Origin of the sequence: Variovorax sp. 3319 (assembly GCF_031456585.1) — a bacterium.
GTDB classification, from domain to species: Bacteria; Pseudomonadota; Gammaproteobacteria; order Burkholderiales; family Burkholderiaceae_C; genus Variovorax; species Variovorax paradoxus_P.
The window spans coordinates 114,286-223,886 of record NZ_JAVDUZ010000010.1 but is presented as its reverse complement, the minus strand read 5'-3'; the positions used below and the strand labels follow the sequence as shown (position 1 = coordinate 223,886).

The window sequence follows — 109,601 nt, the reverse complement described above, 5'->3', positions numbered from 1 at the left end:
TGCGCGAGCACATTGCACCCCTGGCCGGCCTTCGCGCGCGGCACGGTACCTTCGTGGTCACCGGCAACCACGAGTACTACGCCGGCGCCCATGCATGGATCGACGAGCTGCGCCGGCTCGGGCTGAAGGTGCTGCTCAACGAGCACGTGGTGCTGCAGACGCGCAATGTGCGGGGCGCGCAAAACGACGAAGAGCTGTTCGAAAGCCAGCTGGTGCTTGCCGGGGTGACCGACTTCACCGCCGGCCATTTCGATGCCGCGCATGAAAGCGATCCGCATCTTGCGCTGTACGACGCGCCGCCGCTGGTGCACACGCGCGTGCTGCTTGCCCACCAGCCGCGCAGTGCGCCGCTCGCGGCCCGGGCCGGCTACCAGCTGCAGCTGTCGGGCCACACGCATGGCGGACAGTTCTTTCCGTGGAACCTGTTCGTGCCGATGCAGCAGCCCTTTACCGCCGGCCTGCACCGGCTGCAGGACATGTGGATCTACGTGAGCCGCGGCACCGGCTACTGGGGGCCGCCCAAGCGCTTTGGCGCGCCTTCCGAAATCACCCTGGTCACGCTGGTGCCTGCACGCGGCTGACGCTTTTTTGCGTCAGGCGCGCAGCTCGGCCAGGCGCCGGGCATTCGAGGTCGCTGCTGCGTGAATCGGCTTGAGTCCTTCGCGCGCAATGCGAACCGCCGTGCCGGAGAGCTGGCCGGTCGTGCTGACCGCGCGGGTCGTGGCCTTGACGAATGCATCGCCCCGCACCGCCGCCTGCGCGGGCGTGATGCTGCCGGTCATCGAAAGAAAAGCGCCCGCACTCAGAAGCCATTGCTGCAGCACGCGGCTCGAGAGCGAAACCTGGCTGCTGTGCCATTGCCTGACCATCGCAGCGCCTGCTTCGCCCGCGGCAGCAAGCTTTTCGTCGCCCATGAGCTGGAACTCCGCAAGATCGGCCGGGTTCGGCGCGAGCCCCGCCTTGGCCATGCGCTGGGTGCGCATGTGGATGACCGAGCCGGAAGACAGCAGTGTTTCGTGGGTCTTCAAGGCCAGGTCGGCCCACAGCATCAGCGGGTTCGCCAAGCGGGCAGCAGAAGTAAGAGACGACATGGGACGGGGACCGATCTATGAAGAGGAATGAACACAACTATAGGCCCGCAGGCGTCCGAATTGCTGCACTGCAACAAAATCAACTCTGCAGGAATGTTGAACAAGTCCTACTTTGCGATATGGCAATAGCCTCGGCCTGAGGCGCGAAACGGAGCGGAAAGTAATTATTTCTTTCCTTTCCATAATTTGCTTTCAAAAACCACATCATGAAAGTACCTCCTTCCGCGTTCCTCGGGGCTGCGGTGTTCGCAGGCCTTCTTGGCCTGATGGGCACTGAAGCTCATGCGTTCGAAGACAGCGCACGCGGCTTCTACTTCGAGGGCGGCCGTGCACCGCACGGCGACAAAGGGGCCACCAATTCGGCCACGGTAGGGGTAACGCTGCCCTGGTCGCTGCGCCAGCCGGTGCATGAAGGCGCGCTGACCTCTTATTGGGACTTGTTCGTCAGCCAGTGGCATGCGCCGGCGCTGGACAGCGGTCCGCGCAGCTACACGCAGATTGGTGCCATCTACACCTGGCGCTATCGCTTCGGCGCGGGCAATTCGCTCTGGTTTGCCGAAGCCGGCGTAGGCGGCACGGTGATGGACCATCTGTACAAGACGCCGGACCGCACCTTCAGCACCGCATTCCAGTTCACGGAGGTGCTGGGCGTGGGGCGCAGCTTTGGCGAGAACGGCAAGCACGAACTCTCGCTGCGTGTGCAGCATTTTTCGAACGCCGGCATCAAGAAGCCGAACCCGGGCGAAAACTTTGTCCGGCTGCGCTACACGTACCACTTCTAGCAACCCGTTCAGCGCGGCATCGCTCGCCGGCGCCGGGTGCGCAGCTCGGTAACGAAGTAAGCCACGGTCGCCACCGCCAGCGGCAGCAGGTAATAAAGCCCGCGGTAGACCAGCAGCACGCCCAGCATCTTGCCTTGCGCCACCTGGTGCGAGAGCAGGGCAATGAACACCGCTTCCAGCACGCCAAGGCCAGCAGGCACGTGCGTGACCACGCCCGCCACCGCAGCCACCAGCAGCACCGCGAGCACCTGGTGGTAGGCCACCTGCCCCTGCAGCAGCACCCAGATCACACCGCCGATCAGCGACCAGTTCAGGCACGACATCGCCAACTGGAGCAGCGCCATGCGCAGGGCAGGCACCTTGAAGAAATAGCGCCGTATGCGAAAGACGCGCCCGCTGGCAAACGCGCACAGCACAAGATAGGCCGCGGCCAGCAGCAGCAGCGCCGCGCCAAGAATCCGCAAGCCGCCGTTGTCGATCTTCCATTCCTCGGGCAAGTCCATCGGCCAGAAGCAGAAGGCCGCGCCCGCCACCACCAGGTAGCCGAGCCAGTTGGTCAGCATGCTGAAGCCGAGCACGCGGGTGATGGTTTCGTTCGAAAGGCCCAGGCGCGAATACAGCCGATACCTGAACGCCACACCCCCTACCAGCGAGCCGAGGTTCAGGTTGAAGGCATAGCTGATGAAGGTCACGCCCATCACGCTCGCCGCGCGAAGCCGGTGGCGGGTGAGGTAGCGGCCCAGCAAGTCGTAGGTGCTGTAGGTTGCAAAGCTGCCCGCGGCAAGCGCGCCCGCCAGCAGCAGCGTGGAGGCGGGCAGCGAGCGCATTGCGTCGAACACCTCTTGCCAGTCGATGGCGCGGGCCTGGCTCACGAGCAGCCATGCAATAAGGCCGAAGAAGCTCCAGACCGCGATGCGACGCATCCACGGCCACCAGGGGCGGTGCGCGAGGCTCATGGTGCTCATCGAAAAGCCGCCGCGCAATTCGCAGCCGTGGTCGCCGGGCGAGCGGCCTGCCGGTTCATGCGGCTTCCGTGGTCTGGGTGGCGCCGTTCTCGCCGGCCTTTTCGCGCTGCTCGCGCTTTTCGGCAAGATCGGTGGCTTCGGCCAGCGTCAGCCGCGGCACCTGGCGCGGCAACCAGCCCAGCCACGACGGATACCAGCGCAAGAAGTGAAAGATGAAGAAGCTGCGCACCAGCCGCCAGCCGCTCCATTCGCTCGCCAGGTCGTCCTCGCGAATCAGCTTGCAGCTCTCGCGCATGAGCGTGTCCATGCGTTGCCACAGCAGCTCGTTGAACGCCTTGTCGCGCGCGATCACGTTGGCTTCGAGGTTGAGCGAAAGGCTCAGCGGATCGAGATTGCTCGAGCCCACCGTGGTCCATTCGTCGTCGATCAGCGCAATCTTCGCGTGCAGCGGCCGGTCGCAATATTCGAAGATGCGCACGCCCGCATGCAGCAGGTGGTGATAGAGCATGCTCGCAGCCGTCTTGACAATCGGCATGTCGGGCTCGCCCTGCAAAATGAGCCGCACATCCACGCCACGCCGCGCGGCGCGCCGCAGTTCCTTGATGAGCCGGTAGCCCGGAAAGAAATACGCATTGGCAATCACGATGCGCCGCCGCGCGACGCGAATCGCGGCCAGGTACTGCCGCTCGATGTCGTTGGTGTGGCGGCGGTTGTCGCGCGTGACGAACATCGCTTCCACTTCGCCCACGGATTCCCGCGCGACCGGCGGCGCCTGCTTGAGACGGCGCCGGAACCAGCGCGGCCCCTTGTCGCCGAGCGCAATGGCACGCAGCACAAACTGGTGGATCTGCGCCACGATGGGCCCGCGCAGTTCTACCGAGTAGTCCTGCTTGGCCTTGGGCCCGAAGTCGAGCAGGTGGTCGGCCGAATAATTGATGCCGCCCACAAAGGCCAGCTCACCGTCGATCACCACGATCTTGCGGTGCATGCGGCGGAACACATTCAGCCGCTGGCCGAGGATGCGCTTGCCCGGGTCGAAAACGCGCATCTTCACACCGGCCGAGCTCAGTTCTTCGATGTACTCCCGCGACAGGTCGGGCGAGCCGAAGCCGTCGACCAGCACGTCGACCTTCACGCCGCGCTGGGCCGCCGCGCGCATGGCGGCATGCAGCGCCATGCCCACCTTGTCCTCGAAGAGGATGAAGGTTTCGATGATCACCTCGCGCTTCGCTTCGCGAATGGCGTCGAACACGCGCGGAAAAAACTCCTCGCCGTTCTCGAGCAGCGAGATGCTGTTGCCACCCACCCAGCGGGCTCTCTGGTCCATGTCCGCCACCATCTTCAAAGGTCGATGTTCGCCACCAGCGGCGCATGGTCCGACAGGTGCGACCAGGGCTTGCGCGGCAGTACCACCGGCGCATGCACTCCGGCGTTGCGAACATAGATGCGGTCGAGCGACAGCAGCGGAAAGCGCGACGGAAAAGTCTTGGCAGCCGAGCCGTTCGCACTGACGAACACCTCGCGCAAGGCGGCGCCTTCTTCGAGCACACGGTGGGCACGGCCGCGCCAGTCGTTGAAGTCGCCCGCGACGATCAGCGGCGCATCGGCAGGCACCTCGTCGCGCACGATGTGGCAAAGCAGCTCCAGCTGCTGCTGCCGGTGCGCCTCTGCCAAGCCCAGGTGCGCACAGATCGCATGCACGTCGATGGGGCGGCCGGGCAGGCGGATCACGCAGTGCAGCAGCCCGCGCTTTTCAGGGCCGGCCACCGACACGTCGTGGTTGCGGTAATGCACGATCGGAAATTTGGAAAGCACCGCGTTGCCGTGATGCCCCCGCGGGTACACGGCATTGCGCCCGTAGGCGAACTGGGGCCACATGGTGTCGGCCAGAAATTCGTAGTGCGGTGCCTCGGGCCAGTTGTTCACCTTGCGCGAATGGCGCGAATGGGTGCCCAGCACTTCCTGCAGGAACACAACGTCGGCGCCCACGGTGCGCACCGCATCCCGCAGTTCCGGAAGAATGAACTTGCGGTTGAGTGCAGTGAAGCCCTTGTGGGTGTTCACGGTCATCACCTTGATCGAGGTCGGCGAAGCGGCGGCGAGTGGAATCGGTGAGGAAGACATCGGTCTTGCCGTTGTACGTTGCCGCGCCGCCGGCGCCTGTAGGAACGCGCCACCTTATTCACAGGCTTTGCCGCCGGCCTTCGCGACAGGGGCGCCAGTTCCTACAGGCAGGCCTGCCCCACCCCGACACCTGCGCCATTGCGGGCCTCCTACGGTGATTTCAGGGCCCAGAAAAAGGTCCAGGTCCATAGGTCCGTCTCTCCACTTCGTTCATCCGTCGAGACAAGCAAAGGAACACACCATGAAGCACGCAATTCTTCGAGCCACGGTGCTGGCCGGCCTGATGGCCACCGCCGGCGCCGCCATGGCGCAAGCCACCTCGATACCCGCCCAGCCCGACCCGGCCGTCGGCGGCCAGGCCAGCACGCAAACGCCTTCCGGCGTGCCCAACCCGCCGCAGCGGCCCGATGCGAGCATGCCCAATTCGCGCGAAGCCGTGAAGGCCGAGGCCCGCGCCCACAACCGCAACAACGCCAACAACCCGGTGCCCAAGGGCGAAGCCAGCACCACGGTCAACGCACAACCCAATGCCATGCCGCGGCCCACTGGCGAAATGTCGCGCGCCGAGGTGAGCCAGCAGGCCCGCAAGACCAAGCCCCAGTTCGGCCAGAAGGGCGAACGGCCGGACGTGCCGACGAACCCGACTGAAAAGACGGGTACACCGCAATAAAACACCGTGTACGAAAAAAGCCCGCCGATGCGCATGCATGGCGGGCTTTTTGATGCATGCGCCTTTTCAGGCGCTGCGTTCAGGCACTCGTGCTCAGCTCTTGGCGGGCGCTGCCGAGTGGTCGGGGCCATGGCCGCCGCGGTGGCCACGATGGCCGTGCATGCCAGCATGCACCGTTTCCGCGTCGAAGGTCTTCTGCTGCTCGGGCGTCAGCGTGGCGTAGAAGGTCTTGGTGGCTTCGGCGCGCTTGGCGAACCTTGCGCTGCGCTCGGCCTGGCGGGCCTGCATGCGTTCCAGGCGCTCCGGCGTGGTGAGCTTGGCAAATTCCGCACGGTCCATGCGCTGCGGGCGGGCACCGGCCGGCGGCTGCGTGGCCGAGGTGAAGCTGGTCCATGCGCCTTCCTGGGCGGAGGTCAGCTTGAGCTTTTCCTTCAGCGCGGCCAGGCGCTTGGCGCGATGCTCCTGCATGCGCTCCATGCGCTGTGCCGGATCCATGCGCTTGTGCTGCGCCTTGGGCGCTGCGGCATCTGCTTGCGCAACGGCGGCGGCCGGCGCGGAAGACGTGGCGGGCGCAGCCGGAGCCTGCGCAAAGGCACCCGAGGAGGCGAGGGCGGCCGAACCGAGAAGGCTGGCCCAAACAATGCGTTGGCGAAGAGAGATCATGAAAAGTGCTTCCTTTCGAAGAAGCCTGCCGCCAATGGGCAGCAGGTGAAGCGAAGTGTGGAAGACCTCTGTATCTCCCAGGTGAGCCGGAAGTGAGCGTGCGTAAAGAATCATGAACCGCATGGGCTCGGAGGCCCTTGCGGTGTGACTTATTTGGGCCTTGGGGGCTTCAATCCACGATCGGGCAATTGCAGCTTGCCGGTGCGCATCTCGCCGACCGCAAGCGCCACGGCGCGCGCCACGTTGCGCACCTCTTCCTGCACGTCCTCATCGGCGTCCAGGGCGTCATGGCTGGTGGCGTACGGCTCGTAGTAGCCGATATAGCGGTCGAGGCGGGCCTGCGGGCCGGCATCGATGAGGCCCATCCAGTCGAGCCAGTCCGACAGGTTCCGGCGCACGCTCTCCACGCCTGCCACGTCGCCGTGCACCACCACGCCATAGACGCGCCCATTCAGGTGCTTGGGATAGCCCCAGCCCTCGAGTTCGAGCGCCTTGGCTTCCTCGGGCTTCTTGCCGTGGGTGCTGGTGGGATCGGGGTTGCCGCCGTCGGCGCACACCAGGCGGTCGATCATGAGCTTGAGGGGGCTGGCCGCCTGGTACCAATGTGTGGGCGTGAACAGCATCACTCCATGCGCGGCCACCCAGCGTTCATAGATCTCGTTCATCCAGTCGCCGGTCTGGCGCATCGAATGATTGGGATAGCAGCTGCAGGGCCAGTGGCACAGCGGCATGGCGGTGGAGACGCAGCCTTTGCAGGGATGGATATGGCGCCCGTATTCGGAGGTGAGCAGGCTCAGGTCGAGCACGTCGGCCTCGATGCCGCAACCCTCGAGCACTTCGCGCGCGAGCTGCACCAGCCGCCAGGTCTTCGAAACTTCGCCGGGGCAGGTGCCGTCGTTGCGCGGCGATCCATTGACCAACAGTACGCGCGACCGCGTCTGCGGGCTGCGCCATGCAGCCTGGGCGGCATCGATGCGCGCCTTGGCTTCGAGCCAGTCGACCGAAAGGTCGTAGTCCGGATCGGCATAACCGGGGCCGGCCTTGCGTGTGACGGGCGCCTTGCGGCCCTCCTGGTAGGCCTCCCACGCAACGAGCTCGATGCGCTGCAATGCCTCTTTCTCGGCCTCGAAGGCCGGGTCGAGAAACGGCTGCATGAAGCGCTCATGAAACTGCTCGCGCTTCAACGTGTCGGGCGCCTGTCCCTTGCGAACCTGGGGAGCTTTGCTGGTGGCTGTCGTGGGGGTGGGGCGGGGCGTGCTGGGGGCCATGACGGCCAATCTAAGCCGCGCGCCAACGCCTGTGACCTGCGGGCGGTGCCGATTTTCGGTAGGCCGGCGACTACACCGTCATCCGAACTTGCCGTTCTGGAAATCGTGCACGGCCTCTTTCACCTGCTCCTGCGTGTTCATCACGAAGGGGCCGTATTGCGCGATGGGCTCGTTCAGCGGCTTGCCGGCAATCAGCAGCACGCGCGCAGGGCTGTGGTTGGTTGCACCCGCGCGCAGCACCACGCCGTCGCTGCCGGGGTCGTTGGCAAGAATGGCCATGCGGCGCGTGGGCACCTCGCTGCCCGCGATCCACACCGACTCGCGGTACACATACACCAGCACGTTGTGGTCGTCGGGCAGCGGCTGGGCAAACTCGGCGCCCGGCGGCAGGGTGATGTCGAGGTACAGCGGCTCGGTGTGTTCGCGCCGCACCGCGCCCTCGATGCCGTGGCTTTCGCCGGCAATCACGCGCACATGAACGCCCGCAGCGGTGGTGTATTCGGGAATTTCCTCGCTCTGGATGTCGCGATACCAAGGCTCGCGCATCTTGTCCTTGGCAGGCAGGTTGAGCCAAAGCTGAAAGCCTTCCATCAGGCCTTCTTCCTGCTCGGGCAGTTCGCTGTGCACCAGCCCGCGTCCGGCCGTCATCCACTGCACGCCGCCGTTTTGCAGCAGCCCCTCGTGGCCCGCGCTGTCCCGGTGGCGCATGCGGCCCGCAATCATGTAGGTGACGGTTTCGAAGCCCCGGTGCGGATGGCTCGGGAAGCCGCCGATGTAGTCGCCCGGGTTGTCGCTTCCGAAGGCGTCGAGCATCAGGTAGGGGTCGAGCCTTTTCTGCAGCGGCTGCTGCAGCACGCGGGTGAGTTTGACGCCGTCTCCGTCGCTGGTGGAAACACCGGCCACGATGTGGTCGATGCCGCGCGGCGTGGCCACGGGATCGGTGGGGTGGTTTGCATTCGTCATGCGGCCATGGTGGCACTAACGAGCCGACCGCGCCACCCGTGGGGTGACGGCTTCAGGTTGGCGAACTCAGCGCGGCCACTGCTGCCGCTGCCAGTAGCGGTACTGCCACCGAGTGGAAAAACCGGCGCGCCGGTAGAGCGCATGGGCCGGCTGGTTGTGCGCGTCGACCTGCAGGAACACGCGCTCGAAGCCGCGTTCGAGCGCGGCCTGCGCCAGCCCGGCCAGCACGCGCCCGGCCAGGCCCCGGCCGCGCTGCGACTGTTCGGTGCGCATGCCGTGCACGCTTGCCCATCCGTGGCTGAAGGCCATGGCGCCCGCCGCAACGGTGTGGCGCCCCTCGCGCACGCTGGCATAGAGCGAACCCTTCGCGCGAGACAACGCCCGCACGCGGTGCACGCCATCGACGGGGTCGAAACCTTCGCCGAGAAACAGCGTGGCCCAGGCTTCGTCGGGCGCGGCATCCACGTCGGCCAGCGCCGCGCCGGCTGCGGCCATTTGCCGCATGCGCCTTGCCGAGCCTATCTGCACGCAGGTGGGCGAATCGCCCATGTAGTGCCGCTGCTCGAGTTCGGCCCGCAGGGCGTCGAAGCAGGCGGTGTCAGCCACCCGAAACGCGGGCACGAACTGGCGGCTGTCGTAGCGGGCTTCAATGCGGTCGAGCGTGCTGTCGCCGACGGCCCCGCGATGCAGCGGAACGGCCGACCTCGCGCGCTTGACGGTGCCGTCGTCGAAGGGCAGCAGCCAGCCTTCGAGCTCTTCGACGGCAAGCGGCGACACGGCGGCCACCGTGGCGCGCTCGATGGCCTCGATGTCGGCAATTTCCACAAATCCGTCCGTCTCGCTCATGGGGCCGCCTCCGGCGCGGCGAACTTGGCGGCCGCAACGCTCTTGAGCAGCGATTCGCGCTGGTTGCGGCTGATGCCGCGCACGCCTTCGGCCACCCATTTGGTTCGGTCGGGGTCGATGCGGCCGTCCTGCCGCCATTGTTCGAGCACCGCGTTCGGCTTGTGCAGCATGGCCGCCAGCCACACCGCCTGCGCCGGCTCCAGGTTGCGCGCCGGCCGCTTGAAATAGCGGCGCGCGGCGGCTTCGGCACCGCACAGGTTGCCGCCCCAGGGCGCGTTGTCCAGGTACAGCTGCAGGATGCGCGCCTTGCCCAGCGTCTGCTCCATTTCGACCGCATAGAGCAGCTCGCGCAACTTGCGTTCAGCCGTGCGGTCGCTGCCGGTGACCAGCAGCTTGGCCAGCTGCTGCGTGAGCGTGCTGCCGCCGCGCTTCGTCTGGCCGTCCTTCTGGTTGTTGTCGAGCGACGCAACGATTTCGGTGATGTCGTAGCCGGCATGGCTGAAAAACCGCTGGTCTTCGGCTGCGATGACGGAGCGCGCCAGCCAACTGTCGCTGGCCAGCTTCGAGGGCGCGCCGCAACTGGTGCGTGCGCCGAGCATGGCTTCAGTGCCCAGCCCCTCGACGGTGAACTGGCTCACCACGGGAATGACGCCGAACGTGCCTTCGGGCAGGGCAACCTGTCCGCGCAAGGCCAGCGTGCCGCCGATTCGCGCGCGCTGCAGTTCGGGCAGGTTGGGCGCCAGCACCGCGTACCAGCGCGCAATGGGCGCGTCCTTGATGTCGGCGCTGAGCAGCAGGTTCTTGGGCGTGAGGCGGCCCTCCCACTGGCCGTGGATGGCGGCCGCCGCATCGGCGCCGCGGGGTGTGGCCTCGAGCGTGCCGGTCAGGGTGTTGCCATCGCGCTTGACGGTCGCAACCAGGCCTTCGACCTGGATTGGCTGCGTGCCGAGCGCCGGAACCTCTACCGTGCAGGGCGCGCAGCGCAGTTCGAGCGCGCCGGCCGCGCCCTTCCACGCGAAATGCACGAGGCCGAAACGCGTGTCGAGCGAATGCCCGTCGAGCCGCGGTGCAAGCCAGGGCGAGGTGGCCAGCCGCACTGCGGTCGGCACGCCGACGTCGAAACTCATCGGGCCCGCCTTGACCGTGCTGCGCCATTCACCGGGCGCAGGCGCAAGTGCGAACTTCACTATCAAGAAGATAGCTATCGCTGCAGTGACTACAAGGGCCAACAGCCCGTAAAGCGCAGATCTCAGGGTCTTGTTCACACAACTCTCACAAGGGTCTCGCCACCGTGACGGCTTGCCACGGACCGGTCGACTGCCCGCTGGCCGCCGCCCAGTACCAAGCTGAAGTGTCGGTGAAAGCAGTGCCTTCGGCATCGACGATGCGCTCGCAAACGCGGAACTTTTGCTGTCCGTGCAATTGCGCAACAAAACAGCGCCACAAACGCTCTTGCGCATCGCGTTCAAGGCGTGCCTGCTCGATGCGGTAACCAAGCGCGCGGTAACAGTCGGCCGCCGGATGGAGCATGCGCGTCGGGGTGTTCACCGCGCGCATGACGATCATCTGCGTGCCGTCGGTCATGCGGCCGATGGCGCCCGGAAAGCGATCGGCAAAGCGCTGCTCCACCTCGCCGAGCGCCATGGGCCGAAGCGGAACGCCGTCCCATTCGCGCGGCCACTCCTGCGATGCCGCTGCCGCCACGCGCTCCTGCGGCGCGCGCACGGCAGCGGCGGTCGACCACAGCAGGCAGAGCAGCATTGCGAACGCAAACGCCGTCTTGTGGCCGATGCGGTTGATGAAGTGATTGGCAAACATGCGTTCAAAGAACCGTGTCGACATGGCGGCCTCCCTGCGCGGTAATCATTCCGGGAATGGGTTGGTCGGCCAGCCCGCCCTCCGTGCGTTCCGGCACCATCAGCCGCGCAATGCCGGCGCACACAGCAGCCAGCACCAGCAGGCCGAGCGTGTTGTGCGCCCATGGCGCCAGCGGGTGGCCCGCGCCTTCGAACGCGATCAGCACGCTGTTGCGCAGGATGTTGCCGCCCAGCACCAGCAGGCCGACCATCGGCAGCCGGCGCAAGAAGCCGCGGTCGCTCTGCGGCGCCCAGAGCGCGACGGCGCACGCCGTGAAGTAGCCGAGCCACACCATCTGCACGCCGGAACACGGGGCATCGACGATGACCAGCCGGCCATCGACCACAAGGCTGCTGCCCTCGCGCGCCACGCTGAAGCCCGGCGCCAGCAACCATCGGCTTGCCTCGGCCGTGACCACGCGCAGCGGATAGCCTGCGTAGAACTGCAACGACGACAAGAGCGGCAAAGCCAGCACCGCCAGTCCCACGACCGGCACCGCGGCCACCCGCCGCGGAAGAAAGGCCAGCAGCCCGCACGCCAGTGCCAGCACGGCCATCAGGCCCACTGCAAGCGGCGGCAAGGCGGGCAGTGCACCGATGCCGGTGCGCAGCAGCGTCGCCAGCAAGGTGCCGGTACCCGCCAGTGCCAGCCAGCCGAGCCGCGGTGCGGCACGCAGTTCGCGCCGCCGTTGCCACGCCAGAGCGGCCAATGCGGCCAGTGCCAGCAAGCCCAGCGGATCGTCCGAACCGTCGCGCATGCGCCGAACCATCCAGGCCCATGTCGGCGCGAGCGCCGCGAATTGCAGCGCAAGCCAGAAGGCGGCCGGCGCCCGGTCGATATGAATGCCCCAATCCACGACACGCGGGTGGCGATGGGCAAGTGCGGCCAATGACATTGCTGTTTCCTTCCTTCTGCCGCACTCAGGCCGTGAAACGGCGCGGATCGTTGCGGCGCGCACGGCGGCGCAGCATGGCGAGCATCGACAGCACCACGGCAATGGCGCCAAGCGTTTCGGGTTCAGGCGTGCTCGGCACCTCGGCGCCCAGCGCAAGCTCGCTTACGCCCTGGGGCAGCGGCAGCGGCTGGTTCACGTCCACGCTGTTCTGCGGTGCGAGGTTGCGCACCACCTTGTCGACCGCGATGAAGCTGGTGTACTGCGTCAGCAGGCTGTACTTCAGGCCAAGCTCGGTAATGCGCTCCTTGAAGGCGGTTCCGCCCTCGAGCGTTTCCTGGTCGCTCAGGCTCTGGATGCGGTGGCGAGCCCACAGGGTGCGCAGCGCGGCCGTGTCCTGGCGCTGCTGCGGGTCGATGCGCAGCTCCTGGCGGTACGGGCCGTTGGCGCCTTGGCCTTCGACGATCACGCGGCCGCGGGCCTTGCCTTCTGCATCGGCGCGCCATTTGCCGAACACGATCACCGGGCGTTCACCCAGCACGTCGGGCAACGCTTGCGGCTCCACGTCATACACATCGAGGCCGCCAAAGGTCACCTTCACATTGGTGAGCACGGGCGACTCCACCATGCGGCGAAAGCGCGCCGCCTGCTCGGGGGCCTGGATCGGGTCGGTAATGATGAAGGGCTCGCCCATGCCGGCACGTGCAATGCCTTCCATCAGGCTGCGGTTCACCGACGAGCCGATACCGAAGGCGAACACGTTGGCCTTCGAGAGGTTCTTGCGCACCAGCTCGAAAGCCTCGCGCTCCACGGTCACGTAGCCGTCCGTCACCAGCACCACGGTGCGCGAGACGTTCTCTTCCTTCGGCTCGGCATAGACGCGCTTCAGTGCGGGAATGAGCTCGGTGCTGCCGCTGCCGCTGTAGTTCTGGATGGTGGCCAGCGCCTGTTCGATGTTGGCGCGCGTGGCGGGCACCGACTTGGGCGCAAGCATCTTGCTGCTGCCCGAGAACAGCAGCACATTGAAGGTGTCGCTCGGGCGCAGCCCGCCGATCAGGCGCTCCAGCACCGCCTTTGCGGTATCCAGCGGAAAACCGTGCATCGAACCCGAGATGTCCACCACGAAGATGTAGTCGCGCGGCGAGATGGCGCTTGCTGCCACTGCCTTGGGCGGCTCGACCATCGCAAGGAAGAAGTTCTCGGCGCTTCCATCGGCGTTCTGCCCCTGGCCCTTGTAGAGCATCAGGCCCGATTCGATCTTTTCACCCGCAAGCCGGTAGTCGAGCACGAAGTCGCGGTTGTCCGCGGGCCGGCCATCGGCTGCAAGGGCCACGTCGGCGTGCCGGTCTTCATCGCTCTTCTTCACCTCGATGGCGTGCGAAGACGAGCGCACTTCCTTCAGGCCCATGGGCGTGTCGATGCTGGCCTTGAGCGTGAAGCCGGTGCTGGGCGCCACGCCCGCGCGCAGCGTGGGCTGCGCCACCCATTTGGCCTGCGCGTTCTCCGACTGCGGGCTGTTGTAGCGCGGGCCCACCACTGTGGGGAACACGAACGCGTAGTTGCCCGACTGCGGCACCAGCAGTTCGGTGTACCGCAGTTCAACCTTCACGTCGTCGCCCGGCAGGATATTGGCAACGTTCATCTGGAACACGTTGGGCAGGTGCTGCTCGAGCAGCGCAGCGGTCTTGCCTTCTTTCTTGGCGGTGTCGTATTCGATCTGCGCCTGCTGCTTCTCGCGGATCTGCGCGGTGATCAGCCGGTCGGCCAGGCGCACGTTCAATCCGCTTACCGCGGCCTTGGTCGAGCCCGGAAAAACATACTTGGCTTCAATGGCGCGCTGGCCTTCGTTGCGGTAGGTCTGCGTCACGGTCACGTCCGCAATGACGCCCGATATCTTCACCGACACCTCGGTTCCCTTCAGCGGCAGGCGGTCAACGGAAGGGTCGTCGCTCTTCACGAAGAAATACGGGCTCTCGGTCTTCAGCCGCGGGCCGGGCGCTTCTTGCGCATGCACGGGGTTGACGCTGAGCGCGACGAAGCCCGCGGCGGCCAGGCTCACGGTGGCGAGCCAGAGCCAGCGGCCGGGACGGGTGGAGATATGGGCTTCCATGGCGGTGTGGAGTGGTGTCCGTGCGAACTTGCACAGCCGCAACTGTCGATACCGCGCGAGAAGGAAATTGGAAGGCTGCTTGAAGTCCGGCGCCTTCGATGCAGCCTTGTGTGAAGCCTGTGTGAAGTCTGCCGGCGCACGCGCTTCACACGGCCTTCGGATCTCGCGGCGAGCATCGCCGCTTCGTTATCGAAGAGGAGAAAAAAACATGTTCCAGTTGTTCAAGGCCCTGCAGAGTTCCATGCTGGTCAAGGTGGCCGGCCTGCTGATGCTCACGCTCCTGCTGTGCATTCCGCTCGCCGAAATCAACTCGATCAACCGCGAGCGCGGCCACAGCCAGCGCGAGGCGGCCGAGGAGCTTGCCGCCACCTATGCGAGCGCGCAGACCATGGTGGGCCCGGTGCTGCTGGTGCCGTACGTAGAGCGCTGGATGGAGCCGCAGCGCAATGCGCAAGGCAAGGTGATCGGCCAGGAGGCACGCAGCAAGGAAATGGCCCACGCGGTGTTTCCCGACAAGCTGCACATCGAAGGTTCGATGACGCCGCAGGAGCGCTACAGGGGCATCTTCAAGATTCCCTTCTATACGCTCAACGCCACGCTCAGCGGTGGTTTTGCGGCCTTCGATCCCAAGTCGGTGGCGCACAGCGAGGCCGATTCCCGCATCGAGTTCAAGGCGCCTTTCGTCGTCTTCTACGTGAGCGACCTGCGCGGGCTCGACGGTTCGCCTTCCATCGCAATGAACAGCGAGGCCCTGCGTTTCAGGCAGCGCGTGCCAGGCCTGGCAGACAACAGCTGGCTGGCCGACGGGGTCCACGCGCCGCTCACCGGCGCCGCGCTTGCCGCATGGGACTCGAAGGCACCGCTGCCCTTCGAGATGAAGCTCGGGCTTGTGGGACAAGACACGCTCTCGATGGTGCCGATTGCCGAAGAGACCACCGCCCACCTGAGCTCGCCCTGGGCGCACCCGAGCTTCGGCGGCCGTTTTCTTGCTGCCAGGCGCGACGTGACGCCGCAGGGTTTCGATGCGCACTGGCGCGTGTCGTCGCTGGTGACCTCGGCGCGCGAACAGGTGCGCGTCGGGCTGACGGATCGGGACGATCGAAGTGCCGTTGCCACCGCAACGTCTGCCGCCGGGGCAACAGCCGGCCACGCACCACGCAACCTCGGCCCACTGCAAACATTCGACGTGTCGCTCGCACAGCCGATCAACGTGTATTCGATGAGCACGCGAGCCGGCAAGTACGGTGCGCTCTTCATCGGCCTGGTGATCATGGCCGCCTTCATGTTCGAGCTGTTCCGCAGGCAGCGCATGCATCCGGTGCAATACGGGCTGGTCGGCCTTTCGATTGCGCTGTTTTTCCTGCTGCTTTTGGCGCTGTCCGAGAAGCTGGCTTTCTGGCTCGCCTACGCCAGCGCGGCAGGTGCGAGCGTGCTGCTGCTCGGCATTTATTTCAGCGCGGTTTTGCAAAGCTGGAAACGCGGCGCGGGCTTCGGGGCCTATGTCGCGGTACTCTATGGCGCGCTCTACGGCCTGCTGGCATCGGAAAGCAATGCCCTTTTGCTCGGCGCCCTGCTGACATTCGGCATGCTGACGGTGCTGATGCTCGCCACGCGCAAGGTCAACTGGTATGCGTTGTCGGCCGGGAACCCCCGGGCACCCGAGCCAGTCTCACCTGAACTGGCTCCGTCCGTGTAACTGACGCTACCGACTGTTTTTCTTTACTACTGATTTCCATGGACGATTCCTCTCCTTCCACCGAACCGGCACGCTCCGAGCGCGCGATGCGGCTGCGGCGCATTGCGCGGTGGAGCGCCATCGTGGGCGGTTCGGCCGCACTGGTCCTGCTGGTGGCCGCCGGCGTGGCGGTGGCCGTCATCTCGCCGCGCCTCCCCGACATTTCGGAGCTTGCCGACTACCGGCCCAAGCTGCCGTTGCGCGTCTACACGGTCGAAGGCACGCTCATTGGCGAGTTTGGCGAAGAGCGCCGCACGCTCACGCCGTTTGCGAGCATTCCAAAGGTAATGAAAGACGCCGTGCTGGCCGTGGAAGACGCGCGCTTCTACGACCACGGCGGCATCGACTACAAGGGCTTTGCGCGCGCGGCGGTGGCCAGCCTGAAGGGCGGCCGCAAGCAGGGCGCATCGACCATCACGATGCAGGTGGCACGCAATGTGTACCTCAGCTCGGAGCGCACGCTGAGCCGCAAGACCTATGAGATATTGCTGGCGCTGCGGCTCGAACGGCAGCTCACCAAGGACCAGATCCTGGAGATCTACCTGAACCAGATCTACCTGGGCAACCGTGCCTATGGCTTTGCCGCCGCGTCGGAAGCGTATTTCGGCAAGCCGCTGCAGAACATCACCACGGCCGAGGCCGCCATGCTGGCCGGCCTGCCCAAGGCACCCGGCGCGAACAACCCGGTGGCCAACCCGCGGCGCGCCCGCGCACGGCAGCTCTATGTGATCGACCGCATGCAGGAGACCGGCTTCATTACCGCCGAGCAGGCGGCCGAAGCCAAGAAGGAAGAACTGCACCTGCGCGATGCGGCCGACCCCGCCCGGCTGCATGCCGAATACGTGGCCGAGACAGTGCGCCAGATGATGTACGCGCAGTACGGCGACAGCATCTACACCAGCGGCATGAAGGTGTATACGTCGCTGGTTGCGGCCGACCAGGCAGCAGCCTACAAGTCGCTTCGCAAGGGCATCATGGACTACGAGCGCCGCCAGCCCTACCGCGGGCCCGAGCGCTTCATCGACCTGCCGAGCGACGCCAAGGAAGTCGACGAGGCGGTGGACGATGCACTCGCCGAGCACCCCGACAACGGCGACGTGATGGCGGCAGTGGTGCTGGACGCCAGCAATAAAGAAATAAACGCCGTGCGCGCCAACGGCGAAACCGTGCAGATCACCGGAGAGGGCCTCCGGCCTGCGCAGTCGGGCCTTGCCGCAAAGGCGCCCCCGCACATCAAGATTCGCCGCGGCGCGGTGATCCGCGTGGCAAGGACGCCCAAGAACACCTGGGAGATCACCCAGCTGCCCGAGGTCGAGGGTGCCTTCATTGCCATGGACCCGCGTACCGGTGCCATCAAGTCGCTGGTGGGCGGCTTCGACTTCGGCAAGAACAAGTTCAATCACGTCACGCAGGCCTGGCGCCAGCCGGGGTCGAGCTTCAAGCCGTTCATCTATTCGGCCGCCCTCGAGAAGGGCTTTACGCCGGCCACCATCGTCAACGACGCGCCGATGTACTTCGAGCCGAGCACCCCGGGCGGCCAGCCGTGGGAGCCCAAGAATTTCGACGGCGGTTTCGAAGGGCCGATGCCGCTGCGCACCGCGCTCATGAAGTCGAAGAACCTGGTCACCATTCGCCTGCTTCAGTCCATAGGTGCACCGTATGCGCAAGACTGGATCACCAAGTTCGGCTTCGACAAGGACAAGCATCCCGCCTACCTGCCCATGGCGCTGGGTGCTGGCTCGGTCACGCCGATGCAAATGGCCACCGCGTATTCGGTCTTTGCCAACGGCGGCTACCGCGTCAATCCGTACCTGGTCACGCGCGTGACCGATCTGCGCGACAAGGTGCTGCTTGAAACCGAGACGCCGGTGCTCGACGAAACGCGACGCGCCATTCCGGAGCGCAACGCATTCATCATGGATTCAATGCTGCAAAGCGTGGTGAAGGGCGGCACCGCCGCACGCGCCTACCAGGCACTCAAGCGCGACGACCTGTTCGGCAAGACCGGCACCACCAACGATTCGTTCGACACCTGGTTTGCGGGCTTCCAGCCCACCACGGTGGGCATTGCATGGATCGGTTACGACACGCCGCGCCAACTGGGCGTTCGGGGCGAGACCGGTGGCAGCCTCAGCCTGCCGATCTGGATCGGCTACATGCAGACGGCGCTCAAGGGCGTGCCGGTGAGCAAGATTGCCGAGCCCCAGGGTGTGGTCAACATCGACGGCGAGTGGTACTTCGACGACTTCGCGCCGGGCCGCGGCGTGGCGAGCCTGGGCGTTGAAAACACAGAGGCGGCAACGCCGCCGGCCGAAGAACTCTCGGGTGTGCCGCTGGGCCCCCCGCCCCAGCCCGAGGAACGCAACCGCATTCTCGATTTCTTCCGGTAGCCGAGCACCAGGCAAGCGGCTGGAGGAGGGCGGTTCCGGGTCTCTACACTCGGTGCTGCTTTTGCTCCACCTTGCCCACGCCCCCCATGGAAATTCTTACCCTGGTGACGTTGTTCGTCATCGGCGCCTACATCCTCAGGTCCCGCGACCAGCGCCAGCGCATTGCGCTGCTCGGAAGCCATCTCGGCAGATACCAGATCGAACGGCTGATGGAGACCCTCACCGACGGCTATTTGCGCTGCCTCGGCGAAGACGACGCCGAACGGCGCCAGCAGATCTGGGCCCTGCTCGATTCCACCGAGGAAAAGCTCTCGACCCAGTTCGACAGCTTTGCAGCCGGGTTTTCTCGCGTCGATGCGGCGGATGCACGCGTGAGCAAGCTGCCGCTGGCCATTCCGTTCGCGCACAAGCTGTTTCCGGCCGCCACTTTCGATCTGCGCGAGGCGCTCGCCATTCATGCGCGCGGCATTTCGGCGGTCATGCGCAATGAAGCGGGCCGCACACCAAAGGCCAAGGCCTTCACCATGTCGGCCGAGCTCTTCCTGATGCAGCACACCTGCCACTGGTTCTGCAAGTCGAAAACCGTGGCATCGGCGCGCATGCTGGCGCGGCACAAGACGTCTTATGAGCAGCTGCTGGGGGCCGTGACCCCGGCAACACGCCAGGCCTACGGCGCGCTCACCGGCCAGTGAAGCGCAGTTGCACGCACTCTCAGTGATGTGACGACGGCAAGAGCGGCAATGTGAGCGTGGCCACCGCACCGCCGCGCGCCGCATTGCCAAGCTCGATGCGCCCGCGGTGCAGCGCGGCAATCTCTTTCACAAAGGCGAGCCCGAGGCCGGTGCTCTTTTTCTGGCTGTGCGGCCGCGCGAGCGAATAGAACTTCTGGAAGACTTTTTCCTGCGCGTAGTCCGGAATGCCCGGGCCATGGTCGCGCACGGTCACGCGCGCAAGCTTCGAGGTAGTTTCCAGCGTGAGCAGCACCTCGCTGCCCTGCGGTGAAAAATCGATGGCGTTGTCCAGCAGGTTGCTGATGGCCCGGCGCAGCAGGAACGGATCGCCCTCGGCGCTCGCATCGGTGCGAATGTTCACGCGCACAGCAATGTTGCGCTTGGCCGCCGCAGGCTGCGCGCTGAGAGCCACGTCCTCGATGAGCGAAGCCAGCGCAACGGGCTCGGTGCGGTCGAGCCCGCGCCGGGTTTCGAGCGCGGTGAGCTCCATCATGCGATCGACGATCTCCTGGATGCGCTGCGCTTCGCGCTCGATGTTCTTCAGGAAGCGCTCGCGTTCCGCATGCGGCATCGACGGCTCCTGCAGCAGTTCGGCCGCACCGCGAATCGCCGAAAGCGGGCTCTTCACTTCATGCGTGAAAGTCTGAACGTAGTCGGCCACGTAGTTGCGGCCAGTGAGCGCATCGCGCATTTCGCTGAAGCCGGTGCGCACCGCATCGACTGCGCGGCGCGCCATGCGCGAAAGGCTCAGCTTTTTCTGGCTGCGTACCCAGGTCCAGTAGTCCGATATCAACCCGAACGGCCGTACCAGCCACACCGAGACGATGATCGCCAGCAGCAACAGCGCCAGGCCCGAACCGACGCCCACCCACAGCGTGCGGGCGCGGGCGTCTTCCACGAATTGCCCGAAGCTCTGCACCGGCTTGCCCACGCTCACCATGCCGACGATCTCGTTGTTCCAGCGGATCGGCGCGCCCACGTACATCACCGAGGTGCGCGGATCGCCATCGACGTCGCGCGAAGTGCGCGCGCCGTACAGCCCCGCGAGCGTACGGCTCACGTCGCTCCACTGCGAGTAGTCGGCGCCCAGGTGCCTGCCGAGCGAATCGAACATCACGCGGCCGCTGCGGTCTGTGACGTACACACGCAGTTCGACGCGGTTCTTGTGCAGGTTGTAGATCTGGGCCGAGAACTCGCGCGCATACACCGTGCGAAACAGCGGCTCTAGCCGCGCGGTGTTGATGGCACCGGCAATCACGTCCTGCTCGACCAGGCTGGCAATGAGCTGCGAGGTTTCGACCAGCGACTCTTCGGCCGATTCGCGGTAGCGCGGATCGATGTCGGACACCACGCGGTAGAGCAGGAACGCGATGCCCGCCGTGTAGATCAGCAGGATGCCGATGAAGATGCGCGTGCGCCGGCTCACGGCGTCTGGGGCAGTTCTTCGTTCAGCGCGTAGCCGGTGCCGCGCAGCGTGCGAATGGGCTCCACGTCGGGTGCCACGGCCTTGAGCTTGGCGCGCAAGGTTTTCACATGCGCATCGACCGTGCGATCAAAGCTGTCGCTCGCATCGTCCCAGACCAGCTGCAGCAGTTCGTCGCGCGTGAAAACACGGCCCGGCCGCTGCACCAGGAGCCGCAGCAGGCCGTATTCGTAGCGCGAGAGTTCGAGCAGCCGGCCGTAGTAACGGATTTGCATGCGCTCGTTGTCCAGCGCAAACGGCGTTGCGGCTGGCTGAGAGCTCGCTGGAGGCGCCGTTCCCTGAGTTTGAGGGGGAGCCCCATTGTTTGCAGCTGCGGGGCCTCCTGGGGCCGCTCGTGCGCTGCGCCGCAAGATGGTGCGCACCCGCGCCACCAGTTCGCGCGGCGAAAAGGGCTTGGCGATGTAGTCGTCGGCACCGAGTTCGAGCCCCACCACGCGGTCGATTTCGTCGCTTCTCGCGGTGAGAAACAGCATTGGCACCTCGGCGCCGCCTTGCGTCTGGTTCAGCGCCCGCAGGCGCTTGAACAGCTCGAATCCATTGAGGTCGGGCAGGCCGACATCCAGTATGGCCAGCGCCGGCGGCTCCTGCGCGAACTGCGCGATGGCCTCTTCGGCCGTTGCGCACCAGACGGGCGCGAAGCCATCGCTCTTCAGCACGTACTGCAGTGTGTCGGCAATGCCCGATTCGTCTTCGGCGATCAGGATCCGGGGTTTGAAACTCATCCCCGGATGTTAGCGAGGGGGCGCCGTCCGGCGAGGATGGTTTTGTGGCGTGGCGCAGAGGACACGGCGCGGCCGTCCACGGCCTTTTTTTCAGGCGCGGCGCTGGCTCTGTATCTTCTTCTTATCTCTCTTGTTCAAATTAGTAGTAGTAGATAAGGGACGCACCTGCCTGTGGACATGCCGCTTTTTTCCTTGCGTGACAGTCACTTGTCATACCCCTGTCACTGTGCGCAGCCGCGCTTCCGTGCTGTCGCGCCAAAAGGAACAACATTGCCGGTCGCCTCCGCCCTGTGGATAACCGCATGCTTGTGCCAGAACTCTCCCCAGAGTTGTCCTTTGACAGGGTTCCGGAATTCTGCGAAAGACGGTTTTCGGCGCAAGAAATTCATTGCCGCTTATTTAGGCAGACTGTAGATTTTTATTTCAAATCAATCACTTAGCGTTCTCCTACAAAGAAGTGCGGGTGTTATCCACAGAGTTGCCCAAGCTTTGCGGGGACAACCGCTGCGGAACCTTCGGGCGCGGCTCCGAACGAACTTTGTCCTTCAACCAGCGGAATTTCTGACGTGACACCTACCGAAACCAAGGCCATCGTGACCCTCAGCCTCCTGTCGGCCTTTGTCGACGGCGAAAAGCACGAGCGCGAACGTGCGGAAATCAAGCGCATCGCCGAAGGTCTTTCGCAGGCAGACGGCGTGAACCTGCCCACGCTCTACCAGGACGTGCTGATGAAGCGGGTTTCGCTCGCCTCGGTTGCCAGCGAGCTGCAAACAACAGAATCGAAGCAGCTGGCCTATGAAATGGCGGTGTGTGTGTGCGATGCGGACGGCACGCAGTCGGAGGCAGAACGCATGTTCCTGGCGGATGTGCGCACCTCGCTCGGGCTGGACGCGTCGGCCGCCCAGTTCTCGCGCCAGGCGGAGGAAATTGCCGCGGTTCCGGTGGCGGCCAGCGGTGCCGCACCGACGACAGCGACGACAGCTCAGTTGCCCTCGGCGCCGGCAGCGGCCCTGCCCACCACCGCATCACCCGACAGCGCCGAACTCGACAAATCCATTCTCAACGCGTCCATCCTCAACGGCGCGCTCGAGCTGCTGCCTGAAACGCTTTCGACCATGGCGATCATTCCGCTGCAGATGAAACTGGTCTACCGCATCGGCAAGGCTCACGGCTACGAGCTCGACAGCGGCCACATCAAGGATTTTCTGGCGACGGTTGGCGTCGGCCTGACCTCGCAGTACCTGGAGCAGGCCGGGCGCAAGCTGCTGGGCGGCCTGCTCGGAAAGATGGGTGGCGGCATGTTGCGCGGGCTTGGCAACCAGGCGGTGAGCTCAGGGATGAGCTTTGCCTCGACCTATGCGCTGGGGCATGTGGCCAAGCGCTACTACGCCGGCGGCCGCACGCTTTCCACGCAGATGCTGAAGGACACCTTCGCGGGCGTGATGCAGGAAGGCAAGGGCCTGCAGACCCAGTACCTGCCCGCCATCCAGGAGAAAGCCCGCACCCTCGACGCTGGAAAAGTGCTGTCGCTCGTAAGAGGAGCCTGAGTATTTTCCAGGAACACCGTGGAACCGGCTTTGCCGGGCCACTGGTGTTGCCCCCGGCGAGGGGGTTGGCGCAGCGACACGAAGTGCGCGAAGCCTGGGGGAGAGCCTATTTCGCGAGGTTGTCGAGGATGGGGCACTCGGGCCGTGCGTCGCCGTGGCAGCAGTGCACCAGGTGCGAAAGGGTGTTGCGCATCGATTGCATGTCTGCTATGCGCTGCTCCAGCTCGTCCAGGTGCTTTTGCGCCACGCGCTTCACACTCGAGCTGGTACGCCGGCGGTTGTGCCATAGCCCCACCAGTTCGGCAATTTCTTCCATCGAAAAACCGAGATCGCGCGAGCGCTTGATGAAGCGCAGCGTGTGGATGTCGGCGTCGCCGTACTGCCGGTAGCCGCTTTCGGTGCGCGGCACCGCGGGCAGGAGGCCCAGGCCTTCGTAGTGCCGCACCATGCGTGCCGAAACGCCCGAGAGCCGCGCCGCCTCTCCGATGCTGACGGTTCCCAAACTGCTCATTGCACCCTGTATCCGGCGTTTTCGATGGCGGCGACGATGTCCTGGCGAGGCTGCGCGCTCAGCACATCGACATGGCCCGTTTCAAGATCGACCGTGACCTGCGCTTCGGGATCGACTGTCTGCACCGCGTTCTGCACTGCGTTGACGCAGTGGCCGCAACTCATGCCCGAGACCTGGAATTTCTGGCTCATCGTTCTTGCTCCTTTTGAAGTTGAATGAAGGAAGCCGCCAGTTTGAACCCTCTCACGATGTCAATGTCCAGCGCAGGGGCACTGCGCCTTGCGCTTGACCTTGCCATGATGTGAGACCTTACCTTCAGTGCATGGAAAATCTGCAGCACTACCCTTTCAACCCCATGAGCACCCTGGATCTTTCCGTTGGCGGCATGACCTGCGCATCGTGCGTGATGCGAGTGGAGCGCGCGCTAAAGAGCGTGCCCGGCGTGCAGGACGTCAGCGTGAACCTGGCCACCGAATCGGCCCGCGTGGTGGCGGCTGACGGAGAAGACATGGACGCCCGCCTGCGCCGTGCCGTGCGTGCCGCCGGCTACGAACCGCGCGTGGCAGGCAATGCGGCTGACGAGGCCGCGGCGGTATCGCCGTGGCACGGCTTCGGTCCGGTGGGCATCGGGCTCCTGCTCTCCATACCGTTGCTGGCGCCCATGCTGGGACAACCCTTCGGGCAGGACTGGATGCTTCCGCCGTGGGTTCAACTGCTGCTGGCGGCGCCGGTGCAGTTCTGGCTGGGCGCGCGCTTCTATCGCGCGGGTTGGCATGCTGCAAGGGCCGGCACCGGCAACATGGACCTGCTGGTGGCGCTCGGCACCAGCGCGGCCTTCGGGTTGTCGCTCTGGCTCTGGTGGCGTGCGGCCGGGGGCGAGCACGCAGGGCATGGCACCGCGCCGCATCTCTACTTCGAGGCATCGGCCGTGGTGATCACGCTGGTGCTGCTCGGCAAGTGGCTCGAAGCGCGCGCCAAGCGGCAGGCTACCTCGGCCATTCGCGCGCTGCAGCAATTGCGGCCCGAGGTGGCGCACCTTGTCGGCCAGCGCGGCGAAACCGATGTACCGCTCGCCGAAGTGATGGTGGGCGACAGGCTCGCAGTGAGGCCGGGCGAACGCGTGCCGGCCGATGCGCGCGTGATCGAAGGGCAGTCCGAAGTCGATGAATCCATGCTCACCGGCGAACCGCTGCCAGTGGCCAAGGGCCCCGGAGATGCGCTCACGGGCGGTGCCGTCAACGGCGATGGCCGCATGGTCGTCGAAGTGAAGGCGGTCGGTGCCGAAAGCGTGCTCGCGCGCATCATCCGCCTGGTCGAGGACGCACAGGCCGCAAAGGCGCCGATCCAGCGGCTGGTCGACCAGGTGGCGGCCGTGTTCGTGCCCGTGGTGCTGCTGATTGCACTCGCCACGCTGGCAGGCTGGCTGCTGGCGGGCGCCGGTATCGAGGTTGCAATGATCCACGCCGTGGCGGTGCTGGTTATTGCCTGCCCGTGCGCGCTGGGACTTGCAACGCCAGTCGCGGTAATGGCCGGCACCGGCGTTGCGGCACGCCGCGGCATTCTCATCAAGGATGCGCGCGCGCTGGAGGTTGCGCACCGGGTCGGCACCGTGGCCTTCGACAAGACAGGCACGCTGACGCTCGGCCGCCCGGTGCTGACGGCGCTTGTTCCCGCGGGAGACCCTGGCGACGAAGCCGGGCTGCTTGCAACTGCCGCGAGCCTGCAAGGCGGCAGCGAACATCCGCTGGCGCGTGCCGTCGTTGCTGCCGCCTTGCAACGCGGGTTGAAGGTGCCGCGCCTGGGCACGATGCAGGCAATGCCCGGCCGCGGCGTTCGCGGTGACGTGAATGGCGAGCAGTGGGCCATTGCAAGCCTGCGCTGGTGCGCTGAACTGGGCGTTGCTCCCGATGCCGTGCAGCTCGAGCGCCTGCATGCGCAGGGTGCCACCGTGTCGGCCCTGTTGCGCTTCGATGCGGCAGGCGCGGCGCAGGTGCAAGCCTTGCTGGCCTTTGCCGACGAGCCGAAGCCAGAGGCCGCGCAAGCCGTTCGCACATTGCGTGCGCGGGGCTTGCGCGTGGTGATGATCTCGGGCGACAACGTGCGTGCTGCCCAAGCCATGGCGGCTCGGCTGGGCATTGCGGCTGCGGACGTGCGCGCCGATGTGCTGCCTGCCGACAAGGCAGCTCAGGTCAGCGCACTGCGCGAAGAGGGCCATGTGGTTGCGATGGTTGGCGACGGCGCCAACGATGCACCCGCACTCGCCGCAGCCGATGTCGGCATTGCAATGGCGCCTTCGGGTGGCGGCACAGACGTGGCAATGGAAGCCGCCGGCATCACGCTGATGCGCGGCGACCTGGCGCTGGTGGCCGAGGCACTCGAGCTTTCTGCACGCACGGTGGCCAAGATCAGGCAGAACCTGTTCTGGGCCTTTGCCTACAACGTGGCCGGTATTCCGCTTGCCGCGTTCGGACTGCTGAGCCCCGTGGTGGCAGGTGCGGCCATGGCACTCTCGAGCGTGAGCGTGATGGCCAACGCGCTGTTGCTGCGACGCTGGAAGCCCTGAGGCCTGGAGCCTCCAGGGCTTTGCTCGAATCAGTCGATCAGTAGCGCAAGCAACTGGTCGTCGATGTATTCGGCCTCGTCCGCACGCTTGTAGAACTTGCGCAGCGTGCCTTCGTGCTCGAAGCCCAGTTTCTTGTAGAAGCGCAGCCCGGGTGCGTTGTCGCTTTCCACGTAAAGCTCGATGCGCTTCACGCCGTCCGCCTTCAAATGCTCGATGGCATCGCTCACCATTGCGTGCGCAATGCCCTTGCCATGCAGCGCCGGATCGACTGCCAGCGTGCCAAAGCATGCAACGTGACGCACGCGGCCGGGATAGCGTGATGCGCGGTAGAAGCCCGCCACGCGGCCGTTGTCTTCATAGATGTAGAAGTTGCGGCTGTCGAGCAGCTCTTTGTAGATGGCGCGGAATTCGTCCAGCGGCATCGGGTCGTAGCCCAGAAAGGGCACGACCCGCTCGTGCATGTAGATGGAGAAGACCGCTTCGAGATCTTGAGGTGTTGCAAGCCTGCGCATGATGGCTGGTTGTCTGCGGATGCGAATGAGGCCGCCAGCATACCCAGTATGGAGTTGCTTGCGCGTGCTGCTTCAGAGGTCTGTTGCGCGGCCGGCTATCAGCACGGCATTGGTGCCGCCAAAGGCGAAAGAATTGGAAAGCGCGTAGCGAAGGTCGCGTGCTTCACGTGCTTCGCCTCGCACAAAGTCCACGTCGAAAGCCGCATCTGGCAACCGCAGGTTGGCTGTAGGCGGAAGCAGGCCGCGCTCCAGCGTGCGCAGTGCGGCGGCCAGCTCCATCGCGCCGCCGCCGCCGAGCACGTGGCCATGAATGGCCTTGGTGGCGCTCACCGGCGTTGCATTGCCGAAGACCTCGCGCACGGAAGCAGCCTCCGCGGCATCGCCCGCCCGTGTGGCGGTGCCGTGCGCGTTGATGTGGCCGACCTGCGCGGCATCGATGCCCGCGTCGCGCAGCGCAGCACGCATGGCGCGCACCTGGCCGCAAGGGTCGGGGTTGGTGATGTGTGTGGCGTCGCAGTTGGTGGCGTAGCCCACGAGTGCGAGCGGTGCGAGCGCCGACTCGCGCGCTGCATTGCGTGCACGCGCATGCGCTTCGGATTCGAGCACCAGGGCAACCGCACCCTCGCCGAGTGCAAAGCCTGCGCGATCGTTGGAGAACGGCCTGCAGGCGCTTTCGGGTGCACCGGGAGGCAATGGTGCCGTTACCCGCATCGCGTGCCAGCTGGCCATCACGCCCGGCGTGAGCATGGCGTCGTGTCCGCCTGCAATCGCCACGTCGATCCAGCCACCGCGAATGGCGCGCATCGCCTCGCCGATGGCCACGGCCGAAGACGCGCAGGCGCAGGCGTAGGCAATGGCGGCGCCTTGCGCACCGAACTGCAATGCGAGTTCTGCCACTGCGGCGTTGGGCATCACAGTGAGCACCGTGGTGGGCCGCATGCGGCGCTGCTCGCCATAGAGCGCTTGCGTGGTGTCGTCGAAGGCGCCTGCACCGGCCAGGCCGCTTCCCCAGAAGATACCGAGGCGTTCGGGCTCCACGCTGCCGGGGGTGAGCCCCGCGCTGGCGCCGGCATCGCGGGCCGCCGCAAGCGCCATCGCGGTGCCGCGGTCGAGCGGCAGGCGCGAGCTGCTGCGCACGCCTGACGATTCGAACTCGCAGGCGGCCACGGCAAGGTCTATCGGGTCGAGGCCCTTGATGCGAAGCGTTTGCGCGCGCACCGCGGAACGTCCGTTGAAGAGTGCGTCGTCGAAAGCCTCCACGGTGTGGCCCAACGGTGTGACGAAGCCCATGCCCGCTACAAGCACAGGCGCAGAGGCGCCGTGCGTCGAACGGGCGATGCCGCTGTTCATGCGTGGGCGGCCATCGGTTGCGATTCGGCCTCGCAATTGATCTGCGCCTCGATGGCTTCGCACAGGCGCTGGATCGTGATGCCGGCCTCACGCGGATCGAGCCGGTCTTCGGGCAGGCGAAGATGGAAAGCATCTTCCACCGCAAAGACGAATTCCATCAGGCCGAGTGAATCGAGACCCAGGTCGGACAACGCGGTGTCTGGAGTAACGGCCGTTCGCTCGACATCGAACTTGCCGACCAGGATGGCGGTGATGCTGTTGAAGATCAGTGAGGACAGGGAAGAAGACATGAGGGGTTTCTTTCAGGCGGGCAATCCATGGGCCACGGCATCGGCGAATGCGAGCGTCTCGCGCGCAACGTGGTGGCGGTCGTTGTCGATGGTGATCATGTGATAGCTGTCGGGCAGCACCACGGTGCGGAATTCCTTGCAGCGGAGTCCGCGCGCAAGAATGTCGAGGTTGGCCACGCTGGCCACTTCGTCCTGCCGTGCATGCAACGCAAGAACGCTGGCGCATTGCACGCGCCCAAGGTTGCGCCTCACGTGGCGAATCAACCGGTCGTGCTCGCGCAGGTGGCCAATGCCGATCAGCGCGCTGCCGGCGCTCGACACCTTGCGCTGCCGCAACTCGCGCTCGATCCATGCGCGCACGCGCTCGTTCTTTACACCGTAGGGCGCACGCTCGCGGTACTGCCACAGCCGGCCGAGCGGCGTGTACAGCGCAAGCGGCAGCAGCATGTGCGTGCGCGGAATGGCCCATCCGTCGAAGCGCAGGGTGGTCGACATCAGCACCATTGCATCCACTTCGCGGCCGCAGCGAATGGCCGCACCGAGCGCGAGGGACGAGCCGGCGGAAATGCCGACCAGAATCACGCGTTCGTGCCCTTCGCGCAGCGCCTTTACCTGCGCCTCGATGGCGTCGATCCAGCGCTCGTAGGGCCTTGCATGCTGCACCGGTGCGGCCGCATCGAACGAGTAGCCGTCGACCCGCATCGGATGCACCGAATAGCCGCTGCCGCGCAGGGACGATTGCACGGTCAGGAGCTCGTCAGGTGTGCTGCATAAACCATGCAGCAGCACGATGGCCGTGCGGCGCACCGCAGGGTGCAGCACGCTCAGCACGTCGGAGGGATCGCGGGCGCTCATTGCTTTGCAAGGGGGCCAAAAAGGACCCGTGCGGCAGGTTGCTGTCGTATGCTCATGGCGCGTTTATCGCCGCTGGGCACTGACCGGCCGCTGACCCTCCTTCGCGCAAGAATAGGCCTCTCAACCCACCACACACACCATGCGAATCCTGCTTGTCGAAGACGATGCCGTACTGCGCGACGTGATGCTGCGCAGCCTTGCGGATGCCGGCCATCGGGTCGATGTTTCGACCAATGTGGAAGACGCCGACCACCTTTGGCGTGTGCAGCCCTTCGACGCAGTGCTGCTCGACCTGAACCTGCCAGCCACGGCAAGCCCGACGAGCGGGCTGGCGAGCGGCCTCAACGCCCTGCGCCAGGCGCGCGCGCGAGGCGACCGCACGCCGGTGCTGGTGCTCACGGCGCGCGGCCGTACCGAAGAACGCATTGCCGGGCTCGATGCGGGCGCCGACGACTACCTGGGCAAGCCCTTCGATCTGGCAGAGGTTGAAGCCCGCCTGCGCGCACTGGTGCGGCGTGCCAAGGGAACCGAAGACATCGTGCTGCTCGGCCACCTGAAGCTAGACCGCAAGGCGCGCCGCTTTTCGACTGCGAACGGGCCGCTCGACCTGCCCGCGCGCGAGTTCGAAGTGCTGTGGGAGCTGATGAGTCCGCCGGGCCGCACGGTGAGCAAGCGCGCGCTGTCCGACAAGCTGTCGAGCTTCGACGAGTCGCTGGGCGACAACGCGCTGGAGGCTTTCATTTCGCGCCTGCGCAAGAAGCTGGTGGGCTCGGGCGCGGGCATTCGCACGCTGCGCGGCATCGGCTACCTGCTCGAAGCCGAAGTGTGAACCGCACCGCACCCGCTGCGCCGCACCGGCAGAAGGCCGCGCCTTCGCTCACGCGCCGCGTGCTGCGCAACGTGCTGGTGCCGTTGGCGCTTACCTGGATGCTGGGCGCGGTCATTGCGCTTGTGGTGGCCAATTATTTTTCGGAACGGGCATTCGACCGCAGCATGCTCGACGATGCCTATGCGCTCTCTGCCAACGTGCAGGCGGGAGAACGCGGCATCGAATTGCTGCTGTCGCCGCGCGAAGTGGCTTCGGTGCTGTTCGATCAGGTCGACCAGGTGTACTTTGCCGTGCAGCGCCTCGACGGCACGTTGATCTCGGGCCAGGCGGGCCTCAACGCTGCGCTGCCGGAGGATGGCGCTCGCTATCGCTTCTCGGATGTGACTTATGAGGGCAAGGTCTTGCGCGCGGTGGTGCTCGACCATGGCGCCGACCCTGCGGTGCTCATGCCGTACCGCGTGATCATTGCGCAAACCACGCTCAGCCGTGCGGCGCTGGTGCGGCAGCTGCTCGGCTTTGCACTCACGCCGCAGGCGCTGCTGCTCGTTTTGCTTGCCGTGTGGCTCTGGCGTGGCATACGGCGCGACCTGCGTCCGCTCGGCGAACTCCAGCAGGCGCTGGACCGCCGCGACGTGTACGACCTTTCACCGGTGGCGGTGGTCGACACCTCGCGCGAGGTAGAGCGCCTGGGCAATGCGGTCAACGCACTGTTCGAGCGGTTGAACCACAGCGTGCGTGCGCAGCGCGAGTTCGTGGGCAACGTGGCGCACGAGCTGCGCACGCCGCTTGCCGGCATTCGCGCGCTGGCCGAATACGGGCTTGCACAACACGATTCCACTGTGTGGCGCGAACAGCTTGTGCGCGTTGCCGAGCGGCAGGCCCGCGCAAGCCATCTCATCGACCAGCTGCTGGCGCTGGCGCTTGCCGACGAGGCGCGTACCGGCCTTGCGCGCGAACCCGTGCGGCTCGACGCGCTTGCAGAACAAACGGTGCTGCGGCACCTCGCCCGCGCCGATGCGCGCGGTGTCGACCTGGGCGCGCGCGGCCTTGACGAGCGCATTACGGTGCTGGCGAACGAAGCGCTTGTCGAAGGCATCCTCGACAACCTGATCGACAACGCACTGCGCTACGGCGGACGGACCATCACCGTCGAACTGGAAGGCCGCACGCTGAGCGTGATCGACGACGGCCCCGGCATTCCGCTCGAGGCGCAGCGCGACCTGATGCAGCGCTGGGCGCAAGGCCCCGCAGGCCAGAAGCTGGGCCAGGGTTCAGGTCTGGGCCTGTCGATCGTCGCGCGCTATGCAGAACTGCTTGGGGCCGAGTTGCGGCTCGATGCCGCCGAGCCCTCCGGGTTGCGGGTGAGCGTGACCTTTGCGCAGCTGCATCATCTTCCGCTGCAGGACGGCTACGGCAATGCGCCGGGTCCGGGTGCGGCCTCCGGCCCGGCCTCGTAGAGTTCCAGCGGCAGGCCGTCGGGGTCTGCAAAGAAGGTGAAGCGGCGGCCGGTGTATTCGTCGATGCGCAGTGGCTCCACCGCAATGCCTTGCGCGGCCAGCGCGTCGGCCGCGGCCTGCACATCGGGCACTTCGAAGGCCAGGTGGCGCAGGCCTTGCGCCTCGGGGCGGGTGGGGCGCGGCGGTGCACCCGGAAAAGAAAACAGCTCGATCTGAGAGCCGTCGGGCAATGCGAGATCCAGCTTGTACGAGTCGCGCGCGGCGCGGTAGTTTTCGGCGATGACGCGCAGGCCCAGCACTTCGGTATAGAAGCGCTTGGACACCGCGTAGTCGGCGCAGATGACGGCGACGTGATGCAGCCTGCCGGGTTGGATGGTGCTCAAGCTTCGAACTCCACTTCGCCTTCGATCTCGACAGGGATGTTGAACGGAAGCTCGGCCATGCCCACGGCACTGCGCGCGTGCGCGCCCACGTCGGGCCCGAAGAGTTCGAGCACCAGGTCCGAGAAGCCGTTGATGACGGCGGGCTGCTTGTCGAATCCGGGCGCGGAGGCCACCATGCCGAACACGCGCGTCCAGGCGGTAATGCGGTCCAGGTCGCCGAGAGCGCGCTGCAGGCTGCCCAGCATTGCCAATGCGGTGAGCCGTGCCGATGCATAGCCCTGTTCCACGGTCAGCTCGCGGCCCAGCTTGCCGAGCGGCGCGGCTATGGTGCCGTCCGGGTTGAGCGGGCCGTGGCCCGAGATGAGCGCGCGGTTGCCGGCGATGCGCACGAAGCTGAAAGGCAGCACCACGCCGGTCGGCGGCGAAACCGGCGGCGGCAGCACGAGGCCCAGGGTTGCGAGTCGCTGTTCGATGCGGGCCATGGTGTTTTCTCTCCTGTGGCGGGTGGTTGCGCCGCCGCATCTTGCCATGGCCCTCGGGCCGCCTTGCGAACTCAGGCTAGCGTCGGATAGTCCGTGTAGCCCTTGGTGCCGCCGCCGTACATCGTGGCCTTGTCCACTTCATTGAGCGGAGCGTTTTCGCGCAGGCGGCGCACCAGGTCGGGGTTGGCGATGAAGGGCTTGCCGAACGCAACCAGGTCGTCGCCTTCCTTGACGGCTTCGTCCGCGAGCGGCTTGTCGTAGCCGTTGTTGACCATCCATGCGCCCTTGCCGCCGGCCTGGCGGTAGGCGGCCTTGAGTGCTTCGTAGTCGAAGGGGCGGTCTTCGATTTCGCGCGGGCCGCCGGTGGCGCCTTCGATGATGTGGATGTAGGCGAGGCCGAGCGGCGCGAGCTGCTTCACTACATAGGTGAAGAGCGGCTGCGGGTCGGAGTCGTGCACGTCGTTGGCGGGCGTGACGGGCGACAGGCGGATGCCGGTCTTGCCGCCGCCGACGGCATCGACCACGGCGCGCGTGGCTTCGAGCAGCAGGCGGGCGCGGTTCTCGATGCTGCCGCCGTAGTCGTCGGTGCGCTTGTTGCTGCCGTCTTTCAGGAACTGGTCGAGCAGGTAGCCGTTGGCGCCGTGCAGTTCCACGCCGTCGAAGCCGGCGGTTTCCACCGCGTTGCGTGCGGCAGCGGCGTAGGTGTGGACGATGCCGGGCAGCTCTTCGGCGTCGAGCGCGCGGGGCTCCGAGGTTTCGACAAAGGTCGGCACGCCGTCCTTGATGAGCACGGTCTTGGTCTTGGCCGTGACGGCCGAAGGTGCGACTGGCTTGCCTCCGTCAGGTTGCAGTTCGGTGTGCGACACGCGGCCCACATGCCAGAGCTGGACCACGATCTTGCCGCCCTTGGCGTGCACCGCGTCGGTCACGCGCTTCCAGCCGTCGAGCTGCTCGGTGCCGTAGAGGCCCGGCACGTCGGCATAGCCCTGGCCCTGGTGGCTGATGGCGGTGGCTTCGGTGATGAGCAGGCCGGCCGTAGCGCGCTGCGCATAGTAGGTGGCGGTAATGTCGCGCGGAATGGCATTCGGCGAGCGGTTGCGCGTGAGCGGCGCCATCACGATGCGGTTGGCGAGTTGCAGGTCGCCGGCTTGTACGGGGTCGAAAAGAGAAGGCATTGCGTGTAGCCGGAAGAGTGCCGGAAAAAGTGTGACGGAGGCCGCGAGGCTAAGCCTTCAGGGCCAACCCTGCTGAGGCACGGTTGCCCGTTTGCTGCTAGGTGTGCGAAGCGGCTCGATGTGCGGGGGCGCTTGCCTCCAGCAGCGCGAGCCGGGAGGCGCTCACGCGCACGGGCAGTGCGAGCAGGACCTGTCCCATGCCCTTGCCTAGCGCATCGTTGCGCAGCGACGCCATGCCGCCGCCGCCCAGCGCCTGTTCGCAGACGAAGTTGAAGGCACCGATGCCCGGCACTTCGTAGCGCGTGACGGGGCCCTTGACCAGATGAGCAAGCCAGTCGGCCACGCGTGCTTCGGTCAGTTGAATGCGCAGCAGCGGCAACAGGGCAGGATGGCGTGCGATGACGCCGATGTTCGATGTGTCGCCCTTGTCGCCGCTGCGGGCCCAGGCAAGGCGGATGAGCGGCACTTCGATGGCATCGGTTTCGTCGGCAGCATCGTCCAGGGATGACTCCACGGCTTTGGCATCCGCCGGTGCCTCCGGCGACATTGCATCGATGGCCTGCGGAACGGCATCGCGCGGCACTTCGATGCGCTGCCCGTCGATCGTCACGCCCGGCTCGACCTTCGACTTGTCGAGCAGGAATGCGTACTGGCGGATCGAAGGCGACACCGGCGAGCGCCCGCCGCCCGCGCCGGTGGTGCCCGGCGCCCATGAGGTACCGGCCGGTGCCACTTCGCGCGCGAAGAGCTCGAGCGCCTCCTTGCGCGGATGCGTGACCGCGAGCCGGAGCACGGCTTCGCGCGTCTGCAAGGCACTTGCGTGCGGACCGTAGCAGGACTCTGCGCCGAGCACTTCGAGCTGCGTGCCGCTGTAGGGGCCGAAGCCCTGCTGCGCGAACAGCGTGCTCGTGCGCGTGAGGATCGCCTCGCCCGTGCGGCGTGCCTTCGCAGCTGCGTCGAAGCCGACGATGGTGAGCTGCGATGCCGTCTTGAACCCGTCGACGTACGTGGCGCACACCTTGTAGCTTGCGGTGGGAGGGCGGCCGCGCGCGCCGTGCACGCGCACGCGGTGTTCACCGGCTTGTTCGATGCGAACCTGCGTGAAGTCGGCCACTACGTCGGGCAGCAGGTAGGCCGACGGATCGCCGATTTCGTACAGCATCTGCTCGCCCACGACGGCCGGCGTGATCTTGCCGCCCGTGCCCGCGGGCTTGGTGACGACAAAGCTCCCGTCGGCGCTGCATTCGACGATCGGATAGCCGATGTTCGGCCAGTCGGGCACGGTGTCCCAGTCTGTGTGCAGGCCGCCCGTGGCCTGGCAACCGCATTCGATGATGTGGCCGGCAAGGCTGCCGGCTGCAAGCAGGTCGTGGTCGCCGGGTTGCCAGCCGAACTCGTGCATCAGCACGCCCAGCGTCACAGCCGAGTCGACGCAGCGGCCGGTGATGACCACCTGCGCACCTGCATCCAGAGCGGCCTGGATGGGCCTCGCGCCAAGATACGCATTGGCCGTGAGCACGCGCTCGGGCAGCGGAGCACCGCTTTGCAGTTCGCGCACGGGTGGTTGCGCCTGGCGCAGTTGCGGCAGCAAAGGCAATACATCGTCGCCGCTCACTACCGCGATCTTCAGCGCGATGCCTTGCTCGGCGGCCAGTGCGGCAAGCGCGTTGGCACAGCCTTGCGGATTGACGCCGCCCGCGTTGCTCACCACGCGGATGCCTTGCTGCACGATGTCCTTCAGCACGGCCTTCATTGCAACCGAGACAAAGTCGGTTGCGTAGCCGAGCTCCGGCTTCTTGAGCCGCGCACCCGCGAGGATCGACATCGTGAGTTCGGCAAGGTAGTCGAACACGAGGTAGTCGATGTGTCCGCTCGACACGAGCTGCGGTGCGCCCACGCTGCTGTCGCCCCAGAAGCCCGATGCGCCGCCAATGCGCACCATGCGTTGCGGCTGGCTGCCGATTCGGTTCACCGGCCGCTCCACTGCGGCTTGCGCTTTTCGCGGAAGGCGAGTTGGCCTTCGGCTGCATCCTCGGTCAGCGCGAAGAGGCCGATCTGGCTTTCGGTGAACGCCATCGATTCCTCGAAGGCCATGGCTTCGATCTTCTTCATGGTGTAGAGGCCGCGGCGTATGGCGGCGGGCGACTTGTCGAGCATGCGGCCGAGCAGCCCGTCGACACTCGCATCGAGGTCGTCGCTCACGTGGTTGACGAGCCGGTAGCCGAGGGCCTCTGCGGCGGTGATGGGTTCGCCGGTGATGCACATCTCGGCCAGCACGCGCCGCGGCAGCAGGTTGCCAAGCACGCTGAGCACTTGCGCGGGGAAGAGGCCTACCTTGACCTCCGGCAGGCCGAACACAGCGTGGCTGCCTGCCACGGCCATGTCGCACATGCCCATGATGCCCATGCCGCCCGCCATGCAGGCACCGTTGACGCGCGCGATGAGCGGCACAGTCGATTGCCGCGCCTGGCGAAAGAGGGTTGCAAAGCCTTGATGCGGCTCGGCGTAGTCGAACTTGAAGGAGGTGCCGCTTTGCAGATCGGCACCGGCGCAGAAGGCGCGCGTGCCGCTGCCGGTAATGACCACGGCACGCACCGCGCGGTCCTGATTGGCGCGCGCCAGGGCATTTGACATGGCCGAGAGCACGCCCGCGTTGATCGCGTTGCGGCGCTCTTCGCGGTCGATGATGAGCCACATCACGGGCCCGCGCATTTCTTCGCGCAGCTCTGGTGGGGAGAGGGCTTCGGCCATCGTCGGTCCTTCGCTTCGGGATCTGGAGTCGAGCCCGTAGCGTGGCGCGAAAAAAAAGCCGCAACATGCGGCTTGTGGCTGAAGCGGCCGGGGTTTTCCCTAGAGGGTCCGGCTGCTTGCAGGTGCGTTCAGAACGCTTCTTCTTACTTCAGCAGGCCTTCGGCCTTCATTGCCTCCTGGACGGCGGGGCGGGCGCCAACGCGCGCATGCCATGCCTGCAGGTTGGCGAAGCCCGAAATGTCGAGGCCGGTGGGCTTGGCCCAGTTGGTCACGGTGAACAGATAGCCGTCGGCCACGCTGAAGTGCTCGCCCATGAGGTACTGCTTGTCTGCAAGCTGGCCGTCGAGCCATTGGTAGCGCGACTTGAGTTTGTCCTTGAAGATGTTCTTGGCTTCTTCGGGCATGGCCGAGTTGAACAGCGGGCTGTAGCCCTTGTGCATTTCGGTGCCGATGAAGGTCAGCCACTCCTGCAGGCGATAGCGCTGCAGGGTGCCGGCGGCCGGGGCAAGATTTTTGGTGGGTGCGAGATCGGCAATGTACTGGACGATGGCCGGGCCTTCGCGCAGGCGCGTGCCGTCATCGAGCTCGAGCAGCGGCACATAGCCCAGCGGGTTGATGCCGTAGTAGTCGGTGCCGTCTTGCAGCTTGTGGCTCTTGGTGCTGGCCAGCACGGGCTCGAAGGCGATTCCGGCTTCGTGCAGCGCGATGTGGGGTGAGAGCGAGCAGGCGCCGGGCGAGTAATACAGCTTCATGCGAGGAATCTCCGAAGAATGTGGATAGCTAAAAAAGATCTTTGAACCGCCGTGCATGCTAGCGGGTTTCGAGATGCGCGTTTTGTCCTACGGCCGCTCGCGCGCGCCGACTATCGGTGCAGCGCCGGGCTCTTTCTAAGCTCGCCGCACTGGTGGGGTGGCCCACCGCAAGGAGTCTCAGATGTTGAAGTACGCAATCATTTTTGCGGTCATCTCGCTGGTGGCAGGTGTGCTGGGCTTCGGCGGCGTTGCCGCCGGTGCGGCGGGTATTGCCAAGCTGCTGTTCGGCCTGTTCCTGCTGTTGGCAGTGGTGTTCGTGGTTCTCGCTGCATTGGGAATCGGGGCAGTGAAAAAGGCCATCGACTGATGCGCAGTCTTGTTCCGAGGTGGCCGCGCGCGCGTCCGCTGGGTGTGCTGCTGCAAAGCCCGGCGCACCGCGTGATGCGCGTGCTGCTGGTGACTCAAACGCATTGGCAGCTGCCGGAGCATCGCTCGCGCCGGCGGCACGCCTGAATCGATCGACAACGTACAACCCAAGGCGCGCATGCACATCTCCCACATAGAGGCAGAGCTCGGCTACGAAGTGAGCGCGCCCGCGCACATGCTGCTCAACATCGAGGCTGCGCAAGCGGGCTCGCAAGCCGTGGTCAGGGAATCGCTGACTGTCGAGCCGCCGACGGAGGTGCAGGTGTATTGCGACGAGTCGAGCGGCAATCGCTTTGTGCGCTTCGACGCCAAGCCCGGGCCGCTGAAGATTCGCTACAGCGCAACCGTGCAGCGCAGGCAGGTCGACGTTCCGCTCGATCTGCAGGAGGTGCCTGTCAACGAGGTGCCGAACGAAATACTCCACTACATGATGCCGTCGCGCTACTGCGAGTCGGACCTGATGTCTCGCTGTGCGCAGCAGCTTTTTGGCGACCTTGCGCCGGGCATTGGCCGCGTGCAGGCCATCGTCGACTGGATTCACGACAGCATTACCTATGAGCCCGGCAGCAGCGACTCGACGACCACCGCACGCGAGGTGTTCGTGGAACGTGCGGGTGTTTGCCGCGACTTTGCGCACCTGGGCATTACCTTCTGCCGCGCGCTGAACATTCCGGCGCGGCTGGTGGTGGGCTATGTGTGGTTCGATGAACCGCCGCAAGACTTCCATGCCGTGTTCGAAGCCTGGCTTGGCGGGCGATGGGTGCTGTTCGATCCGACGCGCATGGCGCCGGTCGACCGGCTGGTGCGCGTGGGCACCGGGCGCGACGCCAAGGACGTGGCCTTCTGCACGATATTCGGCGCCGTGGCCATGACGGACAAGACGCTGGTGATTCGCGAACTGCAGGACGAGAGCGTGGCGCCCCCGGCAGAACCCGAGCCTACGGGTGCGCTGGTGGGTATCGAGAAGCCTGTGCCTGTGGTGGAATTGGCCGCGGCAGCTGATTAGGCCTTATCCCGCCTCGTCCGTGTGCTATCAAATAGATAGCATCTTGGCAGTAAAGGCGTAGATTTACGCCCTTTTCGGGGCGATTAACCACGTTGCCCCCATTCCGGGCGCAAAGCGGCACCCCCGATTAAAATTGGTGCCCCCTTTGCGCAGCGCACGCGTCAGTGCGCCCTTCTCTCATGCTGTATCCCGAAGAATTCGATGTGATCGTCGTTGGTGGCGGCCACGCCGGCACCGAAGCCGCGCTTGCTGCTGCCCGCATGGGCGCGAAGACGCTTTTGCTCTCCCACAACATCGAGACGCTGGGGCAGATGAGCTGCAACCCGTCAATCGGCGGCATCGGCAAGGGCCACCTGGTGAAAGAGGTCGATGCACTCGGCGGCGCCATGGCCATTGCAACCGACGAGGCGGGCATTCAGTTTCGCATTCTCAATTCGAGCAAGGGCCCGGCCGTGCGCGCCACCCGCGCGCAGGCCGACCGCGTCTTGTACAAGGCCGCCATCCGCCGCCGCCTGGAGAACCAGCCAAACCTGAGCCTCTTCCAGCAAGCGGTCGATGACCTGATGGTGGAGGGCGACAGGGTGGTGGGCGCCGTGACGCAGGTGGGCATTGCTTTTCGTGCGCGCACCGTGGTGCTTACCGCCGGGACTTTTCTCGACGGCCGCATTCACGTCGGTCTCGACAACTACCAGGCCGGGCGCGCAGGCGACCCACCAGCCATCAGCCTGTCGGCGCGGCTCAAGGAACTGAAGCTGCCCCAGGGTCGGCTCAAGACCGGTACGCCTCCACGGCTCGACGGCCGCACCATCGACTTTTCGAAGTGCACCGAACAGCCGGGCGACGGCATGCCGGGCGGGGCAGGGCCGATGCCGGTGTTCAGCTTCATGGGGCGGGTGGACATGCACCCGCAGCAAATGGCCTGCTGGATCACGCACACCAACGAGCGCACGCACGACATCATTCGCTCGGGCTTCGACCGCAGCCCGATGTTCACCGGCAAGATCGACGGCGTGGGTCCGCGCTACTGCCCCAGTGTCGAAGACAAGATCAACCGCTTTGCCGACAAGGAAAGCCACCAGATCTTTCTCGAGCCCGAAGGGCTGACGACCAATGAGTACTACCCGAACGGAATCTCGACCAGCCTGCCGTTCGACATTCAGTACCAATTGGTGCGCTCGATGCCGGGGCTCGAGAACGCCCACATCCTGCGGCCTGGTTACGCCATCGAATACGACTACTTCGATCCGCGCGAACTGAAGAGCAGCTTTGAAACCCGAGCAGTCAAGGGTCTGTTCTTTGCCGGCCAGATCAATGGCACCACGGGTTACGAAGAGGCTGCCGCCCAAGGCCTGTTTGCCGGCATCAATGCCGCGCTGCAATGCCGGGACGAAGATGCCTGGCTACCGCGCCGCGACGAAGCGTACTTGGGCGTTCTGGTCGATGACCTGATTACCAAGGGCGTGACCGAGCCGTACCGCATGTTTACGAGCCGTGCCGAGTTTCGATTGCAGCTGCGCGAAGACAACGCCGACATGCGCCTGACCGAAGCAGGGCGCAAGCTTGGACTGGTGAGCGACGAGCAGTGGGACTCCTTCAGCCGCAAGCGCGATGCTGTTTCACGTGAAACACAACGGCTTAAGTCGATCTGGGTGAATCCGCGCAACTTGCCTGCGGCGGAATCTGAACGGGTGCTCGGCAAGGCCATTGAGCATGAATACAACCTGGCCGACCTGCTACGCCGCCCGGATGTGAACTATCAAACCCTGATGTCGCTTGACGGTGGAAAGTACAGCGCGGCCTCGGCGCTCAGCGAAACAGAAATCGAGCAGATCGAAATCTCGGCCAAGTACTCCGGCTACATCGAGCGGCAGCATGACGAAGTTGAACGCGCCGCCCACTTCGAGAACCTGCGCCTGCCGGCTGATTTTGACTACAGCCAAGTCAAGGCGCTGAGCTTTGAGGTCCGCCAAAAGCTCGACAAGCACAGGCCAGAAACGCTTGGCCTGGCTTCGCGCATCTCGGGTGTAACGCCTGCTGCAATTTCCTTGCTGATGATCCATCTGCGAAAAGGCGGCCACAAGGCTTTCAACCGTGACGCGGCCACGGAGGCAGCGACTCCCGAATCGCAATCCGCCCAATGAGCGCGCCCATTGATACGCTGCGCCAGGGCGCGGCAGCCTTGGGCACAGCTTTGTCCGACAAGCAGGCAGAGCAGTTGCTGGCCTACGGCACGCTCATGCTCAAGTGGAACAAGGTCTACAACCTGACGGCTCTGCGCGATCCGGCCAGTGTGCTCACGCATCATCTGCTCGACAGTTTGGCCGCAGTAGCGCCGCTGCAGCGCGAGTGGGCAGGGAAGGGCAAGCTGCTCGACGTTGGCTCCGGCGGTGGGCTGCCGGGCGTGGTGATCGCCATCATGCGGCCTGACCTTGACGTGAGTTGCCTCGACGCAGTTGCCAAGAAGGCGGCCTTTGTTCAGCAGGTAGCCGCTGAACTGGAGTTGCCTAATCTGCGCGGACTGCATGCCCGGGTCGAGTCACTCACGGGCAGCTACGAAGTCATCAGCTCCCGCGCTTTCGCATCGCTGGCGGATTTCTTCAATGGTTCGAAGCATCTGCTGGCGCCGGGGGGTCTCTGGTTGGCCATGAAGGGCAAAGTGCCGACGGACGAACTCGCAGTTCTGCCAGAAGCTGTCAGAGTGTTTCACGTGGAACAACTGGCAGTTCCCGGCTTGGATGCCGAGCGTTGCATCGTCTGGGCCCGCCAAGAACCCGGCTGAATCGGCAAAAAAGAAGCGCCACCCTCGGTGAAAGCCGGCGCGCTGCGCTCTCTGCGGCGCTCGCCTCGCTTAGACTCGACGCCTCCCCTTGGCTCTCTTTTTCGAGGCAAATCCCATGTTCGGCATTGCTGACTACGGCGCATTCGTCGCTGCCATCATCCTGTTTCTTCTGATTCCCGGCCCGGGCAATCTGGCGCTGATCACTTCGACCAGCAAAGGCGGGATTCGTGGCGGGTTGGCTGCCACCATGGGAGTGATCATCGGAGACCAGTTCCTCATGTGGGCGGCAGTCGCAGGCGTGTCTGCGGTGCTGGCCGCATATCCCACCGCATTCAAGGCGGTGCAATGGTTGGGCGCCGCCTACCTTGCCTGGCTCGGCTTCAAGATGCTGCTCGCCAAGCCCGGCTCAGCACCCATCCTCAACATTCGGCCGAGCCATTTCTTGCGGCAGGCATTGATGATCACTGTGCTGAACCCCAAGGCAATCGTGTTCTACATGGCCTTCTTTCCGCTGTTCGTCGACCCCGCGCGGCATCAGGGCCTGATCACTTTCGGCGCCATGGCCGTGACGATTGCAGTGCTCACCTTCATGTACGGCCTCACGTCCACGCTGCTCACGCACTTCCTGGCCGAACGCATTCGCGCCAACCCACGTATTTCGGGCGCTCTTGAAAAGCTTGCTGGCGTCTTCCTGATTGCCTTCGGCGTCAAGCTCGCCATTTCCCGCTGATCCTCACATGGCCAAGATTTTTTGCATTGCCAACCAAAAGGGCGGCGTCGGCAAGACAACCACCACCGTCAACCTTGCCGCCGGCTTGGCCAAGGTCGGCCAGCGGGTGTTGATGATCGACCTCGATCCCCAGGGCAACGCAACCATGGGTTCGGGCATCGACAAGCGCCAGCTGGAGTTGACGGTGTACGACGTGCTGCTCGAATCGGCGTCCGTGGCCGAGGCGCGCGTGCAGGCCGACAAGCTGGTGGAGGGCGGCTGCGGCTATGACGTGCTCGGCGCCAACCGCGAACTGGCGGGCGCCGAGGTGGAAATGGTGGCGCTCGACCGCCGCGAGAAGCGCTTGCGCACCGCACTGGCCGCCGTCGGCGCCGAGTACGACTTCGTGCTGATCGACTGCCCGCCGAGCCTGAGCCTGCTCACGCTCAATGGCCTGTGCGCCGCCCATGGCGTGATCGTGCCGATGCAGTGCGAGTACTTTGCGCTCGAAGGGCTGACCGACCTTGTCAACACCATCAAGCAGGTGCACGCCAATCTCAACAAGAACCTGCAGATCATCGGCCTGCTGCGCGTGATGTTCGATCCGCGCATCACGCTGCAGCAGCAGGTGAGCGAGCAACTCAAGTCCCACTTTGGCGACAAGGTGTTCGACACGGTCATTCCGCGCAACGTGCGGCTTGCCGAGGCGCCGAGTTACGGGCTCCCGGGCGTGGTGTTCGACCCTGCAGCCCGCGGCAGCCAGGCCTTCATTGCCTTTGCCAAGGAGCTGGTCGAGAAGATGCCGCCCGCCAGTGCATTCGCGTCTGGCGCTGTGGCGCCTCCGATTGCAGAGGTGGCGCCGGCCGCTCCCAACCTTGCAATTCCCGAAGACGTGCTGGCACCCGCGGCCGCACCCGACACCAGCGAAAAAAGCATCTGACGCCTCGGCGAAGATGCGCGCCTTCAAAGTTCTAGCAAGCAAATGACAACCTCACGCATCCTGTTGCTGCCGGGCTGGCAGAACAGCGGCCCCGGCCATTGGCAAACCCGATGGGAGTCGCTCTATGGCGATCGCCGGGTCGAGCAGCATGACTGGATGCGCCCACTGCGCGGCGACTGGTCCGCGCGGCTCGAGGAAGAAGTGCTGGCCGCGCCCGGCCCGGTAGCCTTTGCGGCGCACAGCCTCGGCTGCATTCTGGTGGCCGCCTGGGCCGCGCATTCGCGCAACACGCACAAGGTGCTCGGCGCGCTGCTGGTTGCGCCTGGAGACCTGGAGCGTGACGACTTGCGCCAGATGATTCCCGGTTGGGCCCCCATCGTGCGCAAGCCGCTGCCGTTTCCGTCGGTGCTGATTGCCGCGAGCGACGATCCCTACTGCGACGCCATGCGTTCGCGCCAAATGGCCGAAGACTGGGGCGCGCGCTTCGTCGACGCTGGCGCCGGCGGCCATTTGAATGCCGAGTCCGGCCTGGGCGACTGGCCCCTAGGCCGGCAACTATTGAACGAAATCTCGAAAGACAAGCACTGATGGCGACCAAGAAACCCAAGGGCCTGGGGCGCGGCCTCGAAGCGCTGCTCGGCCCGACGGCCGCACCCGCCGCGGACAACAACAATGGGTCGGAAGAGGGCACAGCCGCGCAAAACCCGAACACCCTGATGCTCGACCAGATGGTGGCCGGCGTTTACCAGCCGCGCACGCGCATGGACGAAGGCGCGCTGTACGAACTGGCCGAGAGCATCAAGGCGCAGGGCATCATGCAGCCGATCCTGGTGCGCCGGCTCGATGCGGAATCGGCCGCTGCCAAGAACGCCGAATACGAAATCATCGCGGGCGAGCGCCGCTTCCGCGCCGCCAGGCTCGCCGGCCTCGACCGGGTGCCGGTGCTGGTGCGCGACGTGCCCAACGAGTCCGCAGCGGCCATGTCGCTGATCGAGAACATCCAGCGCGAAGACCTGAACCCGCTCGAAGAAGCCCAAGGCCTGCAACGCCTCGTTTCGGAGTTTGGGCTCACTCACGAAGCGGCCGCACAAGCCGTGGGACGGTCGCGCAGCGCCGCCAGCAACCTGCTGCGCCTGTTGAACCTGGCCGAGCCTGCGCAGCAAATGCTGATGGCAGGCGACATCGACATGGGCCATGCCCGCGCGCTGCTGTCGCTGGACCGTGGCACGCAGATCACCGCTGCCAACCAGATCGCCGCCAAGAAGATGTCGGTGCGCGAGGCCGAAGCGCTGGTGAAGCGGCTCGCCGCCGAGTTCACCCTGACGCCGTCACGCCGCGGCAACGACGGCGAAAAGTCGCGCGACCTGCAGCGCGTGGAAGAAGAACTGGCCGACCTGCTCACCGCAGAGGTGGAGGTTCGCATCAAGAAGCGCAGCAAGCGGGGCGGCAAGCTCGAGGAAAGCGGCGAGCTTGCCATTCACTTCGGCTCCATCGAGGCGCTCAACGGCCTGATAGAACGTATCCGCCGAACGGCCTAGTTACGAGGCTGTGCATCGAACGTTTGCGTGATTGTTTCTTGCAATCTTTTACGCGTATCCTCTCCGCTAATTTTCAAACCGCAAATTTCGAGGAGAGGGAGTTCTTCATGAAGCTCAACAAGTTTCCGTTCGCGGCCGTGGCCGTGGGCGCGCTGCTGCTGACCGGCTGCGTAACCACCGACATGCAGATGGGCAGCCAGTCTGCCAAGACCACCGCCACCGGCAGCGCCGCCGGCTCGGCGACCGCGGGCGAAAGCAGCCAGCTCGAGCGCTGCGAGTCGCCGCTTGGCACCGTCTCGCTCATCGAGAACGTCAACTCCGGCTGGTACACCATCCTTACCGGTGAATACCGCTTGCCGCCTACGGCCAACCTGCTGCGCCTGCTCGTGCAGCAATCGAACTGCTTCGTGGTGGTCGAGCGCGGCGCTGCCGGCATGAACGCCATGAACCGTGAACGCGCGCTGATGCAGTCGGGCGAAATGCGCGGCGGCAGCAACTTCGGACGCGGCCAGATGGTGGCTTCGGACTACGGCCTTTCGCCCGAGATCGTCTTCAGCAACAGCGACGCCGGCGGTATCGGCGGCGCCTTGGGCGGCCTGGTGGGCGGCAACCGTGGCCGTGCCCTGGCCGCAGTTGGCGGCAGCATGCAGACCAAGGAAGCCAGCGCGCTCCTGACCCTCATCGACAACCGCTCCGGCGTGCAGGTCGCGGCTTCGGAGGGCAGCGCCTCCAAGACCGACTTCGGCGCCTTCGGCTCGGTATTCGGCGGCCGTGCCGGCGGCGGACTCGGTGGCTACACGAACACGGCGCAAGGCAAGGTCATTGCCGCGGCCTTCATGGACGCGTTCAACCAGATGGTTCGCTCGCTGCGCAACTACAAGGCACAGACCGTACGCGGCCAAGGCCTTGGCGGCGGTGGCCGGCTGGGCGTGGACGGCGGCGCAGCGCCGTCGCAAACTTCGGCTCCGGCAGAGCAACCGGCCCGCCGCCGCAGGTAACGCGCGGCAACTGGCAAAAAGCCCGGCGGCTCGCAAGAGCCCCGGGCTTTTTCAATGCGTCTTCGAGCGGATCAGAGCGCGAAGATCTTTCCGGGATTCATGATGTTCTTCGGATCGAGCGCACGCTTGATCGTGCGCATCATGTCGATGGCGCCCACGCCCGCTTCCGTCACCAGGAAGTCCATCTTGTGCAGCCCCACGCCGTGCTCGCCGGTGCAGGTGCCTTCGAGCGCCAGCGCGCGGCTCACCAGGTCGTGGTTGAGCTTTTCGGCCTTCACGCGCTCTTCGGGAACGTTCGGGTCGAGCAGGTAGCCGAAGTGGAAATTGCCGTCGCCCACGTGGCCGACCAGAAAGTAGGGGATGCCGCTGGCATCCGCCTCGGCCACCGAGTCGAGCAGGCAATCGGCCAGGCGCGAGATGGGCACACAGGTGTCGGTGGAGATCACGCGGCAGCCGGGGCGCGACTGCACGGCGGCAAAGTAGCTGTTGTGCCGCGCCGTCCACAGGCGGGTGCGTTCTTCGGGCGTGCTGGCCCATTCGAAGGCATTGCCGCCGTGGCCGCTCGCGAGCTCTTGCACGGTTTCGGCTTGCTCCTTCACACCGGCCGGCGAGCCGTGGAATTCCATCAGCAGCATCGGCTCTTCGCGCAGGTCGAGCTTGGCGTAGGCGTTCACCATGCGCACGGTGTTCACGTCGATGAGTTCCACGCGCGCAATCGGCACGCCCAGCTGAATGGTCTCGATGGTGGTGCGCACCGCGGCCTCGATGCTCGGGAACGAGCAGATCGCGGCCGATACGGCCTCGGGCAGCGGATAGATGCGCAGCGTGACCTCGGTGACCACGCCCAGCGTGCCTTCGCTGCCCACCATGAGGCGCGTGAGGTCGTAGCCGGCGGACGATTTCTTGGCGCGCGTGCCGGTGCGAATGACGTCGCCGCTGGCCGTGACCACTTCGAGCGCCAGCACGTTCTCGCGCATCGTGCCGTAGCGCACCGCATTCGTGCCGCTCGCGCGCGTGGCCGTCATGCCGCCAATGGAGGCGTCCGCACCCGGATCGATGGGGAAGAACAGGCCCGTGCTTTTGATCTCTTCATTGAGCTGCTTGCGCGTGACGCCGGGCTGCACCGTCACTGTGAGGTCGTCGGCGTTGACCGACAGCACCTTGTTCATGCGCGACACGTCGATGCTGATACCGCCTTGCACCGCCAGCAGATGGCCTTCGAGCGATGAGCCCACACCGAAGGGAATGACCGGCACGCTGTGTTCGCTCGCGAGTGTTACGGCGTCGGCCACGTCTTGCGTGCTTTCGGCAAACACCACGGCCGAAGGAGGAGGGGCGTCGAACGACGACTCGTCGCGGCCGTGCTGGGTGCGCACCGCCATGGCCGTGGAACAGTTGGCGCCGAAGCGGGCCTTCAGCCCTTCGATGAGGGCGGCGGGTACGTCGCGCAGATGAAGCTCCGGCAGCAGGTGCGAGGTTTGGGTCGGGGCATTCATCGGGTGTCTCCTGGAATGATGTGGGTGCGAAGGTGTTGTTGGGCCATTTTACGGAGCGAGCACCATAATGCGCTTCGGAAAGAGCCATGAACCCTACGACGCTCGCTGACTGCTCATTGGGCGCAGCCTCATCCATTGCCTTTGCAGCCACGACCAGCAGCATCTTGCAGGCCTGCAGCGGCGGCCCGGCAAGATCGACGCCTCCGGGGTTCGGGCCGTAGAAGAACACAAGAACAGGAGCGCCCATGGGCAACCGACTTTCGCAAATTGCCACCCGTACCGGTGACGACGGCACCACAGGCCTGGGCGACAACACGCGCGTGCCCAAGGACCACTTGCGCGTGCATGCCATGGGCGACGTGGACGAACTCAACTCGCAAATAGGCCTGCTGCTGTGCGAGCCCATGCCAGAGCCCGTGCGCGAGCTGCTGGTCGATGTGCAGCACCAGCTGTTCAACCTGGGCGGCGAGCTCTCGATGCCGGGCTACACGTTGCTGAAGGCCGATGCGCTGCTGCAGCTGGACAACGCCCTGGCCGAGCACAACGCCGCCTTGCCGCGCCTGGCCGAATTCATCTTGCCCGCGGGCACGCGCGCGGCATCGCTTGCGCACGTGTGCCGCACTGTGGCGCGGCGGGCCGAGCGTGCCGTGGTGGCGCTTGGTACAACGGCCGAACTCAACGACGCACTGCGTCAATATCTCAACCGGCTCAGCGACCTGCTCTTTGTGCTCGCACGTGTGCTCAACCGCATGAACGGCGGCGACGATGTGTACTGGAAGAGCGAGCGCATGGCGCGTGCAGCGGCCGCCGATGCCAAAGACGAAGGAAACCCCTCATGAAGACGTTGAAGACAACTGCCCACGTGCTTTCCGTTGCAGCAGCAGCGGCCCTGCTGTTGTCCGTTTCCGCCGCGCATGCGCAGAGCGCGGACAACCCACCCAAGGCAGAGCGTGCCCACACGCTCAAGCCGCCGCCGCGCGACAGCAAGGTCGTCAACAGCGTGCAGCGCGGCACCAACGCCGCCGGCCGCGGTATCGACCGGGCGGAAGGCGCAACCCGGCGTGGCGTCAACAACGTATCGGAAAAAGCCAGCCGGCCGGTGCGCAGGGTGGGCGAGTCCTTTGGGCGCAAGCTTGCACCGGGTTCGAGTGGGCGCGCTGCGCCGCCGCCGGTGGGGCCGCAAGGGAATGCACCCTGAATTGAATATGCGGGCGGCTTCGACGCTGTTGTTCAGGGCGGCGCACCCGCCGACGGGGGACATTCGCGGAGGGGAGTACCCGGTGGCCTTTGCACGCGCCCCGAACAGGAGCGCCCCGAACAAGCGCGCCGCGAACAAGAGCCGCCAAACAAGCTCTTGAACACGCACAAAGCGATCAACCACAGATGGCAAGAAACATAGAGATCAAGGCCCGCATAGACAGCGTGGAACGCGTGGCCCAAGTGGCGGCCCAACTCGCCCATTCAGGCCCCGTCGAAATCGCGCAGGACGACACCTTCTTCCGCTGCGAGAACAGCGCCGACCGCCTCAAGCTGCGCACCTTTGCGCCCGATCGCGCCGAACTCATCTTCTATCGCCGTGCGAACAGCAGGGGCCCCAAGGAATCGTTCTACCTGATCTCGCCCACCACAACGCCCGATGCGTTGCGCGAATCGCTCACGCTCGCGTGGGGCCAGGCAGGCCGCGTGCGCAAGCAGCGCCGGCTCTTCATCGTGGGCCGCACACGCGTGCATCTCGACCGCGTCGAAGGGCTCGGTGAATTTCTCGAGCTTGAAGTGGTTCTGAAAGAAGGCGAATCTGCCGACGATGGCGTGGCAGAGGCCCATGCGCTCATGGCGCAACTCGGCATTGGATCCGGCCAGTTGGTGCAGGGTGCCTACGTCGACCTGCTGCGGCAGCAAGCCGCCTGAGCCGCTTCAGCGCCAGCCCGCAGCCTTCAGCTGATCTGCCAACTGCTGCGCCACCCGCGCATAGCCTTGCGCGTTGGCATGGATGCGATCGGAGCGCAGCGACGTATCCGACAGCACGCTCGAATAAACATTGGCAACCAGCAGCGCCTGCCCCGACTTCGCAACCTCTTCGTAGAACGGCGCATCGCTCAGCGAGCCTACAGCCGCACGCATGGCATCGGGCGCCGGCGTGGCCAGCAGCGCGACGTAAGGCGTGTGCGCAAGTGCCTGCCTCACAAGAGCTGCAAGGTTCTCGCGCGTGGCAGAGGGCGGCACGCCGCGCAGCATGTCGTTGCCGCCGATGCCGATCAGGATGGCGTCATAGCTTTCTGCCGCCAGCAGCGCCGGCAAGCGCTCCAAAGCTCCGGCTGTAGTGTCGCCATTGATGCCTGCGTTTTCTATTTGCCAGCCGGTCAGTTCACCCAGTTTCACGGGCCACGCTGCGCCTGGCGGTGCGCCGTAGCCGAAGGTCAGGCTGTCGCCCAGGGCGAGTACGCGGGCATCCGGTTTCAACGCGGCGGCGGCAGGCTTGCGCTTGCCGCAGGCGGCCAGCACGGCCGTTGCGGGCACGCCTGCAAGCAGATGGAGGAGGTGCCGTCGCTTCATGTTGCGCTCGAGCGTAAGCGCCGTCGAGCAAGGCTCGCCTGGCTGCACTGCCCCCTGGTCAGTCACGGGGTTTGAAGAACCGGTACAGGCCCGCAACCACCATGACGGCGCCCAGGAATGCGACGGCCGTCTGGCCGCCCTCATAGCCGCCCACTCCAGCGGGGGGGCCCGTCATGAGCCACCTCACGAGCATGCCTCCACCCCACAGAACGCCGATGGCACCAATGATCTTGTCGCGCATAGTTGATTGATGGCGCCTCCAGCGCCTGATGATCTGTTTGCGCATTGTCCCCAAAGCCTCCAGACGGGGCGCAAATCACCTACGCAAAACCGGGATTGAAGGACAACGCGCCGCTCCGATACCTGCGCTTACGTGATTTCACCTGACGGCGACCTGATGCGCTCCGGGCAGACACAAGGGCCACTGACAATGGACTCGTCATCAACACGAAGGAGTTCCAGATGATCATCAAGTCAAAGAGCATGGCCGTTGCAGCTGCGGCACTCGCGATGTGCATGGCAGCGGGAAGCGCCTTCGCGCAAGACCGTGGCCACGATCGCGGCCATGACCGCGGTGACAACAGAGGCAACGGCCGCTATGAACAACAGCATCGCCAGTTCGATCGGCATGACCACCGCCGCGGCGATCGCGGTGACCGCTACAGCCGCGAGGACTACCGGGATGGGCGCCACTTCGACCGCCGCGGCTATCCGCAACCGCATGCCGAATGGCGCCGCGGTGGGCGTGTGCCCCCCGAGTACCGTGGCCGCAACTACGTGGTGAACGACTACCGCGCCTACCAGCTGCAGGCACCCCCGCGCGGCTACCAGTGGGTGGGTGTGGGCGGCGACTATGTGCTCGCGGCCATTGCCACCGGCCTGATTGCCCAGATCATCGTGGGCAACCAGTAAGCAAGCGCGAAGCGCTCAGGCTGTGACGGTGGGCAGCGACTGGGCGCACACGTTGCGCCCGGTAATGGTGAGCCGCAAACCGCCGCCGTGCCATTCGAGCCAGTTAAGGCTCACATACGCTTCGATGTCGCTGTCGTCGATGCGGTCGGCCTGGCGGCTTTGCAGCAGCTCCACGGTGGCGGGCAATGCCCGCCTCAGCCGCTCGCGCCGTTCGGCGGCGTCGGCCGCCTTGAGGGCGGCCTTGGTTTGCTGTTGCTGCTGCGGGGTCGATGCCATTGCTGATCCGTTCCGGGAAGCCAAGGAATTAACCCGAATGTACGCTCCCCGTGTGAAGCGGCGTGCTTCTTTTTAAAACCTGTTGCTGCAAGCGCCGAATACGTTGCATCCGCGCTAGATTTCGTAGTGCGATCCCGTCGCTTCGCCGCCCAGAGCCTTTTCGACGACGGTTCGCGTCAACGTGGGCGCGAACGATTCGATGAACGCGTACACGTACTTGCGCAGGTAGTTGCCGCGCCGCACCGCGAGCTTGGTCAGGTTGATGCCAAAGAGCCGCCCCGCGTCGAGCGCGCGCAATTGCGTGTCGCGCTCGGTTTCGTAGGCCACGCCAGCCACGATGCCCACGCCCATGCCCAACTGCACGTAGGTCTTGATCACGTCCGCGTCCATGGCCGACAACACGATGTTCGGCGCCAGCCCGCGCTGCGCAAAAGCCTCGTCGATGCGCGAGCGGCCGGTAAAGCCGGTGTCGTAGGTAATGAGCGGAAAGCGCGCAAGCGCCTCCAGCGTGAGCGGTGCGTCGAGCAGCGCATGGCCCGGCGGCACCACCACGGAGTGCGTCCAGCGGTAGCAGGGCAGGGCCACCAGCTGCGGGTAGTCTCCCAGTGCTTCGGTTGCAATGCCGACGTCGGCCTCGCCGTCGATCAGCATCTGCGCAATCTGCTTGGGCGAGCCCTGGTGCAGGTGCAGTTTCACGTTGGGAAACTGCGCGCGAAATTCCTGCACCGCCACCGGCATTGCATAGCGCGCCTGCGAGTGCGTGGCCGCCACCGAGAGCAGCCCGCTCTGCTGTGCCACGAATTCCTGTCCCGCATGACGCAGGTTGCTGCTTTCCATCAGCATGCGCTCGATGATCGGCAAGACGTGGCCGCCCGGCTCGGTGAGCCCGGTGAGCCGCTTGCCGGCACGCACGAAGAGCTCTATGCCGAGTTCTTCCTCCAGTTCGCGGATCTGCCGGCTCACGCCCGGCTGGGAGGTGTGCAGCGTGTTGGCAACCTCGGTCAGGTTGAAGCCGCAACGAACGGCCTCGCGTACCGAGCGCAGTTGTTGGAAGTTCATCTGGCGCGAAGGGATCGTAGAGAGAGAGTAGACCGGGTAGTGGTGCCGGCCCGGAGAAGGCCGCCCGGCGATTCTCGGCAGAAGCGCTTATGCGGGGAACGATGCGTTTGTTGGTTCCACATGAGCAAATCATCTTTGCAGGGCCTGCTGGACTGGGTCGGTAGCTCGTTTGCAATTTCGCACGTATGTGCTAAAGTGATGCCATGGACGCCAAGACCCAGAAAAGCGAGCTCACCCGCACCGCCATCATCGGTGCGGCAATGGACGTCGCATTGTCCGAAGGGCTGGAGGCCATCACGCTACAGGCCGTGGCCAGCCGGCTGGCGCTTTCCAAGAGCGGGGTGTTTTCACGCGTGGGCTCGCGCGAAGCGCTCCAGAAGGCCGTCATCGAAGAGTACGGCCGCCGCTTCCTTGCCGACGTGTTCGTGCCCGCCATGCAAAAGCCCAAGGGCCTTGCGCGGCTCAACGACATCGTCGACCGCTGGATAGCCCGCACCCGCGACATCGAAGCCGAAACCGGCTGCATCTACACGGCGGGTGCCTTCGAATACGACGACCGCGAAGGCGAGTTGCGCGACCTGCTGTTCAGCGAAATCACCCGCTGGCGCGCCGCGCTGCGCCGCACCGTGCTGCAGGCGATCGAAACCGGCGAACTCCGCGCCGACACCGACGCCGGGCAGGTGGTCAGTGAAATCAACGGCCTCATCATCGGCCTTCTGCACGACGCGCGGTTTCTGCGCGATCCACAAGCCGCCGAGCGCGCCATGCGCACCTGGCAGCGGCTACTTTCCAGCTACCGCGCCTGAGCCATCGGGCGAGCAGTTTCTTTCGTCTTTCTTTGTCTTAATTTCGCACAGTCGTGCGATAAAAAGGAGAAGCACCATGCTGATCATCGCCCTCTGCCTTGCCGTCTACGTGGGCGCCATCGGCGCCGAAACTGTTCGCGATGCACTGCGCAGCCTGCCGCGCAGCAACGACGACTGGGTCTGGTTCTGAACGCAGGAGCCCATTGCATGACGAGCACCAGCAGCACCTCCGCGGCAACGCATGCCGCGCAATCGAACTACTACCGCCCCAGCCGCCTCATGCGCGCGGTGCGCCTGGGCCTCACCACATCCGAGCGCCTTTGGCCCGCGTTGGGCGTGCGTGCGGCCCATCGCCTGTTCGGCACGCCGTTGCCGCTCAAGTGGCTCTACCGCGCGCAAGCGCCCGGCGCAGGATGGCGGCGCGAAGCCTGGAGTTTCGAGAAAGCGAGCCTCGGGCTCTATCACCTCGCCACGCAGGATTCAGGCGCGGAATCCGCCCCCCTTGTGCTGCTGGTGCACGGATGGGGCGGCCATGCGGGGCAGATGCTGACCCTGGCCGAGGCCGTGGCCGCCGCGGGCCTCCGGCCGGTGCTGCTCGAACTGCCGGCCCACGGCCGCAGCGCCGGCATGATGAGCAACGCGCCGCAATTTGCGCGTGCCATCTCGTACGTGGTGTCGAGGCTCGTCGCAGACGGTCACTCTCTGCGCGCAGTGGTCGCGCACTCGATGGGCGCCAACGCATTGGGCGTGGCCGCCGCGCAGGGCCTGCTCGCCGAGCGGCTGGTGCTGCTCGCACCACCGGCTTCGGCGCGCGAATTCACGCGCTACTTTGCGCACACGTTCGGGCTGAGGGAGACAACGCGGCTCGCAATGCAGCGGCTGTTCGAGGCGCAGGAAGGCTTCCTGATGGCCCAGCTCGAGCCACCCGCAGTCGGGCCGCGCATCGCGCAGCCGACACTGATCGTGCATGACCGGGACGACCGAGTGAACCGCTTCGCCGACGCGGAGGCGTACCGCGATGCAATCAAGGGGGCGCAGCTCGTGGCCACGCAGGGGCTGGGGCACCGCCGCATCCTCAGGGAAGAGGACGTGGTCCGGCAGGTGACGCGCTTCATTGCGCGTGTGGACTGACCGAAAGCCGCGCAGGCCGTGCGGGTTGCGCGGCGCGCCTGCCGTGCGTTCAGCGCGCCGGCGTGGGCGAGGCGTCGGGCAGTTCGATCTTGATGTCGAGCACTTCGAGGTCGTCCTGCTTTTCCAGGTGAACCTTGATGTCCTCGGCATTGATCTTCACGTATTTGGAGATCACCGCCATCAGCTCGCGCTGGAGGTCGGGCAGGTAGTCGGGGCGCTTCTTGCCGCTGAGGCTGGACCGCTCGTGCGCGAGGATGATCTGCAGCCGCTCTTTGGCGACGCTGGCCGTCTTCTTCTTTTCGCCGAGCAGGAACGAGAAAAAGGACATGGCCTACTTGCCTCCAAAGATTCGCTTGAAGAAGCCCGGCTTTTCCGCATCGACGAAGCGCATCGGGCGGTCTTCGCCCAGGAAGCGCGCGACCACGTCGCTGTAGGCCTTTGCCACGTCGGTGTCCTTGTCGTGAATGGCGGGCACGCCCTGGTTGGACGCCTGCAGCACGCTTTCGGATTCGGGAATGACGCCGATCAGCTTGATGCGCAGGATGTCCTGGATGTCTTCCAGCGAGAGCATCTGGCCGCCGGCCACGCGGTTGGGGTTGTAGCGGGTGATCAGCAGGTGCTCCTTGATGGGGTCGCCGCCTTCCTTCGCCCGCTTGGTCTTGCTGCTCAGCATGCCCAGGATGCGGTCGGAGTCGCGCACCGAGGATACCTCGGGGTTGGTCACCACCAGTGCTTCGTCTGCAAAGTGCATGGCCATCATCGCGCCGGTCTCGATGCCCGCGGGCGAGTCGCACACGATGTAGTCGAACTCCATGGCGGCCAGGTCGTTCAGCACCTTTTCAACGCCTTCTTGCGTCAGGGCTTCCTTGTCGCGCGTCTGCGAGGCGGCCAGCACGAAGAGGTTTTCGCACTGCTTGTCCTTGATGAGGGCTTGGCTCAGGTTGGCTTCGCCCTGGATCACGTTGATCAGGTCGTACACCACGCGGCGCTCGCAGCCCATGATCAGGTCGAGGTTGCGCAGGCCCACGTCGAAGTCGATCACCGCCGTCTTCTTGCCCGCGAGCGCGAGGCCCGACGCAAAGCTGGCGCTCGTCGTGGTCTTGCCGACGCCGCCCTTGCCTGAGGTCACCACCACAATTTTGGCCATTGCCATTCCTTCTTGTTTCGATTCGGTTGTTGGTTTTCAGATTCGGCGCGGCCCGTCAGGGAATCGCGTCGATCACTAGCTTTTTGCCGTCCAGGCGTATTTGCGCGGGCTTGCCGAGCACCGGGTCGGGCAGCGGCACTTCGTTGGTGCGGTAGATGCCTGCAATGGCCACCAGCTGCGCTTCCATGCAGGTCGAGAAGATGCGTGCCTCGGTATTGCCGCGCGCGCCGGCAATTGCCTTGCCTCGCAGCGGTGCATACACGTGCACGTTGCCGTCGGCGATGACTTCGGCGCCAAAGCTCACCACCGCAGTTACCACCACGTCGCCGCCGCGGGCGTAGACCTGCTGGCCGGAGCGCAGCGGCTTGTCGATCACGAGCGTGCCGTTGGCGGGCACCGGCACCTCGCGCACGATTTGCGGGGCCTCGCTGGCGGGCGCTGGCGTGGCCGCCGGCGGTGCCGGGGAGCGCGGCGCGGGTGCCACAGGCATGGCCGTCACCGAAAGGCCGGCCGCGCGGGCCGCGGCATTCTGGGCGTCGTTGCCCCCGCGCACCGCAATGGGTTGCGTCTGGTGGCGCGCCAAGAGGCCCCGCAGCGCCGCAAAGTCGAGCTCGGCGGGTTCCTCGCCGCTCTCTTCGTCGGGCTGCAGCTGCGAGAGATCGATGACCACCGGCTCCTGCTCGAAGAAATCGGGCGAGTCGGCCAGTTGCGCATCGAGTGCCTCGGCCAGCACGGCCAGGTCGGCCGTCTTGAGGATCACTGCAATCAGCGGCAGCGTGGCGCTTTTGAATTCGAAAACCGCCTTGGTGCGCGCGGCGGAGACATCGGCCATTGGAAAACGTCGGTGCGAAAAGCGTTGGAGTCTAACGGGCGCGGGCTTCGGGCCGGCGACCGGCCCCTCCATCAATCACCCGCAACAACACTTCTTGCACGGCGTTTCACTTTCAAGGTGCTCAGGCGTTGCGCGATCGGCCGAGCAGTGCGTAAAGAATGATCGCGCCGAAAGTGGCGGTTCCGATGCCGCCAAGAGCAAAGTCGCCGAACTTCAGCGTGAAGTCGGCGGTGCCGATGATGAGCGTGATGGCCGCGACGATCAGGTTCTTGTTCTGCGAAAAATCGACCCGGTTGTCGACCCAGATCTTGGCGCCCGCAATGGCAATGAGGCCGAACACCACGATGCTCACGCCGCCCATCACCGGCAGCGGAATCGCCTGGATCAGCGCGCCGAACTTCGGGCTGAAGCCCAGCACCAGCGCAATGACCGCGGCCACCACGAACACCGCCGTCGAATAGATGCGCGTGGCCGCCATCACGCCGATGTTCTCGGCATAAGTGGTTACGCCCGTGCCGCCGGCAGCGCCGCTTACCACCGTGGCAATGCCGTCGCCGATGAAGGCGCGGCCGATGTAGGGGTCGAGATTGCGGCCCGTCATGGCGGTGACGGCCTTCAGGTGGCCGAGGTTTTCCGCCACCAAAATGATTGCCACCGGTGCGATCAGCAGCATGGCATTGGCCGTGAACACCGGCGCGGTGAAGGTCGGCAGGCCGAACCAAGCCGCGTTGGCAATGCCGCTCAGGTCCACCGGCTTGCCCAGGCCCATGCCGTTGGTCAGCACCGCATACACCACCGTGGCCAGGATGAGCCCGACCAGGATCAGCAGGCGCTGCAGCATGCCGCGCGTGAACACCGCCACCAGCCCCACGCAAAGAAAAGTCACGGCCTGCATCCAGGCGTCGAAGTTGCCGGCCGCCATGTTCTTGACCGGCACGCTCGCCAGGTTGAGCCCGATCACCGCCACCACCGCCCCGGTAACCACCGGCGGCATGAAGCGTTCGATCCACCCCGTGCCAACGGCCTGCACGATGGCGCCGATGAGGATGTAGATCACCCCGCACGCCACGATGCCGCCCAGCGCCACCGCAATGTTGGTGTTGGGGCCCTTGCCCGCATAGCCGCTGGCCGCGATGACCACGCCGATGAACGCGAAGCTCGAGCCCAGGTAGCTGGGTACCTTGCCGCCCGTCACCAGAAAGAAGATGAGCGTGCCGATGCCGCTCATCAAAATCGCGATGTTCGGGTTGAAGCCCATGAGAATGGGCGCCAGCACCGTGGCGCCGAACATCGCGATGACGTGCTGCACGCCCATTGCGCCGGTCTGCAGCCAGGGCAGGCGTTCGTCAGGCGCGACAACGCTCCCTTCGGTGGCGGCGACTTCGCGCCAGCTGAATAGATTGCTCATGAGTGGTTATCTCCTCGATGGTTTTATGTGCCCGGTGGGCTTCTTTCGGCCGCTTTTCCAGTCGCTAGCGCGGCGGCAGCACCGCCATTGTGATGCGCGAGACGCAGGTCAGGTCGCCTGCATCGTTGGTCATGTCGATCTGCCACACCTGCGTGGTGCGCCCGCGGTGCACCGGCCGTGCCGTGCCGGTAACCCAGCCGCTCGTGGCCGAGCGGATGTGGTTGGCATTGATGTCCAGACCCACCGCCCGGTCGCCCTCTGGGGCGGAGTAGTGCGCGCCGCATGAGCCCAGCGTTTCGGCCAGCACCACCGACACGCCCCCGTGCAGGATGCCGTACGGCTGGCGCGTGCGCTCGTCCACCGGCACGCGGGCGCGGATGAAGTCGTCCCCCACCTCCAGGAACTCCATGCCCAGCGTGGAAACAGCGGTGCCGACGTGGTTGCGGGTCAGCTCTTCGACCGAGATGTCTTTCTTCCAGATTCGCATTCGTTTTCTCCAGTACGGATGTGCTGGAAACTATAGCGATGGCGGCTGACAATGGCAGTCTCCTTTGCGTGCTAACTTGCTGCGATGAAGCACCCTCTCAGACGCTGGCTGGCCGGCATTGCCGTGGTCCTGTTGATCGGGGCCGGGGCGCTGGTGTGGGTGGTGAGCACCCGCTTGCCAAGCGACGAAGAGGTGGCGGTGCGAATTTCCGAAGCCTTCGAGAAGCGATTCGGCATTGGCCTGAAGGTGGGCGGCGCGCATTGGTCGCTGCTGCCGGCGCCGGTGCTCGTGCTTTCCAACGTTTCTACCGACCAGCCCCGCCCGGTCACGCTGCGCCGCATCACGGTGCAGCTCAAGCTCACGGAACTGCTCGGCCGGGTCGTCGCCGTGGACGAAGCTGAGATCGAAAGCCTGGTGCTGCCGCGCGAATCGTTTCGCGCGTTTCGCGGCAAGGAACCCAAGCCGAAGGAGGCCGGCAACATCGTCGCGTTGCCTTCGCCCTGGACGCTGGCCCCCGTGCCGCTCGAAAAGCTGCGCTGGCGCGACGTCGTCTGGATCGACCGGCGCGACATTGCGCTGGCCTACGACGGAGAGATCAGCTTCGACGCCAACTGGCGCCCGCGCCAGGCGCGCCTCGAACGCGCCGGCGCATCGCCTCCCGCCCGCTTGCGCTTGGACCGCGCCGCCGCAGGGCAAGACCGGTGGCGCACCCGCATCGACGTGGGCGGCGGCACGTGGAACGGCGTCACCCTGCTGGAAGCGCAGCCGGAGGACAAGCTGCGCCTGTCGGCCGAGCTGGAGCCCCGGCAAGTCGACATCGAAGGCCTGGTGCAAGCCTTCGGACGGCGCACTGCGGTCGCCGGCAAGGTCTCGGGCTTTTCCACGCTGGTGGCCGAAGCCGGCGACCTGGGCGGACTGGTCCGCGGCATGCGTACGCGCACCACTTTTTCGGTTCGCCCCGCCACGCTCACCGGGCTCGACCTTGCCAAGACGGTGCTTACCGCGGGCACGGACCGCAGCGGCACCACGCCGCTCGACGAGCTCACCGGCACCCTCGAAACGCAGGGCACCGAAGACGGCATCGTGCTGCGCTACACCAACCTCAAGGCGCGTTCGGGCGTGCTCACTGCCAGCGGCAACCTGCGGTTCTTCAACAGAAAGCTGGACGGCGACCTGGCGGTCGACCTGGTCGACGGGGTCGTGGGCATGCCGCTCAAGATCGGCGGCACCGCAAGCGACCCGCAGATTTCACTCACGGGCGGTGCGCTGGCCGGCGCTGCGGTCGGCAGCGCGGTGCTGCCCGGCGTGGGCACGGCCATTGGTGCGCGCCTGGGGCAGCAGGTGGAAAAGCTGTTCGGCACGGAGGCGCCCGCCAAAAAAGCCGCGCCTGCACCTCGGAAGCAGGGCGTTACTCCAGCTCGTTGAACTGGATCGCCCCCTCCTTCATGACCAGCGGAATGCGCTCGCCTTGCCCCAGCAGGCACGAAACGTCGCGCAGCGGATTGCCATCGACAACCAGGACGTCGGCGAGTGCACCCGGCACCAGGCGGCCCAGGCGGTCTGGCATGCCCAACACTTCGGCGCCGATCACGGTGGCGCTGGCAATGGCCTCGGCGGGCGACAGCACCTCGGCACGCAGGCGGAACTCGTCGCTCTGCAGCCGCTGCGATTCGCCCAGCAGGTCGGAGCCGAAGCCCATCTTCACGCCCGCCGCCTTGTAGATCTCCAGCGAGCGCAGGCCCGCTTCGCGAACGTCGGCCACCTTGGCGACGCTTTCCTTGGGCAGGCCGAAGCTCTCGCCCTCGTTGGCCAGCGCGTCGTAGGTAACCAGCGTCGGCACCACGTAGGCGCCCATTTGCGCCATCAACGCCGCGGTGGGCGCGTCGACCAGGTTGCCGTGCTCGATGGTGCGCACGCCGCAGCGCACGGCCCTGGCAATGGCCTCTGCGGTGTAGGCATGGGCCAGCACGTAGGTGCCGCGCGCCCGCGCCTCCTCGACGATGGCGCGTATCTCGTCCTCGCTGTAGCCGAAAGCGCCCACCGGGTCGGTCGGCGAGGCCACGCCGCCCGACGCCATGATCTTGATCTGGTCTGCGCCCATCTGCAGTTCTTCGCGCACCGCCCGGCGTACGGCGTCGACGCCGTCGACCACGCGCGCCAGCGCGCCTACCCGCACGCAGGTCGGGCAGGGGGCATTGGGGTCCAGAAAATCGGAACGCGCCCGCATGTCGCCGTGGCCGCCCGTCTGGCTCAGCGCGCGGCCCGAGACGAACAGGCGCGGCCCCTGGGCCAGCCCCGATTCGACCGCCTGCTTGAACGCAAACCCCGCGCCGCCCGCATCGCGAACCGTGGTGAACCCGCGCCGCAGCATGCCGCGCAGCATGGGCACGCTGCGCAGCGTAATGAGCACGTTCGGCATGTGCACCTGCCGCGCAAGGTTGAGCTCCACCGCAATCACGTGCACGTGCAGGTCGATGAGGCCGGGCATCAGCGTCTTGCCCTTCAGGTCGATGACCCGCGCCGCCTTGCTCTGGAGCGGCTTGTCGGAGACTTCGCGCACCACTCCGTCCTCGACCAGAAGGTCGTGGCCTTCCAGCAGTTCGGCGCGCAGCGGATCGAGCAGGGAGGCGTTCTTGAAAAGCACCGCGTCGGTCATGCCATGGGCTCCTTGGTGTATTGCGCCATTACGGCCGGCACCGCCAGTTGCGAGAACACGCGCGCGAGCTCGACGTGCCCAGCGCCGTACCAGTTCTCTTCGTGCAGCATGTTGAGCGTGCCCAGTGTCTCGCCGCGCCAGCGCAGCGGAATGTTCAGAACACTGCGGCAGCCCAGCGAAACGATGAGTTCGTGGTCATAGAAAACGTCGCGCAGGTCGTCCGCGTTGCGGCCGATGTAAGGCAGCCCTTGCTGCATTACCTGCTGCATCCACGGCGAATCGGTAACCGGCTTGCGGCCGCCCACAGGGTAGGCCTCGCGCATGTTGGTGTACACGCGCTCCGACTCCCGCGCCTCCCGGTGGTGCACCAGGATGGTGAAAAGCCGGTGGCCGATGGTTGCGGCCACCGCCTTCTCGAGCGCGTCGAAGGTGGCCTGGGGTTGCTGCGTGTCGGCGTGCGCGCGCGCGACGGCCGACAGCGATTCGTCGAATGGCTTGGGTTGCATGGATGTCCTGCGTCAGGAAAGTTCGGTTGCCGCAATGTCCTCGAGCGAGCGGCCGCGTGTTGGAATGCCCATGAACGTGACGGCCGCTGCACCCAGCAGCAGCACCGCAGTGGTCATGCCGAACACGCCCGCAAAGCCCAGCGCCGGATAGATGAAGCCCACCAGGATCGGCGCCGTGATGCCCCCTATGCGGCCGATGGCCGACGCCAGGCCGGAGCCCGTTGCGCGCACCTGCGTTGGAAACACCTCTGGCGTATAGGCGTAGACACCCGCATAGGTGCCGTTCATGAAGAAGGACAGCAGAACGCCCGCCGCCATGATCTGCGCATCGCTGTGCGTAAAGGCAAGCCCCAGCGCCGAGATGCCGCCCAGCAGCATGTAGCTCACGATGGTGGCCTGCCGGCCGATCTTCTCGTTGAGCCACGCGGCCGAGAAGTAGCCCGGAATCTGCGCGAGATAGATCACGAGCGAGTAGCCGAAGCTCTTGGTGATCGTCATGCCGTTCTGGATAAGCAGGCTGGGAATCCACGTGAAGAACGAGTAGTAGCTGAAGGTGATCGCGAGCCACATCAGCCAGGTCATGGTGCTGATGCGGATGAGCTTGCTGGACACCAGCGTGGCGTAGTTCTTCAGCAGGCTGCCGCGGCTGTTGCTGGGCGGCGGCGCAGCCACGTCTTGCGCGTTGAGCGCGGGCAGCGCAAGGCCGCGCTGCACCGTCTCGGACTCCATTGCATCGACGATGGTTTCGGCCTCGGCCTGCCGGCCCTGGCTTTCGAGCCAGCGCGGCGATTCGGGCAGCGCACGGCGCCACCACAACAGCAGCAGCACCGGCATTGCGGTAATGAAGATGACGATGCGCCATCCCTGCGGATGCGCCGGCACGATGAAGTAGCCCAGCAGCGCCGCCGCGACGAAGCCGAACGAGAAGAAGCCCGCCAGTGCGCCGGTGAAAGTGCCCCGGTAGCGGCGCGCCACGAACTCCGAAAGGTAGGGCGCAATGATTGCGCTCTCTGCACCGGCGCCGAAGCCGGCCACGATGCGCAGCGCAAGAAACACCGTCCAGCTGTCGACCATGCCGCTGAAGAGCGATGCCACGCAGTAGATCGCCAGCGCCGACATCATGACCACGCGCCGCCCGAACAGGTCTCCGCAGGTGCCTGACGCAAGCGCACCGAAGAAGAAGCCGATGAAGTTTGCGCTGGCCAGCACGCCGATCTGCACGCTGCTGAGCCCCCATTCGGTGCGCAGCACCGGCAGCACGAAGGCGATCACCGCGGCGTCCATTGCGTCGAAGGTGTAGCCCAGCCCTCCCATCATGAGCAGCCGGCGGTGAAAACCGGAGAAGGGCAGGCGCTCTATGCGAGCCGACAGCATGGTCATGTGAATCCCTCGACTTCGGTGGTGGTGCGATGAAGCGGCAGATCGTAGGATCGCGGGGATATCACGACAAATTTATACGTGTGATTGTGTTTATAGATCCAGTGAATGATCGGACCGCACACAATGAACTACCGCTCCGCCGATCTCAACCTGCTGAAGGTGTTCGAAGCCCTCATGACCGAGGGCAACGTCACGCGCGCAGCCAGCAAGCTGTCGCTCACGCAGCCCGCGGTCAGCAATGCGCTGCGCCGCTTGCGCGAAACCTTCGACGACGCGCTCTTCGTGCGCAGCGGTGCCGGCGTCAATCCGACGCGGCGGGCCATCGACCTGTGGGAGCCGCTGTCGCAGTCGCTCCATGCGATTCGCGGCACGCTCGACGTGGAGCGCTTCGATGCCCTGCGAAGCACTGCAAGCCTGAGCATCGCAATGTCGGACTACGTGTCCGGCATCGTGGTGCCGCGGCTCGCAAGCAAGCTCAGCAAGTCGGCACCCTCGATGCAGATCCACGCCATTCCCAACACGCTGGTCGATTTCGACAAGGTGCTGGCCGACAACAAGGCCGACTTCGCGATCAGTGTCTACAACGAGGAAGTGCAGCGCCCGGCGTTTCTCAAGTCAAGGGCGCTGTGGTCGCCCGATTTCGTCTGCGTCATGCGCACGGGGCATCCGCTGGCACGCGCCGACAGGATCCCGCTGAAGAAATTCCTGGCGGCGCGCCACGTGGACGTGAGCCTGGTGGGCAAGACCACGCCGACCTACGATTTGTTCCTGCACAGCCGCGGGCTGCAGCGCAATCTCGTCGCAACGGTCAACCACTACGGCGCGGCGTACGAAGTGGTGCGCCGCTCCGACCTGATTGCGGTGCTGCCGTGGTCCGAGAAGTTCGAGCCCGCGCGCCTGGCGGGTCTTCGCCGGATGCCGGTGCCGCTCGAGGCTCCGGCACGCATCATCGAACTCTTCTGGCACCAGCGGCACGAAACCTCCGCGCTGCACCAGTGGCTGAAGAACACGCTGCTGGCGTTGTTCGAGCAGCCTTCGTGATCAGGCGAAGAGGCGTATCACCTGCAGGTCGTGGTGCGCGCCGGCATGCAGCCGCGCCACCTCGGCCGCGCGCCGCGTGAGCACTGCGCGCTGGTTGATGTAGCCCTTGTCGGTGATCTCGCCCGCATCGAGGCTGGGCGGCTCTGAGAGCACCAGCGCGCGCGTGGGGCATTGCGACGAGCCCGCGCCTTCGTCCCGCAGTGTGCGCAGCACGTCGGCAATTCGCTCTGCAAGTGCCTGCGGCGCAGCTTGCGGAGCGGCAAACACCAGCATGCCGATCTCGTCGCTGTCATGGCCGGTCAGGACCACGTCCTGCGCATGCGGCGCCAGCATCGACACCAGCTTGACGCGCAGGGTACCCACCGACACCCAGGTGCCGCTCGAGAGCTTGAAGTCTTCCGCCACGCGGCCGTTGAAGATCACGCCGTGCTCGGGCCGGTCGGCATTTGCCAGGTAGCCCGCATCGCCGATGCGGTAGTAGCCCTCTTCGTCGAAAGCTTCCGCCGTTTCACGCGGCGCGTTGCGGTAGCCCGGAAACACCGAGACGCCCTTCACGCGCATCTCGAGCTTTTGCCCGTTGGGCACGAACTTGAGCTCTAGCCCCGGTAGCGGCGCGCCGATGCAGCCTGCACCGTCGAGCTTCCAGTGCGCCGAGGTGATGGCCGGCGACGTCTCGGTTGCGCCCCACGAGGTGGTGAGCCACAGCGGCCGCTCGGGCCGCACGCGTTGCGCCACCGCTTCGAGCCGCTGCCAGGTCGAGGGCGCGAGCGCCGCCGCTGCATAGAAGGCCAGCCGCAGGCGCGAGAACACTTCCGCGGCGACGGTGTCGTCGGCCTCGAGAAACGGCAGCAGCATGTCGAAGCCGCGAGGCACGTTGAACAGCAGCGTCGGCTTTACCTCGCGCAGGTTGCGCACGGTTTTTTCGATGAGCCCCGGCGCGGGCCGGCCCTCGTCGATGTAGAGCGCGCCGCCGTGGCACAGCACCATGTTCAGGTTGTGGTTGGCGCCGAAGGTGTGGCTCCAGGGCAGCCAGTCGACCAGCACCGGCTTCTCCAGTGCGAGGAAGCGCCAGGTCTGCGCCATCATCTGCTGGTTGGCGCACAGCATGCGGTGCGTGTTGATCACCACCTTGGGCTTGCCGGTTGAGCCGGAAGTCAGCAGGTACTTGGCGTGGGTGTCGGGCAGCACCGCTTCGTAGGCCTGCATCACGGCCGGCGTTTCGCTGGCCGCAAGCAACTGTGCAAAGGGCAGGGCGCCGGCGTGTGCATCGGCATTGCGGCTGAACACCGCCACAGCCCCCACGCCGCAGCCCGCGAGCGCGCCGCCGTACACCTTGGCGTCCGATGCATAGACCAGCGCCGGTTGCAGCGCCTGCAGCATGCCGTGCAACCGCGACGGGTCCTTGGCCATGCGCGAATACGCGCTCGACAGCGAGCATGCCGTGCGGCCGATGTGCATGGCCGCGAGCATCAGCACGGCATGGTCGATCGAGTTGTCCGAAAGGATTGCGATGGGCTTGCCCGCGGGCAGCTTCAGGTCGAGCAGCGCCTGCGCCACCGCGCCCACGGCCTGGCGCAGCGCGCGGTAGTCGAGCTTGCACCAGCCTTCGCCGCTCTCGTCGCGTTCCGCAAAGGCCAGCGCGTCGGGGGTTTCGCGCGCCCACCGTTCGATCCATTCGCCGATGCACCGCGCATAGGGCTTGAGCGCCATCGGCGAACGCAGCGCGAAGGAGCCGTCGTCGAAATCGATGCGCACCGTGCGCGGCGGGGCGATCTGGCTCTCGTCCAGGAGGAAGTCGTCGTCGGTCATATGCGGTCGCTGCCGGGCCGCCCCAAAGCGAACCGCGCCTCCCCCACGGGGGGTGGCGAAGCACACGAAGTGGCAAGCCGGGGGGCAGTCATTTCTAGTCTAGTCTGCCGGTATCGGCCTTGGCGCGAATCAGGTCTAACAGCAGGATGTCGCGGGCGGCCTCAAGGTCGGCAACGCGCCGCGCACCCAGCTCTTCTGCCACGCCTTCGGCCACTTTCTTCTTGAGTTCTTCGGTCATCGACGGCGCGCCCAGGTCTTTCCACCAGTCCTCGATGGGCCCGCCCAAGTGCGCGAGCACGTGTTCGATGCCGCCCGCGCCGCCCGAGAGGTGCAGGTTCATGAAGGGCCCCATCACCGCCCAGCGCAGGCCGGGGCCGTGCGCAATGGCGGCGTCGATGTCGGCCACACTTGCGACGCCTTCGTTGACGAGGTGAAAGGCCTCGCGCCAGAGCGCCGCCTGCAGCCGGTTGGCAATGTGGCCCTTGACCTCGCGCTTCACATGGATCGGCCGCTTGCCGATGGCCGCATAGAAGGCCATCGTGCGTTCGATGGTCTCGGCCGACGTGCGCTCGCCACCCACCACCTCCACCAGCGGAATCAGGTGCGGAGGGTTGAACGGATGGCCCAGCACCACGCGTTCCGGGTGCCTGCATTCGGCTTGCACCGCGCTGATGGCAAGCCCCGACGAGCTGGAGGCCAGGATGGCATGGGCCGGTGCGGCCTCGTCCATGCGCCGGAACAGGTCGGTCTTGAAGTCCAGCCGCTCGGGGCCGCTCTCCTGAACGAAGTCGGCCTGCGCCACCGCGTCTTCGAGCCGGGCATGAAAGCGCAGCCGGCCGGCCGAAGCCCTGCTCGCCAGGCCGAAGCGCTCGAGCGTTGGCCAGTGTGCGGCCACCGCCGCGCGCAGCCGCGCCTCTGCATCGGGCGAGGGATCGGTGGCCTCTACATCCAGCCCCTTCGCCAGGAAGAAAGCGGCCCAGCTGGCGCCGATGACGCCGGTGGCGACCACCGCCACGCGTTGGGGAGATTCGGCAGGTTGAAGAGTCGGTGCCATACGCATCGCCTCAGGAGTCAGCGGTGAAGCCGATCTTCTTTACCAACGGCCCCCAGCGTTCGGCCTCGGCCCGCTGCGAGCGCGCCATCTCCTCGGCCGTGGAGCCCTGCGCGATCAGGCCGACCACGGCCAGGCTGTCGGTCACCACCTTTTCCTTGATGGCTGCATTGATGGCGGCATTGGCCGCAGCCACCACGCTGGCGGGGGTTTTGGCCGGTGCGTAGAAGCCGAACCACTCCTCGGTGGTCAGCTCCCCGAAGCCTTGCTCGGCAAAGGTGGGCACTTCGGGCGAGAAGGGCGAGCGCGCCTTGCCCGATGTGGCAATCAGCCGCAGCTTGCCGGCCTTGTGGTTGGGAATGAAGTCGCCGCTGGGCGTGACCATGGCCGCAATCTGCCCGCCCACCACATCGGTCACGCCGGGAATCGAGCCGCGGTAGGGCACATGCTTCAGGTCGACTCCGTTGTTCAGCCCCAGCAGTGCGCCGATGAAGTGCGGCGTAGAGCCGGCCGCCGGAGAGCCGTAGCTTGCCTGGTTCGGGTTGGCCTTGGCCCAGGCCAGAAAGTCTTTCACCGTGCGCACTTCGGGCGGCACCAGCGGGCCGATCGCCAGGCCGTGGTGCATGACGGCTGCGATCGACACCGCCACGAAATCCCTGGCCGGGTCGTAGCTGAGCTTGCTGTAGATGTGCGGATAGATCGACGTGCACGAGAACGGCGACAGCGCCAGCACGCTGCCATCGGCCGGCGCGCTCTTCAGGCTTTCGAGCGCAATGCGGCCGCCCGCGCCCGGCTTGTTCTCGACCACGGCCACGTTGCGCGTGTAGGCCGATGCTGCGAGCTTTTCGCCCACGCGGCGTGCCACGCTGTCGCCCGCGCTGCCGGCCGGAAAGCCGTAGTAGATCTTCACCTGCTCGAGCGCCTGGGCCAGCGCAGCCAGCGGGGAGAGGGCGCCCAGCGCAGTGGCTGCGCCCAGCGTGTGGATGAAATGGCGGCGGTTGTTCATGGAATGTCTCCTGTTTTCATGGCGGGTGAACGACCGCTCAACGCGGCGCGAATTCGGGGCGCGGCCCGCCTCTGCGCGGCAGCCCCATCATCTGCCTTGCCTCTGCAGGCGTGGCCACTTCCATGTCGAGCTCATGGATAACGCGCACGATGCGTTCGGTGAGCTGCACGTTGGTGGCGAGCTCGCCGTGGCGAAAGTAAAGGTTGTCCTCAAGCCCCACGCGCGCATGCCCACCCAGCAGCAGTGCCGCCACATTGGCCTCCAGCTGCGAAGTGCCGATGCCGCTCACGCCGAAGATGCTGCCCTTGGGCAGCGTGTCGACCATCATCTGCAGGAAGCGCGGCGAATACGGCATCGCGTTCTGGAAGTTGCGGTGCACGTTCATCACCAGGTTGATGAAGTAGGGCTCGTCGTCGTGGCCCTCGCCGATCAGCGTGGCCGTGTCCTGCAGGATGTGCGTGGGGCTGAACACCTCCCACTCGGGCTTGATGCCGCGCGCCTTCATGCCGGCGGCCAGCTCGCGGCCACGGGTAATGGGCGTGTCCATCAGGATCTGCTTTCCCTCGAAGCTCAGGTTGAGCGTGGTCGCATCCAGCGTGCACATCTCGGCGCCCGCGTCCATGCCCTTGATGCGCTCTTCCCACGCAATCTCCCAGCGGTCGCCCGCCAGCGGCTTCACCATGTCGCCATGCACACCGCCGCCGGTGGAGTTGTTGATGACGATGTCGCAGCCGGCATCGCGAATGCGGCTGTTGATGTCGCGGTATACGTCGGCGTTGCACGTGGCGCCGTCGTCGGGCCGCCGCGCGTGAATGGCAGCCACGCTGGCGCCGGCATTCCAGCAGCGCAGCACGTCGGCCGCAATTTCGGCCGGCTGGGTGGGAAGGTTCGGGTTCTGCGACTTGTGCGCCATGCCGCCCGTGGGGGCAATGGTCACGATCACTTTGCGCTTGGACGACATGCTCCGGATCTCCTGGGTCTTCGTTCATGAGGGGCGCGCTATTATTTTTTGCAGGCGCAGGCACACTCAGTCATTGCGACGACATTTGGAGTCAGGGTTTACGCGGCGCGGCCCCTTTTTCGCCACATCAGGAGCTTTCTTTTCATGCCAACGACGAAGCCGGCCATAGCGGCGGCATCGCTCACGATCGAGCAGTTGCTCCAGCGCTCGGCCTGGTTCCCGGCGCTCGACGATGCGGCGCGCGAGTGCGTGCTCGACGAGATGCGCGAAGTCGAAGTCGCGGCCGGCGCCGCGCTGTGCCGCCGCGGCGATACGCCGCTGCACTGGTACGGCACGCTCGAAGGTTTGCTCAAATGGTCGATCACCTCCAGCGACGGCCGCTCGGTCACCTTCGGCGGGCTGTCGGTCGGCAGCTGGTTCGGCGAAGGCACGCTGCTGCGCGCCGCTCCGCGCTCGGCCGACGTCATTGCGCTGCGGCCCAGCCGCGTGGCCCAACTGCCGCTGGAGACGTTCCAGTGGCTGCATCGCACGCAACGCGGCTTCGATCACTTTCTGCTGCAGCAGCTCAACGAACGGCTGCACTGGTTCATGGGCAACTACGCCGCGCATCGGCTGCTCGACGCAGACAGCCAGGTGGCGCGAGCGCTGGCGGGGCTGTTCCACCCGTGGCTTTATCCGGGCAGCGACCCGCACCTGCAGACGTCGCAGGAAGAAATCGCGAACCTCTCGGGCGTGTCGCGCCAGCGGTGCAATGCGGCGTTGAACCGGCTGAAGGAGGCGGGTTTTTTGCGCATCGAGTACGGCGGCATCACCGTGATCGACCTGGAAGGGCTGCGCCGCTTCATCGAATAGGCGCTGGCCCCTCAGCGTCTTTCACTGCGCCGGCTTGGCCTTGTCCGCCAGCCGCTTGCGGTACTCCGTCGTCGTCAGGCCTGCAAAGCCCCAGTCGTCGGTGTCGATCTCCTCGATCACGATGTGCGTCCACTCGGGCGGCTTGTTCAGCACGCGTTCGAGCGTTTCCGTGAACTCGGCAATGACCTGCCTCTTCTGCTCGCGCGTGACGCCGTCACGGGTGATCTTCAGGTTGATGAAAGGCATGGCGTGCTCCTTGCGGTGAATGAGGTGATTACCACTTGCCCGTGCTCATGCCGCCGTCCACCGGCAGCACCACGCCCGTCGTGAAATCGGCACTGGTGAGGTAGAGCACCGCATCGGCAATTTCGCGCACGGTCGCAATGCGTCCGGCGGGCGCAAGGCCGTTCAGAAAGCCGTGCTGCTCGGACGTGTACAGCGGCGTGTCGACGATGCCGGGCGCCACCGCATTCACCTTGACGTTGTGCGGCGCAAGCTCGAGCGCCAGTGCGCGCGTCGCTGCGTTGATGCCGCCCTTGATGAGCACCGGCAGCAGGGCAGGCACCTGCTGGTTCGGCTGCAGCGCGATGCTGGCGGTGATGTTCACGATGTGGCCCTGGCGGCGCGCCACCATGTGCCTTGCCGCAGCCTGCGATGCATAGACAAAGCCCTTGAGGTTGGTGGCCACCAGCTGGTCGAGCTCTTCCTCTGTGTATTCGACAAACGGCTTGGCGTTGAAGATGCCCGCGTTGTTGACCAGCACGTCGACCTTGCCGAAGCGTTCCACCGCGCGGGCGATGAGCTGCTGCGCGGTGTCGCGCTGGCCGATGTCGCCCGCCACACCCAGGAAGCGCGCGGGGTTGCCCAGCTGCTTTGCAGCGGCGGCAAGCCGCTCTTCGGTGCGCGCATTCGCGACCACGTTGAAGCCGCGCTCCAGGTAGGCCTGTGCAAGGCCCAGGCCGATGCCGCTCGAGGCGCCGGTGATGACGACGGTGGGTGAGTTGCTGCTGCTATCTTGCATGTCGGTTCTCCAAACAGGTTGATGACGTGAGGAGAACTGTATTGATGACGTGGTAATGGATAAATCACTAGACTCGCACTTCACTTGATACGCGAGGTAATCAATCCATGCAAAGGCAGTTCGGCGACATCCTCCTGGGCAGCATCGAGCTCTTCTGCCTTGCTGCGGAAACCGGCGGCTTTACTTCGGCGGCGCTTGCGGCGGGTGTAACGCCGGCTGCAGTGAGCCGCTCGATCTCGCGGCTCGAGAAGCGGCTGGGGCTGCGTCTGTTCGTGCGCACCACGCGCAGCGTGCGGCTCACCGACGCGGGCCGCACCTACTTTGCGCAGTGCCAGCAGGCACTGGCGCAGCTTGCCGATGCCGAGCGCGAGGTAATGGGCCAGCAGGCGCAGCCTTCGGGCACGCTGCGCATCAGCGTGCCCACCACCTATGGGCATCACCGCATCCTGCCGCTGCTGCCGGTGTTCCGCGAACGCTTTCCCGACATCCGCCTGCATGTGCACCTGAGCAACCGAAACATCGACTTTGTCGAAGAGGGCTACGACATGGCCGTGCGCGTGCGCGCCCAGCCCGACTCCACGCTGATCGCGCGGCACCTGGAAGATGCCGATCTTGTCGTTGTTGCCACGCGCAAGTACCTGAAGAGGGCCGGCACGCCGCGCACGCTGGCAGATCTTTCCGCGCACGAGTGCATCCAGTTCGAGCTGCCCAGCAGCGGCCGCCGCATCTCGTGGCTCTTCAAGGAGAACGGCAAGGACCGCGAGGTTTTTGCGGACAGCGCCTACAGCTGCTCCGACGACGTGCTCGGCGGCGTCACCCTTGCCAGGAGCGACGCCGGGCTGTTCCAGACTTACCGCTTCGTCGTGGAAAAAGAACTGGCCGACGGCACGCTCGTCGAAGTGCTCAAGCCCTTCGCGGGCCGTTCGCGCCCCTACACGCTGCTGTACCCGGACGGGCGCCACGTGCCCCTGCGCATGCGGGTGTTCATCGACTTCCTCATGGCGCAGCGCGGCGCCTGAACGCTACACGCCCAGCAGTTCCTCAAGCGCCTTCGGCTCCGCCAGCAAGTCGGCCGATGCGCCATGCCGCACGATCTGGCCCTTTTCCATGACCACCGCAAGATCCGTGTGCGCAAGCACCTTGCGGTAGTCGCGGTCGACGATGAGCGTGGCGATGCCGGTTGCGCGAATCTCGCCGATCACGCGCCAGATCTCGGCCACGATCAGCGGTGCGAGGCCTTCGGTGGCCTCGTCGAGGATCAGCAGGCGCGGGTTGGTCATGAGGGCGCGGCCGATGGAAAGCATTTGCTGCTCGCCGCCCGATAGCTGCTGGCCACCATGCGAGAGCCGCTCGGCCAGCCGCGGAAAGGTGGCCATCACGCGGTCGAAGGTCCAGGCGCGGCGGCCGTCGATGCCAGCGCGCTCGCTCATCACGAGGTTCTCGCGCACCGAAAGGTTCGGAAAGATGCCGCGGCCTTCGGGCACATAGCCGATGCCCAGGCGCGCCATCTTCTCTGGCGGCCAGCCGGTGACGGTGCGGCCATCGACCTGCACTTCGCCCGAGGCCGGGCGCACGTAGCCCATCATGCTGCGGATGAGCGTGGTCTTGCCCATGCCGTTGCGCCCGAGCAGGCCCACCGAGGTGGCAGCGGGTATGCCGGCATGCACGCCGCGCAGGATGTGGCTGTTGCCGTAATAGGTGTTGAGGTCGCGGACGACGAGCATGTCAGTGGTCCTCGCCCAGGTAGGCCGTGCGCACTTCGGGGTTTTCTCGAATCGAGGCCGGGTCGCCCGTTGCGATGACCGTGCCGTTCACCATCACCGTGATGCGGTCGGCAATGCGGAACACCGCATCCATGTCGTGCTCGACCAGCAGGATGGCGTGCGTGGCCTTCAGGCGCGCAAGCAGCGTGAGCATGCGGTCGGTCTCTTCGGCGCCCATGCCTGCAAGAGGCTCGTCGAGCAGCAGCACGCGGGGCTTGGTGGCAAGGCACATTGCCACTTCGAGCTGCCGCTGTGCACCGTGGCTCAGCGTGCCGGCAATGCGCTGGGCTTCGGTCGCAAGGCCGGCGGCTTCCAGCGCCGCGTCGGCCGCCGCATTGCTGGCCGCGCAGCGCTGCGACGGCTCCCACACGGTCCACGGCCTGGCCGTGGCTGCCTGCGCCGCGAGCCGGCAGTTCTCGTGCACGCTGAACTCGGGGAAGATGGTCGTGCGCTGGTAGCTGCGGCCCACGCCGGCGCGGGCGCGGCGCCACTGCGCGCGCTGCGTCACGTCGGTGCCGTCGAGCGTGATGCGGCCTTCAGAGGCCTCGATCTCGCCCGAGAGCATGTTGATGAGCGTCGACTTGCCCGCGCCGTTGGTGCCGATCACCGCATGCACTTCGCCGACGTGCAGGTCGAGCGTGACGGCGTTCACGGCGGTGAGGCCGCCGAAGCGGCGGGTGAGGCCTTGAACGGAAAGAAGAGCTGTGGCGGTCATGGTTTTGCTCCTTCCCCCTTTGGGGGAAGGTTGGGATGGGGGCGGGCAGGGCGCTCGATGGTGGCGCCGCGTGCCCCCACCCCGGCCCTCCCCAGGAAAGGGAGGGAGAAATACGAAAGGCCAGTCATGCAGCCTCCTTCGGCGAAATGCGCTTCACAAGCCCGATCAACCCCTTCGGCAACAGCGCCACGAACACGATGATCGCAATGCCCAGCGTCAGCTGCCAGTGGTCCGCCAGCGGCCCCATCACCGCATGCGTCGAGAAGATTTCCTTCAGCAGCGTGAACGCAATGGCGCCGATGACCGCGCCGCGCAAATGTCCCAGGCCGCCCAGGATCACCATCAGCAGCACCTCGCCCGAGTTGTGCCAGGCCATGAGCTCGGGGTTGACCACGCCGTCTCGCGAGGCCAGCAGAAAACCCGCCAGACCGGCCAGCGCACCCGCCAGCACAAAGGCCGCGAGCTTGTAGCCATACACCGGAAAGCCCGCCGCGCGCATGCGCTGCTCGTTCACGCGAATGCCCGCCAGGGCCGCACCGAAGCGCGAGCGGCGCACCAGCGCCAGGAGGCCGTAGGTGAACACCAGCGATGCAAGCACCACGTAGAACAGCACCATGCGGTTCTCCATGTCGAGCTTGCCGATGGCGGGGCGCACATACATGTAGATGCCATCGCTGCCGCCGCCCACCTTGGTGTCGTGGAACACGAAGAACGCCATCTGCGCGAAGGCGAGCGTCACCATGATGAAGTACACGCCGCGTGTGCGCAGGCTGAGCGCCCCCACGAAGAGTGCGTAGAGCGCGGCGGCACCCATGGCCGCGGGCAGCAGCAGCGCAAGGTTGCCGCCCTCGTTGCCCGAGGCCAGCACCGTGACATACGCGCCGATGCCGTAGAACGCCGCGTGCCCCAGGCTCACAAGGCCGGTCATGCCAACCAGCAATTCGAGGCTCAGCGCGAAGATCGACAGGATCATTACCTTGACGACGAAGTCCGACACGTAGTTGCCCATCATGGGGCCGAGCACGCCGATGGCAATGGCGCAGATCACCGGCACGAGGAACGCGCCGCGCCTCACGGAACTGTGAGCCTGCGTCATGTGCGCCTCCCCATCAGCCCCTCGGGCTTCCAGATGAGCACGATGGCCATCAGCAGATAGATGCCGATGCCGCTCAGGTCCGCGAAGAACACCTTGCCGAAGGTGTCGACGAAGCCCACCAGCAGCGAAGCCAGCAGTGCACCGGTGATCGAGCCGATGCCGCCGATCACCACCAGCACGAAGCAGATGATGAGCACGCTCGCACCCATGTTCGGATACACCGACGACATGGGCGCCGCAATCATTCCGGCCAGCGCCGCGAGCGCCACGCCCGCCGCAAACACGATGCGGTAGAGCCGCTTCACGTCGATGCCCAGGCCGCGCACCATGTCGCGATTGCTCGCGCCCGCACGGATCATCATGCCCAGCCGCGTGCGGTTGACCACCCAGTACAGCGCCACCGCCAGCACGATGCACGCGGCAGAAGCAAAGAGCCGGTACCACGGGTAGCTCATGACATTGCCGAGCGCAAAGCTGCCGTCCAGCCACGCCGGCACCTTGACCCCATGCACGTCGTTGCCCACCAGAATGGAGCGCAGCTCCTCGAACACCAGGATGAGCCCATAGGTCATGAGCACCTGCTGCAGGTGGTCTCGCTGGTAAAGGTAGCTGAAGAAGGCCCACTCCAGCACGTAGCCGAAGATGGCCGCCAGCACCACGCCGGCCACCAGCATCAAGAGAAACTGGTCTCCGAAAAGCGGCGCAAGCGTGAACGCCATGTACGCGCCGATCATGTAGAAACTGCCGTGCGCAAGGTTGATCACGCCCATGATCCCGAAGATCAGCGTGAGCCCCGAGGCCACCAGGAAGAGCAGGAGTCCGTACTGAACCGAGTTCAGGCACTGGACAAGAAAGGTGCCGAAATCCACGTTGAAATCATCCCCTGTTGGGCTGGGAGGAGCAGGCGCCAGGCGCCTGCGACTGTTCGGGAGACACCGCGGAACCGGCTTTGCCGGGCCGCCGGTGTCGCCCCTTGAGGGGGAGTCGAGCTACACGAAGTGAGCGAGGGACGGGGTGGTCGGCTACATCCTGCAGCCACGGGCAGGGTCCGTCAGGCCCTTGATCGCGATGCTCACCAGCCGGTTCTCCTTGCCGTCCACCTTGCGCAGGTAGATGTCCTGCACCGGGTTGTGCGACTTGCTCATCGTGAACGCGCCGCGCGGGCTGTCGATCCTGGCTTTTTCGATGGCGGCGGTGAACTCGGCCTTCTTGCCGATGTCGCCCTTGGTGGCCGCAAGGCCCACGCCCAGCATCTGCGCCGCGTCGTAACCCTGCACCGCATACACGTCGGGCTGCAGCTTGAACGACTTGGCATAGGCCACGCGGAACGCGTTGTCGCGCGCCGTGTTCAGGCCGTCTGCATAGTGCAGCGTGGTCAGCATGCCTTGTGCGGAATCGCCCTGCGCGTCGAGCGTGCCGTCGGTCAGGAAGCCCGGGCCGTAGAGGGGAATGGTCTTGTTGAGGCCGGCGGCCTGGTAGTCCTTGACGAACTTCACCGCACCGCCGCCTGCGAAGAAGGCATACACCGCATCGGGCTTGGCCGCTGCGATCTCGGTGAGCAGCGCCTGGAACTCGACGTTGGGGAACGGCAGCGTGAGCTGTTTGTCGACCTTGCCGCCGGCCTTCTCGAAGCCTTCCTTGAAGCCGTTGACCGACTCTTCGCCGGCCGCGTACTTCCACGTGATGGTCATGACCTTCTTCTTGCCCTGCTGCTTGGCCGCCACCTCGCCCATGGCATAGGCAGGCTGCCAGTTGCTGAACGAGCTGCGGAAGATGTTGGGCGCACACATCGGGCCGGTCACCGCGTCGGCGCCGGCGTTGGGCACGATGAGCACGGTGCCGCTTTCCTTTGCGGCCTTGGCCATGGCCATGGCCACGCCGGAGTGCACTGTGCCCACGATCACGTCGACGTTGTCGCGCTTGATGAGCTTGTTGACATTGTCGGTGGCCTTGGCCGGATCGGATTCGTCGTCGACCTTGAAGTATTCGATCTCGCGGCCGGCGAGCTTGCCGCCCTGCTCGTCGACATAGAGCTTGAAGCCGTTTTCAATGGCCACGCCCAAGGCGGTGTAGGTGCCGCTGTAGGGCAGCATCAGGCCGACCTTGAGCTTGCCGGTTCCCTGGGCGCCGGCGGCAGATGCGAGGGCGGCGAATGCGATCGCGGTGAGCGCGAGGCGGGCGGTGCGAACCGGGGTGAATGGGGTCATGGTGTTTGTCTCCTGTTTTTGGCAATGAAAGAAGTGGTCGCGACGATGACACGATCCGGCTGATCGCGATGCGGGGAATGCCCGCATTCAGGGATTTCGAGCAGCTCGCATCCACTGACGCGCGCGGCGATGCCGCGGATCTGAGCGAGCGTGCCGTACTCGTCGTCGATACCCTGGATGGCCAGCACCGGGCAGCGGATGGTGTCGAGCTCGGCCTCGATGTTCCATTCGCGAAAGGGCGGGTGAAGCCAGATCCGGTTCCAGCCCCAGAAGGCCGAATCGGCGCTGTCGTGGTAGCGGCCGAGCTTCTTCGGCAGGTCGGTGGAAAGGTACGCAGTGCGCGCCTGCTCGATGTTGGCCACGGTCACGTCTTCCACGAAGATGTGCGGCGCCAGGACCACGAGGCCCTGCACCTCGTCGGGAAAGCGCGAGGCATACAGCAGGCTGATGGAGCCGCCGTCGCTGTGGCCGAAGAGCCAGGGCTTTTCATCGCCGAGGTTCAGCGCGGCGAAGAGGGCAGGCAGCACCTCGTGGGCCTGGCGGTGCATGAAATCGACGTCCCATGTTTCGTTTTCTTCACGCGGTGTGGAGCGGCCATAGCTCGGGCGAGAGAACACCAGGCCGCGCGCGTTGGCGGCTTGGCAGACCTGGGAGGGAAAGTCCTTCCACATGGCAACGGAGCCGAGGCCTTCGTGGAGGAAGACGATGAGCGGAGCCCCGGTGCGTTCGGGGGCGATCCATTGGCATTCGATGCGGATGGAGCGGTTGCGCCAATTGATGGTGGCGAAGTCGGTGCTCATCGCATTGCTCCTTCCCCCGCTGGGGGAAGGCTGGGATGGGGGCTCGCGGCGCTGGCAGGAGCCATGCCTTTGCACAGGCCGCTTGCCCCCACCCCAGCCCTCCCCCGAGAGGGGAGGGAGAAAGACGGGGAGCCGCTCATGCCTGCCTCTCCCGCTCACGCAACCTGAACCGCTGGATCTTCCCCGTCGCCGTCTTCGGCAGCTCGTGCACAAACTCAAGAAACCGCGGGTACTTGTACGGCGCGAGCCGCTCTTTCACGAAGGCTTTCAGTTCGTCCTCGCTCACCGACTGTCCATCTTTCAGAACCACGAAGGCCTTCGTCTTGGTGAGCCCGTCCGCGTCTTCCTTGCCGATGACCGCGGCCTCGAGCACGCCGGGGTGCTGCATCAGCGTGGCTTCCACTTCGAACGGCGACACATAGATGCCGCTCACCTTCAGCATGTCGTCGCTGCGGCCGGCATAGGTGTAGTAGCCGTCGGCATCGCGGGTGTACTTGTCGCCGCTCTTGGTCCATCCGCCCTGGAACGTTTCGCGCGACTTCTCGCGGTTGCACCAGTACATGAGCGCCGCGCTCGGGCCGCGGATGTAGAGGTCGCCCACTTCGCCGTCGGGCACCGGCCGGCCGTCTTCGCCGCGCAGCTCGACCTCGTAGCCCTCCACGGGCCGGCCCGTGGTGCCGTAGCGCACGTCGCCGGGGCGGTTGGAAATGAAGATGTGCAGCATCTCGGTGGAACCGATGCCGTCGATGATCTCGCAGCCGAAGTGCGCCTTGAAGCGCTGCGCAATCTCGCCCGGCAATGCCTCGCCGGCGGAAGAGCACATGCGCAGGGCCACGGCTTCGCGCGCTGGCAGCTTGGGCGATGCGAGCATGCCGGCAAAGCCGGTGGGCGCGCCGAAAAACACGGTGGGCTTGTGCTCTACCCAGCGGCGGAAGGTGGCGTCTGGCGTGGGGCGCTCGGCCATCAGCACCACCGTGGCGCCCACCGAGAGCGGAAAGGTCAGCGCGTTGCCCAGGCCATACGCAAAGTACATCTTCGCGGCCGAGAAGCACACGTCGTTTTCTGTGAGCCCGAGCACCGGCTTGCCGTAGAGCTCGGCCGTCCACCACAGGTTGGCGTGCGTGTGGACCGTGCCCTTGGGCTTGCCCGTGGAGCCGGATGAATACAGCCAGAAGCCGGGGTCGTCGGATGCGGTGGCCGCTGCAGATGCCATCGGCTCGGCGGCGGCGATCAGGTGGTCGAACTCCAGCGCGCCTTCGGGCAGCGCACCCGTTGGCTGCGAAACGATCAGCGTGTGTACTTCATGCGCGCCGCGGCTCATTGCCTCCTGCAGGCCCGGCAGCAGCGCACCGGACACCAGCGCGGCCTGCGCGCGGCTGTGGTCGAGCATGTAGGCGTAGTCGTCGGGCGTGAGCAGCGTGTTGACCGCAACCGGCACCACGCCGGCATACAGGCAGCCCAGAAAGCTCACGGGCCAGTCGCTGCTGTCGAGCATCAGCAGCAGCACGCGTTCTTCTCGGCGAACGCCGGCAGCCTTCAACGCGGCAGCAAGGCGGCGCGCGCGCTCTTCGAGCTGGCCGTAGAGGAGCGTTCCGCGGTCGTCGATGTAGGCGATGCGTTCGGCGCGGCCGCGGTTGAGGGCGAACAGGTGTTCGGCAAAGTTGAATCGTGCGGGCGGGCTCGTCATGCGTGTCTCCTTGGGGGCCGTGTTCTCTTGTCTCGGTTCTTCTTGCCAGAGGGGCTGGAGGGCTAGAGGCCGAGTTGCGCAAGCACGCCGGGGCTCGCTTGCACCGCGCTGCGGCGGTGATAGAAATCGAGCGCGCGCAGTCCGCCAAGCTCGGCGCCGCCACCTGCGCGGCCGGGTCCGCCGTGCAGCGACATCGGCATTACGTTGCCGTGGCCGGTGTGGGCTTGCGCCACGTCGGGCGTGACCACGTGCACGCGGCCATGGCTCGGCGCAACAGCCAATGCCGCCTGTGCCAGAGCGGCGTCGTCGCTGCCATAGAGCGACGTCACCAGCGAGCCCTGGCCGCGGTGCGCCAGCGCAATGCCGTGTGCAATATCGCGGTAAGGCAGCAGCGTAGCGACAGGGCCGAACACTTCCACGTCGTGCACACGCTGCGCCGCATCGGCATCGCGCGCGCCCAGCAGCACGGGGCCGATGCAGGCGGCCACCGAGGGCTCGGCATCGATCAGCGGCGTGTTGCGGCCGTCATGCAGCACGGTGGTTTGTGCAGACAGCGCTTGCAGGCCCTCGCTCACCGCATTCAATTGCGCGCGGCTCACGAGCGAACCCATGCGCACGCTCTCGTTGCGCGGGTTGCCCACCGTCACGCCCTTGAGCTTGGCGCCAATAGCCTCGGCAGCGGCTTCGTACAGCTCGGCCGGCACCAGGATGCGGCGGATGGCGGTGCACTTCTGGCCGGACTTCACCGTCATCTCGCGCACCACTTCGCGCACGAGCAGGTTGAAAGCGTCGCTGCCGGGCGCGTTGCCGGGCAGAAGCAGGGCGCTGTTGAGGCTGTCGGCCTCGATGTTCACGCGCACCGATCGCTCGGTAACGCAAGGGTGCGAGCGGATGGCCGCGGCGGTTTCGGCCGAGCCGGTGAACGAGGCCACGTCGAAGGGCTGCAGCGCATCCATCAGGCCGGCCGAGCTGCCGCAGATGACGGAGAGCGCACCCGCGGGCAGCACGCCCGCATCGACAACGTCGCGCACCATGCGCTGCGTAAGCCAGGCGGTGGCCGTGGCGGGCTTCACGACCACGGGTACACCCGAGAGCAGCGCCGGCGCCGCCTTTTCCCACAGGCCCCACGACGGAAAGTTGAACGCATTGATGAACAGCGCCACCCCATGCGTCGGCACCTGCAGGTGCTGCGACATGAACACCGGCTCCTTGCCGAGCTTCGCGGCATCGCCGTCGCGCAGCGCGCGAACATCGCCGAGGGCATCGCCCCACTTGGCGTACTGGTCGAGCGTGAAGATCGCGCCGTCGATGTCGACGGCCGAGTCGTTCTTCACTGTGCCGGAGTTGGCGGTCGCAATTTCGTAATAGGCATCGCGGTTGGCCTGCAGCACCTTCACGATGGCTGCAAGCAGCCCCGCGCGCTGGCGGTAGGTAAGGGCGCGCAGTGCGCTGCCGCCCTGTTCGCGCGCAAAGGCAAAGGCAGAGGGCAGGTCGAGGCCCGCGGCGTCGACGCGCACGAGCTCGGTGCCCAGCACCGGGTCGAACAGAGGCGTGCCGGTGCCCGAACCGTTTTGCCAGCGGCCGCCGACGTAGTTGGAAAGGAGTTCGGTCATTGGGTGAACTTGATCTGCCCTTCGGGCAACAGGTAGAGAACGAGCGCGCGGCCTTGCGCAACGGTCGGGCGGTGCGCGGTGCCGGGCCCGTAGACGCACCAGCCTGCGGGGCGGCCGTCGAAGGTGGCGCCTGCGCTGCCTTCGAGCGGCATGATCAGGTCGATCTCGCCGTTGGGATGCGCGTGGTGCGGCCCCGCGATGTCCCGCATGTCGACCACGTCGACCGAGAAGCGGTGCAGCGCGTCTTCCGCCTTGAACACGCGGCCGTAGCGGATGCCGCCACCTTCGCGCTCGCACAGCCAGCCTTCTGCCACGCCGCCGATGCAGGCCTGGCGCAGTTGCTCGAAGGTGGCGGTGCCCGCGCCGTGCGTGGCGTTCAGCCACTGGTCGAGTTGTTCGTCGAGCGGCCGGCCGGCAATTTCGGCGGTCAGGCCGGCAATCAACTGGTGAAATGCTTCCTTGCTGGACATTGGCGGGCTTCCTTTTTGGAGGCTGGCTGGCAGGGTGGCGCCACAGCGAACTTATGAACTACATTGCAGGATCGCTGCGTGTGCAGTATCTTGCTTGTGGTCGAACGATAAGCACCGAGCTAATAGGTGTCAAGCAATATAGTGCATATATGGTGTTTACCCTGAGCGCGCACAATCCCGGCCAGGAACGAGGACTTGCATGAACGAGCATGTAGACGCGGTGCTGTCCACCGCGCACGAGGGCAATCACGCCGGCAATGCCGCCGCGGCACCGGCCGGGGAGGCGCGCAATCCATTGCTGGCGGCGCTGGGCGACCGCGTGCGCAACCTGCGTGCGCAGCGGGGCCTGACGCGCAAGGCGGTCGCCATTTCGGCCGGCGTGTCGGAGCGGCACCTGGCCAACCTCGAGTACGGCATCGGCAACGCGTCGATCCTGGTGCTGCAGCAGGTGGCGGGCGCGCTGCACTGCTCGCTGGCCGAGCTGGTCGGCGACGTGACCACCAGTTCGCCCGAGTGGCTGCTGATTCGCGAACTGCTCGAAAACCGCAGCGAAACCGACCTGCGCCGGGTGCGCCTGGCTCTGGGAGAACTGTTGGGCACGGCCTCGGTCGATCCGGCGCGGCACCGCCGCATTGCACTGGTGGGCCTGCGCGGTGCGGGCAAGTCGACGCTGGGGCAAATGCTAGCCGACGACCTGGAGCTGCCTTTCGTGGAGCTGAGCCGCGAAATCGAAAAGCTCGCGGGCTGCAGCGTGCGCGAGATCCACGACCTGTACGGCACCAACGCCTACCGCCGCTACGAGCGCCGCGCGCTCGAGGAAACGATCCAGATCTACAGCGAAGTGGTCATTGCCACGCCGGGCGGCATTGTGTCCGACCCCGCCACCTTCAACGAACTGCTCGCGCACTGCACCACCGTGTGGCTGCAAGCCGCGCCCGAAGAGCACATGGGCCGCGTGGCCGCGCAGGGCGACACCCGCCCCATGGCCGCCAGCAAGGAAGCCATGGAGGACCTGCGGCGCATTCTGAACGGACGCGCCGCCTTCTATTCGAAGGCCGATCTCTCGGTGGACACCAGCGGCCGGAGCCTGGCGCAGAGCTTTCAGGCTTTGCGCGGCGTCGCCCGCCAAGCCATGGGCCTCGGCGCCTGAACTGAAGTTTGAAAAAAAGCGATTCAGGCATTGACTTGCCTGTTCGCATGCAGCATGATGCATGTCATCGGAACCAGAAGATGCATTATTCTTCCGGTCTGCATCTGCCCCCTACAGGAGACTTCCGTATGACCGAATCCACGACCCTTCAGGCGCCGCCGCGCGTCGACTACCGCATCGAACCCGCCCAATACAAGCACTGGAAGCTCAGCTTCGACGGCGCGGTGGCGCGCCTCGTGCTCGACATTGCGGAAGACGGCGGCATTCGCCCCGGCTACAAGCTCAAGCTGAACAGCTACGACCTGGGCGTGGACATCGAACTGAACGACGCGCTCAACCGCGTGCGCTTCGAGCACCCCGAAGTGCGCAGCGTGATCGTCACCAGCGGCAAGGACCGCATCTTCTGTTCGGGCGCCAACATCTTCATGCTCGGCGTTTCGAGCCACTCCTGGAAGGTGAACTTCTGCAAGTTCACCAACGAAACCCGCAACGGCATCGAAGACTCGTCGAAGCACTCGGGCCTGAAGTTCATCGCGGCCGTGAACGGCGCTTGCGCCGGCGGCGGCTACGAGCTGGCGCTGGCTTGCGACGAAATCTTGCTGGTGGACGACCGCTCCTCGGCGGTGTCGCTGCCCGAAGTGCCGCTGCTGGGCGTGTTGCCCGGCACCGGCGGCCTCACCCGCGTGACCGACAAGCGCCACGTGCGCCATGACCTCGCCGATATCTTCTGCACCAGCGTCGAAGGCGTGCGCGGCCAGCGCGCGGTCGAATGGCGCCTGGTCGATGCGGTCGCCAAACCTGCGCAGTTTGCCGCCGCCGTGCAAGAGCGCGCAGCGCAGCTCGCCGCCGGCAGCGACCGCCCCGCGGGCGGCAAGGGCGTGGCACTGACCCGCCTGGAGCGCGAGGAAACCGCCGACAGCCTGCGCTATTCGAACGTCGAGATCCAGATCGACCGCAGCAAGCGCACGGCTGCCATCACGGTGAAGGCACCCACCGGCACGCAGCCGGCGGGCGTTGCCGACATCGAGGCCGCAGGCGCCGCATGGTGGCCGCTGGCCGTGTGCCGCGAGCTGGACGACGCCATTCTTCACCTGCGCACCAACGAGCTCGACATCGGCACCTGGCTGCTCAGGACCCAGGGCGACGCAGAGGCCGTGCTCGCCTCGGACGCCGTGATGCTCGCCAACAAGAACCACTGGCTGGTGCGCGAAACCATCGGCGCGCTGCGCCGCACGCTGGCACGGCTGGATGTATCGTCGCGCAGCCTGTTCGCGCTGGTCGAGGCGGGATCGTGCTTTGCCGGCACGCTGGCCGAGCTGGCCTTTGCGGCCGACCGCACCTACATGCTGGCACTGCCCGACGATGCCGGGCGCGCACCGAAGCTCGTGCTCAACGAATTCAACTTCGGCTTCTATCCGATGGTGAACGACCAGAGTCGCCTGGAGCGCCGCTTCTATGAAGAAGCCGCGCCGCTCGACGCCGCACGCGCCGCCGCCGGCAAGCCGCTGGACGCCGACGAGGCGCTGAAGCTCGGCCTGGTAACCGCGGCCCCGGACGACATCGACTGGGACGACGAGATCCGCATTGCAGTGGAAGAGCGCGCCGCCATGTCGCCTGACGCGCTCACCGGCCTGGAAGCCAACCTGCGCTTTGCCAGCAAGGAGAACATGGCCACCCGCATCTTCGGCCGGCTCACGGCCTGGCAGAACTGGATCTTCAACCGCCCCAACGCCGTCGGCGAAAAGGGTGCGCTCAAGGTCTACGGTACCGGCGAGAAAGCCGGCTTCGATTTGAACCGCGTTTGAACCCGCAGTCCTTCGCACAACCCAAGGAACAACGATGAGCACGATCAACTACAGCGAGAAGATCCCCAACAACGTCAACCTCGGCGAGGACCGCACGCTGCAGCGCGCGCTCGAGGGCTGGCAGCCCAACTTCATCAACTGGTGGGACGACGTGGGCCCCGAGGGTTCGACCAACCACGAGGTGTACCTGCGCACCGCGGTGAGCGTCGATCCGCAGGGCTGGGCGCAGTTCGGCCACGTGAAGATGCGCGACTACCGCTGGGGCATTTTCCTGAATCCGGGCGATGCCAACCGCGAGATCCACTTTGGCGACCACAAGGGCGAGAAGGCCTGGCAGGACGTGCCCGGCGAGCATCGCGCCAACCTGCGCCGCATCATCGTGACGCAGGGCGACACCGAACCCGCGTCGGTCGAGCAGCAGCGTCACCTGGGCCTCACGGCGCCGAGCATGTACGACCTGCGCAACCTGTTCCAGATCAACGTGGAAGAAGGCCGCCACCTGTGGGCGATGGTGTACCTGCTGCACAAGCACTTCGGCCGCGACGGCCGTGAAGAAGCCGAGGCGCTGTTGCAGCGCACCTCGGGCGACGTGGACAACCCGCGCATCCTGGGGGCCTTCAACGAGAAGACGCCCGACTGGCTCGCGTTCTTCATGTTCACCTACTTCACCGACCGCGACGGCAAGTTCCAGCTGGCCGCGCTGGCCGAGAGCGCTTTCGATCCTCTGGCCCGCACCACCAAGTTCATGCTCACCGAAGAGGCGCACCACATGTTCGTGGGCGAAAGCGGCGTCTCGCGCGTGCTGGCGCGCACCGCGCAGGTCATGAACGAGCTGAAGACCGACGACCCGCAAAAGGTGCGCGCCGCGGGCTGCATCGACCTGGGCACGATCCAGCGCTACCTGAACTTTCACTACAGCGTGACCATCGACCTGTTCGGCGCCGACCAGTCGAGCAACGCCGCCATCTTCTACAGCTCGGGCCTGAAGGGCCGCTACGAAGAAGGCAAGCGCACCGACGATCACGTGCTCAAGGGCCAGACCTACAAGGTGCTCGAGGTGAAGGACGGCCAGCTCGTCGAGAAGGACGTGCCCATGCTCAATGCACTGAACGAAGTGCTGCGCGACGACTTCATCAAGGACTCGGTGGCCGGCGTCGGCCGCTGGAACAAGGTGCTCGAGAAGGCCGGCATTCCTACCCGCCTGGTGGTGCCGCACAAGGCCTTCAACCGCCAGATCGGCGCGCTCGCGGGCATCAAGATGTCGCCCGAGGGCCGCGTGGTGAACGAGGTCGAGTGGGCCGCAAAGAGAAACGAATGGCTGCCGAGCGCCGAAGACTTTGCTTTCGTGGCATCGTTGATGGGCCGCGTGGTGGAGCCGGGCAAGTTTGCCGGCTGGATCTCGCCGCCGGTGATGGGTATCAACCGCCAGCCGGTCGATTTCGAATACGTGCGTTTCGGCTGATCGGTATTGCTCCTTCCCCCTTTGGGGGAAGGCAGGGATGGGGGCAGGCAGCGTAACCACGACAAGCGCCGCTTGCCCCCACCCAACCCTCCCCCAGAGGGGGAGGGCTTCAGGAGAGAACAACATGGACATGGCCGTTGAAGCCGGGGTCATCAAGCAGCACCTGATCGACCCCGAGATCTGTATCCGCTGCAACACCTGCGAGGCCACCTGCCCCGTCAACGCGATCACGCACGACGACAACAACTATGTCGTTCGCGCCGACATCTGCAATGGCTGCATGGCCTGCATCTCGCCGTGCCCCACGGGTTCGATCGACAACTGGCGCACCATGCCTGTGGTGCGTGCGTACTCCATCGAGGAGCAGTTCACGTGGGAATCGCTGCCCGCCGAACTCTCGCCCGAAGAACTCGAGGCCGCAGGCGTTGCCGCCGGCAGCGGGGATGAAGCCGCACCGGCAGCAGCGCCGGCGCTGACGCAAGCACAGGCTGCCGCCGAAGCCACCGAGGCCGTCTTCAATTCGGCCCAGTACGGTGCCACCGTGCCGCCGTGGTCGGCTGCGCACGCCTACACCAATCTCTTTGCGCCCAAGTCTCCGACAACGGCCACCGTGGTCGGCAACTTCAACTGCACCGAAGCGGGCTTCGACAGCGAGACGCATCACATCGTGCTCGACTTTGGAGTGGTGCCGTTTCCGGTGCTCGAGGGCCAGTCGATCGGCATCGTTCCGCCGGGTGTCGACGCCATCGGCAAGCGCCACCATGCGCGCCAATACTCGGTGGCCAGCCCGCGCAACGGCGAGCGGCCCGGCTACAACAACGTGTCGCTCACCGTGAAGCGCGTCACCGAAGACCACCAGGGCGACCCGGTGCGCGGCGTGTGCTCCAACTATGTGTGCGACCTCAAGGTGGGCGACACGGTGCAGGTGGTGGGGCCCTTCGGCGCCTCGTTCCTCATGCCGAACCATCCCAAGTCGCACATTGTGATGATTTGCACCGGCACCGGCAGCGCGCCCATGCGCGCCATGACCGAATGGCGCCGCCGCCTGCGCAAGAGCGGCAAGTTCGAAGGCGGCAAGCTCATGCTGTTCTTCGGCGCGCGCACCCAGCAAGAGCTGCCGTACTTCGGCCCGCTGCAGTCGCTGCCGAAAGACTTCATCGACATCAACCTGGCGTTCTCGCGCACGCCGGGCCAGCCCAAGCGCTATGTGCAAGACCTGATGCGCGAGCGCGCCGCCGACCTGGCCGCGCTGCTGAAAGACGGCGCAAGCCACTTCTACGTGTGCGGCCTCAAGAGCATGGAAGAGGGCGTGGTGCTCGCATTGCGCGACGTTGCCACTGAAGCCGGGCTCGACTGGGACACCGTGGGTGCCGCGTTGAAGCGCGAAGGCCGCCTGCACCTGGAGACGTATTAAGCTGCGGCGCATGAAGTTCGCCGACTTTCATGCGGGGCAGGTCATCGAGGCCGGGCCCTACGTTGTTTCCGAGTCGGAGCTCGTCGGGTTTGCGCAAGCGTACGACCCGCAGTGGTTTCACACCGACGCAACGGCCGCGGCGGGCAGCGCCTTTGGCGGGCTCATCGCGAGCGGATGGCACACCTGTTCGATTGCAATGCGCCTGGTGGTCGATGCAGCGCTTGCGGGCTCCGAATCGTTTGCGTCGCCGGGCCTCGAACATGTGCGCTGGCCGCATCCCGTGCGGCCGGGCGACGCCTTGCGGCTCGTGGCCGACGTCATCGAGGTGCGGCGCTCGGAGAAGCGGCCCACGCTGGGCATCATGCGCTGGCGCTGGCGGCTCTTCAACCAGCGCGAACTGATGGTGCTCGATGTGGAAGTCACCAGTCTCTTCAGGCTTGAAGCGGGCAACTGACCTCCAATAAAAAGCAGCCCGCAACGCGAAAGCGCTGCGGGCTTCAGTGGCCGCTGGGGCCTTCGCCTGCGAAGCGGATTACTTCGTCACATCGACCGAGCCCGACCCCTTGGCCTTGCCGCTGGCCTTTGCACCGACGCCCGACGGCTTCACTGCACCGCCTGCCGAGCCCACCGCACCCGTCGCGCTGTTCAGCGTGCCGCCAACAGTGTTGGTCACACCGCCTGCCGCGTTGGTTGCGCCGCCCACCGCGCCCGTGGCGCCGCCTACGGTGTTCGTTGCGTTACCTACGGCACCCGTTGCGCCGCCGACCACGCCTCCGAGCGTATTGCCCAAGCCGCCTGCTGCGCTGCCGCCGCCACCGCCGGTGCTGCCGCTGGCAGAGGTGCCCGCCGTTGCGGCTGTTCCCGCCCCCGCCCCTGCACCTGCACTGCCTTGGGCCGGTGCGGTCTTGACCGCGCCAGACGTGTTGACATCGGCATTCACGCCTACACCGACTCCAACGCCTTGTGCCTGTGCAAAGCCGCTCAATGCGAGCAGGCTCGCGAGCAAGGTGCCGACGACGATGGACTTGTGTTGTTGTTGCTGCTTCATAGGTAACTTTTCCTTTCGATTGAATGGTCGGATGACCAGAACCGGCTTTGGGCCAGTTCGGTCGCTACCGTGACCACGCCGCCATATGTCGCCGTGTGCGAAGCAGCCGCTCACTTGCGTGGGACACCTCCGTCGGCGAAAAAGGGGGCTCGTGCGTTAGGGCGCCCGGTGATCAAGGCAGCAGGTGCGCGCTGAAGAAGGCGGTTGTCCTGCGGTTCAGATCGGGCAGTGCGGTGGCGCGGTCGAACGCGGGCGGATCGTTGAGCATGTCGCCGAGCAATCCCGTGAGCCCCGGCGGCAGCGGCGAGAGCAGCGAGCCATGTCCGCCAGTGGGCAGGTCGGCAATCAGTTCGCAGCGCGGCATGCACGCCGCGAGCACCCGGTCGCTGTGATGGCGCGGAACCAGCCAGCGGTCCTGCTGCGCGGTGATCAAGCCCAGCGGTACGCGTGGCGTCGCGAGCGTGGCCAAGTCGAAGTCCGCTGAAAAAGGAACGCCCGCCACCACCGCGGCGATGCGTGGGTCGTGGTGCTCAAGCGGCACCGCGTCGGTAAAGCGGCGGCGAATCACGAACAGCGCGCCCCACTTCCTGATGTGGTCGAACCAGCTTCCGGTCAGCCGCGTGATCAGGCCGACGCAGGCCTGGAAATCGCGTTCGAGTTCGGCCTCGCAATGCCGCGCGAAAGCCGCCGGCGACCAGCGCCCGCCTGCCAGGCTCAGCGCAGTGTGGCCCCCGGCCGATATGCCGTACATCCCGACCTTGTCGAGTGCGAGCAGCGGCGCAAGACGGGCATCGTGCGCGATCGAGTCGATGGCGCGCGAAACCTCGCCCGGGCGCATGGCCCAGCTGTCGGGCCCGGGGTTGCTGCCGTCCTTGTAGTTGTCGGCCTTGTGCTCGGGCATGGCCACGACGAAGCCCGCCTCCACCAAGCCCCGGATAAGGTCTGTATGAACCCAAGGAGCGCCGCCAGACCCGTGCGAAACGACGATCAGCCGGCCGTTGCCGCGAACCGGGTTGCCTTGCGCGGCCACATCCAGCGTGAAGCGGCCATGCCGCACCGGCCGGGTCTCGCCGCTGGAGGGGTAGAACACCGTTACCGGACCATCGCCCTCGGTGCCGGGAATCTCTGAAAGCCCCACAGCGCCATGCGCCAACCCGGCCAGCAGCGCCAGCCCCCAAGCCGGCAAGAAGAAAAACAGACGTTGCATTGAATCGAGGTCCTCGTGGTCGTCAAAGGCCCATGCCTTCAGCGACCCGGACGATGCCGCGGCGCGCCAGCGGCGTCTTGCCGAAAGCCGCAAACGCGGCTTTCGGCTGCCCGATTTCAGGAATCGGCCAGCTTCTGCTTACGGAATTCAGTGGGCGTGAGGCCGGTCGCCGTCTTGAATGTGCGGTTGAACGGCCCGATGGACTGAAAACCCGCAGTGAGCGCGATGGTGAGAACGGGCAACTCGCGCCTGTCCGGATCGGCCAGTGCGGCCATTGCCTCTGCGAGCCGAAAGCCGTTGACGAAGGCGCTGAAGTTGCGATGCCCGAGCCGCTGGTTGATAACCCGCCGCAGGCGGTACTCCGGAACGGCCAGCCGCGCGGCAAGGCTGGCGATGCTCAGGTCTTCGTTGCGGTAGGCACGGTCGACCGCCATCGCGCGCTGAAGCGATTCCACCAGCCGGTCGTCTGCGGGATCGGACGCGGCTTCGGGCCGGGCTGCGCTTGAGGAGGGCGCAGCGGCGAGTCCGGCTGCTGCAGGAAATACGGCAGGAAGTCCGGCGGGAGGCCCGGCCGGAGCTGCCGCGGCAAGTCCTGGCGGGAACAGCTCCGAAGCTCCCAGGCGCACCATCCGCGCAGTCACGACTGCCACGATCAGCAGCAACATTGCAACGTCTGCCGCCGCCCATGCACCTGACAACTGGCCATGCGGTGAGGCCAGCCTCACTCCGAGCATCGCGAGGCTGTAGCCGATGCCGGTCACCAGGATGAACACGCGCAGCCTGCGCCGCTTCTCCACCAGGTCGCCACGCCAGCAAGAAGCCGCTGCCAACGCGGCCAGTACCGCGAACACCAACGGCACGGCGCGCTGCAAACCCAGCGTGACGGCGGCCGTGGCCGAAGCGGCTTCGAGCGCGGCTGCGCAGTTGAATGCGGCCAGCGCGGCAACCGCGGCCCAGGCGGCGACATGCACCGGCCGCAGCGTGAAATCGTCGTCGAACAGCGCCTGCACGAACACCCAGAACAGCACCGCATTGCCGACGGAGATTGCAACCAGCGGCGCCTGCCAGGCCCTGGGCACGAGCGCCTCGAACGTCGGGGTGGAGCCGACCACCTGCACCACAAGGCCGAGCGCCAGCGCCGCGCCTGCACGCGCGGCCGGCAGGCGGGGCCTGTCGCGGCCCAGCACCAGCGCCAGCAGGAGCAGCAATGCGATCAAGACGCCGCGCAGGGCGGCGTCGGCAAGGGTCGAGGGCGCGGAGGCGGGCATGCGGCGGCTGGAGAAGGGAAGGAATGCCTTGGAAGCGGCCGAAGATAACAGCCGACCGACAGACAACCTTGGGACGCGAAGGGTCAAGATCGAGTGCGCCCGACATCCTGATTGTCACGCAACTAATAATGTTGCATGAAACGAGACAGCAAGCTTTCCGCAGTTCTCCACGTGCTGCTGCACATGGCCGAGACCGACGGGCCCGTTACGTCCGAATCGCTGGCCGTGGCCATGCACACCAATCCGGTCGTGGTGCGGCGGGTCATGGCGGGCCTGCGCCAGGCGGGCTTCGTGAGTTCGGCCAAGGGCCATGGCGGCGGATGGGTGCTGTCTTGCTCGCTGGCTGCGGTCACGCTGGGCGACATCCACAACGCCGTTGGAGCGCCCGCGCTGCTTGCGATGGGCAACCGCACCGAGAGCCCCGGCTGCGTGGTCGAGCAGGCGGTGAACGCCGCGCTCGACGGCGCTTGCCAGGAGGCCGAGGCCTTGCTGCTCGAGCGTTTCAACAGCATCACGCTGGCCGACTTGTCGAAGGACTTTCATCGCCGCATGACGGGCGGCGGCTTTACTCACAAGGACATTGAACATGCGCTATGACGCTCTCGTCGTGGGCGGCAGCTTTGCCGGCCTTTCCGCTGCGATGCAGCTTGCCCGTGCGCGCAAGAAGGTGTGCGTGGTCGACGCCGGCGCGCCGCGCAACCGCTTTGCTGCCGCCTCCCACGGCTTCTTCGGCCAGGACGGCACGCCGCCCCTGAAGATGATTGCCGACGCGCGTGCCAAGGTGCTCGCGTATCCGAACGTCACCTTCATCGAAGGGAGCGTGGCGGGCGCCCATGCCGACGGTGCTGGCGGATTCAACGCGTCGCTCCAGGACGGCCAGCAGCTGTCGGCCGGCAAGGTCGTTCTGGCGTTCGGCGTGCAAGACGGTTTTCCGGACATAGCCGGCGTGCGCGAACGCTGGGGCGCCAGCGTGCTGCACTGCCCCTATTGCCATGGCTATGAATTCAGCGGCAGGCAACTGGGCATCCTGCTCGAAAGCCCGCACGCGCCCGAGCACGCAATGCTCATCGCCGAATGGGGGCCGGCCACGCTGTTCTTGAACGGCAACAACACGGTCGACGATGAGGTGCGCGCCAGGCTGGAGGCGCGCGGCGTGGCCATCGAAACGGATCGCGTCGTGGCACTCGAAGGGCCGGGGCAAGGGCTGTCGGCCGTGCGCCTCGAGGGCGGCCGTCTCGTGCCGCTCGACGCCCTGTTTCTGGCGCCCCGCACGCGGCCGGGCAGCCCGCTGGCCGAACAGCTGGGTTGCGCCTTCGACGACGGCCCGTTCGGCCCGGTGATCCGCACCGACGCAATGAAGATGACCACGGTGCCCGGCGTCTTTGCCGCGGGCGACGCCGCCATGCTGATGCACAACGCCACGCTGGCTTCGGCCGATGGCGTGATGGCGGGGGTGTCGCTGCACAGGTCGCTGGTGTTCGAAACCTGACCTGCCGAAACCGCCTCAAAATCGCTCTATAATCGGAGCCCTGAAATGCGGGAATAGCTCAGTTGGTAGAGCGCAACCTTGCCAAGGTTGAGGTCGAGAGTTCGAGACTCTTTTCCCGCTCCACATTTCTTGCAAAAGGCCACCTTACCGGTGGCCTTTTCTTTTGGGCGCTGCAAAGTTTTCAGCCCCTTGCCGGCAGCACCGTCCCCCGGCTTTCCCCAAAGCCAATGCGCGCATGCCCCGGCTTCTCGCACCAGCCGCGCAGCAGAACCGCATCGCCGTCTTCCAGAAACCCGCGCTGCTCGCCGTTGGCCAGCGTGACCGGGCTCTGCGCGGCGCGCGTCAGCTCGATGATGGCGCCGGCCTCTCCTGGCCCCGGCCCCGAAATGGTTCCGCTGCCGAACAGGTCTCCGGGGTTCAGGGCGCAGCCGCCCACGGTGTGATGCGCCACCATTTGCGCCACGCTCCAGTACTGGTGCTTGAAGCTCGTGCGCGACAACCGCGAAGGCCCGCTCCTGTCGCTTTGCGCCTTCTCGCTTTCAAGCCACACCTCCAGCCGGATGTCGATGGCGCCGCTTTCGCGGTTTGCCGGGCTTTCGAGGTAGTCGAGCGGCTGGGGCTCGTTGGCGGGCCGTTTCCATGCCTGGCGATACGGCGCAAGCGCTTCCATCGTCACGATCCACGGCGAGATGGTGGTGGCGAAGTTCTTTGCCAGAAAAGGCCCGAGCGGCGCCATTTCCCAGAACTGGATGTCGCGCGCCGACCAGTCGTTGAGCAGGCAGATGCCAAAGATATGTTCTTCTGCATGCGCGAGCGGAATGGGCTCGCCCGCCGCATTGCCCTCGCCGATCCACACGCCAAGCTCCAGTTCGTAGTCGAGCCGCGCGCATGCCTGATACGTCGGCGCCTTGGCGCCTGGCGCCATCGTCTGCCCCTTGGGGCGATGAAAGCGCTGGCCGCTCACGCCGATAGTCGACACGCGCCCGTGATACGCAGTCGGAATCCAGCGGAAGTTGGGCGTTACGTCGCCATCGGGGTTCATCAGCCGGCTGATGTTCAGCGCGTGGTCGATGGAGGTGTAGAAGTCGGTGTAGTCGCCGATGCGCGCGGGCACCGTGTATTCGACCTCGGCTTGCGGCACCAGGCATTCGCGCACCGCGTTTCTCGTTGCGATGGGTGCGTCGCCCCGCAGCAATGCGAACACCGCGTGGCGAAGCGCTTGCCATGCGGCGCCGCCGAGCGCGAAGAAGTCATTCAGCGCCGGCAGTGCGGCGGCTCGGGCCGCGTCGAGTGCGAGCCCATCGAGCAACTGGCGCGCCGAAAGCGCCGCCATGTCGAGCACCTGGTCGCCAATGGCAATACCGCCGCGAAACGGCTCAGGGCTGCCCGCGCGGCGGAACACTGCGAAGGGCAGGTTCTGGATCGGGAAGTCGGTTTCCGCGGCATTGGCGGTGTCGAGCCAGCTCCTTGCGGCGACGTCATGCGTGTGGTTGAGCGCAATCATTTGTCTTGGTGCCCAGGGTTCAAACCGATGCCATCAATGCATCGTCGAAGATTGCCACCGCACGGGTCCAGCCCGCCGATGCACCGCGGATCTTGTGCGGAAAGCAGCTGATGAAAAACCCCGTGGGAGGCAGAACCTCGAGGTTGTGCAGCTTCTCGATGTGGCAGTAGCCAATGTCGCGCCCGGCCTTGTGGCCTTCCCAGATCAGCGAGGCATCCTTCGTTTCGCCGTACTTTTTGGCGGTATGCACAAAGGGTGCGTCCCAGCTCCACGCGTCGGTACCCGTCAGGCGCACGCCGCGTTCCAACAAATACATGGTGGCCTCATAGCCCATGCCCGCGCCGGCCGACACGTAATCGGGGTTGCCGTAGCGCGAACCTGCGCGCGTGTTCACCACAACAATCTCCAGCGGGCTCAGCGTGTGGCCGATGCGCTTGAGCTCGGCCTCCACGTCGTCGGCCGTGACCACGTAGCCATCTGCAAAGTGGCGAAAGTCGAGCTTCACGCCCGGCTGAAAGCACCATTCGAGCGGCACGTCGTGAATGGCAATGGCCGGCTTCTTCTCGCCCAGCGCCTTGTCCATCGTGGAGTGGAAGTGGTAGGGCGCATCGAGGTGCGTGCCGTTGTGCGTGGAAAGCTGCACCAGCTCCACGGCCCAGCCTTCGCCATCGGGCAAGTCTTCCTTTTTGAGGCCGGGAAAGAAGGGCTCGATCTGCTCGTACGTTTGCTCGTGCGTGAAGTACTGGATCTTCGGCGCAAAGGCGGGCGGGTCGGACAGCACATCGTTTTCGAGAAAGATCGAAAGGTCGACAAACTTGCGTGGCATGGCGGGGCTCCTTGCAGGGTATTGATGTTGGCGTGAAGGGTTCGTCAGGGCTGCTGCCAGCGCAGCAGCCGCTTCTCGGCAAAGGCCAGCAGCGCGTTGCTCACGAAGCCGATGAGCCCGAGCAGCACGATGCCGGCGAAAAGATCGCTGGCGCGAAACGCACGCGCCGCGAGAAGAATGGCCTGGCCCAGGCCGCTTTGCGATGCAATCATTTCGCCCACCACCGCAACGATGAGCGCAATGGTCAAGGCGAGGCGCATGCCAGCCAGGATGTCGGGCATGGCATTGGGCAGGCCCATCTTCCAGACGAAGGCGGCGCGCGACATCTGCAGGCAGCGCGCCACTTCCGAAAGCCGCGGCTCCACCGCCGCGAAGCCGTGCACCGTGGCCAGCAGCACCGGCCACATGGCGCCGAACGCCACCACGAAGAGCACCATGCCCGGGTTCAGCCCGAAGATCGAAATGGCCAGAGGCAGCAGCGCCGAAGCGGGCAGGGGGCGAATGAATTCGAGCGTTGGCTGTACCCATGCACGCACCGCAGGCGAGACGCCAATGGCCGCGCCCAGCAGCACGCCGAACAGCGAGGCCAGCAGCCAGCCTTGCACCATGCGGCCCACGGTGGCCTGCGTGAAGCCGAGCAGTTCGCCGTTGCCTGCGCTGCCGTTCGCGCCCGCGAGGTTGAGCCCTTCGAGCAGGCTTGCAAAGGTGGCTTGCGGCGTGGGCAGGAACACGCGGCTCACCCAGCCCGCGTTGCTCGCAACCCACCACAGCGCGATGAGCACGCACAGCACGCCAAACGAGCCGAACCATTCCATGCCGATGCGGCTGCGGTTTGCTTCGTTCATGGCAGCACCCCCATGCGCCGTGCCACCACCCGCTGCAGCAGCACCATGCCCGCATTGATCGCAAAGCCCACCACACCGATCCAGCCAAGCCAGGCAAGCATCAGCGCGGGGTCGAAGCTTTGCTGCGCGATCATCATCGCGTAGCCCATGCCGTTGGGGTTGGCCGCAATCTCCACCGTCACGGCCACCACCAGCGCCACCGCCACGCCAAGCCGCAACGCAACGAACAGGCGCGGCACGATGGCCGGCAGCACGATCTTGAAGGCACGCTCGCGCGCCGAGAACCCCAGCACGCGGCTCACTTCGAGCAGCCGCGGCTCGATCTGCTGCACCGCCGACTGCACCAGCACCAACAGCGGCCAGAAGGTGGCAAAGGCGACGATGGCCAGTTCCATTCGCACGCCGAAGCCGAAGGTCAGCATTGCGAGCGGAATCAGTGCCACCGAAGGCACCGGCCGCAGCACTTCGATCGAAAGCGAACCCAGTTGCGCCGCTCGCCGCGAAAGCCCGAGCACCAGGCCAAGCGCAATGCCGAGCACCGCGCCCAGCAGCAGGCCGAGTGCGGCCGTGCCCAGCGTGAAGCCCGTGGCCTGCCACAGCGAACCGTCGAGTGCGGCGCCCATGAAGGCCTTGGCCGCGGCGCTCGGCGGAGCGAGCGCATCGCTACCCAGTGCGGCCGCACGCCGCGCGTACCACTCAAAGGCGCCGACCAGCACGGCCGGGAAAACCCATGGGCGCAGCCAGCGAAAAATGCCGCCTTCAGTCATGGCCCTGCTCGATGAAGGCAAACAGCTCGCGGCGCAGCCGAAAATATTCCGGATGCTCCTTCGTCGTGAGCTGGTCGCGCGGACGCGGAATCTTCACGTCGATCATCCGCGCGAGGCTGGGCCGCCCCGGGCCGGGATTGGCCTGCAGCGCAATCACGCGGTCGCCCAGGTAGATGGCTTCTTCCAGGTCGTGCGTGACGAACAGCACCGTCAGCCCGTCGTCGCGCACCAGCCGCGCGAGTTCGTCCTGCAGGCTTTGCCGCGTGAGCGCATCGAGCGCGCCAAAGGGCTCGTCCATCATCATGAGTTCGGGCCTTTGCGCGAGGCAGCGGGCAATTTGCGCGCGTTGCTGCATGCCGCCCGAAAGCTGCACCGGAAATTTCTGCGCATGTTTGGCAAGTCCCACCTTGCCGAGCACGTCGGCAATGCGCGGCGCACGCTCGGCCGAGGGCACGCCCGCGGCCTCGAGCGCGAGGCTCACGTTGCCTTCGACCGTGCGCCAGGGCAGCAGTGCGCGGCCGTAGTCCTGGAACACGAACGCCACTTCGCGCGAAGGCTCCGTCATCTTCACGCCGTTGCGGCGTACTTCGCCCGCGCTTGCGGTAACAAGCCCGCTGGCCGCGCGCAGCAGCGTGGTCTTGCCGCAGCCGCTCGGGCCGACGATGCAGACGAACTCGCCGCGCGCCACGTCGAACGAAGTGGGCGACAGGATCTCGCGTCCGCCGAGCCGGATCGCAACGCCGTCGAAGCGAAGAAAATCGGCGGCAGCGTTCACTTGGCGATCAGCTTTGCAACGTCGATGGAGGTCTTCAGCATGTCCTGGTCCTTCATCAGCCCGACCCAGTAGCCCAGCTGCTTTTCGTTCACGGTGGGGCCTGGCGGCGAGATCTGGATCTTTGCGAGCACCTCGGGCGGCAGCTTGATGTACTTGCCGATGGCCGCGCGCACCCTGGCGTCGTTCTTGGGCTGCTGCATGAAGGCCGCAGCCTCGACCAGCGACTCGCGGAACGCACGCGCGGCGCCCGGGTTCTTTGCCACCCACTCGCGCTTGGCCGCGTGCACGATGGTCTGGTTGTTCTCCGGCAAAAAGGTGGAGTAGTACGAAGCGACGTAGCCCGCGCCGCTTTCGGTGATGCGGCTCATGAACGGGTCGGCAGACACCACCGCGTCTACCGAGCCGCCCCGCAGCAGGTCAGCATGCTGCGGAAACGATGCCTCGACGAAATTGACCTTGCGGTAGTCCACGCCGCTGTCCTTGAGCCATGCGCGAAAGGTCACGTGCAGGAACGCGCCGAGGCCGGGCACGCCGATTTTCTTGCCCACGCAATCCTGCGGGTTCTTGATGCCCGAGCCCGCGCGCGCCACCAGGCCAAAGCCGGTGATCGTCTTCGACGTGAGCCCGCCGCCCGCGACCAGCACCAGGTCGAGCCCGCCGTCCACCGCCTGCAGGAACACCGATGGCGTGGGCCCGCCGATCTGAAGCGAATCTGACTGCAGCGCCGCGGGAATGGTGGAGTTGAGCGGAATGAACTTGAGCTCCACCTCGAGGTTGCGCTTCTTGAAGTAGCCCTCTTCGGCGGACACGAACACCGAGGCAAAGTCGGACACGGCCGTGTAGCCGAACACGATCTTCGGGTTCGATTGCGCGCGCGAAGGCAGCGCCGCGGCAGCCGATGCGGCGCCCAGCACCGACAGCAGGGTGCGTCGTTTCATCATGTCTTTTGTCTCCTGGGAGTGGTGGTTTTCTTTGGCGGTGCCTTCGGCCGCGGCAGCGCCGCACGCAGCCCGCCGACGATGAAGTTCACGAGCATGGGCGTGGCGGCCGGATCGCTGCGCACGTTCTCGCCATGCGACAGCCGTTCGATGCGGCTGTCGTTCAGGTGATGCAGGAGCGCGCCCAGCGCAAACTGGTAGGCCCACGCCACCTGCCCGCGTGTGGCGTGCGGCATGGCAAGGTGCAGCGCGTCGATGTACGCCTCGGCCAACGGATCGAAGTAGCCGCGCAGCACGCGGTCGGCTTCTTCGGTGGCGTGATAAAGCTCGCGCGCCACCAGCAGCGCGTAGTACTCGCCCTCGGCGCTGGCGCGCAGCGCGAGCACGGGGCCGGTAAAGGCTTCGATGATGCGCGGCAGCGTGCGCAGGTCTGCCGGGTCGATGCGCACCGCCTTGAGGCCCGCCAGCCGCTCTTCGATGGTGTGGCTCCAGTGCTCGAAGATCGCATGGAAGAGTTCGTGCTTCGGGCCGTAGTAGTAGCCCACCAGTGCCAGCGGCACGCCCGCCTCTTCGGCAATCTGGCGGATGGTGACCGCGTGGTAGCCGTGCTGCGCAAAGAGCTTTTCGGCCGCCAGCAGGATGGCCTGCCGCCGGTCGGGCCGGGTGGCTTCGGCCACTGTGGCCGCTGCCCGGTGGGCGCTTCGTTTGGCGGGCGGGGTCCGGGTGTTCATCGGGCGTATTGAACGTCTGTACAAAACTATTGAACACACGTACAAACCCTGAGGTCAACCCCGATTGAGCGGTGTGGAATGCGGCATTACCCTCAAGCCATGCTCGCTCCCAACATTCCCCAGATTCGTCTCTACCAAGACTGGCTGCGCGACCAGCGCGGCCTCTCGTTCGACACCTACGACGCGCTGTGGCGCTGGTCGGTGACTGACCTGGACGCCTTCTGGCAGAGCATCTGGGACTACATGGGCATGCAGTCGCCCACGCCGCACACCGCGGTGCTGGCCGAAGCGCGCATGCCGGGCGCCACGTGGTTTCCGGGCGCGCAGGTCAACTACGCACGCGAGGTGCTGCGCCATGCGGACGCGGCGCACGCGGCCGGCATGCCCGCCATCGTGAGCGACAACGAGCTCGGCCAGGTGCGCGAGATGTCGTGGCCCGAACTGCGCCGCCAAGTGGCCTCGGTGGCGCTCACGCTGCGCTCGCTCGGCGTGCGGCGCGGAGACCGCGTGGCCGCCTACATGCCCAACGTGCCCGAAACCATGGTGGCATTTCTCGCGTGCTCGAGCATCGGCGCGGTGTGGAGCGTGTGCGCGCCCGACATGGGCACGGCCGCGGTGGTCGACCGCTTCCGCCAGATCGAACCCACGCTGCTGATTGCCGCCGATGGCGTGCACTACGGCGCCAAGCCCATCGACCGCAGCGCCGTGGTGCAAGAGCTACGCGGCGCATTGCCGAGCGTGCAGAAGCTGCTGCTGCTCAGGACGCCCCATGCCGCGCAACAGCTCGCTGCCGATGCGGGCTGGCAAGACGCGATTGCGCGCAGCGGCGCCGAGGTGGCAGACTTCGAACCCGAGTGGCTGCCCTTCGACCATCCGATCTGGATCGTCTATTCGAGCGGCACCACGGGCTTGCCCAAGCCCATCGTGCACGGGCAGGGCGGCATCATCATGACGATGTATGCCTGCGGGCTGCACAACGACGTGGGCGCGAGCTACGGTGCCAACAATTTCGGCGAACGCTTTCACTGGTACAGCTCCACCGGCTGGGTCATGTGGAACTGCCAGCTTGGCGGGCTCGCCTTCGGCTCGACCATCGTCATCTACGACGGCCATCCGGCTGGCAGCAAGGAGAAGCCCGACTGGGCTGTGCTGTGGCGCTTTGTTGCCAAGCACCGCATCAGCTTCTTCGGCGCCGGCGCGGCCTACTTCACCAACTGCATGAAGGCCGGCGTGGTCGCGGCCGAATGCGGCGACCTCACCCGCGTGCGCGCGCTCGGCAGCACCGGTTCCCCTCTGTCGGAAGAAGTGCAGCGCTGGGGCACCGCGCAGCTACTGGATGCGGGCGCCAACAGCGTGTGGTGGTGCAACATTTCGGGCGGCACCGACTTCTGCGGCGCCTTCGTCGGCGGCAACCGCGAGCTGCCCGAGGTGCCCGGCCAGATGCAGTGCCGGCAGCTCGGCCACTCGGTCGAGGCATGGAACGAAGACGGCCAGCCCGTCATCGGCGAAGTGGGCGAGCTGGTCTGCACCAAGGCCATTCCATCGATGCCGCTGTACTTCTGGGGCGACGAAGGCAATGCGCGCTACCTGTCGAGCTACTTCGACACCTACCCCGGCATCTGGCGCCACGGCGACTGGATCAAGATCGGCGAAGACGGCGGCTGCATCATCTACGGCCGCAGCGACGCCACCATCAACCGCCAGGGCCTGCGCATGGGCACCAGCGAGATCTACAGCGCTGTGGAAGGCCTGCCGGAGGTGCTCGACTCGATGGTGGTCGATCTCGAATACCTCGGCCGCGAAAGCTACATGCCGCTGTTCGTGGTGCTGCGCCCCGGCGTGCCGCTGGACAACGCCATGCGCGCGAAGATCAACGACGCCATCAAGACCTCGCTCTCGCCGCGCTTTGCGCCCAACGACATCTTCCAGGTCGACGAAATCCCGCGCACGCTTTCGGGCAAGAAGCAGGAGCTGCCGATCAAGAAGCTGCTGCTCGGCCAGCCGATAGAGAAAGTGGTCAACCGCGAAGCCATGGCCAACCCGGGCAGCCTCGACTGGTTCGTGGCCTTTGCGGCGCGGCGTGCGGCTCAGGCCAGCAGCTCGTAGAGCACCATGCGTGTGCGGCGCCCGCGAATCTCGGCGTCTTCCTCGATGCGGCGCGTGCGCAGGCGCCCGCGCAGCGCCTCATAGGTGGCCTCCGACACCAGCGTTTGCGTGCCCAGCTGCTTGTTGATGCCTTCGATGCGGCTCGCCACGTTGATCACGTCGCCGAACGCGGTGTAGGCCAGGCGGTCGTTCGAGCCGAGCACGCCCGCAATCACCACGCCCGTGTGAATGCCGATGCGGGTACGGAATTCATGCAGCCCCTGGGCGCGCCACTTGCGGTTGAGCTCGCTCATTTCGGCGTGCAGCTGCAGGGCTGCGGTGCAGGCCTGGTATTCCGCGTCCTGCAGGTCTGCCGGTGCGCCCCACAGCACCATGATGCCGTCGCCGATGAACTTGTCGATCACCCCGCCATGCTGCGCGAACACGCGCGCTGCAAGATTGAAGTACTCCGTCAGCATGCCCACCAGCACATCGGGCTCGAGCGATTCGGAAATGCGGGTAAAGCCCTCGACATCGGTGAACATCACGGCGATGCGCCGTGGTGAACCGCTTGGCGCGAGCGTGTGGCCTTCGGCGATGAGCCGGTTGATCACGTCCACCGGCACGAACTTGCTGAACGCCTTGAGGCTTCGCGCCGATTCGTCCAGGGCCTGGTCCAGGTGCTGGATCTCGAGCACCCGGCTCGGCTCGCGCGGCAGGTTGTCCAGCTCGAGCAAACCGATGCGACGGGCAATGCGCGAGAGGTTCTCGACCGGCGCGGTAACCAGCTTGGAAAGCCGCAGCGACAGCAGCAGCGTTGCCACCAGGAACAGCAGCGCCAGCAGCAGCCCCCACAGCACTGCGCGCTGCAGGCCGCCCAGCAGCATGTCTTCGGGAACCCAACTTACCAGTTGCCAGCCGGTAGACGGAATGCGCGAGTGCTGCACCAGATAGCGCTTGCCCTCGAATGCGATGGAAAAGCTGGTCTCGTGCGGACCTGCAGCGAGACCATCGGTAACCATGTGCTCATGCAGCGCGCCGAGTACACCGCCCCTGGCCGGCGCCAGTTCGCGGACTACGCCCGGTACGTCGCTGCGGGCCAGCACCTGATAGTCGGCGCTCAGCAATGCGCTGTTGCCCTGGCCGCTGCCGCTGCTGAAGAGGCGCACGAACTCGGACAGCCGCCCGAGCGAAACGTCGCCCGCCACGACCATTGCCCTGTCGCTGCCTTCGGTTTCGCCGCGCCTGCTCGGAAGCGCATACGTCACACCCAGCTCCTGCGCGGCGGCAAAGACGTAAGGCTGGGTCCAGATCGGCCCCTTGGCCTGGCGGGCCTGCATGTACCAGCTGCGCCTGGTCGGGTCGTAGCTGCTGCGGTAGGCCTCGATGTGCGTCGTTTCGTAGCGCTGCCGCACACCGCCCGGTGTGTTGGACGACGGCTTGTACTGCCATGTCTCGGTGGTGAACTGCGGGCCGCGCGATATCTGCCGCACCGCCAGCGCGGGGTAGCGCAACACCATGAGCATCTGGCCTTCGTCGTTCGCGACGTAGGTGCTGTCGAGCTCCGGCGATTGCTGCAGCAGCGTCCACAGCAGCTCGGCGGTCTGGCTGGCGCTGTCGTCCGCGGGGCGCAGGTTGGGTGAATCGCCGATCGCGCCCACCACCGATTCGGTCTTGGCCAGAAAGGCCAGCACCTTGTCTTCGGTGCGGTCGTGGTTTGCCTTGTGGGCCGATTGGCCGATGCTCGACACCAGTTGCTGCGAGCCCCAGTAGCCCAGCGCCACCAGCAGCAGCGACTGGCTCAGCGCGACTGCGCTGACGACAGTACCCACGTCCACCCTGAAGCGGCGCGGCTTGCGGTACGGCCCCGTGGGCTTCGGCAGTGTTGGTGTTGTCTCCACAAAACAAAAAGACGGCTGCGCCATCGAGGAATGCAGCGGTCATTTTGCGTTGAGTGCACTAACAAGTGTCAGCGTAAGTGTGCAGTGCGCTACTAACGCAGAGAAGTTTTCCTGCGAGGTGTGAAAAATTTCGTGGCCGCCGCAACAGCTTCAGCCGTGCGAGGCGCCATGTGCCTCAACGCGCATCGTGAAAAATAATGCCCAGCGTGTGCCGCCGTCCGGAGCGCACGCGGCTTACGCCATGCCGCATGGTCACGCGATAGGTGCCGCGCGTGCCAGCCACCGGCCGCTGGTTGACCGCGAAGATCACCGCTTCGCCCTGCGCGAGCGGCACCACCTCGGCGCGCGACTGCATGCGCGGCCGCTGCTCGGTCAGCACGAATTCGCCGCCCGTGAAGTCTTCCCCAGGCCGGCTCAGGAGCACCGTGAGCTGCAGCGGAAACTGCAGGTCGCCATACAGGTCCTGATGCAGGCAGTTGTAGTCGCCCTCGCCATAGCGAAGCAGGAGTGGGGTCGGGCGCAACTGGCCCGCCGCATGGCAGCGCGCCAGGTAGGAGGCGTGGTCCAACGGGTAGTCGGCCGGCTGGCCCATGGCCGCGGCCCATGCGTTGGCAAGAGGCGCCAGGCGCTCGTAGAGGGCGCTGCGCCATGAGCCGATCGGAGCAGGCAGCGGGTTGGCGAAGTACTGGTATTCGCCCTGGCCGAAGCCGTGGCGCTGCATGACCACGCGGCTGCGGAAGTGTCCGTGCTCGTCGTACAGCGCAGCCAGTGCGGTGCATTCCTCGGGGCCGAAGAGCGCGCCTGTCGTGGCGCAACCGCGCGTGGCAAGTTCGGTTTCGATGCGCGGCCAGTCGAGGGCCGCTACGGATTTTTCGGAAGAGATCGTCGGCATGCGGCCAGTGTGCTGCCGGTGCGGCGGCGGTGCTGGCCGTTTTCGGACACCACTTCCGGCTTGGTTGCCTGCCTAAGCCTGCTCGCCGGCTAGATCCACTTGCCGTTGCCCGTCGGCATCTGGATGTTGGTGGCCGGGTCGCCGCTGCTCACCAGCGCGCCAATCGCAATGCTCAGCAGCGAGATGAAGATGCTCGCGAAGAACGCGGTCCAGAAGCCCGAGAGCTTGAACCCGCGCACCAGCGCGGCCACCAGCATGATCATCAGCGCGTTGATCACCAGCAGGAAAAGGCCGAAGGTGAGCAGCGTCAGCGGCAGCGTGAGCACGATCAGGAGCGGCTTGACCACGGCATTGGCCAGGCCGAGCAGAAGGGCGGAGATCACCAGCGCCGAAGTGCTCTCGAACTTGAGGCCGCGGAAGATCAGGCTTGCGATCCACAGCGACAGCGCTGTGATGGCCCAGTGCACGAGAAAGGGGACGAGGTTGTTCAGCATGGTGTGAGGGGCTCGCAGATGGCCCGCGCGGTGATGCAGGCCATCATATCGGCAGCCTTTCAGGACGACGAGCCGCGGGTTGCCTCGGCCAGCAGCCAGTCGCTGAAGAACTTCAGCAGCGGCCGCTGGTCGGCGCGCTCGGGCGTTACAAGGTAGTAGTTGCGTTCGCCCGATAGCGGCCGCGCGCAGGCCACCACCAGTTCGCCGCGCGCAAGCTCGTCGGCTACCAGCATGGTGGGCATCAGCGCCACGCCCAGGCCGTGCGAAGCCGCAGCGGCAAGAATGGAGAACAGCTCGTAGCGCGGCCCGCCGCGCGCGTTGGGGGCATCGATCTGCTGCGCGTCGAACCACTGGCGCCAGCCGTCGGGCCGCGTGCTTTGCTGCAGCAGCGGCATCTTGGCAATGGCCGCGGGCGCCACCGGCTTGCCGCGCGGCAGAAGCGAAGGGCTGCACACCGGCACCACGTCTTCATGCATGAGCAGCAGCGCATGCGTGCCGGCCCAGTTTTCCACCTGCGCGGGTGTGCCGGCGTACAGCGCGGCGTCGAACTCGGCATCGGCAAAAAGAAAGGGGCGTGTGCGCGTCTCGATATGCACTACCACGTCGGGCTGAAGCGCCGCAAAGCCCTTGAGGCGCGGCATCAGCCAGCGCGTGGCAAAGGTCGGCACGGCCGCCAGGGAGAGCGAGCCGCCTTCGCCCTGGTGGGCCATGGCGTCGAGCGTGTCGCGCTCCATGGCTTCGAGCCGCTTGGTGATCTGCCGTGCATAGGCCGCGCCGCTCGCGGTAAGGGCCACCCCGTGGCGGGTGCGGCGGAACAGCGCCACGCCCAGGAAGGCTTCGAGCGTGCCGATCTGGCGCGACACGGCGCTTTGCGTGAGGGCGAGTTCCTGCGCAGCGCGGGTATAGCTCTCGTGGCGCGCAGCGGCGTCGAAGCACACGAGGGTTTGCAGGGGTGGGATCTTGCGGCGCATGTATGCCTCTAGTGTATGACTGGGCGAGGGCTGCTACCAATGGAAACGTCTTTGTGCGTGGATGCAAGATGTGCGTGCCGCGCATATCTAGGTGAGGATTCATCGTTTGCGCCCGGCTCCTTGCATGGCTAGCATTGGCCCATTCCCCCTCGGTTTCTTTTTTTCCCTATTCCGGAGACAGCCACATGGCCGCCAAAGCGCAATTCCACTGGGACGACCCCCTTCTTCTCGACCAGCAACTGACCGACGAAGAACGCATGATCCGCGACGCGGCCAATGCCTACTGCCAGGAGCGCCTGGCGCCCCGCGTCATCGAAGGCTTTCGCACCGGCGAAACCGATCCCGCCATCTTTCGTGAAATGGGCGCGCTCGGCCTGCTCGGCCCCACGATTCCAGAGCAGTACGGCGGCCCGGGCCTCAACTACGTGGCCTACGGCCTGATCGCCCGCGAGGTCGAGCGCGTCGATTCGGGCTACCGCTCGATGGCCAGCGTGCAGAGCTCGCTCGTCATGGTGCCAATCAATGAATTCGGCACCGAGGCGCAAAAGCAGAAGTTCCTGCCCAAGCTTGCCACCGGCGAATGGATCGGCTGCTTCGGCCTGACCGAACCCGACCACGGCTCCGACCCCGGCAGCATGGTCACGCGCGCCAAGAAGGTGCCGGGCGGCTATTCGCTCAGCGGCGCCAAGATGTGGATCAGCAACTCGCCCATCGCCGACGTGTTCGTGGTGTGGGCCAAGGAAGTCAGCGAAAGCGGCACCGTGGGCCCGATCCGCGGCTTCGTGCTCGAAAAGGGCATGAAGGGCCTCTCGGCCCCCGCCATCCACGGCAAGGTCGGCCTGCGTGCCAGCATCACCGGCGAGATCGTGATGGACGGCGTGTTCTGCCCGGAAGAAAACGCATTTCCTGAAGTGCAGGGCCTCAAGGGCCCGTTCACTTGCCTCAACAGCGCGCGCTACGGCATCTCGTGGGGTGCCCTGGGCGCCGCGGAAGACTGCTGGCATCGCGCCCGCCAGTACACGCTGGACCGCAAGCAGTTCGGCCGCCCGCTCGCGGCCAACCAGCTCATCCAGAAAAAGCTGGCCGACATGCAGACCGAAATCACGCTGGGCCTGCAGGGCAGCCTGCGCCTTGGCCGCATGAAGGACGAAGGCACGGCATCGGTCGAGATCACCTCGATCATGAAGCGCAACAACTGCGGTAAGGCGCTCGACATTGCCCGCCTGGCACGCGACATGATGGGCGGCAACGGCATCAGCGACGAATTCGGCGTGGCGCGCCACCTGGTGAACCTGGAAGTGGTGAACACCTACGAAGGCACGCACGACATCCACGCGCTCATCCTGGGCCGCGCGATCACCGGCATTGCGGCTTTCGCGAACTAAGCACGCATGGCCAAGCCCGCAGCCCTGGACGGCATCAAGGTTCTCGATCTGTCCCGCGTGCTCGCGGGCCCGTGGTGCACGCAGATCCTCGCGGACCTGGGCGCCGACGTCATCAAGATCGAGCGTCCCGGCGTGGGGGACGACACGCGCACCTGGGGCCCGCCTTTCATCAAGGACGCGAACGGCAACGACACCGACCAGGCCAGCTACTTCACGGCCTGCAACCGCAACAAGCGGTCGGTGACGGTCGACATGGCGACGCCCGACGGGCAGGCGCTGCTCAAGCAGATGGCGGCGCAAGCCGACATCGTGGTCGAGAACTTCAAGACCGGCGGCCTCGAGCAATACGGGCTCGACCACAAGAGCCTGCGCGCGGCCAACCCGCGCCTCATCTATTGCAGCGTAACGGGCTTCGGCCACGACGGGCCCTACGCCGAGCGCGCTGGCTACGACCTGATGATCCAGGCCATGACCGGCATGATGAGCATTACCGGCCGCCCCGACGGCGAGCCCGGCGGCGGCCCGTTGCGCGTGGGCGTGGCGCTCACCGACCTGTTCACCGGCGTGTATGCCAGCACCGCCATCCTGGCCGCGCTGCAGGTGCGCGACCGCACGGGCGAAGGCCAGCACATCGACATGGCGCTGCTCGACGTGGGCATGGCCATCCTCGCCAACCAGGCGAGCGCTTTTCTCAACACCGGCAAGGCGCCGCAGCGCCAGGGCAACACGCATCCGAGCCTTGCGCCGTACCAGGACTTTCCGACGCTGGACGGTTCAATGCTGCTGGCCGTTGGCAACAACGGCCAGTTTGCGCGCTTCTGCGAGGCGGCGGGCCATCCGGAATGGGCGGCCGATGCGCGCTTTGCCACCAACACCCTGCGCGTGAAGCACCGCGGAGTGCTCATTCCGATGATGGAAGAGCTCACCCGCACCCGCACCACCGCCGATTGGGTCACGCTGCTCGAAGACAAGGCCGTGCCCTGCGGCCCGATCAACGACATTGCGCAGGCCTTCGACGATGCACAGGTCAAGGCCCGCGGACTGGCCGTCACGTTGCCGCGCGATGCGGGCGACGGCATCGAAAGCATCACCGGCGTGGCGAGCCCGCTGCGCCTGACGGCCACGCCGCCCGTGCTGCGCCATGCGCCGCCCGCACTTGGGCAGCACACGCGCGAGGTGCTGGCCGAGTTGGGCATCGATGCCACGCGCTTCGACGCGCTGCGTGCGGCGGGCATTGTCTAAGAAAGCAAGCAAGGAGAGCAAGCCACGACGGACCCGATGCACAGCCCCCCGTTCTCGGTGCTGCGCATCGACCATGTCGTACTGCGCGTGAAGGACGCGGAGCGTGCCATTGCCTTCTACCGCGACGTGCTCGGCTGTGCGGTCGAGAGGCGCCGCGAACACCTGGGGCTCGTGCACCTGCGCGCCGGCTCCAACCTCATCGACCTCGTCACGCTCGACGGCCCGCTTGGCAAGCAGGGCGGCGCCCTGGCCGGCAAGGAAGGCCGCAACGTCGATCACATCTGCCTGCGCATCGAGCCCTTCGACGAAGCGGCAATCCGCGCGCTGATGGCACGGCACGGCGTACCAGTGAACGGCGAGGTACAGAACAACTTCGGTGCCGAAGGCGACGGTCCTTCGATCTACATCACAGACCCAGACGGTAACGGCATCGAACTCAAGGGTGCGGCGGGCTGATTCTGTTCGCCGCGGTATTGTTTTTGGCGCTGTTGTTCGTTCAGGGCGGCGCACCCGCCGACGGGGTACCTTGCTCCGCGAATGTCCCCCGGCCTGCGGCCTCCTCCTTTATTTCGCTGCGCAAGGCACCCCATCGACGGGCGCGTTGCAAAGAGCGGTCGTTGATCAGCGGAGCACCCGGTGGCCTGGGCACAAGCCCCGAATGCACCCGCACCCGACTACCGCTCTGCCGGTGAGCTTCGCGGAGAATCGGCGCGCGCCATCGCGCACACAACGATTCTTCAAGGGAGCTTTCCAGTGTCCGAACATTCATTTGCTGCGCGTGCCACCGCGCGACTTTCCGTCGCTATTTCCGCGCTGGCCGTCGCCACACTGCTGGCCGCTTGCGGCTCGCGCCAGCCGGCCACGCCCGAGCCACCGCCTGCGACCGCTACGCCGCGCAACAGCGTCGTCATGCCCGTCATTGCCTACGGCACCACCACCAAAGGCGTGCAACTGTCGAAGGCCGACGACGCATGCGATGTGCCTGCCTCGCTGCGTCAAGCCGTGCAGGATCAGCTGCTTGAACCCTACGAATTTCTGCTCGCCCCGCCGGCACCCGCCAACGCGCAGGCCGCGCCCGTGCTGAAGCTGGAAATTACCGATCTGCTGGCGAACGCGGGCGGCCTCTACGGTGGCCCAAAGATCGTTCAGTTGCGCGGCACGCTGGAGCGCCAGGGCGACGCGCCGGCGAAGTTCACCGCGCAGCGCCAGATGTTCATCTACTTCGGCATGCCGCGCAGTACCTGCAGCATGGTCGGTGTCGTGACCTACAAGCTGGGCGAGGACATCGCGCAGTGGCTGCTGAAGCCGGTAGACGGCGCGGTGCTGGGCGAACGCCAATAAGGAATCCCGGGCGTTTGTTCTATCCCGATGTCCAGGAATACCTGGTGGCCGGATTCACCGATTGCGTCTCTGTTCTTTGCACCAGCGAGCCGCGGATCGAACTGGACCGAGGCAACAGCTAGCCAGCGCGCCCGACGATCGCCACGCCGAACACCACCACGCCGAGCGCGAGGTTCAGGCTCACCAGCTTGCGCACCATGTCGAGCCGCCCTGCCGCGACAGGCCACGCGCTTTCGTCTACCGCTCGCCGCAACGCCTTGAACACCGAGGCGCGGATGTACACGTAGATGCCTGCCATGATGATGGCAATCCCCATCATCGCCTCGACGCGCCAGTGCACGCCGCGGAAACCGCCCATCAGCAGGATCATGGCCACGCCGGTCGCGAACAGCAGCGTGACCGCCGCATCCACGCCGACGAAGAAACGCCGCAGCACCGTAGCCATCATGCGCAGGCGCAGCGGCGGCTCCAGCGTGGCGACTGCCGCGGGGCGCACCGCAAAGTGCAGGGTGGCCATGCCGCCGACCCAGAAGGCGGCGGCCAGGAGATGGATGAAAAGAAGGATGACGTGTTGCATGGGGGCCGATCAGAACACCGAAAGGCGCGAGCGCGCAATGCCGGCGCCGTTGCGTTAAAAATCCATCCTTTGCACGCAAGACAGAAAGACGAGGCTTCGATGACCCGCACCATCGCCCAAAAACGCGCCGATTTCCGCGCCCTCCATGAGAAGGGCTGCTTCGTCATTCCCAACCCTTGGGACACGGGCAGCGCGCGCTTCCTCGAGAGCCTGGGCTTCAAGGCGCTGGCCACGACCAGTTCGGGCTTTGCATGGTCGCGCGGCAAGTCCGACGGCGCGCTGCAACGCGGGTTGATCCTCGACCATTTGCGAGAGCTGGTCGCGGCCACCGACTTGCCGGTGAATGCCGATTTCGAGAACGGCTTTGCCGCCGACGCGCAGGGCGTTGCCGAGAGCGTGCGGCTCGCCATCGATACCGGCGTGGCCGGCCTCTCCATCGAGGATTCGACGGGCGATGCGGCGAACCCGCTCTTCCCGATCAACGTGGCCGTCGAGCGGCTGCGCGCTGCGCGCCAAGCCATCGATGCGGCGGGCGGCGACACCTTGCTGGTCGGCCGCGCCGAAAATTTCTTTGCAGGCCGGCCCGATCTTGACGACACCATCGCGCGGCTCAAGGCCTATTCAGAGGCAGGCGCCGATTGCCTCTACGCACCCGGCATCAAGACGCGCGAGCAAATCGCCGCAGTGGTCGCGGCCGTGGCGCCGAAGCCGGTCAACCTGCTCGTCGGATCTGCCAGCGACCTCACCATGAAGGACATTGCCGAACTCGGCGTGCGGCGCGTGAGCGTGGGTGGCGCACTCGCACGCGCCGCCTGGGGCGGGTTCATACGCGCCGCGCGCACGCTGGCAGAAGAGGGGCGTTTCGACGGGTTCGAAGGCGCGGCCACGGGCAGCGAACTCGACGGCTTCTTTCGACCGTTCGGAAAGAAGTAGGCGACGAGGAGCTTCGAGCCGGGTCGCCCAACCATGGATACGCTGCTCGCGGAAATCCGCAGCTGCAATGCATGCGCCGCCCACCTGCCGCTCGGGCCGCGGCCGGTGGTGCAGGCCAGCGCCAGTGCGCGGCTGCTGATCGTCGGCCAGGCGCCCAGCATGACGGTGCACAACACCGGCGTGCCATGGAACGACAAGAGCGGCGAGCAGCTGCGCCGCTGGCTGGGCATCGAACGCGAGGTGTTCTACGACCCGGCGCGCGTGGCGATCATGCCGATGGGCTATTGCTATCCGGGCCGCGGCAGCAGCGGAGACTTGCCGCCGCGAAGGGAATGCGCCGGCCTCTGGCACGAACGCCTGCTCGCGCAGATGAAGCAGGTCGAATTGACGCTGCTCATCGGCCAGTATGCGCAGCGCCATTTCCTCGGCAGCGCGGGCAAGGGCAGCGTGACCGAGACCGTCGAAGCCTTTGCGGAATACGCGCCGCGCTTCATTCCGCTGCCGCATCCGTCGCCACGCAACACCGGCTGGTTCAAGCACCATCCGTGGTTCGAGCGCGACGTGCTGCCGGTTCTGCGCGAGCGCGTGCGCCGCGTATTGGCAAATGCCGGCTAGCTGGGCTTGTCGGACTTTCGAACAGCTTTCTTCCGCGGCGCGGGCCGTCG

The 109,601-nt window shown here is 65.9% G+C and carries 113 protein-coding genes and 1 tRNA gene (2 of these 114 only partly in view); 45 read left to right on the top strand and 69 right to left on the bottom strand.

Translation table 11 applies throughout. The features are described from left to right. Positions 1-581 carry the 3' end of a metallophosphoesterase gene (locus J2X67_RS20670; RefSeq protein ID WP_309955988.1) on the top strand. Its footprint begins 667 nt before the window's first position, so 581 of the gene's 1,248 nt are visible here — the last part of the coding sequence; its start codon lies beyond the left edge, outside the window; it ends in the stop codon at positions 579-581. A gap of 12 nt (positions 582-593) precedes the next feature. On the opposite strand, the gene J2X67_RS20665 is transcribed toward J2X67_RS20670, so the two are convergent. Further along, positions 594-1,064 carry a polyhydroxyalkanoate granule-associated phasin gene (locus J2X67_RS20665; RefSeq protein ID WP_309955986.1) on the bottom strand — a complete coding sequence of 157 codons (471 nt, stop codon included), beginning with the start codon at positions 1,062-1,064 and terminating at the stop codon, positions 594-596. A gap of 233 nt (positions 1,065-1,297) precedes the next feature. Between J2X67_RS20665 and J2X67_RS20660 the strand changes: the two genes are divergently transcribed. Continuing rightward, a complete protein-coding gene (locus tag J2X67_RS20660; RefSeq protein ID WP_309955985.1) occupies positions 1,298-1,873 on the top strand; it encodes an acyloxyacyl hydrolase in 576 nt (191 codons plus the stop codon). An 8-nt stretch (positions 1,874-1,881) separates the two neighbouring features. Here J2X67_RS20660 and J2X67_RS20655 read toward each other — a convergent pair whose 3' ends face one another. The 3 genes from J2X67_RS20655 to J2X67_RS20645 are packed head-to-tail and all read right to left on the bottom strand — an operon-like array spanning position 1,882 to position 4,962. Further along, on the bottom strand, positions 1,882-2,838 hold the full coding sequence (locus tag J2X67_RS20655; protein WP_309955982.1) for a lysylphosphatidylglycerol synthase domain-containing protein: 957 nt from the start codon (positions 2,836-2,838) through the stop codon (positions 1,882-1,884). A gap of 55 nt (positions 2,839-2,893) precedes the next feature. Next, complete coding sequence (gene clsB / locus J2X67_RS20650) at positions 2,894-4,165, bottom strand: cardiolipin synthase ClsB (protein WP_309955980.1); 1,272 nt, start codon at positions 4,163-4,165, stop codon at positions 2,894-2,896. A 14-nt stretch (positions 4,166-4,179) separates the two neighbouring features. Beyond that, positions 4,180-4,962 carry an endonuclease/exonuclease/phosphatase family protein gene (locus J2X67_RS20645; protein WP_309955978.1) on the bottom strand — a complete coding sequence of 261 codons (783 nt, stop codon included), beginning with the start codon at positions 4,960-4,962 and terminating at the stop codon, positions 4,180-4,182. Between the two features lie 241 nt (positions 4,963-5,203). Between J2X67_RS20645 and J2X67_RS20640 the strand changes: the two genes are divergently transcribed. After that, the gene (locus J2X67_RS20640; protein ID WP_309955976.1) at positions 5,204-5,632 is read left to right on the top strand and encodes a serine/threonine protein kinase; all 429 of its coding nucleotides are present in this window, start codon (positions 5,204-5,206) and stop codon (positions 5,630-5,632) included. Between the two features lie 93 nt (positions 5,633-5,725). On the opposite strand, the gene J2X67_RS20635 is transcribed toward J2X67_RS20640, so the two are convergent. From J2X67_RS20635 to J2X67_RS20600, 8 genes are all read right to left on the bottom strand, one after another. After that, on the bottom strand, positions 5,726-6,295 hold the full coding sequence (locus J2X67_RS20635; protein WP_309955974.1) for a Spy/CpxP family protein refolding chaperone: 570 nt from the start codon (positions 6,293-6,295) through the stop codon (positions 5,726-5,728). Positions 6,296-6,444: 149 nt separating this feature from the next. Continuing rightward, the gene (locus J2X67_RS20630; RefSeq protein ID WP_309955972.1) at positions 6,445-7,563 is read right to left on the bottom strand and encodes a flavodoxin family protein; all 1,119 of its coding nucleotides are present in this window, start codon (positions 7,561-7,563) and stop codon (positions 6,445-6,447) included. A gap of 78 nt (positions 7,564-7,641) precedes the next feature. Next, entirely contained in the window at positions 7,642-8,526 is an 885-nt protein-coding gene (locus J2X67_RS20625; protein ID WP_309955970.1) for a pirin family protein, read from the bottom strand. A gap of 66 nt (positions 8,527-8,592) precedes the next feature. After that, positions 8,593-9,372, bottom strand: coding sequence for a GNAT family N-acetyltransferase (locus tag J2X67_RS20620; RefSeq protein ID WP_309955968.1), 780 nt, complete (start codon positions 9,370-9,372; stop codon positions 8,593-8,595). After that, entirely contained in the window at positions 9,369-10,499 is a 1,131-nt protein-coding gene (locus J2X67_RS20615; protein ID WP_309955967.1) for a biosynthetic peptidoglycan transglycosylase, read from the bottom strand. Before J2X67_RS20615 ends, J2X67_RS20620 begins: the two co-directional genes overlap by 4 nt. Before the next feature lie 145 nt (positions 10,500-10,644). Continuing rightward, positions 10,645-11,214, bottom strand: a complete 570-nt coding sequence (locus J2X67_RS20610) for a hypothetical protein (RefSeq protein WP_309955965.1) — start codon at positions 11,212-11,214, stop codon at positions 10,645-10,647. Beyond that, positions 11,195-12,124, bottom strand: coding sequence for an exosortase Q (xrtQ, locus tag J2X67_RS20605; protein ID WP_309955963.1), 930 nt, complete (start codon positions 12,122-12,124; stop codon positions 11,195-11,197). Before xrtQ ends, J2X67_RS20610 begins: the two co-directional genes overlap by 20 nt. 25 nt (positions 12,125-12,149) lie before the next feature. Continuing rightward, on the bottom strand, positions 12,150-14,231 hold the full coding sequence (locus J2X67_RS20600) for a VIT and VWA domain-containing protein (protein WP_309955961.1): 2,082 nt from the start codon (positions 14,229-14,231) through the stop codon (positions 12,150-12,152). Between the two features lie 208 nt (positions 14,232-14,439). On the opposite strand from J2X67_RS20600, the gene creD reads away from it, so the two are divergent. The 3 genes from creD to J2X67_RS20585 all read left to right on the top strand — a co-directional run bounded on the left by creD (position 14,440) and on the right by J2X67_RS20585 (position 19,048). Continuing rightward, positions 14,440-15,927, top strand: coding sequence for a cell envelope integrity protein CreD (gene creD, locus J2X67_RS20595; protein WP_309955959.1), 1,488 nt, complete (start codon positions 14,440-14,442; stop codon positions 15,925-15,927). A gap of 38 nt (positions 15,928-15,965) precedes the next feature. Next, positions 15,966-18,356: a penicillin-binding protein 1A gene (locus tag J2X67_RS20590; RefSeq protein ID WP_309955957.1), complete on the top strand. Its 2,391-nt coding sequence runs from the start codon at positions 15,966-15,968 to the stop codon at positions 18,354-18,356. A gap of 86 nt (positions 18,357-18,442) precedes the next feature. Further along, positions 18,443-19,048, top strand: a complete 606-nt coding sequence (locus J2X67_RS20585) for a hypothetical protein (protein ID WP_309955956.1) — start codon at positions 18,443-18,445, stop codon at positions 19,046-19,048. A 19-nt stretch (positions 19,049-19,067) separates the two neighbouring features. Here J2X67_RS20585 and creC read toward each other — a convergent pair whose 3' ends face one another. Both creC and creB read right to left on the bottom strand, forming a co-directional pair. Further along, on the bottom strand, positions 19,068-20,513 hold the full coding sequence (gene creC / locus J2X67_RS20580) for a two-component system sensor histidine kinase CreC (RefSeq protein WP_309955954.1): 1,446 nt from the start codon (positions 20,511-20,513) through the stop codon (positions 19,068-19,070). Continuing rightward, positions 20,510-21,292: a two-component system response regulator CreB gene (gene creB, locus J2X67_RS20575; protein WP_309955951.1), complete on the bottom strand. Its 783-nt coding sequence runs from the start codon at positions 21,290-21,292 to the stop codon at positions 20,510-20,512. Before creB ends, creC begins: the two co-directional genes overlap by 4 nt. A gap of 566 nt (positions 21,293-21,858) precedes the next feature. Between creB and J2X67_RS20570 the strand changes: the two genes are divergently transcribed. Next, positions 21,859-22,839 carry a TerB family tellurite resistance protein gene (locus J2X67_RS20570; protein WP_309955950.1) on the top strand — a complete coding sequence of 327 codons (981 nt, stop codon included), beginning with the start codon at positions 21,859-21,861 and terminating at the stop codon, positions 22,837-22,839. A 106-nt stretch (positions 22,840-22,945) separates the two neighbouring features. Here the strand turns inward: J2X67_RS20570 and cueR are convergent, their stop codons facing one another. Together cueR and J2X67_RS20560 are read right to left on the bottom strand one after the other, a co-directional pair. Beyond that, a complete protein-coding gene (gene cueR, locus J2X67_RS20565) occupies positions 22,946-23,350 on the bottom strand; it encodes a Cu(I)-responsive transcriptional regulator (protein WP_309955948.1) in 405 nt (134 codons plus the stop codon). Continuing rightward, the gene (locus J2X67_RS20560) at positions 23,347-23,541 is read right to left on the bottom strand and encodes a cation transporter (protein ID WP_309955946.1); all 195 of its coding nucleotides are present in this window, start codon (positions 23,539-23,541) and stop codon (positions 23,347-23,349) included. Before J2X67_RS20560 ends, cueR begins: the two co-directional genes overlap by 4 nt. Positions 23,542-23,672: 131 nt before the next feature. Here J2X67_RS20560 and J2X67_RS20555 point away from each other — a divergent pair, with 131 nt between their 5' ends. Beyond that, the gene (locus J2X67_RS20555; protein ID WP_309955944.1) at positions 23,673-25,913 is read left to right on the top strand and encodes a heavy metal translocating P-type ATPase; all 2,241 of its coding nucleotides are present in this window, start codon (positions 23,673-23,675) and stop codon (positions 25,911-25,913) included. 29 nt (positions 25,914-25,942) lie between these two features. Here the strand turns inward: J2X67_RS20555 and J2X67_RS20550 are convergent, their stop codons facing one another. The 4 genes from J2X67_RS20550 to J2X67_RS20535 all read right to left on the bottom strand — a co-directional run bounded on the left by J2X67_RS20550 (position 25,943) and on the right by J2X67_RS20535 (position 28,920). Further along, positions 25,943-26,425: a GNAT family N-acetyltransferase gene (locus tag J2X67_RS20550; RefSeq protein ID WP_309955941.1), complete on the bottom strand. Its 483-nt coding sequence runs from the start codon at positions 26,423-26,425 to the stop codon at positions 25,943-25,945. Positions 26,426-26,497: 72 nt separating this feature from the next. After that, the gene (locus tag J2X67_RS20545) at positions 26,498-27,775 is read right to left on the bottom strand and encodes a beta-ketoacyl-[acyl-carrier-protein] synthase family protein (protein WP_309955939.1); all 1,278 of its coding nucleotides are present in this window, start codon (positions 27,773-27,775) and stop codon (positions 26,498-26,500) included. Then, positions 27,772-28,065, bottom strand: coding sequence for an acyl carrier protein (locus J2X67_RS20540; protein ID WP_309955937.1), 294 nt, complete (start codon positions 28,063-28,065; stop codon positions 27,772-27,774). The genes J2X67_RS20545 and J2X67_RS20540 overlap by 4 nt, the downstream gene beginning before the upstream one ends. Before the next feature lie 12 nt (positions 28,066-28,077). After that, positions 28,078-28,920, bottom strand: a complete 843-nt coding sequence (locus J2X67_RS20535) for an alpha/beta fold hydrolase (protein WP_309955935.1) — start codon at positions 28,918-28,920, stop codon at positions 28,078-28,080. 139 nt (positions 28,921-29,059) lie between these two features. On the opposite strand from J2X67_RS20535, the gene J2X67_RS20530 reads away from it, so the two are divergent. Both J2X67_RS20530 and J2X67_RS20525 read left to right on the top strand, forming a co-directional pair. Continuing rightward, complete coding sequence (locus J2X67_RS20530; protein ID WP_309955934.1) at positions 29,060-29,749, top strand: response regulator transcription factor; 690 nt, start codon at positions 29,060-29,062, stop codon at positions 29,747-29,749. Next, a complete protein-coding gene (locus tag J2X67_RS20525; protein WP_309955932.1) occupies positions 29,746-31,206 on the top strand; it encodes a sensor histidine kinase in 1,461 nt (486 codons plus the stop codon). Before J2X67_RS20530 ends, J2X67_RS20525 begins: the two co-directional genes overlap by 4 nt. On the opposite strand, the gene J2X67_RS20520 is transcribed toward J2X67_RS20525, so the two are convergent. The 6 genes from J2X67_RS20520 to gstA all read right to left on the bottom strand — a co-directional run bounded on the left by J2X67_RS20520 (position 31,158) and on the right by gstA (position 36,749). Beyond that, the gene (locus tag J2X67_RS20520; protein ID WP_409050522.1) at positions 31,158-31,589 is read right to left on the bottom strand and encodes a VOC family protein; all 432 of its coding nucleotides are present in this window, start codon (positions 31,587-31,589) and stop codon (positions 31,158-31,160) included. The two genes, J2X67_RS20525 and J2X67_RS20520, sit on opposite strands and share 49 nt — an antisense overlap. Then, on the bottom strand, positions 31,586-32,071 hold the full coding sequence (locus tag J2X67_RS20515; protein WP_309955930.1) for a RidA family protein: 486 nt from the start codon (positions 32,069-32,071) through the stop codon (positions 31,586-31,588). Before J2X67_RS20515 ends, J2X67_RS20520 begins: the two co-directional genes overlap by 4 nt. Before the next feature lie 71 nt (positions 32,072-32,142). Further along, complete coding sequence (locus J2X67_RS20510; RefSeq protein WP_309955928.1) at positions 32,143-33,246, bottom strand: alkene reductase; 1,104 nt, start codon at positions 33,244-33,246, stop codon at positions 32,143-32,145. A 97-nt stretch (positions 33,247-33,343) separates the two neighbouring features. Then, positions 33,344-35,188 (bottom strand): acyclic terpene utilization AtuA family protein, encoded by a 1,845-nt coding sequence (locus tag J2X67_RS20505; RefSeq protein ID WP_309956117.1) that lies wholly within the window; start codon positions 35,186-35,188, stop codon positions 33,344-33,346. Between the two features lie 26 nt (positions 35,189-35,214). Beyond that, complete coding sequence (locus tag J2X67_RS20500) at positions 35,215-35,997, bottom strand: enoyl-CoA hydratase-related protein (RefSeq protein WP_309955926.1); 783 nt, start codon at positions 35,995-35,997, stop codon at positions 35,215-35,217. Between the two features lie 143 nt (positions 35,998-36,140). Continuing rightward, on the bottom strand, positions 36,141-36,749 hold the full coding sequence (gene gstA, locus J2X67_RS20495; RefSeq protein WP_309955924.1) for a glutathione transferase GstA: 609 nt from the start codon (positions 36,747-36,749) through the stop codon (positions 36,141-36,143). A gap of 181 nt (positions 36,750-36,930) precedes the next feature. Between gstA and J2X67_RS20490 the strand changes: the two genes are divergently transcribed. From J2X67_RS20490 to J2X67_RS20445, 10 genes are all read left to right on the top strand, one after another. Then, complete coding sequence (locus tag J2X67_RS20490) at positions 36,931-37,116, top strand: DUF1328 family protein (protein WP_281148968.1); 186 nt, start codon at positions 36,931-36,933, stop codon at positions 37,114-37,116. Continuing rightward, a complete protein-coding gene (locus tag J2X67_RS20485; RefSeq protein WP_281148969.1) occupies positions 37,116-37,262 on the top strand; it encodes a hypothetical protein in 147 nt (48 codons plus the stop codon). Before J2X67_RS20490 ends, J2X67_RS20485 begins: the two co-directional genes overlap by 1 nt. 31 nt (positions 37,263-37,293) lie before the next feature. Beyond that, on the top strand, positions 37,294-38,181 hold the full coding sequence (locus J2X67_RS20480; RefSeq protein WP_309955920.1) for a transglutaminase family protein: 888 nt from the start codon (positions 37,294-37,296) through the stop codon (positions 38,179-38,181). A 179-nt stretch (positions 38,182-38,360) separates the two neighbouring features. Continuing rightward, entirely contained in the window at positions 38,361-40,322 is a 1,962-nt protein-coding gene (gene mnmG, locus J2X67_RS20475) for a tRNA uridine-5-carboxymethylaminomethyl(34) synthesis enzyme MnmG (RefSeq protein WP_309955918.1), read from the top strand. Next, complete coding sequence (rsmG, locus tag J2X67_RS20470; RefSeq protein WP_309955916.1) at positions 40,319-40,960, top strand: 16S rRNA (guanine(527)-N(7))-methyltransferase RsmG; 642 nt, start codon at positions 40,319-40,321, stop codon at positions 40,958-40,960. The genes mnmG and rsmG overlap by 4 nt, the downstream gene beginning before the upstream one ends. 115 nt (positions 40,961-41,075) lie before the next feature. Then, on the top strand, positions 41,076-41,690 hold the full coding sequence (locus J2X67_RS20465) for a LysE family transporter (protein WP_309955914.1): 615 nt from the start codon (positions 41,076-41,078) through the stop codon (positions 41,688-41,690). A gap of 7 nt (positions 41,691-41,697) precedes the next feature. Then, positions 41,698-42,609: a ParA family protein gene (locus J2X67_RS20460; RefSeq protein WP_309955913.1), complete on the top strand. Its 912-nt coding sequence runs from the start codon at positions 41,698-41,700 to the stop codon at positions 42,607-42,609. Positions 42,610-42,651: 42 nt separating this feature from the next. Beyond that, positions 42,652-43,197, top strand: coding sequence for an alpha/beta hydrolase (locus J2X67_RS20455; protein WP_309955910.1), 546 nt, complete (start codon positions 42,652-42,654; stop codon positions 43,195-43,197). Then, positions 43,197-44,147, top strand: a complete 951-nt coding sequence (locus J2X67_RS20450) for a ParB/RepB/Spo0J family partition protein (protein ID WP_309955908.1) — start codon at positions 43,197-43,199, stop codon at positions 44,145-44,147. Before J2X67_RS20455 ends, J2X67_RS20450 begins: the two co-directional genes overlap by 1 nt. Before the next feature lie 107 nt (positions 44,148-44,254). Continuing rightward, positions 44,255-45,145, top strand: coding sequence for a CsgG/HfaB family protein (locus J2X67_RS20445; protein WP_309955907.1), 891 nt, complete (start codon positions 44,255-44,257; stop codon positions 45,143-45,145). Positions 45,146-45,216: 71 nt separating this feature from the next. On the opposite strand, the gene J2X67_RS20440 is transcribed toward J2X67_RS20445, so the two are convergent. After that, a complete protein-coding gene (locus J2X67_RS20440) occupies positions 45,217-46,641 on the bottom strand; it encodes an FAD-linked oxidase C-terminal domain-containing protein (RefSeq protein ID WP_309955905.1) in 1,425 nt (474 codons plus the stop codon). A 245-nt stretch (positions 46,642-46,886) separates the two neighbouring features. Here J2X67_RS20440 and J2X67_RS20435 point away from each other — a divergent pair, with 245 nt between their 5' ends. The 3 genes from J2X67_RS20435 (at position 46,887) to J2X67_RS20425 (ending at position 48,549) form a co-directional block, all read left to right on the top strand. Next, positions 46,887-47,480, top strand: a complete 594-nt coding sequence (locus J2X67_RS20435; RefSeq protein WP_309955903.1) for a cob(I)yrinic acid a,c-diamide adenosyltransferase — start codon at positions 46,887-46,889, stop codon at positions 47,478-47,480. After that, positions 47,477-47,839, top strand: coding sequence for a hypothetical protein (locus tag J2X67_RS20430; protein ID WP_309955901.1), 363 nt, complete (start codon positions 47,477-47,479; stop codon positions 47,837-47,839). The genes J2X67_RS20435 and J2X67_RS20430 overlap by 4 nt, the downstream gene beginning before the upstream one ends. 185 nt (positions 47,840-48,024) lie before the next feature. Next, a complete protein-coding gene (locus J2X67_RS20425; protein WP_309955899.1) occupies positions 48,025-48,549 on the top strand; it encodes a class IV adenylate cyclase in 525 nt (174 codons plus the stop codon). Positions 48,550-48,555: 6 nt separating this feature from the next. Here J2X67_RS20425 and J2X67_RS20420 read toward each other — a convergent pair whose 3' ends face one another. Further along, positions 48,556-49,194, bottom strand: a complete 639-nt coding sequence (locus J2X67_RS20420; protein WP_309955897.1) for a GDSL-type esterase/lipase family protein — start codon at positions 49,192-49,194, stop codon at positions 48,556-48,558. 462 nt (positions 49,195-49,656) lie between these two features. Here J2X67_RS20420 and J2X67_RS20415 point away from each other — a divergent pair, with 462 nt between their 5' ends. Continuing rightward, positions 49,657-50,106 carry an RcnB family protein gene (locus tag J2X67_RS20415; RefSeq protein WP_309955895.1) on the top strand — a complete coding sequence of 150 codons (450 nt, stop codon included), beginning with the start codon at positions 49,657-49,659 and terminating at the stop codon, positions 50,104-50,106. Between the two features lie 15 nt (positions 50,107-50,121). Here the strand turns inward: J2X67_RS20415 and J2X67_RS20410 are convergent, their stop codons facing one another. After that, positions 50,122-50,382 (bottom strand): hypothetical protein, encoded by a 261-nt coding sequence (locus J2X67_RS20410; protein ID WP_126746599.1) that lies wholly within the window; start codon positions 50,380-50,382, stop codon positions 50,122-50,124. 114 nt (positions 50,383-50,496) lie between these two features. After that, complete coding sequence (locus tag J2X67_RS20405; RefSeq protein WP_309955892.1) at positions 50,497-51,441, bottom strand: CysB family HTH-type transcriptional regulator; 945 nt, start codon at positions 51,439-51,441, stop codon at positions 50,497-50,499. Positions 51,442-51,644: 203 nt separating this feature from the next. On the opposite strand from J2X67_RS20405, the gene J2X67_RS20400 reads away from it, so the two are divergent. Together J2X67_RS20400 and J2X67_RS20395 are read left to right on the top strand one after the other, a co-directional pair. Next, positions 51,645-52,247, top strand: coding sequence for a TetR family transcriptional regulator C-terminal domain-containing protein (locus tag J2X67_RS20400; RefSeq protein ID WP_309955890.1), 603 nt, complete (start codon positions 51,645-51,647; stop codon positions 52,245-52,247). A gap of 207 nt (positions 52,248-52,454) precedes the next feature. Continuing rightward, positions 52,455-53,378 carry an alpha/beta fold hydrolase gene (locus J2X67_RS20395; protein WP_309955889.1) on the top strand — a complete coding sequence of 308 codons (924 nt, stop codon included), beginning with the start codon at positions 52,455-52,457 and terminating at the stop codon, positions 53,376-53,378. Between the two features lie 49 nt (positions 53,379-53,427). On the opposite strand, the gene minE is transcribed toward J2X67_RS20395, so the two are convergent. The 5 genes from minE to J2X67_RS20370 form a co-directional block, all read right to left on the bottom strand. After that, entirely contained in the window at positions 53,428-53,706 is a 279-nt protein-coding gene (minE, locus tag J2X67_RS20390; RefSeq protein ID WP_126746603.1) for a cell division topological specificity factor MinE, read from the bottom strand. 3 nt (positions 53,707-53,709) lie between these two features. After that, positions 53,710-54,525 (bottom strand): septum site-determining protein MinD, encoded by an 816-nt coding sequence (gene minD / locus J2X67_RS20385; protein ID WP_309955887.1) that lies wholly within the window; start codon positions 54,523-54,525, stop codon positions 53,710-53,712. 55 nt (positions 54,526-54,580) lie between these two features. After that, positions 54,581-55,357, bottom strand: a complete 777-nt coding sequence (gene minC / locus J2X67_RS20380; protein ID WP_309955885.1) for a septum site-determining protein MinC — start codon at positions 55,355-55,357, stop codon at positions 54,581-54,583. Positions 55,358-55,478: 121 nt separating this feature from the next. Next, positions 55,479-56,765, bottom strand: a complete 1,287-nt coding sequence (locus J2X67_RS20375; RefSeq protein ID WP_309955883.1) for a solute carrier family 23 protein — start codon at positions 56,763-56,765, stop codon at positions 55,479-55,481. Between the two features lie 64 nt (positions 56,766-56,829). Then, a complete protein-coding gene (locus J2X67_RS20370; RefSeq protein ID WP_307578168.1) occupies positions 56,830-57,252 on the bottom strand; it encodes a hotdog fold thioesterase in 423 nt (140 codons plus the stop codon). Positions 57,253-57,336: 84 nt separating this feature from the next. Here J2X67_RS20370 and J2X67_RS20365 point away from each other — a divergent pair, with 84 nt between their 5' ends. Further along, positions 57,337-58,677, top strand: coding sequence for an AsmA-like C-terminal region-containing protein (locus J2X67_RS20365; protein WP_309955881.1), 1,341 nt, complete (start codon positions 57,337-57,339; stop codon positions 58,675-58,677). On the opposite strand, the gene J2X67_RS20360 is transcribed toward J2X67_RS20365, so the two are convergent. From J2X67_RS20360 to J2X67_RS20350, 3 genes are read right to left on the bottom strand one after another with little or no spacing between them, the layout of a single operon-like run. Then, positions 58,661-59,908 carry an amidohydrolase family protein gene (locus J2X67_RS20360; protein ID WP_309955879.1) on the bottom strand — a complete coding sequence of 416 codons (1,248 nt, stop codon included), beginning with the start codon at positions 59,906-59,908 and terminating at the stop codon, positions 58,661-58,663. The two genes, J2X67_RS20365 and J2X67_RS20360, sit on opposite strands and share 17 nt — an antisense overlap. Next, positions 59,905-60,414, bottom strand: a complete 510-nt coding sequence (locus tag J2X67_RS20355) for a GAF domain-containing protein (RefSeq protein WP_309955877.1) — start codon at positions 60,412-60,414, stop codon at positions 59,905-59,907. Before J2X67_RS20355 ends, J2X67_RS20360 begins: the two co-directional genes overlap by 4 nt. 12 nt (positions 60,415-60,426) lie before the next feature. Next, a complete protein-coding gene (locus tag J2X67_RS20350; RefSeq protein WP_281148994.1) occupies positions 60,427-61,794 on the bottom strand; it encodes an MFS transporter in 1,368 nt (455 codons plus the stop codon). 123 nt (positions 61,795-61,917) lie between these two features. Here J2X67_RS20350 and J2X67_RS20345 point away from each other — a divergent pair, with 123 nt between their 5' ends. After that, a complete protein-coding gene (locus J2X67_RS20345) occupies positions 61,918-62,835 on the top strand; it encodes a LysR substrate-binding domain-containing protein (protein WP_309955875.1) in 918 nt (305 codons plus the stop codon). Here the strand turns inward: J2X67_RS20345 and J2X67_RS20340 are convergent, their stop codons facing one another. The 4 genes from J2X67_RS20340 to J2X67_RS20325 all read right to left on the bottom strand — a co-directional run bounded on the left by J2X67_RS20340 (position 62,836) and on the right by J2X67_RS20325 (position 67,662). After that, positions 62,836-64,644, bottom strand: coding sequence for a feruloyl-CoA synthase (locus J2X67_RS20340; protein WP_309955873.1), 1,809 nt, complete (start codon positions 64,642-64,644; stop codon positions 62,836-62,838). It abuts the gene before it with no gap. A gap of 94 nt (positions 64,645-64,738) precedes the next feature. After that, on the bottom strand, positions 64,739-65,698 hold the full coding sequence (locus tag J2X67_RS20335) for a 3-hydroxyacyl-CoA dehydrogenase NAD-binding domain-containing protein (protein WP_309955871.1): 960 nt from the start codon (positions 65,696-65,698) through the stop codon (positions 64,739-64,741). Positions 65,699-65,708: 10 nt separating this feature from the next. Continuing rightward, positions 65,709-66,701: a Bug family tripartite tricarboxylate transporter substrate binding protein gene (locus J2X67_RS20330; protein ID WP_309955869.1), complete on the bottom strand. Its 993-nt coding sequence runs from the start codon at positions 66,699-66,701 to the stop codon at positions 65,709-65,711. 37 nt (positions 66,702-66,738) lie between these two features. Then, the gene (locus J2X67_RS20325; protein WP_309955867.1) at positions 66,739-67,662 is read right to left on the bottom strand and encodes a 3-keto-5-aminohexanoate cleavage protein; all 924 of its coding nucleotides are present in this window, start codon (positions 67,660-67,662) and stop codon (positions 66,739-66,741) included. Between the two features lie 144 nt (positions 67,663-67,806). On the opposite strand from J2X67_RS20325, the gene J2X67_RS20320 reads away from it, so the two are divergent. Further along, a complete protein-coding gene (locus tag J2X67_RS20320; RefSeq protein WP_309955865.1) occupies positions 67,807-68,514 on the top strand; it encodes a Crp/Fnr family transcriptional regulator in 708 nt (235 codons plus the stop codon). A gap of 21 nt (positions 68,515-68,535) precedes the next feature. On the opposite strand, the gene J2X67_RS20315 is transcribed toward J2X67_RS20320, so the two are convergent. Together J2X67_RS20315 and J2X67_RS20310 are read right to left on the bottom strand one after the other, a co-directional pair. After that, complete coding sequence (locus J2X67_RS20315) at positions 68,536-68,760, bottom strand: 4-oxalocrotonate tautomerase family protein (protein WP_309955863.1); 225 nt, start codon at positions 68,758-68,760, stop codon at positions 68,536-68,538. Between the two features lie 28 nt (positions 68,761-68,788). Next, positions 68,789-69,535 (bottom strand): SDR family oxidoreductase, encoded by a 747-nt coding sequence (locus tag J2X67_RS20310; protein ID WP_309955862.1) that lies wholly within the window; start codon positions 69,533-69,535, stop codon positions 68,789-68,791. A 107-nt stretch (positions 69,536-69,642) separates the two neighbouring features. Here J2X67_RS20310 and J2X67_RS20305 point away from each other — a divergent pair, with 107 nt between their 5' ends. Then, the gene (locus tag J2X67_RS20305) at positions 69,643-70,554 is read left to right on the top strand and encodes a LysR family transcriptional regulator (protein ID WP_309955860.1); all 912 of its coding nucleotides are present in this window, start codon (positions 69,643-69,645) and stop codon (positions 70,552-70,554) included. A 3-nt stretch (positions 70,555-70,557) separates the two neighbouring features. Here the strand turns inward: J2X67_RS20305 and J2X67_RS20300 are convergent, their stop codons facing one another. The 9 genes from J2X67_RS20300 to J2X67_RS20260 all read right to left on the bottom strand — a co-directional run bounded on the left by J2X67_RS20300 (position 70,558) and on the right by J2X67_RS20260 (position 79,886). Then, a complete protein-coding gene (locus tag J2X67_RS20300; protein WP_126746614.1) occupies positions 70,558-71,259 on the bottom strand; it encodes an ABC transporter ATP-binding protein in 702 nt (233 codons plus the stop codon). A gap of 1 nt (position 71,260) precedes the next feature. Then, positions 71,261-72,013 carry an ABC transporter ATP-binding protein gene (locus tag J2X67_RS20295; RefSeq protein ID WP_309955856.1) on the bottom strand — a complete coding sequence of 251 codons (753 nt, stop codon included), beginning with the start codon at positions 72,011-72,013 and terminating at the stop codon, positions 71,261-71,263. Between the two features lie 124 nt (positions 72,014-72,137). After that, positions 72,138-73,109, bottom strand: a complete 972-nt coding sequence (locus J2X67_RS20290) for a branched-chain amino acid ABC transporter permease (protein ID WP_309955854.1) — start codon at positions 73,107-73,109, stop codon at positions 72,138-72,140. After that, positions 73,106-73,978: a branched-chain amino acid ABC transporter permease gene (locus J2X67_RS20285; RefSeq protein ID WP_309955852.1), complete on the bottom strand. Its 873-nt coding sequence runs from the start codon at positions 73,976-73,978 to the stop codon at positions 73,106-73,108. The genes J2X67_RS20290 and J2X67_RS20285 overlap by 4 nt, the downstream gene beginning before the upstream one ends. A gap of 153 nt (positions 73,979-74,131) precedes the next feature. Beyond that, positions 74,132-75,316: an ABC transporter substrate-binding protein gene (locus J2X67_RS20280; protein WP_309955850.1), complete on the bottom strand. Its 1,185-nt coding sequence runs from the start codon at positions 75,314-75,316 to the stop codon at positions 74,132-74,134. Then, positions 75,313-76,116 carry an alpha/beta hydrolase gene (locus tag J2X67_RS20275; RefSeq protein WP_309955848.1) on the bottom strand — a complete coding sequence of 268 codons (804 nt, stop codon included), beginning with the start codon at positions 76,114-76,116 and terminating at the stop codon, positions 75,313-75,315. Before J2X67_RS20275 ends, J2X67_RS20280 begins: the two co-directional genes overlap by 4 nt. A gap of 136 nt (positions 76,117-76,252) precedes the next feature. Continuing rightward, positions 76,253-77,803: a benzoate-CoA ligase family protein gene (locus J2X67_RS20270; RefSeq protein WP_309955846.1), complete on the bottom strand. Its 1,551-nt coding sequence runs from the start codon at positions 77,801-77,803 to the stop codon at positions 76,253-76,255. A 62-nt stretch (positions 77,804-77,865) separates the two neighbouring features. Further along, entirely contained in the window at positions 77,866-79,416 is a 1,551-nt protein-coding gene (locus J2X67_RS20265; protein WP_309955844.1) for a 3,4-dehydroadipyl-CoA semialdehyde dehydrogenase, read from the bottom strand. Then, positions 79,413-79,886: a DUF4863 family protein gene (locus J2X67_RS20260; RefSeq protein ID WP_309955842.1), complete on the bottom strand. Its 474-nt coding sequence runs from the start codon at positions 79,884-79,886 to the stop codon at positions 79,413-79,415. The genes J2X67_RS20265 and J2X67_RS20260 overlap by 4 nt, the downstream gene beginning before the upstream one ends. Positions 79,887-80,085: 199 nt before the next feature. Between J2X67_RS20260 and J2X67_RS20255 the strand changes: the two genes are divergently transcribed. The 5 genes from J2X67_RS20255 to J2X67_RS20235 all read left to right on the top strand — a co-directional run bounded on the left by J2X67_RS20255 (position 80,086) and on the right by J2X67_RS20235 (position 86,171). Next, entirely contained in the window at positions 80,086-81,036 is a 951-nt protein-coding gene (locus tag J2X67_RS20255; protein ID WP_309955840.1) for a helix-turn-helix transcriptional regulator, read from the top strand. A 128-nt stretch (positions 81,037-81,164) separates the two neighbouring features. Continuing rightward, entirely contained in the window at positions 81,165-82,841 is a 1,677-nt protein-coding gene (boxC, locus tag J2X67_RS20250; protein WP_309955838.1) for a 2,3-epoxybenzoyl-CoA dihydrolase, read from the top strand. 34 nt (positions 82,842-82,875) lie between these two features. Further along, positions 82,876-84,303, top strand: a complete 1,428-nt coding sequence (boxB, locus tag J2X67_RS20245; RefSeq protein ID WP_309955836.1) for a benzoyl-CoA 2,3-epoxidase subunit BoxB — start codon at positions 82,876-82,878, stop codon at positions 84,301-84,303. Between the two features lie 124 nt (positions 84,304-84,427). Beyond that, positions 84,428-85,717, top strand: coding sequence for a benzoyl-CoA 2,3-epoxidase subunit BoxA (gene boxA / locus J2X67_RS20240; RefSeq protein WP_309955834.1), 1,290 nt, complete (start codon positions 84,428-84,430; stop codon positions 85,715-85,717). Positions 85,718-85,727: 10 nt separating this feature from the next. Beyond that, entirely contained in the window at positions 85,728-86,171 is a 444-nt protein-coding gene (locus J2X67_RS20235) for a MaoC family dehydratase (RefSeq protein WP_309955832.1), read from the top strand. Positions 86,172-86,249: 78 nt separating this feature from the next. Here J2X67_RS20235 and J2X67_RS20230 read toward each other — a convergent pair whose 3' ends face one another. From J2X67_RS20230 to J2X67_RS20220, 3 genes are all read right to left on the bottom strand, one after another. Then, positions 86,250-86,765, bottom strand: coding sequence for an adhesin (locus J2X67_RS20230; protein WP_309955830.1), 516 nt, complete (start codon positions 86,763-86,765; stop codon positions 86,250-86,252). Between the two features lie 172 nt (positions 86,766-86,937). After that, positions 86,938-87,972, bottom strand: coding sequence for a dienelactone hydrolase (locus J2X67_RS20225; protein ID WP_309955828.1), 1,035 nt, complete (start codon positions 87,970-87,972; stop codon positions 86,938-86,940). Between the two features lie 116 nt (positions 87,973-88,088). Then, positions 88,089-89,240, bottom strand: coding sequence for a helix-turn-helix domain-containing protein (locus J2X67_RS20220; protein ID WP_309955826.1), 1,152 nt, complete (start codon positions 89,238-89,240; stop codon positions 88,089-88,091). 135 nt (positions 89,241-89,375) lie between these two features. Between J2X67_RS20220 and J2X67_RS20215 the strand changes: the two genes are divergently transcribed. From J2X67_RS20215 to J2X67_RS20205, 3 genes are all read left to right on the top strand, one after another. After that, complete coding sequence (locus J2X67_RS20215) at positions 89,376-89,837, top strand: Rrf2 family transcriptional regulator (protein ID WP_309955824.1); 462 nt, start codon at positions 89,376-89,378, stop codon at positions 89,835-89,837. Next, the gene (locus tag J2X67_RS20210) at positions 89,827-90,729 is read left to right on the top strand and encodes an NAD(P)/FAD-dependent oxidoreductase (RefSeq protein WP_309955821.1); all 903 of its coding nucleotides are present in this window, start codon (positions 89,827-89,829) and stop codon (positions 90,727-90,729) included. The genes J2X67_RS20215 and J2X67_RS20210 overlap by 11 nt, the downstream gene beginning before the upstream one ends. Before the next feature lie 47 nt (positions 90,730-90,776). After that, positions 90,777-90,852, top strand: a tRNA-Gly gene (locus J2X67_RS20205). A 58-nt stretch (positions 90,853-90,910) separates the two neighbouring features. On the opposite strand, the gene fahA is transcribed toward J2X67_RS20205, so the two are convergent. Genes fahA through J2X67_RS20170 form a run of 7 tightly spaced genes read right to left on the bottom strand, consistent with a single transcriptional unit; the run spans position 90,911 to position 97,115 of the window. Next, positions 90,911-92,233, bottom strand: a complete 1,323-nt coding sequence (gene fahA / locus J2X67_RS20200; protein ID WP_309955819.1) for a fumarylacetoacetase — start codon at positions 92,231-92,233, stop codon at positions 90,911-90,913. A gap of 19 nt (positions 92,234-92,252) precedes the next feature. Then, positions 92,253-93,059, bottom strand: coding sequence for a cyclase family protein (locus J2X67_RS20195; protein ID WP_309955817.1), 807 nt, complete (start codon positions 93,057-93,059; stop codon positions 92,253-92,255). A 44-nt stretch (positions 93,060-93,103) separates the two neighbouring features. Further along, positions 93,104-93,904 carry an ABC transporter permease gene (locus tag J2X67_RS20190; protein WP_309955816.1) on the bottom strand — a complete coding sequence of 267 codons (801 nt, stop codon included), beginning with the start codon at positions 93,902-93,904 and terminating at the stop codon, positions 93,104-93,106. Further along, positions 93,901-94,671 carry an ABC transporter permease subunit gene (locus J2X67_RS20185; protein ID WP_309955814.1) on the bottom strand — a complete coding sequence of 257 codons (771 nt, stop codon included), beginning with the start codon at positions 94,669-94,671 and terminating at the stop codon, positions 93,901-93,903. The genes J2X67_RS20190 and J2X67_RS20185 overlap by 4 nt, the downstream gene beginning before the upstream one ends. Beyond that, a complete protein-coding gene (locus J2X67_RS20180; RefSeq protein ID WP_309955811.1) occupies positions 94,664-95,446 on the bottom strand; it encodes an ABC transporter ATP-binding protein in 783 nt (260 codons plus the stop codon). The genes J2X67_RS20185 and J2X67_RS20180 overlap by 8 nt, the downstream gene beginning before the upstream one ends. Further along, entirely contained in the window at positions 95,443-96,387 is a 945-nt protein-coding gene (locus J2X67_RS20175; protein WP_309955809.1) for an ABC transporter substrate-binding protein, read from the bottom strand. Before J2X67_RS20175 ends, J2X67_RS20180 begins: the two co-directional genes overlap by 4 nt. Then, on the bottom strand, positions 96,384-97,115 hold the full coding sequence (locus tag J2X67_RS20170) for a TetR/AcrR family transcriptional regulator (protein WP_309955807.1): 732 nt from the start codon (positions 97,113-97,115) through the stop codon (positions 96,384-96,386). Before J2X67_RS20170 ends, J2X67_RS20175 begins: the two co-directional genes overlap by 4 nt. Positions 97,116-97,214: 99 nt before the next feature. On the opposite strand from J2X67_RS20170, the gene J2X67_RS20165 reads away from it, so the two are divergent. Beyond that, a complete protein-coding gene (locus tag J2X67_RS20165) occupies positions 97,215-99,221 on the top strand; it encodes an acetoacetate--CoA ligase (RefSeq protein WP_309955804.1) in 2,007 nt (668 codons plus the stop codon). Here the strand turns inward: J2X67_RS20165 and J2X67_RS20160 are convergent. The 4 genes from J2X67_RS20160 to J2X67_RS20145 form a co-directional block, all read right to left on the bottom strand. Further along, a complete protein-coding gene (locus J2X67_RS20160) occupies positions 99,203-101,101 on the bottom strand; it encodes an adenylate/guanylate cyclase domain-containing protein (RefSeq protein ID WP_309955802.1) in 1,899 nt (632 codons plus the stop codon). The genes J2X67_RS20165 and J2X67_RS20160 overlap by 19 nt on opposite strands. A gap of 175 nt (positions 101,102-101,276) precedes the next feature. Next, complete coding sequence (locus J2X67_RS20155; protein ID WP_309955800.1) at positions 101,277-101,993, bottom strand: 2OG-Fe(II) oxygenase; 717 nt, start codon at positions 101,991-101,993, stop codon at positions 101,277-101,279. A gap of 89 nt (positions 101,994-102,082) precedes the next feature. Then, positions 102,083-102,487, bottom strand: a complete 405-nt coding sequence (locus J2X67_RS20150) for a phage holin family protein (protein ID WP_309955798.1) — start codon at positions 102,485-102,487, stop codon at positions 102,083-102,085. Positions 102,488-102,546: 59 nt separating this feature from the next. Continuing rightward, entirely contained in the window at positions 102,547-103,458 is a 912-nt protein-coding gene (locus tag J2X67_RS20145) for a LysR substrate-binding domain-containing protein (RefSeq protein ID WP_309955796.1), read from the bottom strand. Between the two features lie 185 nt (positions 103,459-103,643). Here J2X67_RS20145 and J2X67_RS20140 point away from each other — a divergent pair, with 185 nt between their 5' ends. The 4 genes from J2X67_RS20140 to J2X67_RS20125 all read left to right on the top strand — a co-directional run bounded on the left by J2X67_RS20140 (position 103,644) and on the right by J2X67_RS20125 (position 107,426). Beyond that, complete coding sequence (locus tag J2X67_RS20140; RefSeq protein ID WP_309955793.1) at positions 103,644-104,843, top strand: acyl-CoA dehydrogenase; 1,200 nt, start codon at positions 103,644-103,646, stop codon at positions 104,841-104,843. A 6-nt stretch (positions 104,844-104,849) separates the two neighbouring features. Further along, positions 104,850-106,085, top strand: a complete 1,236-nt coding sequence (locus J2X67_RS20135) for a CaiB/BaiF CoA-transferase family protein (RefSeq protein WP_309955790.1) — start codon at positions 104,850-104,852, stop codon at positions 106,083-106,085. 36 nt (positions 106,086-106,121) lie between these two features. Further along, a complete protein-coding gene (locus J2X67_RS20130) occupies positions 106,122-106,541 on the top strand; it encodes a VOC family protein (protein WP_309955788.1) in 420 nt (139 codons plus the stop codon). A gap of 297 nt (positions 106,542-106,838) precedes the next feature. Beyond that, positions 106,839-107,426: a hypothetical protein gene (locus J2X67_RS20125; protein ID WP_309955786.1), complete on the top strand. Its 588-nt coding sequence runs from the start codon at positions 106,839-106,841 to the stop codon at positions 107,424-107,426. A 118-nt stretch (positions 107,427-107,544) separates the two neighbouring features. Here J2X67_RS20125 and J2X67_RS20120 read toward each other — a convergent pair whose 3' ends face one another. After that, positions 107,545-108,003 (bottom strand): CopD family protein, encoded by a 459-nt coding sequence (locus J2X67_RS20120; RefSeq protein WP_309955784.1) that lies wholly within the window; start codon positions 108,001-108,003, stop codon positions 107,545-107,547. 99 nt (positions 108,004-108,102) lie between these two features. On the opposite strand from J2X67_RS20120, the gene J2X67_RS20115 reads away from it, so the two are divergent. Further along, positions 108,103-108,936: an isocitrate lyase/phosphoenolpyruvate mutase family protein gene (locus J2X67_RS20115; RefSeq protein ID WP_309955782.1), complete on the top strand. Its 834-nt coding sequence runs from the start codon at positions 108,103-108,105 to the stop codon at positions 108,934-108,936. A gap of 33 nt (positions 108,937-108,969) precedes the next feature. Then, entirely contained in the window at positions 108,970-109,551 is a 582-nt protein-coding gene (locus tag J2X67_RS20110; RefSeq protein ID WP_309955780.1) for a uracil-DNA glycosylase family protein, read from the top strand. Here the strand turns inward: J2X67_RS20110 and J2X67_RS20105 are convergent. Then, positions 109,548-109,601 carry the 3' portion of a hypothetical protein gene (locus tag J2X67_RS20105; RefSeq protein ID WP_309955779.1) on the bottom strand. The gene runs 1,644 nt beyond the window's last position, so 54 of the gene's 1,698 nt are visible here — the last part of the coding sequence; its start codon lies off the right edge, out of view; the stop codon is at positions 109,548-109,550. The two genes, J2X67_RS20110 and J2X67_RS20105, sit on opposite strands and share 4 nt — an antisense overlap.

Excerpts from the sequence above, each read along its gene's own strand:
- J2X67_RS20660 (WP_309955985.1), top strand. The coding sequence starts at position 1,298 with ATGAAAGTACCTCCTTCCGCGTTCCTCGGGGCTGCGGTGTTCGCAGGC.
- J2X67_RS20655 (WP_309955982.1), bottom strand. The coding sequence starts at position 2,838 with ATGAGCACCATGAGCCTCGCGCACCGCCCCTGGTGGCCGTGGATGCGT.
- clsB (WP_309955980.1), bottom strand. The coding sequence starts at position 4,165 with ATGGACCAGAGAGCCCGCTGGGTGGGTGGCAACAGCATCTCGCTGCTC.
- J2X67_RS20645 (WP_309955978.1), bottom strand. The coding sequence starts at position 4,962 with ATGTCTTCCTCACCGATTCCACTCGCCGCCGCTTCGCCGACCTCGATC.
- J2X67_RS20640 (WP_309955976.1), top strand. The coding sequence starts at position 5,204 with ATGAAGCACGCAATTCTTCGAGCCACGGTGCTGGCCGGCCTGATGGCC.
- J2X67_RS20635 (WP_309955974.1), bottom strand. The coding sequence starts at position 6,295 with ATGATCTCTCTTCGCCAACGCATTGTTTGGGCCAGCCTTCTCGGTTCG.
- J2X67_RS20630 (WP_309955972.1), bottom strand. The coding sequence starts at position 7,563 with ATGGCCCCCAGCACGCCCCGCCCCACCCCCACGACAGCCACCAGCAAA.
- J2X67_RS20625 (WP_309955970.1), bottom strand. The coding sequence starts at position 8,526 with ATGACGAATGCAAACCACCCCACCGATCCCGTGGCCACGCCGCGCGGC.
- J2X67_RS20620 (WP_309955968.1), bottom strand. The coding sequence starts at position 9,372 with ATGAGCGAGACGGACGGATTTGTGGAAATTGCCGACATCGAGGCCATC.
- J2X67_RS20615 (WP_309955967.1), bottom strand. The coding sequence starts at position 10,499 with ATGAGTTTCGACGTCGGCGTGCCGACCGCAGTGCGGCTGGCCACCTCG.
- J2X67_RS20610 (WP_309955965.1), bottom strand. The coding sequence starts at position 11,214 with ATGTCGACACGGTTCTTTGAACGCATGTTTGCCAATCACTTCATCAAC.
- xrtQ (WP_309955963.1), bottom strand. The coding sequence starts at position 12,124 with ATGTCATTGGCCGCACTTGCCCATCGCCACCCGCGTGTCGTGGATTGG.
- J2X67_RS20600 (WP_309955961.1), bottom strand. The coding sequence starts at position 14,231 with ATGGAAGCCCATATCTCCACCCGTCCCGGCCGCTGGCTCTGGCTCGCC.
- creD (WP_309955959.1), top strand. The coding sequence starts at position 14,440 with ATGTTCCAGTTGTTCAAGGCCCTGCAGAGTTCCATGCTGGTCAAGGTG.
- J2X67_RS20590 (WP_309955957.1), top strand. The coding sequence starts at position 15,966 with ATGGACGATTCCTCTCCTTCCACCGAACCGGCACGCTCCGAGCGCGCG.
- J2X67_RS20585 (WP_309955956.1), top strand. The coding sequence starts at position 18,443 with ATGGAAATTCTTACCCTGGTGACGTTGTTCGTCATCGGCGCCTACATC.
- creB (WP_309955951.1), bottom strand. The coding sequence starts at position 21,292 with ATGAGTTTCAAACCCCGGATCCTGATCGCCGAAGACGAATCGGGCATT.
- cueR (WP_309955948.1), bottom strand. The coding sequence starts at position 23,350 with ATGAGCAGTTTGGGAACCGTCAGCATCGGAGAGGCGGCGCGGCTCTCG.
- J2X67_RS20560 (WP_309955946.1), bottom strand. The coding sequence starts at position 23,541 with ATGAGCCAGAAATTCCAGGTCTCGGGCATGAGTTGCGGCCACTGCGTC.
- J2X67_RS20555 (WP_309955944.1), top strand. The coding sequence starts at position 23,673 with ATGGAAAATCTGCAGCACTACCCTTTCAACCCCATGAGCACCCTGGAT.
- J2X67_RS20550 (WP_309955941.1), bottom strand. The coding sequence starts at position 26,425 with ATGCGCAGGCTTGCAACACCTCAAGATCTCGAAGCGGTCTTCTCCATC.
- J2X67_RS20545 (WP_309955939.1), bottom strand. The coding sequence starts at position 27,775 with ATGAACAGCGGCATCGCCCGTTCGACGCACGGCGCCTCTGCGCCTGTG.
- J2X67_RS20540 (WP_309955937.1), bottom strand. The coding sequence starts at position 28,065 with ATGTCTTCTTCCCTGTCCTCACTGATCTTCAACAGCATCACCGCCATC.
- J2X67_RS20535 (WP_309955935.1), bottom strand. The coding sequence starts at position 28,920 with ATGAGCGCCCGCGATCCCTCCGACGTGCTGAGCGTGCTGCACCCTGCG.
- J2X67_RS20530 (WP_309955934.1), top strand. The coding sequence starts at position 29,060 with ATGCGAATCCTGCTTGTCGAAGACGATGCCGTACTGCGCGACGTGATG.
- J2X67_RS20515 (WP_309955930.1), bottom strand. The coding sequence starts at position 32,071 with ATGGCCCGCATCGAACAGCGACTCGCAACCCTGGGCCTCGTGCTGCCG.
- J2X67_RS20510 (WP_309955928.1), bottom strand. The coding sequence starts at position 33,246 with ATGCCTTCTCTTTTCGACCCCGTACAAGCCGGCGACCTGCAACTCGCC.
- J2X67_RS20505 (WP_309956117.1), bottom strand. The coding sequence starts at position 35,188 with ATGGTGCGCATTGGCGGCGCATCGGGCTTCTGGGGCGACAGCAGCGTG.
- J2X67_RS20500 (WP_309955926.1), bottom strand. The coding sequence starts at position 35,997 with ATGGCCGAAGCCCTCTCCCCACCAGAGCTGCGCGAAGAAATGCGCGGG.
- gstA (WP_309955924.1), bottom strand. The coding sequence starts at position 36,749 with ATGAAGCTGTATTACTCGCCCGGCGCCTGCTCGCTCTCACCCCACATC.
- J2X67_RS20490 (WP_281148968.1), top strand. The coding sequence starts at position 36,931 with ATGTTGAAGTACGCAATCATTTTTGCGGTCATCTCGCTGGTGGCAGGT.
- J2X67_RS20485 (WP_281148969.1), top strand. The coding sequence starts at position 37,116 with ATGCGCAGTCTTGTTCCGAGGTGGCCGCGCGCGCGTCCGCTGGGTGTG.
- J2X67_RS20480 (WP_309955920.1), top strand. The coding sequence starts at position 37,294 with ATGCACATCTCCCACATAGAGGCAGAGCTCGGCTACGAAGTGAGCGCG.
- mnmG (WP_309955918.1), top strand. The coding sequence starts at position 38,361 with ATGCTGTATCCCGAAGAATTCGATGTGATCGTCGTTGGTGGCGGCCAC.
- rsmG (WP_309955916.1), top strand. The coding sequence starts at position 40,319 with ATGAGCGCGCCCATTGATACGCTGCGCCAGGGCGCGGCAGCCTTGGGC.
- J2X67_RS20465 (WP_309955914.1), top strand. The coding sequence starts at position 41,076 with ATGTTCGGCATTGCTGACTACGGCGCATTCGTCGCTGCCATCATCCTG.
- J2X67_RS20460 (WP_309955913.1), top strand. The coding sequence starts at position 41,698 with ATGGCCAAGATTTTTTGCATTGCCAACCAAAAGGGCGGCGTCGGCAAG.
- J2X67_RS20455 (WP_309955910.1), top strand. The coding sequence starts at position 42,652 with ATGACAACCTCACGCATCCTGTTGCTGCCGGGCTGGCAGAACAGCGGC.
- J2X67_RS20450 (WP_309955908.1), top strand. The coding sequence starts at position 43,197 with ATGGCGACCAAGAAACCCAAGGGCCTGGGGCGCGGCCTCGAAGCGCTG.
- J2X67_RS20445 (WP_309955907.1), top strand. The coding sequence starts at position 44,255 with ATGAAGCTCAACAAGTTTCCGTTCGCGGCCGTGGCCGTGGGCGCGCTG.
- J2X67_RS20440 (WP_309955905.1), bottom strand. The coding sequence starts at position 46,641 with ATGAATGCCCCGACCCAAACCTCGCACCTGCTGCCGGAGCTTCATCTG.
- J2X67_RS20435 (WP_309955903.1), top strand. The coding sequence starts at position 46,887 with ATGGGCAACCGACTTTCGCAAATTGCCACCCGTACCGGTGACGACGGC.
- J2X67_RS20430 (WP_309955901.1), top strand. The coding sequence starts at position 47,477 with ATGAAGACGTTGAAGACAACTGCCCACGTGCTTTCCGTTGCAGCAGCA.
- J2X67_RS20425 (WP_309955899.1), top strand. The coding sequence starts at position 48,025 with ATGGCAAGAAACATAGAGATCAAGGCCCGCATAGACAGCGTGGAACGC.
- J2X67_RS20420 (WP_309955897.1), bottom strand. The coding sequence starts at position 49,194 with ATGAAGCGACGGCACCTCCTCCATCTGCTTGCAGGCGTGCCCGCAACG.
- J2X67_RS20415 (WP_309955895.1), top strand. The coding sequence starts at position 49,657 with ATGATCATCAAGTCAAAGAGCATGGCCGTTGCAGCTGCGGCACTCGCG.
- J2X67_RS20410 (WP_126746599.1), bottom strand. The coding sequence starts at position 50,382 with ATGGCATCGACCCCGCAGCAGCAACAGCAAACCAAGGCCGCCCTCAAG.
- J2X67_RS20405 (WP_309955892.1), bottom strand. The coding sequence starts at position 51,441 with ATGAACTTCCAACAACTGCGCTCGGTACGCGAGGCCGTTCGTTGCGGC.
- J2X67_RS20400 (WP_309955890.1), top strand. The coding sequence starts at position 51,645 with ATGGACGCCAAGACCCAGAAAAGCGAGCTCACCCGCACCGCCATCATC.
- J2X67_RS20395 (WP_309955889.1), top strand. The coding sequence starts at position 52,455 with ATGACGAGCACCAGCAGCACCTCCGCGGCAACGCATGCCGCGCAATCG.
- minE (WP_126746603.1), bottom strand. The coding sequence starts at position 53,706 with ATGTCCTTTTTCTCGTTCCTGCTCGGCGAAAAGAAGAAGACGGCCAGC.
- minD (WP_309955887.1), bottom strand. The coding sequence starts at position 54,525 with ATGGCCAAAATTGTGGTGGTGACCTCAGGCAAGGGCGGCGTCGGCAAG.
- minC (WP_309955885.1), bottom strand. The coding sequence starts at position 55,357 with ATGGCCGATGTCTCCGCCGCGCGCACCAAGGCGGTTTTCGAATTCAAA.
- J2X67_RS20375 (WP_309955883.1), bottom strand. The coding sequence starts at position 56,765 with ATGAGCAATCTATTCAGCTGGCGCGAAGTCGCCGCCACCGAAGGGAGC.
- J2X67_RS20370 (WP_307578168.1), bottom strand. The coding sequence starts at position 57,252 with ATGCGAATCTGGAAGAAAGACATCTCGGTCGAAGAGCTGACCCGCAAC.
- J2X67_RS20365 (WP_309955881.1), top strand. The coding sequence starts at position 57,337 with ATGAAGCACCCTCTCAGACGCTGGCTGGCCGGCATTGCCGTGGTCCTG.
- J2X67_RS20360 (WP_309955879.1), bottom strand. The coding sequence starts at position 59,908 with ATGACCGACGCGGTGCTTTTCAAGAACGCCTCCCTGCTCGATCCGCTG.
- J2X67_RS20355 (WP_309955877.1), bottom strand. The coding sequence starts at position 60,414 with ATGCAACCCAAGCCATTCGACGAATCGCTGTCGGCCGTCGCGCGCGCG.
- J2X67_RS20350 (WP_281148994.1), bottom strand. The coding sequence starts at position 61,794 with ATGACCATGCTGTCGGCTCGCATAGAGCGCCTGCCCTTCTCCGGTTTT.
- J2X67_RS20345 (WP_309955875.1), top strand. The coding sequence starts at position 61,918 with ATGAACTACCGCTCCGCCGATCTCAACCTGCTGAAGGTGTTCGAAGCC.
- J2X67_RS20340 (WP_309955873.1), bottom strand. The coding sequence starts at position 64,644 with ATGACCGACGACGACTTCCTCCTGGACGAGAGCCAGATCGCCCCGCCG.
- J2X67_RS20335 (WP_309955871.1), bottom strand. The coding sequence starts at position 65,698 with ATGGCACCGACTCTTCAACCTGCCGAATCTCCCCAACGCGTGGCGGTG.
- J2X67_RS20330 (WP_309955869.1), bottom strand. The coding sequence starts at position 66,701 with ATGAACAACCGCCGCCATTTCATCCACACGCTGGGCGCAGCCACTGCG.
- J2X67_RS20325 (WP_309955867.1), bottom strand. The coding sequence starts at position 67,662 with ATGTCGTCCAAGCGCAAAGTGATCGTGACCATTGCCCCCACGGGCGGC.
- J2X67_RS20320 (WP_309955865.1), top strand. The coding sequence starts at position 67,807 with ATGCCAACGACGAAGCCGGCCATAGCGGCGGCATCGCTCACGATCGAG.
- J2X67_RS20315 (WP_309955863.1), bottom strand. The coding sequence starts at position 68,760 with ATGCCTTTCATCAACCTGAAGATCACCCGTGACGGCGTCACGCGCGAG.
- J2X67_RS20310 (WP_309955862.1), bottom strand. The coding sequence starts at position 69,535 with ATGCAAGATAGCAGCAGCAACTCACCCACCGTCGTCATCACCGGCGCC.
- J2X67_RS20305 (WP_309955860.1), top strand. The coding sequence starts at position 69,643 with ATGCAAAGGCAGTTCGGCGACATCCTCCTGGGCAGCATCGAGCTCTTC.
- J2X67_RS20300 (WP_126746614.1), bottom strand. The coding sequence starts at position 71,259 with ATGCTCGTCGTCCGCGACCTCAACACCTATTACGGCAACAGCCACATC.
- J2X67_RS20295 (WP_309955856.1), bottom strand. The coding sequence starts at position 72,013 with ATGACCGCCACAGCTCTTCTTTCCGTTCAAGGCCTCACCCGCCGCTTC.
- J2X67_RS20290 (WP_309955854.1), bottom strand. The coding sequence starts at position 73,109 with ATGACGCAGGCTCACAGTTCCGTGAGGCGCGGCGCGTTCCTCGTGCCG.
- J2X67_RS20280 (WP_309955850.1), bottom strand. The coding sequence starts at position 75,316 with ATGACCCCATTCACCCCGGTTCGCACCGCCCGCCTCGCGCTCACCGCG.
- J2X67_RS20275 (WP_309955848.1), bottom strand. The coding sequence starts at position 76,116 with ATGAGCACCGACTTCGCCACCATCAATTGGCGCAACCGCTCCATCCGC.
- J2X67_RS20270 (WP_309955846.1), bottom strand. The coding sequence starts at position 77,803 with ATGACGAGCCCGCCCGCACGATTCAACTTTGCCGAACACCTGTTCGCC.
- J2X67_RS20265 (WP_309955844.1), bottom strand. The coding sequence starts at position 79,416 with ATGACCGAACTCCTTTCCAACTACGTCGGCGGCCGCTGGCAAAACGGT.
- J2X67_RS20260 (WP_309955842.1), bottom strand. The coding sequence starts at position 79,886 with ATGTCCAGCAAGGAAGCATTTCACCAGTTGATTGCCGGCCTGACCGCC.
- J2X67_RS20255 (WP_309955840.1), top strand. The coding sequence starts at position 80,086 with ATGAACGAGCATGTAGACGCGGTGCTGTCCACCGCGCACGAGGGCAAT.
- boxC (WP_309955838.1), top strand. The coding sequence starts at position 81,165 with ATGACCGAATCCACGACCCTTCAGGCGCCGCCGCGCGTCGACTACCGC.
- boxB (WP_309955836.1), top strand. The coding sequence starts at position 82,876 with ATGAGCACGATCAACTACAGCGAGAAGATCCCCAACAACGTCAACCTC.
- boxA (WP_309955834.1), top strand. The coding sequence starts at position 84,428 with ATGGACATGGCCGTTGAAGCCGGGGTCATCAAGCAGCACCTGATCGAC.
- J2X67_RS20235 (WP_309955832.1), top strand. The coding sequence starts at position 85,728 with ATGAAGTTCGCCGACTTTCATGCGGGGCAGGTCATCGAGGCCGGGCCC.
- J2X67_RS20230 (WP_309955830.1), bottom strand. The coding sequence starts at position 86,765 with ATGAAGCAGCAACAACAACACAAGTCCATCGTCGTCGGCACCTTGCTC.
- J2X67_RS20225 (WP_309955828.1), bottom strand. The coding sequence starts at position 87,972 with ATGCAACGTCTGTTTTTCTTCTTGCCGGCTTGGGGGCTGGCGCTGCTG.
- J2X67_RS20220 (WP_309955826.1), bottom strand. The coding sequence starts at position 89,240 with ATGCCCGCCTCCGCGCCCTCGACCCTTGCCGACGCCGCCCTGCGCGGC.
- J2X67_RS20215 (WP_309955824.1), top strand. The coding sequence starts at position 89,376 with ATGAAACGAGACAGCAAGCTTTCCGCAGTTCTCCACGTGCTGCTGCAC.
- J2X67_RS20210 (WP_309955821.1), top strand. The coding sequence starts at position 89,827 with ATGCGCTATGACGCTCTCGTCGTGGGCGGCAGCTTTGCCGGCCTTTCC.
- fahA (WP_309955819.1), bottom strand. The coding sequence starts at position 92,233 with ATGATTGCGCTCAACCACACGCATGACGTCGCCGCAAGGAGCTGGCTC.
- J2X67_RS20195 (WP_309955817.1), bottom strand. The coding sequence starts at position 93,059 with ATGCCACGCAAGTTTGTCGACCTTTCGATCTTTCTCGAAAACGATGTG.
- J2X67_RS20190 (WP_309955816.1), bottom strand. The coding sequence starts at position 93,904 with ATGAACGAAGCAAACCGCAGCCGCATCGGCATGGAATGGTTCGGCTCG.
- J2X67_RS20185 (WP_309955814.1), bottom strand. The coding sequence starts at position 94,671 with ATGACTGAAGGCGGCATTTTTCGCTGGCTGCGCCCATGGGTTTTCCCG.
- J2X67_RS20175 (WP_309955809.1), bottom strand. The coding sequence starts at position 96,387 with ATGATGAAACGACGCACCCTGCTGTCGGTGCTGGGCGCCGCATCGGCT.
- J2X67_RS20170 (WP_309955807.1), bottom strand. The coding sequence starts at position 97,115 with ATGAACACCCGGACCCCGCCCGCCAAACGAAGCGCCCACCGGGCAGCG.
- J2X67_RS20165 (WP_309955804.1), top strand. The coding sequence starts at position 97,215 with ATGCTCGCTCCCAACATTCCCCAGATTCGTCTCTACCAAGACTGGCTG.
- J2X67_RS20155 (WP_309955800.1), bottom strand. The coding sequence starts at position 101,993 with ATGCCGACGATCTCTTCCGAAAAATCCGTAGCGGCCCTCGACTGGCCG.
- J2X67_RS20150 (WP_309955798.1), bottom strand. The coding sequence starts at position 102,487 with ATGCTGAACAACCTCGTCCCCTTTCTCGTGCACTGGGCCATCACAGCG.
- J2X67_RS20145 (WP_309955796.1), bottom strand. The coding sequence starts at position 103,458 with ATGCGCCGCAAGATCCCACCCCTGCAAACCCTCGTGTGCTTCGACGCC.
- J2X67_RS20140 (WP_309955793.1), top strand. The coding sequence starts at position 103,644 with ATGGCCGCCAAAGCGCAATTCCACTGGGACGACCCCCTTCTTCTCGAC.
- J2X67_RS20135 (WP_309955790.1), top strand. The coding sequence starts at position 104,850 with ATGGCCAAGCCCGCAGCCCTGGACGGCATCAAGGTTCTCGATCTGTCC.
- J2X67_RS20130 (WP_309955788.1), top strand. The coding sequence starts at position 106,122 with ATGCACAGCCCCCCGTTCTCGGTGCTGCGCATCGACCATGTCGTACTG.
- J2X67_RS20120 (WP_309955784.1), bottom strand. The coding sequence starts at position 108,003 with ATGCAACACGTCATCCTTCTTTTCATCCATCTCCTGGCCGCCGCCTTC.
- J2X67_RS20115 (WP_309955782.1), top strand. The coding sequence starts at position 108,103 with ATGACCCGCACCATCGCCCAAAAACGCGCCGATTTCCGCGCCCTCCAT.
- J2X67_RS20110 (WP_309955780.1), top strand. The coding sequence starts at position 108,970 with ATGGATACGCTGCTCGCGGAAATCCGCAGCTGCAATGCATGCGCCGCC.